The following is a 113,090-nucleotide window of genomic DNA, read 5'->3' as shown; positions in this document are numbered from 1 at the left end:
TGCAGCAGGCCGATGCGCACCAACCCGGCCCAGAAGAACGCCGTCCAGGCGCCGGCCCAGCTCGTCGTCACCAGGCCGCCGATGACGGCCGGGAGGAAGAGGCTGATCGCCGCCCACACCGTGAACAGGCGGTCGGTGGTGACCAGCGCGGAGTCCTTCATCAGGTCCGGTGCGTAGCGCTCCTGGCTGGTCTTGCGCCGCTCGAACAGCCAGCCGAGGTGGGCGTGGAACATGCCCTTGAGCAGCGCGCGGGCGTCGGTGCCGTAGCGCCACGGCGAGTGCGGGTCGCCGTCGCGGTCGGAGAAGGCGTGGTGCCGCCGGTGGTCGGCCACCCACTGCACGACCGGGCCCTGCACGGCCATCGAGCCGGCGACGGCCAGCAGCAGCCGCAAGGGGCGCTTGGCCTTGAAGGAGCCGTGCGTGAAGTACCGGTGGTAGCCCACGGTCACGCCGAGCAGCGTGAAGAAGTAGAAGCCGACGGCGAGCCCGACGTCGAGCCAGGACAGCCCCCAGCCCCACACGGCCGGGACGACCGCCGCGATGGCGAGGAAGGGCACGACCACGAAGGCGTAGAGGGTGACGATCTCGAGGACGCTCTTGCGCCGGCCGATCGCGTTGGCCGGCAGCCCGGCGTGTGGTTCTGCGGCGCGCGGAGGCGCCATGGGTCGGGTGCGAGCAGGAGCGGACAAGGGGCCTCCGGGCGACCGAGGTGGGGATGCGGCCGGCGCGGCTGCGGCCCGGCTCCGTGGCCGTAACCTACGCCTCCGTAGGGAAGCCGGCGACCCGAGCGGGGGACGGCGGACCCCGGGGCAGGTACCCACCACCGCCACCGGGCCCTAGGCTCGTTCCGGGCGGCCGTGCACCGGCGCCCCCGGGCCGCACCGGCACCGGGATGGGGGATGGGGTAATCGGCAGCCCGCCGGCCTTTGGAGCCGGGAAGTCTCGGTTCGAGTCCGAGTCCCCCAGCCAGACGTCCGTCGTCACCGACCGAGGAGATCCGTGACCCACGTGCAGCCCGCCGCCCCCGCACCCGCCCCGCCGGTGGCCGCCGTCGTCGTCCTGGCCGCCGGGCAGGGGACGCGCATGCGCTCGTCGCGGCCCAAGGTGCTGCACGCCCTCGGGGGGCGCAGCATGCTCGGCCACGTGCTGGCAGCCGCCGCGCCGCTGGGCGCCGGCGCGACGGTCGTGGTCGTGGGCTCCGGTCGCGACCAGGTCGAGCAGCACCTGGCGCAGATCGCGCCCACCGCAATGCCCGTCCTGCAGGAGGAGCAGCTCGGCTCGGGGCACGCGGCCGCGGTCGCCCTGGCCGCCGTGCCCGACATCGAGGGCGCCGTCCTGATCGTCAACGGGGACTCCCCGCTGCTGACCACCCGGACGCTCGACGCCCTCGTGGCGGCGCACGACGCGGCCGGCAGCGTCTTCACGGTCCTGACCGCCGAGGTCGACGACCCGACCGGACTGGGCCGGATCGTCCGGGACGAGCGCGGGGCGCCGCAGGCCATCGTCGAGGAGCGGGACGCCACGGCGGAGCAGCGCGCGATCCGCGAGGTCAACGCGGGCGTCTACGTCGCCGCCGCCGGGACGCTGCGGCGCGTGCTGGCGGGGCTGGCGACCGACAACGCCCAGGGCGAGCAGTACCTGACCGATGCGCTGGCCCCGCTGGTCGCCGGTGGTGCGCCCACCGCCGCCGTGGTCGCCGAGGACCCCGACGACGTCCTCGGCTGCAACGACCGCCGCGAGCTCGCCGCCCGCCGGCGGACCCTGAACGACCGGGTCCTCGACGAGCTGATGCGCAGCGGGGTCACCGTCGTCGACCCGGCGACCACGTGGGTCGACGTCACGGTCTCGGTGGGCCCCGACGCCGTCCTGAGGCCGGGCACCCAGCTCGAAGGGGTGACGTCGATCGGGGCGGCCGCGGAGGTGGGGCCGGACACGACGCTGGTCGACACCGAAGTGGGGGAGGGGGCCTCCGTCGTCCGGTCGCACTGCCTCGGGGCCGTCATCGGGCCGGAGTCCACCGTCGGCCCGTTCAGCTACCTGCGCCCGGGCACGCGGCTGGCGGGCGACGCCAAGGTCGGCGCCTTCGTGGAGGCCAAGAACGTCGAGGTGGGGGAGGGGTCGAAGGTGCCGCACCTGTCCTACGTCGGCGACGCCACCATCGGCCGGGGCGCGAACATCGGCGCGGCCACCGTCTTCGTGAACTACGACGGCGTGACCAAGCACCGGACGACCATCGGCGACCACGTGCGGGTCGGCTCCGACACCATGCTCGTGGCGCCGGTCACGGTGGGGGACGGTGCCTACACCGCCGCGGGGTCGGTCATCACCTCCGACGTGCCCCCCGGGGCCATGGCCGTCGCTCGGGCGCCCCAGCGGAATGTGGCAGGCTGGGTTCGTCGCCGACGGTCCGGAACGCCCGCTGCGGAGGCCGCGGCGGCGGCCGAGGGCCGGACCGGGGCGCCCCGGGAGGACCGGTCCGAGTCCTCCCGCGCGGACCACGACAGCTAGGGACATCGAGCCGATGAGTGCCATCCGGCAGACGACGAACAAGAGCATGATGCTCTTCTCCGGTCGGGCCTACCCCGAGCTGGCCGACGAGATCGCCGGTCACCTGGGCGTGACGCCCACCCCGACGGCCGCCTACGAGTTCGCCAACGGGGAGCTGTTCGTGCGCTTCGAGGAGTCGGTGCGCGGCTGCGACGCCTTCGTGGTGCAGAGCCACACCGCCCCGATCAACACCTGGCTCATGGAGCAGCTGATCATGGTCGACGCGCTCAAGCGCGCGTCGGCCAAGCGGATCACCGTCGTCGCGCCGTTCTTCCCGTACGCGCGGCAGGACAAGAAGCACCGCGGGCGCGAGCCCATCTCCGCCCGCCTGGTCGCCGACATGTTCAAGACCGCGGGCGCCGACCGGCTGATGACCGTCGACCTGCACACCGCCCAGATCCAGGGCTTCTTCGATGGTCCCGTCGACCACCTCTTCGCGCTGGACCTGCTGGTCAACCACGTCTGCGAGCGCTGGGGCGACCGGGACATCACCGTCGTCTCGCCCGACTCCGGCCGGGTCCGCGTCTCCGAGCGGTGGAGCGACAAGCTCGGCGGCACGCCGCTGGCGTTCATCCACAAGACCCGTGACCCGCTGGTCGCCAACGAGGTTGTCGCCAACCGCGTGGTCGGCGAGGTCGAGGGCCGGCTCTGCATCCTGGTCGACGACATGATCGACACCGGTGGCACGATCGTGAAGGCCGCGGAGACGCTGTTCGACGCCGGCGCCGCGGACGTCATCGTCACCGCTACGCACGGCGTGCTGTCCGGCCCCGCCGTCGAGCGGCTGTCCAACAGCAAGGTCAGCGAGGTCATCGTGACCAACACGCTGCCCATCGAGCCGGCCCGCCGGTTCGACAAGCTCACCGTCCTCTCGATCGCGCCGCTGCTGGCGCGCGCGATCAAGGAGGTCTTCGAGGACGGGTCGGTCACGAGCCTGTTCGACGGGGCCAGCTGAGCACGCACCCGCTCGCGTCGCTGGGCGCCGGGCCGACGCCCTGGGAGGATGGCCGGCGTGCCCGCTCGTTCCAGACTCAGTGACGCCCAGGTCGCCGCCGTGGCGCGCCACCACTTCGGCCTGAGCGCCCCGGTGCCCGACCTGCCCGCGGGCGACGCGTTCGAGGACGCCCAGGGCGTGCCGGTGGCCGTCCGCGAGGGCGACGGGTTGGCGGTGGCGGAGATCCCGCGTTGGCGCTCGCCCGCGGAGGTCGCGCAGCGGCTGGCGGAGCGCGGCTGGTCGGCACCGGCCGCCTGGGTCGGCCGGCCCCCCGCCGACGCCACGCAGCTGCCCGCGCGCGTCCTGGCGCTGCTGCCCGTCGCCGGGACGCCGGCGGACTCCGCCGCCGTCTCCGCCGGCGCCGCCGCCTGGGCCGACGTCCGCGCGTCCGGGCGCGAGGTGGAGCTCGTGCTGGTGCCGGTGACCGCCGCCCACCCGGAGGTCGCCTGGGCCGACCTGGCCGCCGCGTACGGCGGGACCCTGCTGGGCGAGCGGGTCGATCCCGAGCCGGCGCGGACGGGCGGGCAGGTGCTGTTCTTCACCGGCCTGTCCGGCGCGGGCAAGTCGACGATCGCCGGTCGCGTGGTCGAGCTGCTGCTCGAGGCCGGCTCGGCGGTCACGCTGCTCGACGGCGACGAGGTCCGCCACCACCTGTCGGCGGGGCTCGGGTTCTCCCAGCAGGACCGCGACACCAACGTGCGGCGGATCGGCTGGGTGGCCGCGCAGATCGCCAAGCACGGCGGAATCGCCGTCTGCGCCCCGATCGCCCCCTACGCGGCGGTGCGGGCCGACGTCCGGCGCGAGGTCGAGGCCCAGGCGGGGCGGGGCAGCTTCGTGCTGGTGCACGTCGCCACCCCGCTGGCCGAGTGCGAGGCCCGCGACCGCAAGGGGCTCTACGCGAAGGCCCGCCGCGGGGAGATCCCGGCGTTCACCGGGATCAGCGACCCCTACGAGGCGCCCACCGACGCCGAGGTCACCGTGGACACCACGGGCAAGGACGTCGAGGCGTGCGCCCGGCTGGTGCTCGACGCGGTCATCCGCGCCCGCTGACGGTCCCCTGCGTCGGCCCCGGCGCGCTGAGGTAATCTGGCCCGCGTTGCCCGGCGAGGGAGACGGTCCGTCCGTACTCCGTGATCGACGTGCGTGTGCCCCGTGGGGTGTGCTGCGCCCGGTCGCCGGACCGCAGACCGATCCACCCTTCAGAGGAGTACACCACCGTGGCTGACTTCCGCCTCGACGCCGAGACCCGCACTGAGTTCGGCAAGGGCAGCGCCCGTCGCACCCGCCGTGCCGGCCGCATCCCGGCCGTTCTCTACGGGCACGGCCACGACGTCGTCCACCTGTCGCTGCCGGCTCGCGAGTTCGCCGCGGCGCTGCGCAACGGCGGTTCGAACGTCCTGCTGACCGTCGTCCTGGACGGCCAGGAGCAGCTGGCCCTGACCAAGGCCGTGCAGCGCGACCCGCTGACCCGCGTGCACGAGCACGTTGACCTGCTGCTCGTCCGCCGCGGCGAGAAGACGACGGTCGACGTGCCGATCGTCGTCGTGGGCGAGCCCGCGCCCGACGCCATCCCGAACCACCAGCTGAACACCGTCTCCATCGAGGCCGACGCGACCCGGCTCCCGGAGAGCATCGAGGTCGACGTCACCGGCCGCAGCGCGGGCCAGAACATCACCGCCGGCGACCTGGTCCTGCCGGCCGGCTCGACGCTGATCACCGACTCCGAGGCCCTGGTCATCGGCTTCCTGGGTGCGCCCACCGCCGAGGCTCTCGAGGCCGAGCTCGCCGAGGCCGAGGCCGAGGCCGGCATCGAGCGCGAGGAGTCCGACGAGGCTGCCGAGGGCGTCGGCGAGGGCGACGTCGTGCCCGAGCCGCTCGACCAGGGCAGCGGCGAGTCGATGGACGCCGCCGAGAACAGCACGAACGACTGAGGCATCTGCTGACCGAGAGCACCGACCGCAGGGGCGCCGGCACCGCCGGCGCCCCTGCGGCGTCCCCCGTCCCCGAGGGGCCGTTCCTGGTGGTCGGGCTGGGCAATCCCGGCCCCGCCTACGCCGGGAATCGGCACAACGTCGGTGCGATGGTCCTGGGAGAGCTCGCCCGGCGCGCCGGGATCCGGCTCACCGCGGGCAAGGGCGCCCGTGCCCGGGCGGTGGCCGGGGAGGGGCGGCTGGCCGGGCGACGGGTCGTGCTCGGCCAGCCGCTGACGTACATGAACGAGTCCGGCGGCCCGGTCCGCGGCCTGCTCGACTACCACAAGCTGTCGCCCGAGCAGCTCGTCGTCGTCCACGACGAGCTGGACATCCCCTTCGGCGCGGTCCGGCTCAAGCGCGGTGGCGGGGAGGGCGGCCACAACGGCCTGCGGTCGATCACCCGCTCGACCGGCACGAAGGACTACCTGCGCGTGCGGGTCGGCATCGGCCGTCCGCCCGGCCGCCAGGACCCGGCCGACTTCGTGCTCAAGGACTTCTCCGCCGTCGAGCGCAAGGAGCTCGACCTGCTCATCGCGGAGGCTGCGGACGCGGCGGAGGCACTGCTCGTCAAGGGTCTCCAGGACGCGCAGAACGTCGTCCACCCTCGGACCTGACCCGACGGAGATCCAGCCGCACCGCCGGAGCTGCCAGCCGCGACGGATGGTCGTGGCCGGTCGGCGCCCGGCAGAGGCTTGGACCGCCATCAGTGCTCCACGGCGGGCGAGTACCCGGCTGGCTGACCGGAATCGCCGTGAGTCCGCGGGGGAGGGCCGCCCCCGATCAGCCGACGAGTTCCGGAGCTCGGCGTGCCTGGGCCCAGCGCAGGCCGCCGACCGTGACCAGGGCCGGCTGGGCAGCGGTCGGAAGCGTGCCGACCAGCCAGTCGGCGTCTTCCGCGGGCACCAGGCCTCCCACCAGTCCGACGACCACCACGACGGCGAGGAACGCCCCGGCCCCGGCCACCAGGGCGATCAGAGGGCCAGGACCTGCACAGGCCCCGGCGGCGAGCCACCCAGCCGCGCCGGCAACGATGGCCGGTGCACCCGCCCGGACGAGGTGACGGCCCGACGTCCGCACGCCTGGCGCGTGACGGCGGGTGTAGCCGACGAGGAGCCCGCAGGCCACCACCTGCGCAGCGACGTTCGCGGCGACCGCGCCGGCGATGCCGAAGGGCGGAACCAGTGCGGCCGCCACGACGATGTCGGCGAGGGCGCCGGCTCCAGTGGCCCACAGCACAGGGGGAAGACGGTCGACGCCGGTCCAGTACGCCTCGAGGAGCACACGGGTCGGTACGAACAGCACGCTGATGGCCATCCACGGGAGAATCGCCGCTGCGTCCTGCAGCTCGGCGCCCCAGAAGAGCACGACCACCGACGGGCCAAGCGCCGCCAGCCCCGCGGTCAGGAAGGTGGCCGCCACGGAAGCAAGCCGGGCCGCCCGCCGCAAGTGGACCCCGAGGCTCCCGCTCCCGTCCGCTGCCCCGGCGGCCGCGATGCCGGGGATGGCAGCGCTGGTGAGCGCACCGGGAACGGTGACCGCGACGGTCACCAGGCTGAACGCCACGGCGTAGACCGCTACCTCGTGAGGGCTGCGGAAGAAGTCGAGGAAAAGTAGTTCCATCCGCTTGTCGACGACCTGGGTGAGCGCCGCCAGCAGGATGAAGAGGAGCCACAGTCGCCCGAGCGGTCGCAGGGTCAGTCTCGACGGCGCCACGTCGTCGCTGCGACGGGTGCGCTCATCGCGTCGCCGCAGGATCACCGTGAGCCAGGTCGACGTGAGGACCTGAGCGGCGAACACCCAGGCGATCCCACCTCCCAGGAGGACGGCCACGACCCCGAGAAGGGCAGCGACGATCTGACTCATCAGCCGGAGCGGGCTGACCGCCCGCCAGCCCCGCTGAGCGATGAGACGGGCGCCGTATGACCAGCCGATCGCGTCGATGAAGGTCACGAGTCCGATCAGGGCCCAAGCCAGCGCATGGTCCCGGAGGATTCCGAAGGAGGCCATGCCGAGGCCGGCCACGACACCGGCGACCACGTGGACCCGTCGGGACAACCGGTCCATCGCCGCCGCCTGGCCACTGTCGCCCCGACCGTGAGCTGCGGCCATGACCTGCATCGCGCATCGGGTCGCGGCGAAGACCACCATGCCTGCGACGGAGCTTCCCACGTAGGCGATGACGCTCTGTTCGCCCAGCTCAGCAGACCCCAGACGCCGGGCAATCACTATCGAGAGCAGCAAGGTGGAAATCAGGGGAAAGACGACGGAGGCGACGCTCCACAGGCCGCCGACGAACGTGGCCCGCCGGGACAGATCGGTCATCGGCCGACGTCGCCGGACGCCATCGACTCGGACCCGCGCGAACGGAGGCTCACCAGCGCGTTCCGTACCCGCACGCCGGCGCGGGCCCACAACGGCAACAGCCTCTGGATCAGCCAGTGAAGGACGGGGCGCACCGCCAGGTCCCAATCGCCGACGTTCTCCACGGCGTCTCCGCCGGTGCCCACCTTGAACCGCAGAACGCCGAACTTCCCGTCCTCGGGATCGAGGCTGTCGTCGATCCCCCGCATGTCGTAGACGTCCGTGCCCTCCGCGAGCAGGTCCTGCAGGATCCGCCAGTGGACGGCGTTGCTGGGGTGGACCTCTCTCCGATGGCTGGCTGATCCGCCGTACGCGTACCCGGCCAGGCCGGCAACGGTGACCACGAGCATGCCGGCCAGCACCTCACCGTCGTACCGGCCCAGGTAGAGCCGGACCCGGTCGGGGGCCTCGGCCGACAGCGCGTTCCAGGCGCGCTGGAAGTGCTCCAGGGGGTGCGGGAGGAACCCGTCGCGCCGGGCGGTGTCCAGGTACACCCGGTGGAAGTCGCCCAGATCCGCGGCCCCGCCGAGCTCCACCTGGACCCCGGCCTTCTCCGCTTTGCGGATGCTGCGGCGCCACTGCTGGTTCATGCCGGCGAGGAGCTCGGCAGGGGTCCGGCCGGCCAGTTCGACGCGGAACGAGTACAGCGTCGAACCGTAGAGGCCCAGGCCCTCGGGCGATCGTGTCCAATCGCGGGCGACCAGATCTTTGGCGACCTGTTCGGCGACGGGGTCGGTGACATCCGGGGCGAGGTCGCAGAGCCGGCGGCCGGGGCCGACCGCCGCTTTCACGGTCGTCGCGTGCCACCGGTGCAGGTCGAGGTCTGGCCCCATCCGGAGGGTGACCGCCCCCCGGGCGCGCACGTGTGCGGTGAGCGGATCGACGACGTCGCCCAGGGGGTGCGCCGCCCAGTCGACCACCGGCCCCTCGGCGACGAAGGCCAGGGAACGCCGCAGCACCGGCAGCCGGCGGTACAGGACGAGCGCCACGCCCACCAGCCGTCCCTGCTCGTCCCGCCAGCCGAGGTGCTCGGCACCCCACTCGTTCTTGACCGCAGCCCATCCCGGGCACTGCAAGTAGCTGGCCGGCCGCTCGGCGAGGAAGCCCCGGTGCTCGTCGGGGGAGATCCGCTCCACGGTGAGCGTCATGCTGATGCTTTCCACCGGGCCACGTCCGGCGTGGCGCCGTCCGCCGGGTGACCGAGGGCCCCGGCGGTGGTGGAGGTCCTCGTTCGCCGCCGGACCACCCGCCGTACGGCCTGCACCAGGGTCGCGCTGAGCAGTCGGCAGGACGTCGACAACGCCCAGCGCGTGCCCAGGAGGCCCATGTGCGCGGACACGTCACGCAGGTGGTCCACCAGGAGGGCGCCCAGCGGGTCGGTCCCGGCCAGCGACATGTCAGCGGGCAGCACGCGCAGGCGCACACCCGGCGGCGCCGCCCCGGCCGGCGGAACGGACGACAGCTCCCACGCGAACGCGTAGGCGCCCACCAGATCCAGGCCGGCTGTCTGGAGCGCGGCCCATGCCCCGAAGATGCGGGCGTTGAAGTCGACCAGGAGAGCACGACCGTCCGCGGCCCGGACGTAGTCCAGGCAGAAGGCCCCTGTGTAGCGGAGACTCGCCATCAGACGTGCCGTCTCCGCCAGCGTCTCCGGGTCGTCGAAGGTCAGGATCTCCGAGGGTGGCCCGAACGCTGTGCGCGGCGCCCCGACGTCGCGGTAACAGCCGGCCTGTAGGACCTCGCCCTGCCGCGCGACTCCGGCCACGTGCAGCAATTCGCCGGGAGCCCACTCCTGGCAGAGGAGGAGTCCGGGCTCAGCGCGAGCCTCGTCGGCGATGCGCGTGGCTTGCGCGAGGTCCCGGACCACCACCACCCCGGCACCTCCGGCGCCCAACCGAGGCTTCACGACGAACGGAGGGGACAGCGGATGGTCCTCCTCGGCAGCCCAGCTGGCCGGCGCTGCCAGGCCGTGGTCCCGGGCATACCTGGTCATCGCGAGCTTGTCGGTGAGCAACGGCTCGAGTTCCGGGTCGGCCGTGCGCGGCGGCAAGGCATGGACGGAGGCGAGTGCCGCGGCCATGACGTCGACGGCCTCGACGGCCCGGGCACCGGCGAGCAGCCGCACCGGCAGCTCGTCTGGCGCGACATGACCGTCGGCGTCGCATGCCACCCCTGGATGGATCCGCCGGAAGACCGGACGCTGCAGCAGGTCGTTGATCCGGCGGACGATCGACCGGTCGGCCGCGGTGAGCCGCTCCACCCGGATGCCACGGCGGCGCAACGCGGCCGCGAACTGGAGGAATGCCTCCCACGGTTCGACGTCCGCGAACACCACCGTCGGGCGGCCCGGCGCGGGCGCGACCGGGGAGGCTGCCGGGGTCCCCGTCACGGCGCTCATCGGATGCCCCGGGTCGGGGCGAGAGAGGTTGCCCGGCGGGCGAGCCGCAGCCCGCCAACCACTGGCGCGTCCCAGCTCGCGACACCGCGGGAGCGGAACTCGGCGCCCAGGCTGCGCTTGTAGTTCTCCAGGCTGGGACTCGGGGCACCCAGGATGTCCAGCTCAGCGATACCGCGGTCGCGGGCCAGCGCCAGCTCGGCCACGTGCAGCAGGGTCCCGGCACCGGCTGACCGGCCCTCCTCGCTCATGCCCACCTCCCAGCCGACCATCCGACCGGCGAAGCAGAGGGCGAGACCGACGGCGAGCGGCTCTCCGTCGCGCCGGACCGCGGTGGCCAGACAGACCTCCCGTGGCAAAGCGTCGTACACGGCCAGATGGCTGCCGACCGGCCACCGCGGTGGCAGGCCTTGCCGAAGAAGGGGTGCGTTGGCCCAGGCAGTCAAATGGTCGGCCACCTCTTGGCGGGTCGCCGGCCCACTGACCAGACCGCGTCGGACGGACCGGCGAGCGTGCGCCCGCTGCGTCTTCGCCAGGGTGTTCAGCAGGCCCTCGTCGTCGGTGCCCGGCACGGGGCAGAAGGCCGAGGAGTAGCTGTTGTCGTACGACCAGCCGCTCTGATCCGGGGGGAGGAACGGGGTTACCGACTGGACGTCGTAGGCGGCGATCACACGGGGACGAAGGTATCGGCGAACCGCGCCGAGCGCCTCGTCCAATGAGTGCCCCGGCGCCAGCAGTGGCCCCACATAGGGCACCGGAAGGCCCCTGTTCACCCGGAGGACCGGCCCCCGGTTGCGCACCAGCATGGGTACGACGCCGCGCACCGCACCCGCTGCCTCTGCCACGGCGAGGTGTACCTCGAGGCCCAGCACGGAGCCGATCGTGGTCAGGAAGTCCGCGCGGTGAAACGGGGTCCCGTCGGGGTGCCCGCTGACGAACTCGTCCCAGAGGTCGTGGTCAGCGCTCGGGCGCAGAGAAAGGACCTCTGCATCGTGTACGGCCGTCACAACGCTCATTCCTCCCCCGGTTGCGGCCGTGTGGTGTGGACGGCCCGGGTCGATCATCGACGGCGAACCCCCCGGGCGCTTCCCCCTCCGACCCCAAAGGGGGGCATGGATCAGCGGAGCGTGGCTGCCTGGATCTCTCGGTCGGGCACCGGGTCGCCGTCCACCGACCAGCCACTGGCGTGGACCCGGAGCCGTTCGGTGTTGCTGGCGAGCAGGATCGCCGGGCCCTTCCCGGTGACTGCGATGCCGGTCAAGGTGATGCCCAGCAGCGGTCCGTCGGCGTCGGCGATCAACCCGACCTGCCGGCTCGCCGAGTCGCGCGAGTCGTGAAGCCGGAGGTCGTCGATGGTGACGTTCCGCAGCGACTCCTCGCCCTGGCCGTTGTAGAGCAGGACGGCGCCGTGGTCGACCGACTCGACCTGGTTGGCGCCGCTCACCCGGCCGCCGCTGACGCGCACCCCGGAGGGCACCCGAGTCCGGAACTCCCCGCGCTCGCAGGCGATGTAGATGCCCGCCGCCGCGGTATCCCTGACGTCGACGTCCGTGAGGGTCACGTCGCGGCCGCCGACGACGGAGATGCCTCGGCCCCAGGTCGTGCCGTCGACCCGTGGGGACGCGATCCGGATGTCGTGCGCCTGCACATGGTCGTCCAGGTACGATACGACCGCCACGCCGTCGTCGCCCGTGTCCTCGGTGGCGACGTCCTCGACCAGGCCTCCCCGTGCGCCGGCGGTCATGTGGACGCCGTCGGCCCGGGAACCGCGGACGGTGACCCGGATCAGCCGGAAGTCCTCGGCGCCCTGCACGAACACCCCGGCTGAGGCGGAGTCGCGCACGGTGACGTCCTCGACCACCGTGCCGCGGTGTCCGTCGAGCCAGAGGCCGGTCTGCTGTGGAGCGGACCAGCGGCGCGTGGTGCGCTCGATGCCGACCTCGACATCTCGCACGGTCACGTCGTCCGCGAGCACTCGCACCGCGGATCTTTCCTCGTCCGTTGCCAGCAAGCTGCCGCCGCCGGTCAGCGTCACTCCGGGTGTGCGGACCTTGAGCACGTCGTCGTGCGCGAAGGTGTACCCCGACGGCAGCAGCAGGGTTCCTCCGGGCGCCAACTCGTCGAGTGCCCGCTGCAGCGCCCGGGTGTCGTCGGCCCGCCCGTTCCCCACGGCGCCGCGCTCCACCGCGGAGACCACCGGGCCGGGCGGCGGGGACGGCGGCGCGGGCGTGGGCTGATCGCCCTGCCTGTCGACGGGGTCCCCGCCGATGACGAGGACGAGGACGGCGGCAGCGACCGATGCCGCACCTGCCCACCGGCGGCGCTGCTCGACCGGTCGTGAGTGCGCACGTGCAGGCTCGGTCGGTCCGCGCTCCTGGGTCGGGGAACCATGATCAACTTTGCGGGCCATGGTCACACGGGTGTGACCATGGTTGCGGTGCGGGCCGCCGCCTCAGCGGTCGGCAGGCGCCTGCCTCTCGACGGACACCAGAGCGCTGGGGCCCCCGAACGCGCAGGCGCGGGTGAGGACGACGGCCTGCAATTCCGGTGAGTCGCCCACCACGAACGGCGGCACCCACACCCCACGGCGGATGCCCCGGGCCGCATCGACCGGGTTCGAGAGCAGCACGGCGCTGGCCCAGGCCGCCGTCCAACGCTCCCACAGCCGGGACCACCCGGTGCACCACGTCCCCGGCCGGGGCGCCAGCACGGTAGGCCGGGCGCCGCGCAGCGCCAACCGGCCGGCGAGCCCGACCCGGCGGCCGTGCAGTACGACGACGTCGCAGTCGGGGACGCCCGCAGCACGGAACCGCCGCACCGACTCGACCCGCACGTCCCAGCCGAGCGACCGCTCGTAGCCAGCCAGCGTCTCGGCCGCGGCATCCCCGGGAGCGGCGGTCATGTGCAGCACACGGAGCGGTGCCGCGGCCGGCGCCACCCCGCTGATCAGCGAGCGGTCACCGGGCACGCCACACGACCTCCACCGTCTCGCGGGCGACGTCTGCCCAGGTCCGCGGTCGCTCGGGCACCGGCGGCGCGGTCACCCGCCCGTCCAGGGCGGCCAGGACCGCGCGCTTCCAGGCCGTGGTGTCGTGCGGGGACATCGCGGTGGTGCCCGGCCGGCTCACCTCGCCCATCGCGGCGTCGTCGGACAGAAGCACCGGCACGCCGAGCGCCTCGCCCTCGACGACCGGCAGGCCGAAGCCCTCCAGTTGACTGGGGCACAACAGCGCTGCCGCGTTCCGGTAGAGCCAGGACAGCTCGCCGTCGCTGCGGTGGCCGAGCAGGGTCACCCGGCCGTCGGCGAGGAGCGCCGTCGCCGCGCCCAGCTGCGACGGCCCCCAGGCCGGCGGCCCGACGACGGCCAGGGTCGCATCCGGTCGCTCCTCCGCCACCGCCGCCCACACCCGGAAAGCGAGCGCGAGGTTCTTCCGCGGTGACGCATCCCCGACGACGACCACGAACGGCCGGCCGACCAGTTCGGCCACCGGCTGCGGATCGGCCTCGAGCAGTGCTGGCGAGGCCGCGAGGTGCACCACCTCCGCGCGCATCGCGGCATCCGGCGACCAGGCGAGCAGTCGCGCGCGGGTGGCGGCGCTGACGCACACCATGACATCCGCGTCGGCGACCGATGCCAGGTACGGACGGCGCAGACAGACCCGCTTGAGTCGTCCAAAGTCACCCGGCCGGTCCAGCGGGTTCATGTCGTGCACGGTGAGCAGCCGGGTCGCCGAGCCGGCGCGGCGCGGCACCAGGTGCTTGGCGCCCTGGACGACGTCCCACTCTTGGTCTAACACCGGAAGCAGTCGGGGCCCGACACGCTCGACGAGGGATCGTGCGGCGACGGGCAGCCCTGGGATGAGGTGCACACGCGAGGCGCCGAGCAGCCCGGCGAAGAACTCCTCGGCCTCCGGGGTAGCGACCACGTGCAGCTCGACATCGGGCCGGTCGTTCAGGGCCCGGGCCAGCTCGACGCAGTAGCGGACCATGCCGCCGCCGGAACCGGACGCCGGTACGTGTGTGGCCAGCAGCAGCCACCGGAGCGGGCGCCGGCTCACCGGGCACCTACCCGTAGCCGCCTCGGCAGGATGGACCGTCGTAGCCGGCGGCCGATCCGTGCCGCTGCAGGGGAGGGACCGCCCTGCAGCCGGCGGGCGACCAGGACGAGTACCACGAGCGTCGGGAGGACCCGCCCCTGGCAGAGATAGAGATAGCGCGGCAGCTCGAAGAGCCCGGTGAGGACGACCGGGTACAGCAGCATGCCGAAAGGGCGTCCGGCCACCGCGCCGGCCCAGCATTGGCCGGCCACCAGGCCCAGTATCAGGAGGAACAGCAGACCGCCGACCAGGCCCAGGTCGACGAAGGGCACCCCGAGACCACCGGGGTTGTTGAACTCCGGGTTGCCGTACTGGTCCACCGCCACCGCGTAGCTATCTGTCGCCGAACCGCCGCTGAGCCGCTGGTAGAGACCCAGCTGCGAGACGACCGGCGCCGTCCAGAACCACTCGATCACCCAGTAGGGCAGCCGGCCGGGAAAGGTGCCGTGCAGGTCGACGACCGCGGCGTTGTTGTAGGCGGTCGCGTAGTAGCCGGCGAACCGGACGACGACGAAGTCGACGAACGAGGTACCTCCGTGGAGCTTGTAGTACTGCCAGCTGCGGGTGTACTCGAACGCGCCGAACAGTGCCGGCAGGACAGGCAGCAGGACCACCGGGGCGAGCCGGACGACGCGGCGGGCGACTGCCCGGCGGTGCACCGACAGGCGCAGCGCGACCACCGCCATCAGAGGCACCGCGAGCTCCAGAAGCGCCAGCCGCTCGCTGAGGAGGAATGCGCGCAGTGCCCCCAGCACGAGGACCCAGACCAGCCGCCGGCGGACCAGCCGGTCGGCGACGACGGTGGGGTGTCGCCGCACCAGCAGTCCGGCGATCACCACGTGGGCGATGCCCAGTTGCGTGAACGTGGTGAGCCCGGCGACCGGGGCGAACGATGACTTGAGGTCGTCACTGGTGGCGAAGGTGACCAGGGTGACGAGCAGCGTCAGCGGATTCACCCCGCGGGCCAGGCCGATGACCCCCATCGCTACGTAGCCGGCCATGGTGGCCCGGAACGTCCAGGTTGCGGCCCGGCCGAGAATCGTTCGGTCGGCGGGGGAGAGGGCGGGCCAGCAACCCAGCGCCACCCGGGAGGCCCGCAGCTGGCCCCAGGAGGCCCCGAGAACCAGGGCAGCCAGGCCCATCAGCAGCACGATGGTGAACGCCCCGGTCAGCACCTTGGGCGTCGACCACTCCGCCCGGTAGCGGGCGTCACTGAACAGCCAGGCGCCCAGCAGCGACGCCGGGACGACGAGCAGCACCGCGGCGGCAGGGGACAGCCACCACGCACCCACCGCCGGGGCGCGCGGAGGTACCGGCGCAGGAGCTGCGGCCTGTGCCCCACGTTCCAGAACGGCCACGGATGTCCCTGTCGGAGGACTCATGACGGTTCCTGGGACAAGTACCCGGTCACGCAGCCGCGGGCCCAGGCCAGATCGGCGCGGGCGAGGATCCGCCGCCCGCGAACCGCGCGCACCGGGGCGGCCACGAGCTTGCGGGCAAGCATCGCCCCGAGGATGGACAGCGGCAGCCGGTGGCGGCGCCAGAGCACGCCCTGGCCCACCCCGTAGCCGGCCATCTTCCTGATGAATGCGGGCGCGGCCTGGTCGCGGGGCTCGTCGTTGTGCACCACGAGGGCGGGGTCGTACTCGACGCGCCCCCCGCCATCCTGGACCCGGAAGACCAGGTCGGACTCCTCCCCGGACTGGGCTCGGCCGGCTGAGCCGCTTCCGATCCGCTCGTCGAAGCCGCCGGCTTGTTCCACGAGCCGGCGGCGCAGGAACAGGCCCGGGGAGACAACCTCACGATGGGCGCTGCGCCTGCTCACCGGCGCGGCGCGGCGCGCCCAACGGAGCATGGCCGGGCGCCCGTCCGCCGTAATCAGCCGGACACACAGGCCGCCGAGATCCGGACGGGCGGTGAATCGCTCGAGCAGGGCGGGCAGCGTCGCCTCGGGGTACCAGGTGTTGTCGTTCGGGAAGCCGACGACGTCCCCGGTGGCCAGGCGCAGGCCGGCGTTTCGCCCCACCGAGATGCCGCGTCCGGAGGTCGTCGCACGCCAGTGCACCGCCGGGGCCAGCTCAGTCAGCGCCCGGACGGCCCGCTGGTCGTCGCTCTGGTCGACCAGGACGAGCTCGATACGGTCGGCGATCGACGTCGCAGCCACGGAGCGCGCCAGCCGGAGTACCTCGTGAACTCGACCGACGGTCGTCACCACCAGACTGAGGCGGAGGGACATCAGCCGGCGTCCCCGCGCCGCGACAGATGCCGCACTGCCAAGCCGGACAGATGCCGCACTGGCAGGCCCTGGTCGAACACCAGCGCGGACGGCATCATGCCGGCGCCCCGCAACTGCTCGACGGCGCCGGCCAGCTGCTGCCCGGTGGTCCGTCTGGTGGCCACCACGAGCCCGACCACGGGGTTCAGCGGCGCAAGATCGAAGGTGGCGGTCGAGAGGGTGCTGGGTGGGCAATCGACGACGACCGCCCACCCGGCCTCCAGCAGCAGCGGCAGCGCCGGACCCGCGAGTGCGGACTCGACCGGTTCCCACCGTGCGGCGGTTCGCACGGCGAGTACCGACAGCCCCTCGACAGGCGTCGGCTGCAGTGTCGCGCGGACCGTCGCGAGGTCCTCAGCTGCTGCGGCCTCCAGCAACCCGGGCCCGTCGGTGGCCAGCCGGAACCAGTCGGCCACCTGTCCGTCGGCGACGTCCCCGACCGGCACGAGCACCGTGGGCCGGCGGCGGGCCAGCGCGGCGGCCAGGTTGACGGCGGTGAAGCTCGTGCCGACCCCGGCGGTCGTACCCACCAGGACCAGCGGCCGTCCCTCCGCGTCGGCGCCCAGCAGGCGTGCGGCCAGCAGTCGCGCCGCGCTCTCCACCGGGTCGTCCGAGCGCCGCTGGGCCAGTCGGGTGATCCAGCCAGGCGTGGCCTCCGGCAGCTCAGGACGCGCCACCGGCACACCGGTCTCACAGGCATCGTCGGGGGTCGATATCCGTGGGGAGAGCGCGCGTGCCCCCGCGACGAGGAGAAGGCCCAGGAACACACCGATGGCGATGCCGGCACCAGCGCCGAGGACCGGGGAGGTGGTGGGCTGCGCGCCGGAGTCGGTCGCACTCTCGACCACGGTGCCGCCCGCGCCGTCCGCGGCGGCCGTGGCGCCGGTGCGGTCGATGTCACGCTGCAACGACGTCACGCGGTCCTGCAGCGTGGCGACGTCGATGGTGCCGGCGGCCAGCGAGTCGGTGAGTGCCTCCTCGGCGGCGGCGAGCTGGTCCTCCAGACCGTTGATGTCCTGGTTGAGCACACCGCGCCGGTAGGCGGTGTAGGCGCTCACTGCATCGTCGGTGAGCTGCTCGGCCCGGTCTTCGTTGTCTGTGGTGGCCGCGATCTGCACGACGTCGGTGCTGCCCACCTGCGCGGCGGTGAGGGAGAACTCCGACCCGGCGACGCCGGCATCGGCCGCGACCGATGCCCGGAACGTGGCGCTGTTGAGGTAGAGCAGCTCCGTCTGGACGAACCGGTCGGCCTGGTCGGTGGAGGCGACCGAACCGCCGTTGGTCGCCGAGAGCGCAGAGGAGAGGTCGACCAGGGCCTCGGCGCGGTAGGCCGTCGCGACGGCAGCCACGCCTGCACCTGCGAGCGCACCGACCAGCGCTGTGCCGGCAACGGTGAGGGCGAGCACCCGGGACCGGGGTACCGCGCGGCGGTGAGCCACCGGCAGGTTCTCGTTCACGGCGGGCTCGTGAGCGGCGCGCCCGACCGGACGGACGTCGGTGGCGCTCATCGGGGCACACCGGCCGCCTGGGGCCCTGTGCCGTTGGCAGGTCGGTCAGCGGCCATGGTCGTCGCACTCCGAAGGTCGAGGGAAGTTCTCATGGTCACCCCATCCAGGCGGCGTGAAGCGCGCCGAGGAGTGCGGGCCACCCTTTATGGTCAGAACGACTCGCCGGCGCTGGCCCGACGCCGGGTGCTGCACCGCGTGCAAGGGCGCAGGAGAAGCGGCTCAGCGCTCGCCCGGTACACGCACTCGGTTCCTAAGCTCGAGCACCACCTCCTGTCCGGCACGCGGCCGAGGCGGAAGGCGACCTCGCCGCGCACCAGAGCTCCCGATGTTCGACCTGCTGCTCGCTGAGGCCGCTGACGGTGACCGGGCAGCTCCTCGTCCGCGGCCTGGTCGTTCCGCGCGGAACCGGACGGATCCGGCAGCTGACCGTGGTGTGCGTGCCCTGCGCGGGCGTCTCCTCCGATGGAGTGATGCCGCGTTGACCATCGGTTACGACATCGCCAGCCTCGGTACGACGGCGTCGCCCAACGAGGGCCGACATCAGCGCGCTCGGGCGCCCACGGAAGAGGTCTGGTGTCCCAGATTCACGGCTCAGGGTCTGCCGTCGATGACGGCGACTCCGACGACGTCGCGGGTTCGCATACCGGAATCCCGCCGAGTCCTCGTGCGCCGGACGGGCCGGATGCGGTGCCGGAGCGGCCACGTGCTCTCGCGGGGCGACGGGACGGGGCGGCGTCGCAGGGCGGCACCGGTCGCGAGGCCGGGGGGCCATCGCGGCAGGAGCGGCCGCTGGCCCTCACGCCCGACCTGCCGCTCATGCCCCCGCTTCCCCCCAGACCCGAGTACGACCCGTTCTCGGCACGCCGTCGCCAGGCACCTGAATGGCTGGTGAGCTACACCGTCGCCCTGGTCATGGGCGACCTGCTGTCCGCCGGCCTAGGGATCGCGCTCGTCAGCGTTCTCCCGCAGGCAGGTGCCGCGCCGGACCGGATGCTCGTCGCCGCCCTGGTCGGTGGGTGGGTGGCCGCGCTGGGGCTGCTGGGCGGATACGCCGAGCGCCGGCTCGGTACGGGTGAGGACGAGTACCGCCGCGTGCTCGTCGCCGGGCTGGTCGCGATCGTCCTCCTCAGCTACGCCAGCCTGGTGGTGTCGGGCCCTGCCCTCGATCTGCTGGCCTACGTCGCAGTGCCCGTTACCACCGCCGGCACGCTGCTCGGTCGCCTGCTGAACCGGCGGAGGATGCACGCGGCCCGTCGCCGCGGCCTCATGACCAAGCGCGTGATCCTCGTCGGGCGTGAGGTCGCGGTCGCGGACTTCGCCCGCCGGCTCCGTCGGGACACGGCAGCGGGGCTCCGGGTGGTGGGGGCGTGCATTCCGCGTGCCGAGGACTGCGTCGCCCTCGTCAAGGACGGGCTCCCTGTTCTGGGTGATCTGGGAAGTGTGCTTCCTGCGATCGACAAGGTAGGGGCCGACGCCGTCCTGGTCGCCTCCGCCAGCGAGACCGCCGCCCAGTACCTGCGCGACCTGGCCTGGCGGCTGGAGGGCACCAACGTCGAGCTCCTGGTCGGTCCCGGACTCATCGAGGTGCATCCCAACCGGCTGCACATACGCCCGACCACGAGCCTCCCGCTGATCCAGATCCAGGAGCCCCAGTTCCGGGGTGGACGTCGGCTGCTCAAGTCCGTGCTCGACTGGACGGTGGCCGCCGTGCTGCTGCTGGCGTCCCTGCCGGTGTTGGTCGCCATCGGGCTCGCCGTCCGGCTGACCAGCCCCGGCCCCGCGTTCTTCCGCCACCGACGGATCGGGAAGCGTGGTCGGGAGTTCGACCTGCTCAAGTTTCGCAGCATGGTCTCCCACGCCGATACCAAGATCAGTTCTTTGATGGCGCTCAACCAGGGCAACGCGGTGCAGTTCAAGATGCACAACGACCCCCGCGTCACGCGGGTCGGCGCCTTTCTGCGCACGTACTCGCTCGATGAGCTCCCGCAGTTGATCAACGTGCTGACCGGTCACATGTCCCTGGTCGGCCCCCGACCGCACGTCACCAGGGAGGTCGAGCAGTACGGGCCCGACATGCATCGTCGACTGCTGGTGAAGCCGGGGATCACCGGCCTGTGGCAGGTGAGCGGCCGCTCCGACCTCAGTTGGGAGGAGTCGGTGGAGCTGGACATCCGCTACGTGGAGAACTGGTCGTTCGGGTTCGACCTGGCGATCCTGTGGCGGACCGTCCGCGCCGTCCTCGGCCGTACCGGCGCCTACTGAGCGGGCGGCGTCGATGCGAATCCTGCACGTGGCCCAGCCCGTCGATGCCGGCGTCCCGCAGGTCGTTGTCGACCTCGTGACCGAGCAGGTGCGCCGGGGTTGGGATGTCGTCGTGGCATGTCCTGACGACGGCTGGCTGCCTCGATCCGCTCGGCTGGCGGGGGGGCAGGTGGTCCCGTGGGCGGCGAGCCGTTCCCCCGGACTCTCAGTCGTCCGCGAGACGTGGGCGATCGCTGCTCTCGTCCGGCAGGTGACGCCGTCCGTGGTCCACCTGCACAGTGCCAAGGCGGGGCTTGCGGGGCGACTGGCCGTCCGGGGAAGGGTCCCGACCGTCTTCCAACCGCACGCCTGGTCGTTCGAAGCCGTCGACGGGGTGATGGGTCGCGTCACCCGGTGGTGGGAACGGGTAGCCGCCCGGTGGACGCACCTCATCGTGACGGTCAGCGAGGCCGAGGCCGCTCGTGGTCGCACGGCCGGCGTCATGGCGCCGACCACCGTGGTGCCCAACGGTGTCGACGTCACCCGCTGGGCGCCGCAGGACCGGGCGGCGGCGCGTGCGTCGCTCGGCCTGCCGGACGTCCCCACGGCCGTCTGCGTCGGACGGCTCACCCGCCAGAAGGGGCAGGACCTGTTGCTGGGCGCCTGGTCCGCCGTCCGGGACCAGGTGCCCGACGCCCAGTTGATCCTCGTGGGGGACGGGCCGGACCGGCTCCGCCTCGAGCTCGCAGCGGTGGCGGGGGTGCGCTTCGCCGGGCACCAGGACGACCCGGCGCCGTGGTACGCCGCCGCCGACGTCGTGGTGATGCCCTCGCGCTGGGAGGGGATGGCTCTGGTGCCGCTGGAGGCCATGGCGGCGAGCCGATCCGTGGTCGCCACCGACGTCGCCGGCGGGCGCGAGGCGATGGGGCAGCTGACCGGCGCGGTTGTGCCGATCGACGACCGAGCCGCACTTGCGGAGGCCGTGAGCGCCCGGCTCGCCGACCCAGAGCTCGCCGTCCGTGAGGGAGCGCGGGGGCGGACGCGGGTGACCGAGCAGTTCGATGTCCTGCGGTCGACCGCGGCGGTGAGCGATGCCACCCGCGCGCTCGTGCTGGAGGAACCGCGTGGAGGCATCGACGGACGGATGGCCGGGCAAGGCACCGGCCTGCGCGGCTAACCTGGACGCAGGCCCCCCGCGCAACCGGCGCGGCGTGTGTGACCTGCCGATTCCCAGGAGTGAAGCGTGACGTTGCGCGGCGTGCTCGACGTCGTCCTGACCGACCCCGGGATGGCCCGCGTGGTCGCCGCGGCGGGGAGCGCCGACCTCGCCGTCACCGCGCCGCCGCCGGCGCAGCCGCTCGTCGCCGCCGCCCTCGCCGCACCGGGGGGCGCGCAGGTGCCGGTCCTCGTGGTGACCGCCGGCGAACGGGACGCCGACGCGACCGCCGATCTGCTCCGCTGCTTCGTCCCGGACCGGCGGGTCGAGGTGTTCCCGGCCTGGGAGACGCTCCCGCACGAGCGGCTGAGCCCGCGCGCGGACACCGTCGGCCGCCGGCTCGCGGTGCTGCGCGACCTCACCCACCCCGGCGCCAACGGCACGATCGACGTCCTGGTCGCCCCGGTGCGCAGCCTCCTGCAGCCGCTGGCCCCGGGCCTCGGCGACCTCACGCCGGTCGAGCTGAAGCCCGGGGACAGCGCCGAGCTGGACGACATCGCGCAGGCGCTGTCCGACGCCGCCTACACCCGCGTCGAGCTGGTCGAGAAGCGCGGCGAGTTCGCCGTCCGCGGTGGGCTGCTCGACGTCTTCCCGCCGACCGAGCCGCACCCGGTGCGCGTCGAGTTCTGGGGCGACGAGGTCGACGAGCTCCGGTACTTCTCCGCCGCCGACCAGCGCTCGCTCGACGAGCGCCCCGACCGCCTCTGGGCGCCGCCGTGCCGGGAGCTGCTGCTGACCGAGGAGGTGCGTGCCCGGGCCGCGGCACTGGCGGTCGGGCACCCCGGTCTCCTGGAGATCCTGGGCAAGCTCGCCGAGGGCATCGCCGTCGAGGGCATGGAGTCGCTGACCCCCGCCCTCATCGGCGACGCCGCCATGCAGCTGCTCACCGACCTGGTGCCCGCCGGCACGCACGTCCTGGTCTGCGACCCCGAGCGGGTCCGCAGCCGGGCGGCGGACCTGGTGCGCACCGCCGAGGAGTTCCTCGCCGCCTCGTGGGCGACCGCCGCGGAGGCCGGGGAGGCGCCCCTGGACCTGGGAGCGTCCTCCTTCCGCGACCTCGCCGAGGTCGAGGCCGCGGCCCGGATTCGCGGCCTGCCCTGGTGGACCACCGGGGCCTTCACACTGCAGGCCGAGGACGACGAGCGACAGGTCACCCTGGAGGCGGCGCCCGTCGAGCGCTTCCACGGCGACCAGGGCGCCGCCGTCGAGCGGATGCGCGGGTGGCACCGGGACGGCTGGCGGGTGGTCGTCACCTTCGCCGGCCCCGGCCCCGCCCAGCGCGCCGCCGACCAGTTCACCGAGGCCGACCTCGGCGTCCGGCTGGTGCCCGACGTCGCGAGTGCCCCCGACGCCGGGCTCACGCACGTCACCCAGGGCAATCTCGAGAGCGGGTTCGCCTTCCCGGGCGTGGGGCTGGCGCTGCTCACCGAGCACGACCTCACCGGTCAGCGCGGCACCTCGATGCGCGATGCGGTCAAGATGCCCGCGCGGCGGCGCAACGCCGTCGACCTGGTGCAGCTGCAGCCCGGCGACCTGGTCGTGCACGAGCAGCACGGCGTCGGCCGCTACATCGAGATGATCAGCCGCACGGTCAACGGCGGTCAGCGCGACTACCTGATCGTCGAGTACGCCCCGTCGCGCCGGAACCAGCCGCCGGACCGGCTGTTCGTGCCGACCGACGCGCTGGACCAGCTCACCCGCTACGTCGGCGGTGAGGCGCCCGCGCTGTCCAAGCTCGGCGGTGCCGACTGGCAGAAGACCAAGAGCTCGGCGCGCAAGGCGGTCAAGCAGATCGCCGGCGAGCTCATCCGGCTCTACTCCGCGCGGATGGCCACGCAGGGGCACGCCTTCGGCCCCGACACCGTCTGGCAGCGCGAGCTGGAGGACGCCTTCCCGTTCCAGGAGACGCCCGACCAGCTGGCCGCCATCGACGAGGTCAAGGCCGACATGCAGCAGACGGTGCCGATGGACCGGATCATCTGCGGCGACGTCGGCTACGGGAAGACCGAGATCGCGATCCGGGCCGCGTTCAAGGCGGTGCAGGACGGCAAGCAGGTCGCCGTCCTGGTGCCGACGACGCTGCTGGCCAACCAGCACTTCAAGACGTTCTCCGAGCGGGTCGCCCAGTTCCCGGTGACGGTGAAGGTGCTGTCCCGGTTCCAGTCGGACAGGGAGACCACCGAGATCCTCCGGCAGCTCGCGGCCGGTGAGGTCGACATCCTGGTCGGCACCCACCGGCTGCTGCAGCCGACCACCCGGTGGAAGGACCTCGGGCTGGTCATCGTCGACGAGGAGCAGCGCTTCGGCGTCGAGCACAAGGAGTACCTGAAGACCATGCGGACGGCGGTCGACGTCCTCTCGATGTCGGCAACCCCGATCCCGCGCACCCTGGAGATGAGCCTCACCGGCATCCGCGAGATGTCGACGATCCTCACCCCGCCCGAGGAGCGGCACCCGGTGCTCACCTACGTGGGCGCCTGGAACGACAAGCAGATGGCCGCCGCGATCCGCCGCGAGCTGCTGCGCGACGGGCAGGTCTTCGTCATCCACAACCGGGTGCAGTCAATCGACAAGGCGGCCGCGAAGATCCGCTCCCTGGTGCCCGAGGCCCGCATCGCCGTCGGGCACGGCCAGATGAAGGAGCACGAGCTCGAGCGGATCATGGTCGGCTTCTGGGAGAAGGAGTACGACGTCCTCGTCGCGACGACGATCGTCGAGTCCGGCTTGGACATCCCCAACGCCAACACTCTGATCGTCGATCGCGCCGACACCTTCGGGCTCTCCCAGTTGCACCAGATCCGCGGTCGGGTCGGCCGCGGGCGGGAGCGGGCCTACGCCTACTTCACCTACGACCCGACCCGCACCCTCACCGAGACCTCGGTCGACCGGCTGACCACGATCGCCAACAACACCGATCTCGGCGCGGGTATGGCGGTGGCGATGAAGGACCTGGAGATCCGCGGCTCGGGCAACCTCCTCGGCGGCGAGCAGTCCGGGCACATCGCCGGCGTCGGCTTCGACCTCTATGTCCGGCTGGTCGGCGAGGCCGTGGCCGACTACCGGGCGCAGGTCACCGGCGAGGAGGCGCCCGCCGAGCCGGTGGAGGTCCGCGTCGACCTGCCGGTGGACGCGCACCTCCCGCACGACTACGTGCCCGGCGAGCGGCTGCGCATGGAGGCCTACCGCAAGGTCGCCTCGATCTCCGACGACGAGCAGGCACAGGCCGTGCTCGACGAGCTCACCGACCGCTACGGCGCTCCTCCGGCGCCGGTGCTCAACCTGCTCGCCGTGGCCCGCTTCCGGGTGGCGATGCGGGCGCTGGGCGTCACCGAGGTGTCGCTGCAGGGCCGCAACATCCGGGTCGGCCCGGTCGACCTGCCGGAGTCCAAGCAGATGCGGCTGGCCCGCCTGGCCGACGGAGCCTCCTACAAGGCCGCCGTGCGGACGATCTCGCTCAAGGTGCCGGTGGGCCCCGACCGCCGGACGCCGCTGCGCGACGTCGCCCTGCTGGAGAACCTGCACGCGACGCTGAAGGCCGTGCTGGACCAGCCCGTCGCCGCGTGACAGCTGCGGGAGCACCGCAGCGAGGGGCGAGCGAGGAGCGGACCGGAGCGCGGGAGGTGGCTGTGTGGTGGCCGCGGCGTCCTGAAGCCCCCGACCGGGGCGGCGTGGGGCGCAGGTCACAGCCGGTGTGGCAGTCTCCCGGCGTGCTGATCCACCGCGCTGCCCGCGCCAGCGCCGCCGTCGCACTGGCCGCCGTCGCCCTGGCCGGTTGCCGGTCGGCCCCGGACGTCGCCGCGTACGTGGGCGACGAGCAGATCACCGTCGACGAGCTGGACGCGGCGGTCGCCGACCGGCTCGCCGACGACGCCGTGGCCGCGGCCGCCGAGGGCCGGGAGACCGAGCTCACCCGCCGGGTGCTGGGGCTCCTCATCGAGGGCGAGGTGCACGACGCCGCCGCCGAGCGCTACGGCGTGCAGGTCGCCGAGGCGGAGGTGACCCGGCGGATCGAGGAGCTGCTCGGCGGGGACGACCCCGACGAGGTCTACGGCCGCCTCGCCCAGCAGGGCGTCGGCCGGGCCGACGTGCGCGAGAGCGTGCGCCAGCAGCTGGTGCGCCTGGAGCTGGCCGCCGCCGAGGGGGAGGTGGCCGCTCTGGCGGAGCCGGCGCTCCGGGCGCGGTACGAGGAGGTCCGGGAGGAACTCGGTCAGGTCGAGTTCGGCTACGTCACGGTGCCCGACCAGGCGACCGCCGACGCGGTCGTGGCGGAGCTGGCGGCCGACCCGGCCGGCTACGCCGAGGTGGCCGCCCGGTTCCCCGGCCCGTACACGCTGCCCGCGCTCGACCGCCGGGCCCTCGACGAGCTGCCGCCCGCCCTCGCCGGACCGCTCGGGACGGCGGGGCCGGGGACGGCGGTCGCGGTGCCGGTGCCCGAGACCGGGGGGATCGTCGTCGCCTTCCGCGCCGGCACCACCTACCCGTCGTTCGAGGAGCTGCGGCCGCAGCTCGAGAACGAGGCAGGTGAGGAGGTGGAGGCGGCCGTGCAGCCCCTGCTCGACGACGTCCGGGCCGACCTCGACCTGACGGTCAACCCGCGCTACGGCGTCGTCGACGAGGGGCGGCTGCTGCCCGCCGAGGGCGGCGTCGTCGACATCCTCGACCAGGCGGCCGCCCCGGGGGCGGACGGGGCCGTGGAGCCTTCGGCAGACTGACCGGGTGCCCGTCGCCCTCGCCGTCACCGTCAGCCCCCACCTGCCCGGCCTGCTGAGCCCCGCGGGGTGGCGGGCGGTCTCCTCGGGGCGTCCGCTGGCCGCGCTGCCCGGGGCCGCCGGCACCGCGGAGGTGCTGCGCGCCGACGGGCTGGCCGTCCTCGACGTCCCGGCCGTCGACGCCGCCGGTGCGCTGGACGGGGACGTCGTGCTGCTGGTCCCCCTCGGGGAGCCGGTGCCCGGTGCGGAGGTCGTCGCCGCGGCGCCCGAGCCGGCGGGGGTGCGGCTGCTCGACGTCGTCGCGGTCATGGACCGGCTGCGCTCGCCCGGGGGCTGCCCGTGGGACGCCGAGCAGACCCACGCGTCGCTGCGCGGCTACCTGCTGGAGGAGGCGCACGAGGCCTACGACGCGATCGTCGACGACGACCCGGCCGCGATGCGCGAGGAGCTCGGCGACGTCCTCCTGCAGGTCGTCTTCCACGCCCGCGTCGCCGCCGAGGCGGGGGAGGAGCGGCGCTTCGACGTCGACGACGTGGCCGGCGACCTGGTCGACAAGCTGGTCCGCCGGCATCCGCACGTGTTCGGCGACGCGGGCCCGCGCGACGTGGCCCAGGTGGAGGCGGGCTGGGACGAGATCAAGAAGGCGGAGAAGCAGCGCCGCTCACCGACCGAGGGGGTCTCCCGGTCGCAGCCGGCGGCGTCGTGGGGCGCCGCCCTGGTCCGCCGGGCCGGGCGGGCGGGCCTCGCGACGCCGGCGCCGGCGGAGCTGACCGTCGACAGCCCCGAGGCGCTCGGCGAGCGGCTGCTCGCCGTGGTCGCGGCCGCCGAGGCCCGCGGCTGGGACGCCGAGGACGCCCTCCGCGAGGCGGTCCGCCGCTACGCCGGCGAGCTGGACGCCGAGGCCGAGGAGCGCGCCGACCCCGCAAGGAGCGCCCCGTGATCCCCGAGGCCCCCGCGTCCGCGCCGCTCGCCACCGCCGTCGAGGAGGTCGAGGAGCTGGTGCCCGACGACGCCTGGCAGGTGCTCGCGCTGGTCGCCGCCGCGGCGCTCGCGGCCTGGCTGGTCGGCGTCCTGATCGGCGTCCTGGTGCGCCGGCTGGCCCGCCGCTCGGTGGTGGCCGGCGACCTGTCCCGGCGCGGCCGGACGCCGCTGCGCACCCTGCTGGTGCTGATCGCCGTCACCATCGTGCTCGACGCCGGGCCCCAGCTGGGCGGCTGGCGGGACCCGGTCGTCCGGGGACTCGGCCTGGCGCTGGTCGCGACCGTCGGCTGGCTGGTGGCGGTGGCGGTGCAGGTGACGGCCGATCTGGCGCTGGCCCGCTACGACGTCGACGTCGTCGACAACCGGCACGCCCGGCGGGTCCGGACGCAGATCGGCCTGCTGCGCCGGCTGGCGATCGTGCTGGTCGCCGTCGTGACCGTGGCCGCGATGCTGCTGACCTTCCCCACCGCGCGCACCGCGGGCGCCAGCATCCTGGCCAGCGCGGGCGTCATCTCGATCGTCGCCGGCCTCGCCGCGCAGACCTCGCTGGCCAACGTCTTCGCGGGGCTGCAGCTGGCCTTCACCGACGCCATCCGGGTCGACGACGTCGTGGTGGTGGAGGAGGAGTGGGGCCGGATCGAGGAGATCACCCTCACCTACGTCGTCGTCCACGTCTGGGACGACCGCCGGCTGGTGCTGCCCTCCACGTACTTCACGACCACGCCGTTCGAGAACTGGACGCGCAAGGAGTCCGCCGTGCTCGGCTCGGTCGAGCTCGACGTCGACTGGACCGTGCCGTTCGACGACATGCGCGCCGAGCTGCACCGGCTGCTCGAGGGGGAGGAGCTGTGGGACCGGCGGGTGTCGGTCCTGCAGGTGACCGACGCGGTCGGCTCGGTGGTGCGGGTCCGGGTGCTGGTCAGCGGCAAGGACGGACCGACGCTGTTCGACCTGCGCTGCCACGTCCGCGAGGGGCTGGTCGGCTGGCTGCAGCGGGAGCACGGCCGCGGTCTGCCACGGGTGCGGGTCGAGGAGCTGCCGGGGGCGACCGGGCGGCACGGGCCCGTCGCCGCGCCCCTGCCGGCGGGGCCGGCCGAGGGCGCGTCGCTGTTCACCGGCAGCAGCGAGGCGCGCGAGCGTTCGCGGGCGTTCACCGGCCCCAGCGGGGCCGAGACGGCCGACCGGGACACCGTGCCGGGGCCCCGGAGCTGACCGTCGCCGACCTGGTCGGGTGAGGCGGGCGGTGCGACGGCGCGCGGCTGGTTAGGCTGCGTCCCGTGCCGAGCATCGATGCCGTAGGCGCGCGGGAGGTCCTCGACTCGCGCGGAAACCCCACCGTCGAGGTCGAGGTCGCCCTCGACGACGGGACCATCGCCCGGGCCGCCGTGCCCAGCGGTGCGTCCACGGGCGCCTTCGAGGCGGTGGAGCTGCGGGACGGGGGTGAGCGGTACGGCGGCAAGGGCGTCACCAAGGCCGTCGACGGCGTCCTCGACGTCATCGGCCCGGAGCTGGTCGGCTACGAGGCCAGCGAACAGCGCCTGGTCGACCAGCGGCTGCTCGACCTCGACGGCACCCCGGACAAGTCCCGCCTGGGCGCCAACGCCATCCTCGGCGTCAGCCTGGCCGTCGCCCGCGCCGCCGCCGACTCCGCCGGCCTCCCGCTGTTCCGCTACGTCGGCGGCCCGTCGGCGCACCTGCTGCCCGTGCCGATGATGAACATCCTCAACGGTGGCGCCCACGCCGACAGCAACGTCGACGTGCAGGAGTTCATGATCGCCCCCATCGGCGCCGCGACCTTCGCCGAGGCGCTGGCCATGGGCACCGAGACCTACCACGCGCTCAAGGCCGTGCTGAAGGGCCGCGGGCTCGCCACGGGCCTCGGCGACGAGGGTGGCTTCGCTCCCGACCTGCCGAGCAACCGCGACGCGCTGGACCTGATCGCCGAGGCGGTCGAGAAGGCCGGCTACTCCCTCGGCTCGGACATCGCGTTCGCCCTCGACGTGGCCGCAACCGAGTTCCACGCCGACGGCGGCTACGACTTCGAGGGGCAGTCCCGCTCGGCGGAGTACCTCGTCGACTACTACCGCGGCCTGGTCGACGCCTACCCGATCGTCTCCATCGAGGACCCGCTGGACGAGGAGGACTGGGACGGCTGGATCGCGATGACCGCCGCCCTCGGCGACCGGGTGCAAATCGTCGGCGACGACCTCTTCGTCACCAACCCGGCGCGGCTGGCCGACGGCATCGCCCGCGGCGCGGCCAACGCGCTGCTGGTGAAGGTCAACCAGATCGGCACCCTGACCGAGACCCTCGACGCGGTGAACCTGGCCCACCGCAGCAGCTACCGCTGCATGATGAGCCACCGCTCCGGTGAGACCGAGGACACCACGATCGCCGACCTCGCCGTCGCCACCGATTGCGGGCAGATCAAGACCGGTGCCCCGGCGCGCAGCGAGCGCGTGGCCAAGTACAACCAGCTGCTGCGCATCGAGGAGGAGCTCGACGACGCCGCCCGCTACGCCGGTGCCGCGGCGTTCCCCCGGCTGGACGGCTGAGCCAGGACCGATGAGCAGCGTGCGGGGCCGGCGGGCCGGTGGCGACGGTCCGCGGGCGACCGGCAGGGTGCCCCGGGTGCACTCCACCCGGCCGGTCCGCACGGGCCTGCGGACCAGCGCGTCCAGCCGGCCCGGGCAGCGGCGTCCCAACCGCCGGCCGGAGCGGCGCCCGACCGGCCCGGCTGCGGCCCGTCGCCGTCCGCTGTTCACCGGACGCGCGGTCGTGCTCGTCGGGCTGGTGCTGCTGCTGGCGCTGACCCTGGCCGGCCCCATCCGGCAGTACCTCGCCGGGCAGGCAGAGCTGACCCGGCTCGCCGCCGAGGGAGACGCGCTCGACCAGCGGGCCGCCGACCTGGAGGCAGAGCTGGAGCGGCAGTCCGATCCTGCCTACGCGCAGCGGCAGGCACGGGAGCGGCTGTCCTACGTGCTTCCCGGTGACCGCCTGCTGATCGTCGTCGACGGGGAGGCCGTCGAGGGCGACGCCGGCACGCTGGCCGCCGCGGCCGAGCAGCCCGAGCCGCTGTCCTGGTACGAGGGGCTGATGCGGTCGGTGGCCGACGCCGACGGCGGTGACGGGATCGACGAGACGGGCACGGGAGGTGCGGGCGGGTGAGCGAGCCGGTCACCCCGGAGGACCGGGAGGTCGTCGCCCGGCAGCTCGGCCGGCCGCCGCGAGCGCTGGTGGGCGTGGCGCACCGCTGCCCCTGCGGCCAGCCCGACGTGGTCGAGACCTCGCCGCGGCTCGAGGACGGGACGCCGTTCCCGACCCTCTACTACCTGACCTGCCCGCGGGCCTCGGCCGCCGCGAGCCGGCTGGAGTCCACCGGGCGGATGCGGGAGTGGCAGGACGAGCTGGCCACCGATCCGGAGCTGGCCGCGGGCTACCGCGCCGCGCACGAGAGCTACCTCGCCGCCCGTGACGCCAAGGACGTGCTGCCCACCCGCGCCACCGCGGGGGGCATGCCCGACCGGGTGAAGTGCCTGCACGCGCTCGCGGGTCACGCGCTGGCGGCTGGCCCCGGCGTGAATCCGATCGGCGACCGCGCCGTCGAGGGCATGGGCGAGTGGTGGGCCAAGGGGCCCTGCGCCCGCCCGGAGGGCCCCGGCCCCGAGGACGAGGCGTGACCCGGGTCGCGGCGATCGACTGCGGCACCAACTCCATCCGCCTGCTGGTCGCCGACGTGCCCGCAGAGGGCGGGCACACCGACCTGCTCCGCCGGATGGAGGTGGTGCGCCTCGGCCAGGGCGTGGACGCGACCGGCCGGCTGGCGCCGGAGGCGATCGAGCGCACCCGCCTGGTGCTCGCCGAGTACGCGGCCCAGGCCCGCGAGCTGGGCGCCACCGCGGTCCGGATGGTGGCCACCAGCGCCACCCGGGACGCCGCCAACCGCGCCGACTTCGAGCGGATGGTCCTGGCCACGCTGGGCCGGGCCCCCGACGTGGTGACCGGCCGTGAGGAGGCCGAGCTGTCGTTCCTCGGCGCGACCGGGTCCGTCGCGGCGGCGGCGGCGACGCACGGCCTGCAGCCGCCCCGGCCGCCGTACCTGGTGGTCGACATCGGCGGCGGCTCGACCGAGTTCGTCCTGGGCGACGCCGGCGGCGTGATCGCCGCGCGGTCGGTGGACATCGGCTGCGTCCGGCTCACCGAGCGGCACCTGCACGACGACCCCCCGACCGCCGAGCAGGTCTCCCTCACCGAGCGGGACATCAGGACCGCGCTGGCCGAGGTGACCGCCGAGGTGCCCGTGCGGCGGGCGGCCACCCTGGTGGGACTGGCCGGGTCGGTGACCACCGTGGCCGCGCTCGCCCTGGACCTGCCCACCTACGACTCCGAGGCCATCCACGGCTCGCGGATCCCGGTGGACGACGTGCGGCGGGTGTCGGCGGACCTGCTCGCGGCTCCCCGGGAGCGGCGGGCGGCGTCGCCGGTCATGCACCCCGGCCGGGTCGACGTCATCGGTGCCGGCGCGCTGGTCCTGCGGGTGCTCATGGACGAGTTCGCCCTGCCGGAGGTCGCCGTCAGCGAGCACGACATCCTCGACGGCATCGTCCTGCGCCTGGCCCGCGGCTGACCCGCTCCGCATGGCACTCGACGCCGACGGCTTCCCGGTCACCCGCACGCCGGCCGGGGTCGTCCGCGGCGCCCGGGCGGCCCGGGACCTCGCCGTCCTCGACGCCCGCATCTCCGGCTGCTACGCCTGCCCCCGGCTGGTCGCGTGGCGGGAGGAGGTGGCCAGGACCAAGCGGGCCTCCTTCCGCGACCAGGACTACTGGGGCCGGCCGGTGCCCGGGCTCGGGCCGGCCGACGCCCGGATCGCCGTCGTCGGGCTGGCGCCGGCCGCCCACGGCGGGAACCGCACCGGCCGGGTCTTCACCGGCGACCGCAGCGGCGACTGGATCTTCGCCGCGCTCTGGCGGGCCGGGCTGGCGAACCAGCCGACCTCCACCCACATCGGCGACGGACTGGAGCTCACCGACGTCCGGGTGGCTGCCGCCGTGCGCTGCGCACCGCCGGCGAACGCGCCCACGCCGGAGGAGCGGGACACCTGCTCGCCGTGGCTGGCCCGGGAGCTGGAGCTGCTGCCGAGGCTGCGGGTGGTCGTCGTCCTCGGCGGTTTCGGCTGGACGGCGCTGTGGCCGGTCCTGGCCGCCGCCGGGTACGCGCTGCCCCGGCCGCGGCCGGCGTTCGGCCACGGCGTCGAGGTGGCGCTGTCCGGTCCCCGCGGCCCGCTGACGTTGCTGGGCAGCTACCACGTGAGCCAGCAGAACACCTTCACCGGCAGGCTCACCGAGCCGATGCTCGACGCCGTGCTGTCCCGGGCCACGGAGCTCGCGGGGGATCCCCGCTAGCGTGCAGGGCACGCCCCCGTAGCCCAATCGGCAGAGGCAGGCCCCTTAAAAGGGTCCCAGCGTCGGTTCGAACCCGACCGGGGGCACCGGAGGGGCATCCGTTTCCCCTCGTGCGGGTGTCGTGGAACGCTTCGGGCGTGTCCGGCGTTGACCTGACCGAGTGGGGTGCGCCAAGTTGGCTCCACGATCCAGAAGTCACCTCGAGGAGATGACGATGCCCAGTAGGAACCCGGCGTTCAGCCGTGGGTTCGGTAATGCGGGCCCCGGCCAGCAGTCCGCCGGTTGGGGCAACGCCCCCCAGCACGGCGGGCCCCGGTACGGCGCGCCGCAGTACGGGGCCCCGACCCAGTACGGCGCCCCCGCGCCGCAGCACGACGCGTACACCGCACCGTCCCCGTACGGGACGACCGAGGCGACGCGGTACATGACCATGGACGACGTCGTCCAGAAGACGGGTCTGTCCTTCCTCGTCACCGTCGTCTCGGCGGCGGTCACCTGGGCGCTCCTGCCCCAGGAGCTGGCGTGGGGCCTGGCCCTGCCGTCGGTCCTGGTCGCCTTCGTGCTCGGCCTGGTGATCGCCTTCAAGCAGATCGCCAACCCGGCCGCGACGCTGGCCTACGGTGCGCTCTACGGCGTCGCCCTGGGTGCGATCAGCGAGGCGTTCAACGACGTCTACCCGGGCATCGTCATGCAGGCGCTGATCGGCACCTTCGGTGTTTTCGCCGGCATGCTGGTGGTCTACAAGACGGGCGCCATCCGCGTCACGCCCAAGCTGACCCGCTGGGTCATGGCCGCCGGTATCGGTGTCCTGGTCCTGATGGTGGCCAACTTCGTGGCCGCGTGGATCGGCGGCGGCGACGGCCTGGGCCTGCGCGACGGTGGCCCGCTGGCGATCGGCTTCAGCCTGCTGGTGATCGGTGTGGCGGCGTTCTTCCTGCTGCTCGACTTCGACATGGCCGACGAGGCCATCCGTCGTGGGGCGCCGGCCAAGTTCGCCTGGTACATCGCCTTCGGTCTGCTCGTGACCGTCATCTGGCTGTACATCGAGATCCTGCGCCTGCTGAGCTACCTCCAGGACGACTGACCTCGTCCGCACACGACAGTGGCCCGGTCCCCGCGAGGGGGCCGGGCCACTGTCGTGTCAGGGGGCCTCCCGCGCCGCCGGCGCGGGGTCCTCCGGGGATTCCCCGTGCGGAGAGCCCCGGAGGAGCGAATCAGGAGAGGCGCTCGAGCACCATCGCCATGCCCATGCCGCCACCGACGCACATGGTCTCCAGGCCGAAGGTCACGTCCCGAGTCTGCAGGCCGTTGATCAGCGTGCCGGTGATCCGGGCCCCGGTGCTGCCGAAGGGGTGCCCGACGGCGATGGCGCCACCGTGCACGTTCAGCTTCTCGATCGGGACGTCGAGGTCCCGGTAGCTCGGGATGACCTGCGCGGCGAAGGCCTCGTTGATCTCGACGAGGTCGATGTCGTCGATGGTCATGCCGGCCCGCTGCAGGGCCAGACGGGAGGCGTCGACCGGGCCGTAGCCCATGATCTCCGGCGAGAGGCCGGTGACCGCGGTGGAGACCACGCGGGCCAGCGGGGTGAGACCCAGCTCGGCGGCCTTGGTGTCGCTCATGACGACCACGGCGGAGGCGCCGTCGTTGAGCGGGCAGGCGTTCCCCGCGGTGACCCGGCCGTCGGGGCGGAAGACCGGCTTCAGGCCGGAGATGCCCTCGAGCGTGGTGCCCGGGCGCGGGCCGTCGTCCTTGGTGACCACGGTGCCGTCGGGCAGGGTGATCGGGACGATCTCGCGCTCCCAGAAGCCGTTGTTGATCGACTCCTCGGCGAGGTTCTGGCTGCGGACGGCGAACTCGTCCATCTCCTGGCGGGTGACGCCCTTGAGCAGCGCCAGGTTCTCCGCGGTCTGCCCCATGGCGATGTAGACGTCGGGGATCTCGCCGTTCTGGCGCGGGTCGGTCCAGGAGTCGGCGCCGCTCTCGGCCACCTTCGCCACCCGGGCCTCGGCGTCGGCGAAGACCGGGTTCTTGGTGTCGGGGATCGCGTCGCTGTTGCCCTTCACGAACCGCGAGACGGTCTCCACGCCGGCGGAGATGAAGACGTCGCCCTCGCCGGCCTTGATGGCGTGCATGGCCATGCGGGTGGTCTGCAGGGACGAGGAGCAGTAGCGGGTGATCGTCGTGCCGGGCAGGTGGTCCATGCCCAGCAGCACGCTGACGACGCGCCCCATGTTGAAGCCCTGCTCGCCGCCGGGCAGGCCGCAGCCGAGCATCAGGTCGTCGATGTCGGTGGGGTCGAGGGCGGGCACCTTGTCCAGGGCGGCACGGACGACGGCGGCGGCCAGGTCGTCGGGCCGCATGTCCTTCAGCGAGCCCTTGAACGCACGACCGATGGGTGAGCGCGCGGTCGCGACGATGACGGCTTCGGGCATGAGAGCCTCCACGATGAGGGGGGTCCGGGCGCGGATCGCCGGACGTCGGTCACCTCGAAACTACCCGGCCCCGTCCCGGGTACCGCCCCGAGCACGCGAGGGGTGGGCAGGACGGGGTCCTTTCTCAGCCGGCGACCGGCGTGCCCGCCTCCGCCTCGGCGTGTTCCGCCTGCTCGGGCGTCGGCACCTCGGTGGGGCGGCGCCGCCGCAGCAGCGCCCACGGGCCGCGGGGGCCGGTGTCCGAGCCGGCCACCTCGGCGGCCTGCACCTCGGTGCCGGGACGGTTGGCGGCTCGTGCCGCGGCGCGGGCGACGGGCCGGACGGTGCCGCGGCGGAGCGAGCGCAGGCCCCGGTCCGCGCGCGCCGGCCACACGCCGAGCGCGTCGGCGACCGACGGCAGCAGCACCGCTGCTGCCGCGGCGTAGCCGGCGCCGCTGGGATGGAACTCGTCCACGCTGAACATGGTGCGGTCGGAGGCGAACGCGGGCCCGAGCAGCGAACCGAGGGAGACCGTCCGGCCCCCGGCCTCGACGACGGCGACGGTCTGCGCGGCTGCCATCTGCCGGCTCCACCGGCGGGCCAGCGTGCGCAGCGGCTGGGCGATCGGCCGGATGGTGCCCAGGTCGGGGCAGGTGCCGACGACGACCTCGCAGCCGGCCGCGGTCAGCCGGCGGACCGCATCGGTGAGGTGGCCGACGGAGACCGCCGTCGAGGTGCGGGCGGTGACGTCGTTGGCCCCGATCATGATCACCGCGACCGTCGGCTGCTCGGCCAGGGCGCGGTCGACCTGCACCTCCAGGTCGGCGGCGCGGGCGCCGGACTTCGCCAGGCGCACCAGGCGGACCGGCCGCTCGGCGAGCTCGGCCAGGCCCGCGGCGACGAGCACGCCGGGGGTCTCGGCGGCGCGGTGCACGCCGAGCCCGACGGCGCTGGAGTCACCCAGTACGGCCAGCACGATCGGCGTGCCGCGGCCCCGGCCGTAGACCCCGTCGCCCGACGGCGGGTCGCCCTTGGTGGTGCGGGCCTCGACCCTGCGGCGGGCGGCCCGTGCCTCCTCGCGGAGCAGGGCGACCAGGGCGGCCCCGGCGATGCCCATCCCGCCGCCGCCGTACGCGGCTCCGGTGGCCAGCCGTCGGGCCGTGTCCGTGCGGATCATGGTCCCTCCGTCCCTGGTCGGTGCATGCGTCGGGGCGCCACCGACGTTATCGGCCCCCTACGGTGCAACCTGTGCCCCCATCCCTCCCTGGTGTGAGCCAGTCCCCCGACCCCGACGACCGGACGCGGCAGATCGTCGACGTCCTCGTCGAGGCCTTCGGCGAGCTCATGGACGCCGACGCCGATGCCTTCCGTACGAAGTTCCGCAAGATGGCGGCCGATCCGTTCGCCTTCTACCGGGGGAGCGCCCCTCTGTTCTACGCCGACATGGCGACGACGGAGGATCGGTGGTGCGACGAGCGCACGTCGCGCGTGTGGATCCAGGGTGACCTGCACGCGGAGAACTTCGGCACCTACATGGACAGCGCCGGCCGGATCGTCTTCGACGTCAACGACTTCGACGAGGCCTACCTCGGGCACGTCAGCTGGGACCTGCGCCGCTTCTGCGCCAGCTTCGCGTTGCTGTCGTGGCGCAAGGCGCTCGGTGACGATGTCATCAGCGAGCTGCTGGGCGTCTACCTCCGTGCCTATCTGGAGCAGGTGGAGGCGTTCACCCGCTCCGACGAGGACCGGTCGTTCGCGCTGCTCGCCGGGAACACCGAGGGCGCGGTGCGCGAGCTGATCCTGGAGACGACGGCGCGCACCCGCATGGGCCTGCTCGACCGCATGACCGTGGTGGAGGACTTCCAGCGGCGCTTCGCCGACCGGGCCCGCAACCGCCGGCTCGGCGACGAGGAGCGGGACCGCGTGCTCGCCGCCCTCGAGCGCTACCGGCAGACCGTGCCGAAGGGGCAGCGGCGCCGGGAGGTCACCTACGACGTGAAGGACGTCATCGGCACCGGCGGGTTCGGCATCGGCAGCGCCGGGCTGCCGGCCTACAACGTCCTGCTCGAGGGGTACGACCAGGCGCTGGAGAACGACGTCGTCCTGTCGCTGAAGCAGGGCAACGTGGCGGCGCCCAGCCGGGTCGTCACCGACCCGGAGATCCGCGGCTACTTCGAGAACGAGGGCCACCGCACGGCGCTGAGCCAGCGGTCGCTGCAGGCGAACACCTCGCAGTTCCTCGGTTACACCGAGATCGACGGGCGGGGCTTCGTCGTCGCCGAGCTCTCGCCCTACGAGCTCGACCTGGACTGGGACGACCTCACCGAGCCCGAGGAGATCGCCCCGGTGCTGACCCAGCTCGGCCGCGCCACCGCGAAGCTGCACTGCGTCGGCGACGCCGACAGCGACCACACCCTGGTGCCGTTCCAGACCGAGGAGGCGATCACCGCCATGGTGGGCGACCGGCGGGAGGAGTTCGTCGCCGACCTGGTCGAGTTCGCGCACTCCTACGCGCACCGCACTCAGACCGATCACCGGCTGTTCGTGAACGCCTTCCGCGCGGGGGCCATCCCGGGGATCAGCTCCAGCGGCTCGCTCCCCCTGCCGGGGGGCCGATCGACCGCAACTGCGCACTCGACCGCTCAGCGCGCGCGTCGTCCCCGGCGGGTGCGGAGGTAGTCGGCGACGACGTACTCGCCGAGCCGCTCGGTGTCGGGCTGGAACACGCGTCCACCGGCCCGCTGGGTCAGGTCGTGGACGAAGTGCACCAGGCCGGGGTCGGGGTCGAGGGCGAAGACGTTAACCGTCGCCCCCGACCGGGCCACCCGCTCCACCTCGGCCACGGTCCGGGCGATCGTCTCCGGCATCGGCGGCCAGCAGAAGAACGGCGTCCCGTCGTCCTCCAGGTGGGCGGTCGGCTCCCCGTCGGTGACCACCAGGACGACCGGCTCGGCGTCCCGGTGCCGGGCCAGGAACCGCCGGGCCAGCATCAGCCCGTGCTGGAGGTTGGTGCCCTGCAGTGTGTCCACGGAGAGCTCGGCGAGGGTCTCCGGGCGCAGCACCTGGGCGGTGGACGAGAAGCCGATGATCTCGATGGCGTCCTGCGGGAAGCGGGTGGTCACCAGCGAGTGCAGCGCCATCGCCGTCGACTTCGCCGCCCCCCAGGTGCCGCGCAGCGCCATGGAGTAGGACAGGTCGACCAGCAACGCGACGGCGGCGCCGGTGCGCCGCTCGGTCTCCACCACCTGGAAGTCCTCGACGGCGATGCGGACCCGCCGCTGCCCCTCCCGGCGTGGCTCGCCCGCCGTCCGCAGCACGGCGTTGCGGACGGTGCGGACGACGTCCAGCGGCTGCTCGTCGCCGAACCGCCACTCCCGCGAGCCGCCGGTGAGTTCCCCGGCCGCGCCGGCGTCGGCGACGTCGTGCTCGCCGCGGCCGGTGGCGTCGAGCTGGGCGAAGACCCGGCGCAGCGCGGTCGCGCCCAGCCGGCGGACGGCCTTGGGAGAGAGCTCCAGGGTGCCCCCGGACCGGTTCAGGTAGCCCTGTCGCTCCAGCTCCCGCTCGAGCTGCCGGAGCGCGGCCAGGTCGTCGGCGGCGGAGCGGCCGAGCGCACGCTGCAGCAGCTCCTCGTCGACGTCGGCCAGCGAGGCGCCGGCGTAGCCCTGCGAGAGCTGGTTCGACAGCGCCTCCAGGTCGGCGAGCTCGGCCACGGCGCTGGTGGCGTCGCCCAGGCCCAGGGGCTGCTCGCCGTCGGGGACCTGCCCGCGCTGCCCCCACGGCAGATCGGGGCGGGCCTGGCGCAGCGCGTCGGAGAGGTGGGCCATCTCGCTGGCCAGCCCCATGTCCTCCATCGTCTGCGCCATCAGCTCGGCCAGCTCGGCGCGCTGCTCGGGGGAGAGGCCGGCCATCATCCGCTCCTGCGCGGCCGCCCGGCGGGCCAGCGAGTCGATGAGCTCCTCGACCGACTGCGGCTCGTCGGGGAAGAACTGCCCGTGGTCCTGCATGAAGTCGGCGAACTGCTGGTCGGTGTCCTCACCCCGGTTGTGCGCGTCGACCAGCCGGGACAGGTCGGCGACCATGTCCTTGACCGCCTGCAGGTCCTGCTCGCCGGCGTCCTGCAGCGCCTGCTTCATCGAGGCGAACGAGCTGTCGAGCACCTCCCGGCGCAGCAGGTCCTGGATCTGCTCGTAGGCCTGCCGCCCCTCCGCCGAGCGCCACGACCAGTCTCTGAGCGCGCGGACCGCCCCGGAGGTGTCCTCCGGCAGCGCGTCGAGCTCGGCCTCGGCCAGGCGCGCGGCGTCGTCGGGGTCGGGGAACAGCTCGCGGCGCTCGGCCTCGACGGCCCGGTCGAGCAGCTCCCGGACCTCCTGCAGGGTGCCGTCCATCCGCCCGGCGGTGCGCGCCTTGCGCAGCCGGTCGCGCACCGCCCGGCGCAGCTCGTCGAGCCCGCGCCGGCCCTCGGTGCCCCGGCGCAGCAGCTCGCGCAGCGCCTCGCGCACCCCGCTGCCGCCCAGCACCGAGTCGCCGATCTCGTCGACGGCGTTGCCCAGGTCGTAGGGCGGGGCCAGCGGGTCGGGGCCGCCCCGCCAGGCCCCGTACCGGTAGCCGCGTGGACGTCGCGTGCTCACGTCAGGCCCCGTAGACGGTGCGGCCGCCGTCGGTGTCCTTGGCCAGCCGGCGGGTGAGGTGCAGCCCCTCCAGCGCGAACTCCACGGCCGCCGCCGCCTGCTCGGCGGACTGGTCGCCCTCGGGCACGCCGAGCCGACCGAGCAGCTCGGCCAGCTTCGGGATCGTGCCCAGCTGGCCCAGCAGCGCCGGGGCGGGCACCAGGTCGCCGGACTCGACGGTCTCCCCGCCGGTGAAGTGCTCCTGCAGGCCGGTGAGGTCGAGCCCGGCGCAGCGGGCGCGGAAGGTCTGCGCGGTCGCCTGGCGCAGCAGGTGCTCGAGGATCTCCAGCTCGCGGTCGTCGTCGGGGTCGGAGCCCGCGTCCGCGAACTCCACCTTGCCGCGGCTGGCCGGGACGATGCTCGGCAGGTCCACGACCCGGGCCACCGGCCGCGCCTCCCCGGCCACGGCGGCGCGGCGGACGGCGGAGGCGGCGACGGTCTCCAGGCCCGCGATGGCGAACCGGGCGCTGACGCCGGAGCGCTGGTCGACGTGGCTGGACTCGCGGACCAGCCGGGTGAACCGCGCGACGATCTCCACCAGGTGGGCCGGGACGACGGGCGCGTCGAGGGCGTCCTGCCCGCCCGGTGCCCCGAGCCCGCTGGTCTGCGCCTCCTGCTCCAGCAGCCGGATCTCGTCGGCGAGCTCGATCGGGTAGTGGGTCCGCACCTCGGCGCCGAACCGGTCCTTGAGCGGGGTGATGATCCGCCCGCGGTTGGTGTAGTCCTCGGGGTTGGCGCTGGCCACCAGCAGCAGGTCCAGGGGGAGCCGCACCCGGTAGCCGCGGATCTGGATGTCCCGCTCCTCCAGGACGTTGAGCAGCGCCACCTGGATGCGCTCGGCGAGGTCGGGCAGCTCGTTGACGCTGAAGATGCCGCGGTTGGTGCGGGGGACGAGGCCGTAGTGGACGGTCTCCGGGTCGCCGAGCGTGCGGCCCTCGGCGACCTTGATCGGGTCGACGTCGCCGATGAGGTCGCCGACGCTGGTGTCCGGCGTCGCCAGCTTCTCGCCGAACCGCTCGCTGCGGTGCAGCCAGCCCACGGGAGCGGCGTTCCCGTGCTCGGCGATCTGCCGGTGTGCCCAGACGCTGATGGGGCTGAGCGGGTGCTCGTTGAGCTCGCTGCCGACCAGGACCGGTGTCCACTCGTCGAGCAGTCCGACCAGGGTGCGGATCAGCCGGGTCTTGCCCTGGCCGCGCTCACCGAGGAGCACGAGGTCGTGGCCGGCGATGAGTGCCCGCTCGACCTCGGGGAGCACGGTGTCCTCGAAGCCGACCATGCCGGGCAGGGTCGCCTCGCCGGCGGCGAGGCGGGCGAGCAGGTTGGCGCGGATCTCCGCCTTGACCGGGCGGAAGGGAACTCCGGTGGCGCGGAGCTCGCCAAGGGTGGTGGGTGCGGGGGCGGGGGTTGCCGGTGCGGGGCTGTCCGTCACCTCCGCCACGGTACGACGAGGAGCGCGGGTCCGGGCGCCCGTCGTCGCCGCCGCCTGCGAGGATCCCCGGGTGACCGGATCCGGTGGGCCGCCGCTCGTCACCGGCAAGGACGTCGAGGCGGCGGCGGAGCTGCTCGCCGGCGTCGTCCGGCGCACCCCGCTGGAGCACTCGCGCGGGCTGGCCGATCGCGCGGGCGGCCCGGTGTGGCTCAAGTGCGAGAACCTGCAGCGCGCCGGGTCGTTCAAGATCCGCGGTGCCTACACGCGGATCGCCCGGCTGAGCGACGGCGAGCGGGCCCGCGGAGTGGTCGCCGCCAGCGCTGGGAACCACGCCCAGGGGGTTGCCCTCGCCGCGCGACTGCTGGGCGCCGAGGCGACGGTCTACATGCCGGAGACCGCGCCGCTGCCCAAGGTGGCCGCCACGCGCCACTACGGCGCCACCATCGAGATGCTCGGGCAGTCGCTGGCCGAGCCGCTGGTGGCCGCCGCCGAGCACGCCCGGCGGACCGGGGCGGTCTTCATCCACCCGTTCGACCACCCGGACGTCATCGCCGGGCAGGGGACCGTCGGGCTGGAGGTTCTCGAGCAGTGCCCCGAGGTGGCGACGGTCCTGGTCTGCGCCGGCGGCGGGGGACTGGTCTCGGGCATCGCGGCCGCGGTCAAGGAGCGCCGTCCCGACGTGCGGGTCGTCGCGGTGCAGGCGGAGTCGGCGGCGGCATTTCCCGGCTCGCTGGCGGCGGGGCGTCCGATCGCGCTGGACAGCATGGCGACGATGGCCGACGGCATCGCGGTCCCGATGCCCGGGGACCTGACCTTCGCCCACGTGCGGCGCCTGGTCGACGAGGTGCGCACGGTCAGCGAGGAGGACCTGTCCCGGGCACTGCTGTTCTGCCTGGAGCGGGCCAAGCTCGTCGTCGAGCCGGCCGGTGTCGCGGCGGTGGCCGCCGTCCTGGCCGACCCGGCGGCGTTCGCACCGCCCGTGGTGGCGGTCGTCTCCGGCGGCAACATCGACCCGGTGCTGTTGCTCAAGGTCGTCCAGCACGGCATGGCCGCGGCGGGGCGGTACCTCTCGCTGCGCCTGCGGGTGCCCGACCGCCCGGGCTCGCTGGCAGCCGTCCTCGCCGAGCTCGCCGCCGTGGGCGCCAACGTGCTGGAGGTCGAGCACGAGCGCACCGGCACCCGGCTGCGGATCGGCGAGGTGGAGGTCTTCGTCGTCCTGGAGACCCGCGGGCCCGCGCACGCCGACGAGGTGGTGTCCGCGCTGCGCCGAGCCGGCTACGCCGCCACCCCCGAGCAGTCGCGCACCGATGAGTCCGCCGGGCCCCTCCGGTCCTAGCTCCCGACCTCGCACCGTGCGGGGCGCGGAGCGAGGAGCACGGATGTGCACGCCATCGAGGAAAGCGTTCGAGAACTGTCACCGCCGCCCCCTAGCGTGCGTCTCATGACCGACGCGATCGTGGTCGAGGGGCTGGTCAAGCGCTTCGGCGCCACCACCGCGCTCGACGGGGTGTCCCTGACCGTGGCCGAGGGCTCGGTGCTCGGGCTGCTCGGCCCGAACGGCGCGGGGAAGACGACGGTGGTGCGCATCCTCACCACCCTGCTCGCCGCCGACGAGGGGCGGGCGGAGGTCGTGGGGCTCGACGTGGCCCGGGACGCCGACCGGGTGCGCGCGGCGATCGGGCTCACCGGCCAGTACGCCGCCGTCGACGAGTACCTCACCGGCTTCGAGAACCTGGAGATGGTCGGGCGGCTCTACCGGCTCGGCAAGGCCGAGGCGCGCAGGCGGGCCGGCGAGCTGCTCGAGCGCTTCGACCTCTCCGGGGCGGCGAACCGGCCGGCGAAGACCTACTCCGGCGGCATGCGGCGCCGCCTGGACATCGCGGCCTCGCTGATCAACCGCCCGCCGGTGCTGTTCCTCGACGAGCCGACCACCGGTCTCGACCCGCGCAGCCGGCTGGCCATGTGGGAGTTCATCTCCGAGCTCGCCGACGGCGGGACGACGATCCTGCTCACCACGCAGTACCTGGAGGAGGCCGACCGGCTGGCCGACCGCATGGTGGTGATCGACCGCGGCCGGGTCATCGCCCGCGGCACCGCCGACGAGCTCAAGGCGCAGGTAGGGGGCCGGCGGCTGGAGTTCACCGTCACCGACGCCAGGGTGCTCCCCGACATGGTGCAGCGGCTGGCGCCGCTGGCGGTGGAGCAGCCACAGGTCGACGGGCCGGGCCGACGACTCAGCCTGCCGGTCAGCGGTGGAGCGGAGGTGCTCGCCGACGCGCTGCGCCGGCTCGACGGCTGCGCCGCGGAGATCGTCGACGTCGGTCTCCGACGCCCCGACCTCGACGACGTCTTCCTGGCGCTGACCGGGCGGGTCGCCGAGGACGGCGACGAGGCCGCCGCGCCCGCCGCCGCGACCGTGGGGAGTGACCGATGAGCTCGCTGTCCGTCGCCGTCGAGGACGGCCTGACGATCACCCGCCGCAACCTGGTCAAGGTCAAGCGGGTACCGGAGCTGATCGTCTTCGCGACGCTGTCGCCGATCATGTTCGTGCTGCTGTTCCGCTACGTGTTCGGCAGCGCCATCCCCATCCAGGGCATCAGCTACGCGGAGTTCCTGCTGCCCGGGATCTTCGCGCAGACCATCGTCTTCGGGAGCACGATCACCGGGGCCAGCCTGGCCGAGGACCTGCAGAAGGGGCTTATCGACCGGTTCCGCTCCCTGCCCATGGCGCCGTCGGCCGTGCTGGTCGGCCGCACCGTCGCCGATGTCGCGCTCAACGCGCTGTCCATCGTCGTCATGGGCGTCACGGGGCTGGTCGTCGGGTGGCGGATCCGGTCGTCGATCGGCGAGGCGCTGGCCGGGTTCGCGCTGCTGCTGCTGTTCGCCTACGCCATGAGCTGGCTGATGGCGACCGTCGGGTTGCTGGTCCGGGCCCCGGAGGTGGTGCAGCAGGCCAGCTTCATCGTGATTTTCCCGCTCACCTTCATCGCCAACACCTTCGTCCCGACGGGCAACTTCCCGACGGTGCTGAAGTGGATCGCCGACTGGAACCCGGTGTCGGCGGTCGTGCAGGCGGCCCGGGAGCTGTTCGGCAACACCGCTCCGGTCCTCGAGGTCACCGACGCGTGGTCCCTGCAGAACCCCGTGCTCTACACGCTGCTGTGGTCGGCCGTCCTGCTCGCCGTCTTCATCCCTCTCTCGGTGAGGATCTACCAGCGCACGGCCAGCCGCTGAGCGAGCGCGCCTGCGCCGGCACCGGATCGCGGCACCGCTCGCGGTGGCCCCTGCGGCAGGTCACGGCGGGGGTGGAGACTGGCGACCGATGAGCGCCGAGTCCACCCCCGCCCTGTCCGTCGACAACCCGCTCGCCGCGCCGTCGGAGCTGCCGTTCGGGCTGCCCCCGTTCGGCGGGATCACCCTCGAGCACTGCCGCGAGGCGCTGCTGGCGGGCATGGCCGAGCACCGGCGGGAGGTGGCGACCATGGTCGCGGACCCCGAGCCGCCGACCTTCGAGAACACCATCGTGGCGCTGGAGCGGTCCGGGGCGCTGCTGGATCGGGCGTGGTCGGTGTTCGGCAACCTCTCCTCCTCGGTGGCCACCCCCCGGCTGCGGGAGATCGAACGGGAGATCGCCCCGCTGGCCGCCGCGCACGAGGACGCCCTGCGGCTGGACCCGGCCGTCTTCGCCCGGGTGGATGCGGTCCACGGCGCCCGGCACGACGCCGGGCTGGACGCCGAGGCGCTGCGCCTGGTCGAGCGTTACCACCTCGACTTCGTGCTCGCCGGTGCTCGGCTCGACGACACCGACAGGGCCCGTCTCGGCGAGCTGAACCAGGAGCTGTCGGAGCTCTCGACGACATTCGGGCAGAACCTCCAGCTGGCGACTGAGGCCGCGGCGGTCCACGTCACCGACGCGGCCCAGCTGGACGGGCTCACCGGCGAGGAGCTGGCCACCGCCGCGCGGGCAGCTGCCGACCGCGGCCTCGACGGGTACCTGCTCACCCTGGTGCTCCCCACCGGCCAGCCGGTGCTCACCAAGCTGCGTGACCGGGAACTGCGCCGCCGGGTGTTCGAGGCGTCCACGAGCCGGGCCTCGGCGGGCGAGCACGACAACCGGCCGGTCGCCGAGCGGATCGCCCGGGCGCGGGCCGAGCGTGCCCGGCTGCTCGGCTTCGACACCCACGCCGACCTCGTGCTCGCCGACTCCACTGCCCGCACCACGGCCGCGGTCGACGAGATGCTCGCCTCGATGGTGCCGGCGTCGGTGGCCAACGCGGAGGCGGAGGCCGACGTGCTGCGGGAGGTCGCCGCCCGCGACGGCGTCGAGCTCGCCGCCTGGGACTGGGCCTTCTACTCCGAGCAGGTGCGGACCGAGCGCTACGCCGTCGACACCGCCGCGCTGCGCCCCTGGTTCGAGCTGGACCGGGTCCTGGTCGACGGCGTCTTCTCCGCAGCGGTTCGGCTCTACGGCTTCCGGTTCACCCCGCGCCCCGACCTCGCCGGCTACCACCCCGACGTCCGGGTGTGGGAGGTCCGCGACGCCGACGGCGCCGAGGTCGGGCTCTACCTGGGTGACTTCTTCGCCCGCGAGGGAAAGCGCGGCGGAGCGTGGATGAGCTCGTTCGTGCGCCAGTCGCGGTTGCTCGGCACCCGCCCGGTCGTCGTCAACAACCTCAACGTGTCGCGGGCGCCCGACGGGCAGCCCACACTGCTCACGCTCGATGAGGTGAACACCCTCTTCCACGAGTTCGGGCACGCGCTGCACGGGCTGAGCTCCGCGGTGACCTACCCGCGCTTCTCGGGCACCGCGGTGCCGCGCGACTTCGTCGAGTTCCCGAGCCAGGTCAACGAGATGTGGGCGCTCTGGCCCGAGGTCCTGGCCGACTACGCGCGGCACGTGGAGACCGGCGAGCCGCTGCCGAGGTCGGTCGTCGAGGCGATCGACGCCGCGCGGCTGTGGGGCGAGGGCTTCGCGACGCTGGAGTACCTCGGCGCCACCCTGCTGGACCAGGCGTGGCACCGCATCACCCCGGAGACCGGGATCGGCGACCCGGTGGCCTTCGAGCGCGCCGCCCTGGAGGCGGCGGGTGTGGCCTCCGGGCTCGTGCCGCCGCGGTACCGGACCACGTACTTCCAGCACGTCTTCGCCGGCGGGTACTCGGCCGGTTACTACTCCTACATCTGGTCGGAGGTGCTCGACGCCGACACCGTGGAGTGGTTCAAGGAGAACGGCGGCCTGCGCCGGGAGAACGGCGACGCCTTCCGGCAGCGGCTGCTCGCGGTGGGTGGCTCGGTCGACCCGCTGGATGCCTTCCGCGCCGTGCGTGGGCGCGACGCCGACCCCCAGCCGCTGCTCCGCCGCCGGGGCCTGGCGCCGGCCTGATCGCCGGGACCGCCGCTCTGGGGGGCGGTTCTCGCGCTGCGGGTCCCGCAGAACTCCCGAGCCGGGAGTTCGCCCCCCAGAGCGCCACTCAGAGCCAGGGAAGGCTGAGCACCAGGTCCAGGTCGTCAGGAGCGTCGCCGTCGCGGACCAGCCGGTTGGGCTGGCGGTGGCCGCACGCCGTGCAGCGGTGGACCACCTGCCAACCCTTGCCCGACTTCTCCACCAGCCCGATCGGCTCCATGGGCTGCCGGCACTCGCTGGCGCGGTCGCCCGGCAGGTCGTCGACGTGCAGCGACCACAGGCAGTACGGGCAGTGGTTGCGGTAGTGCCCGTCGGTGTTCGCCGGCACCCGTGCGGCGCAGTGCACGCACGGGAAGCCGGTGTTCTCCGCCCGCCGGGAACGGGCGCGCGGCGCGGTCACCGAACGGTCAGGGGACGAACGGCTCGATGCCGACGACCTCGACGGTGATGCTCCGGCCGTTGGGCGCCTGGTAGGTGACCTTCTGGCCCGGCTTCGCGCCCATGATCGCCGCGCCGAGGGCCGATTCGGGGGAGTAGACGGTCAGGTCCGTCGTGCCTGCGATCTCGCGCGAACCGAGCAGGAACTTCTCGGTGTCGTCGTCGCCCTCGAACCGGATGGTGATGACGGTGCCGGTGGCGGCGTGCGTGACCTTCGTCGGCGGCTCGCCCACGTGCGCCTTGCGCAGCAGGTCGGTGAGCTGGCGGATGCGCCCCTCCTGCTTGCCCTGCTCGTCCTTGGCGGCGTGGTAGCCGCCGTTCTCCTTGAGGTCACCCTCCTCTCGGCGGGCGTTGATCTCGGCGGCCATGGCCGGGCGGTTTGCCACCAGCTGGTCGAGCTCGGCCTTCAGCCGGTCATGGGCCTCCTGGGTGAGCCAGATGCCCTGGTCCTGCTCGTCAGTGGGGGTGGACACGTGGGAGAACTCCTGGAACTCGGGGTGCCGCCCGGTGCGGACGGCGGTGGTCGATCCGGCCAAGCTAACACCGCGGGAGCGGCCGACGCTGCGATGCGCGGCCCCGCCCGGGATGCGGAACCGCAGTGTATCGGGGCGTGATCGACGACACGTTCCAGCCGTTCGGGCCGCTCACCCGCGAGGCGTCTGCCACACACGGCTGACCATCCGCCGTCGGCGTCGTCCGGCGAGGGACACTGTCCGGGTGACCCAACCCGACCAGCTGCGCCTGCTCGCCGTGCACGCTCACCCGGACGACGAGTCGAGCAAGGGCGCCGCCACGATGGCGAAGTACGTCGCCGAGGGCGTCCGCGTGATGGTGGCCACCGCCACCGGCGGCGAGCGCGGCTCGGTGCTCAACCCGGCGATGGACCGCCCCGAGGTCTGGGAGCGGCTGCCGCAGATCCGCGTCGAGGAGATGGCCAGGGCCCGCGAGATCCTCGGCATCGAGCAGGAGTTCCTCGGCTTCGTCGACTCCGGGCTGCCCGAGGGCGACCCGCTGCCCCCGCTGCCGGAGGGCTGCTTCGCCCTCGTGCCGATCGAGGAGGCCGCTGCTCCGCTGGTCGCGCTGATCCGCCGCTTCAAGCCGCAGGTGATCACCACCTACGACGAGCGCGGCGGGTACCCGCACCCCGACCACGTCAAGACCCACGAGATCTCGGTGCACGCCTTCGAGGCCGCCGGCGATCCCGACCGGTACCCGGAGCTCGGCGACCCCTGGCAGCCGAGCAAGCTCTACTACCACATGAGCTTCACGCTGCCCCGCACGAAGGCGCTGCACGAGGCCATCCTCGCGACCGGTGCGGAGTCGCCGTACGCCGAGTGGCTGGAGAAGTGGGACCCCGCGCACGACATCTCCCACCGGGTCACCACCCGCGTCCCGTGCGGTGAATACTTCCCGGTGCGCGACGCCGCGCTGATCGCGCACGCCACCCAGATCGACCCGCTGGGCCGCTGGTTCGCCTGCCCGGTGGACACTCAGCAGCAGATCTGGCCCACGGAGGACTACGAGCTGGCCCGCTCGCTGGTCGACACCACCACCCCGGAGGACGACCTGTTCGCCGGCATCCGCAGTGAGGTGACCGTCCGATGACCGCACCCGTGGACGCGGTGAGCATTCTCGCCGCGGCTCAGCAGCAGCTCCCGCAGGACGTCGGGAAGGCCGGCCCGCTCGGCCTGCTCCTGATCGTGGTGCTCTTCATCGCGGCCGCGCTGCTGGTCAGGTCCATGAGCGGCCATCTGAAGAAGCTGCCCCGCAGCTTCGACCCCGCGGACCAGGAGGAGCGGGTCGAGGTCCCCGACGACCTCTCCGGTCTGGACGAGGCCCGGCGCGAGGCCGGTCAGGAGCTGCTCGACACCCTGCGGCGGGCGCCACTGGCGATCGAGCCGCCGCGCCGGGACGGCGACGCCCGGAGCTGACCTCCGCCGGGACCGCCGGGAGAACCGCGGCGGAACGCGCGCTCGTTGGTTCACCCGGCGAAGCGGCAGGATCTGGGCTCCGCTCTGGGCGCAAGGGACGGCCGTTCCCGCGGACGCCCGTCCGCGACTGGCTGACCGAGCCGCGGGGGGCCATGGCCTCGGTCGAGGAGGTCCGGGCCCGGGGCCGCAGGTCGGCTGACCCCGGTGACCGGCGGCCAGGGACACTGGGTGCCGTGCCCGTCGACGCCCTTCCCGCAGCCAGCGACGTCCTCGTGGTGGGTGCGGGCCCGGCGGGGTCCGCCGCCGCCGCGTGGGCGGCCCGTGCCGGGCGCGACGTGGTGCTCGCCGACGCCGCGGTCTTTCCGCGTGACAAGACCTGCGGTGACGGGCTGACCCCGCGGGCGATCGCCGAGCTGGACCACCTGGGCCTGGGGGAGTGGGCGCGGTCGAAGGCCCGCAACCGGGGCCTGCGCGCCGCCGGGTTCGGCCGGGAGTGGCAGCTGCCCTGGCCGGGTGGCGCCTTCCCCGACCACGGCAGCGCCGTGCCGCGCACCGAGCTGGACGCCCGCATCCGGCAGGCGGCGCTCGACGCCGGTGCGGTCGCCGCCGACGGCACCCGGGCCGTCGACGTCGAGCGGGACGGCGACCGGGTCACCGGTGTGGTGTTCGAGCACGCAGACGACAGCCGGAGCACGGTCTCCTGCCGGCGGCTCGTCGTCGCCGACGGGGTGCGCTCCCCGCTGGGCCGGGTGCTCGGGCGCGAGTGGCACCGCGACACCGCCTACGGGGTCGCCGCGCGTGGCTACGCGACCTCCGGCCGCGCTGACGACGAGTGGATCTCCTCCCACCTGGAGTTGCGCGGCGCCGACGGCGAGCTGCTGTCCGGCTACGGCTGGGTGTTCCCGCTGGGCGCCGAGGCCGGCGAGGTCAACATCGGCGTCGGCACCCTGGCCACCTCCCGCCGTCCGGCCGGGGTGCAGCTGAAGGCGCTGCTGGAGACCTACACCGAGTCCAGGCGCGGGGAGTGGCGGCTGGACGGCGACGTCCGGCTGCCGGCGTCGGCGCTGCTGCCCATGGGGGGTGCGGTGTCCGGCGTGGCCGGGCGGAACTGGGCGCTGATCGGGGACGCGGCCGGGTGCGTGAACCCGCTCAACGGCGAGGGCATCGACTACGGCCTGGAGACCGGGCGCACCCTCGCCGGGCTGCTCGGCGAGGACGACTGGACCGCGGCGTGGCCGGCGACGCTGCGCCGGCACTACGGCGAGGCGTTCTCCATCGCGCGGCGGCTGGCCGGGCTGCTCACGGTGCCGCGCTTCCTCCCGGCGGCCGGGCCGGTCGGCATGCGCTCGCGGGCGCTGATGACCGTGGCGCTGCGGGTGATGGGCAACCTCGTCACCGACGAGGACCGCGACGCCGTCGCCCGCCTCTGGCGCACGGCGGGACGGCTGTCCGTGCGCTTGGACGACCGCAAGCCCTTCAGCTGACCACCAGCGGCGACAGCCGGTCCGGGCGAGCGGGGGCCCGAAGGGTCCCCCGAGGACGGACGGGAAGGACTCAGCGCAAGCGGCGAGCGGTAATCGGCCGCGGTGTCTGACCGGAGGTCAGACGAATGGAGAGTTGTACACCGCGAAGTACACGGCGATGTAGTGGCAGATCGCCGCGACGACGGTCATCGCGTGGAAGACCTCGTGGTAGCCGAAGGTGCCCGGCCAGGGATTCGGCTTCTTGATGCCGTAGGTGATCCCGCCGACGGTGTAGAGCACCCCGCCGGCGGCGAGCAGCACGAGCGAGGCGACGCCGGCGATGTGCAGGATGTCGGTGAGGATGAAGACGGCGACCCAGCCGAGGCCGATGTAGAGCGGGACGCCGACCCACCGCGGCGCCGTCGGCCAGGTCATCTTGAGGCAGACGCCGGCCAGGGCACCGGCCCAGACGCCGGCTAGGATCGAGTAGCCGGTCGGCTGGTCGACGGCGAGCAGCGCGAACGGCGTGTACGTGCCCGCGATGAACAGGAAGATCATCGAGTGGTCGAGCCGCTTCATGATCTTCCAGCCGCGCGGTGACCAGCGCCGGCGGTGGTAGAGCGCGCTGATGCCGAACAGCCCGCAGATGGTGAGGCAGTAGACCGCCACCGACCACCCCGCCCGGGCGCCCTGCACCGAGGCCAGCGGAACGAGCACCGCTCCGGCGACGATCGCGCCGAAGAAGGAGAACAGGTGGATCCACCCCCGCGCGCGGGGTCGCGTGTCGGGGTGCTCCCAGTCGTCGTCGTCGAAGTCCGCGGCCGTCCAGGTCTGCTCGACCTGCTCGCCCTCCGCGGCGACGGTGCCGATCGCCTCCCGGTCCTCGGACTGGAGCTCCGCCCCGTCGGCCTCCACCCGGACTGCGGCGCGATCGGAGGATGGAACGGTCATGGGCCCGAGGCTACGGAGCCGTAGGTTCTGCGTCATCCGGAACGGGCTGTGAGGTTCCTGCCAGGCCGGATGCCGGTGGAGGCGCGACCGGCCCGGCGGGCTCCCGGCCGACCGGCGGCGAGGGGCCTAGGGTGACCGCCGTGGGGGTGCGCCGGCGGGTCCGTGACGCGCTCATCCAGCTCTACGAGCGGCGGCTGGCGCGTGCGCTGGTGGACGCCGACGTGCCCAGGCACGTCGGCGTGATCATGGACGGCAACCGGCGGTGGGCGCGCTCGATCGGCCTGGAGGACGTCGTCCACGGGCACCGCCGCGGCGCGGACAAGATCGTCGACCTGCTCGGCTGGTGCGACGACGCCGGGGTGCAGGTGGTCACCCTGTTCATGCTCTCCACCGACAACCTGCGCCGGCCCGACTCCGAGCTGCAGCCGCTCCTGCGGATCATCGAGGACGTCGCGGTCGACCTCTCCCGCCCGGGCCGGCGGTGGAAGGTGCGGCAGATGGGGGCGGCGGAGGTGCTGCCGCCGGAGACGGTCGCCGTCCTCAAGCAGGCCGAGGAGGACACCCGCGACCGGGCGGGGGCGACGGTGAACCTCGCGGTCGGCTACGGCGGACGGCGGGAGATCGCCGACGCGGTCCGCTCCCTGCTGGCCGAGCACGCGGCCCGCGGCACCTCGCTGGAGGAGCTGGTGGAGGTGCTCGACGTGGAGCACATCGCCGACCACCTCTACACCCGTGGCCAGCCCGACCCCGACCTGGTCATCCGCACGAGCGGGGAGCAGCGGATGTCGGGCTTCCTGCTGTGGCAGACGGCCAACGCGGAGTTCCACTTCACCGACGTCTACTGGCCGGACTTCCGGCGGATCGACTTCCTGCGCGCGCTGCGTGACTACTCCGCGCGCCACCGGCGGTTCGGCGAGTAGGGCCGGCCGACGCCCGGCACCGGCGGTCCGGGCCGCGGCCGCGGCTGCGAGACTGCCTCCATGACCGCGGGAACTCTGGACGTCGCCCTGGAGTACGTGCGGCTGGGGCTGCGCTTCGACCGTCTGGAGTCCGGCTTCGTCGACGCCTACACCGGCGACCCGCGGATCCGGGCGCAGGTGCAGGACGAGCCCGCCCCCACGCCGCAGCAGCTGCGCGACCGCGCGCGGGAGCTGCTGCGCCACCTCGACATCGCGGGCCTGCCCGACGACCGAGCGGACTTCCTCCGCGGTCAGCTCACCGGCCTGGAGTGCAGCGCCCGGAAGATGAGCGGGGAGCCGGTCGGCTTCGTCGAGGAGGTCCGCAGCTACTTCCAGGTCGACGTCGAGCTCGGCGACGACGCCGCGTACGCCGGCGCGCACGCGGAGCTGGACGCCCTGCTGCCCGGCGACGGCTCGCTGGCGGAGCGGTACGCGGCGCACCGGCGTCGGGAGGAGTGCCCGCCGGACCGGCTGGAAACCGCGGTGCAGGCGCTGTCGAGCGCGCTGCGCGACCGGGTGCGGGGCCAGTACGGGCTCCCGGAGATCGAGACGGTGCGGTACGAGGTGGTCACCGACAAGCCGTGGTCGGGGTTCAACTACTACGAGGGCGGCTACCGGTCCCGCGTCGCCATCAACGCCGACCTGCCGCACCGGCTCTCGCAGCTGCCGCACCTGGTGGCGCACGAGTCCTATCCCGGGCACCACACCGAGCACTGCCGCAAGGAGACCGGTCTGGTCGAGCGGTCGGGGCGGCTGGAGCACACGGTCTTCCTGGTCAACACCCCCGAGTGCCTGATGGCCGAGGGACTGGCCGACCTCGGCGTGCCTGCGGCCATCGGCGAGGACTGGGGGGCCTGGTCGGCGGAGATCCTGGGTGACCTCGGGCTCCGGTTCGACGGCGTCCTCGCCGAGCGGATCGCGGCCGCGGCGGCCCCGCTCAACCGGGTGCGGCAGGACGCCGCGGTGCTCCTGCACGACCGGGGGGCCGACGCCGACGAGGTCAGCGCCTACCTGCAGCGGTGGGCCCTGGTCAGCCCCGAGCGGGCCCGGCAGCAGATCCGCTTCCTCACCGATCCGCTGTGGCGGGCCTACATCTCCACCTACGTGGAGGGGTTCGACCTGCTCTCGCGGTGGCTGGCCGCCCGCCCCGCGGCGCAGCCGGTCGCCGACCGCTTCGTCCGCCTGCTCGACGAGCCGCTGACCCCGCAGCGGATCGCCGCCGAGATCCCGGCCGCCTGACCCGTGCGCGCCCGTTCCCCGGTACAGGCCCGGTTCCTGGGGCTGTGGACCGCGGGCTGGCTGGCCGCGCTGCTCGTCGCGGGCATGGTCCGGTTCGGTGACCCCGCGGTGCAGTGGCCGGTGCTGCTGGTGCCCGCCGTCTGGGCGCTGGTCGCGCTCCGCCCCCGGCGCCCGGCGCGGGGTCCCGTGCACTCCCGGCGTCACGAGGACCGGTGGGCCGACGAGGAGGAGTGGGCCGACGAGCGGTACGAGGACGGGCCGTACGACGAGGCGTGGGACGAGGAGGCGTGGGACGGCGACGACCGCCGGTGGCCGCCACCGGGCGAGCGCACCGACACGGTCGAGCGATCGGCGCTGCGCCCCCGGTCCGACGGCACCGGCGAGCGGTGGTGACCGGCCCCCGCCGACGCCCCGGGCAACCGGCGGCTACGGCACCGCGACCGCGTGGTGGGGCGTCGTCGACGACGGTGCTGCCGGCGGTGCTCGGGTGGTTCCCGGGGGTGCGCCGGTTCCGCCGCGGATCGGACTTCCCGACCGTGTGGGACCGCTGGTGCGCTTGAGCCGTACGGGTGACATGCACTCCTTCTCGTCGGGTGCACGTCACGCGGATGTCACTCCCCGGGCCTAGCGTCCGCGGTGAACGGCGAGCTGCCCTCGCCGTTCACGGGAGGCCCGGTTGGTGCGACTGCGTTCGTCGTCCAGAGGGGCCGGTACCCGGCCCCTGTGCCGGGGCCCGGTCACCTTCGAGCCGGGGCGCGCTCTGTCATCGGAGTGGCGCCCCACGGGAGCCGACTCGTGAACACTCGCCGCACGTTCGTCCTCGACACCTCGGTCCTGCTCTCCGACCCCGGCGCGCTGCTGCGCTTCGGGGACGCCGACGTGGTGCTGCCGCTCGTCGTCATCGGAGAGCTGGAGGACAAGCGCAACCACCCGGAGCTGGGGTGGTTCGCCCGCCAGACGCTGCGCATCCTGGACGACCTGCGGGTCACCCACGGCCGGCTCGACGCCCCCGTCCCGGTGGGGGAGGAGGGCGGCACGCTGCACGTCGAGCTGAACCACAGCGACCCGTCGGTGCTGCCGGCCGGCTTCCGGAACGACAGCAACGACAGCCGGATCATGATGGTGGCGCTCAACCTGCGGGCCGAGGGCAGGAACGTCTGCCTGGTGACCAAGGACGTGCCGCTGCGGGTCAAGGCGGCGGCGGTCGGCCTGGAGGCCGACGAGTACCGGGTGCTCGACGCCGTCGACGCCGGCTGGACCGGGATGACCGAGCTGAGCCTCGACGACGCGGAGCTCGACGAGCTCTACGAGACGGGCGAGGCATTCCTGCCGGCTGCGGCCGAGCTGCCCACGCACACCGGGCTGGTGCTGCTCTCCTCGCGCGGCTCCGCGCTGGGCCGGGTGCTGCCCGACAAGCAGGTGCGCCTGGTCCGCGGTGACCGTGAGGCGTTCGGGCTGCACGGGCGCTCGGCCGAGCAGCGGGTGGCCCTGGACCTGCTGCTGGACCCGGAGATCGGCATCGTGTCGCTCGGTGGCCGGGCGGGCACCGGCAAGTCGGCGCTGGCGCTGTGCGCCGGGCTCGAGTCGGTGATGGAGCGGCGGGCGCACAAGAAGGTGGTCATTTTCCGGCCGCTGTACGCCGTCGGCGGGCAGGAGCTCGGCTACCTGCCGGGCAGCGAGGGCGAGAAGATGTCGCCCTGGGCGCAGGCGGTCTACGACACCCTCGGCGCCCTGGTCTCCCGGGAGGTCCTCGAGGAGATCGCCGCCCGCGACCTCATCGAGGTCCTCCCGCTCACCCACATCCGCGGGCGGTCGCTGCACGACTCCTTCGTGATCGTCGACGAGGCGCAGTCGCTCGAGCGGGGTGTGCTGCTGACCGTGCTGTCCCGGCTGGGCAGCAACTCGCGGGTGGTGCTCACCCACGACGTCGCCCAGCGGGACAACCTCCGGGTCGGCCGGCACGACGGGATCACCGCGGTCATCGAGAAGCTCAAGGGGCACGTGCTGTTCGCGCACATGACGCTCACCCGGTCCGAGCGCTCGCCGATCGCCGCCCTGGTCACCGAGATGCTGGAGGACCTGCCGCTCTGACCTGACCCGCGGCCGCTCTGGGGGTGTTCCTCGTGCTGTGCGGGTCCTGCAGGGCTCCCGCAGTGCGAGGACCGCCCCCAGAGGAGTCATCGACGGCGGTCGGCAGCCCGCTCGTGCGCTCGGCGCACCCGGGCGGCGAGCCGGTGCGGTGCGGCGAGGTCCGCCCACACCCAGCGCACCACGTCCCAGTCCTCGTCGCGGACGGCGTCCTCGCGGAGCTTCTCGGCGAACACCGCGTCGCCGGGTGCCTCCCCCGGCCGCAGGAGCCGGCCGTACTTCACCCGGCCGTCGAACTCACCCACCAGGCGGGCGTCCTCCCAGGCGAAGTCCGTACGCGCGACCAGCTCGCCGCCCCCGGACCGGACCTCGAACTGCAGCGCCGACGGTGCGAGCTTCCACCTGTGGAGGATCACCCGGCTGCGGCTCTCGCCGACGCTCTCGCTCCGTCCGTCTGCCGCGGCCACCGCCCGGGCTGCGCTCCGGGCGCCCGGCGCCCCGACCACGTCGAACAGCCGGGCGCGCAGCGCGTCGTGCGTCAGCAGCCCCCGGTGCAGGGCGCCGTCGATGCTCACGACCGCCGTCTCGTGCGGCTGGGACCGTGCCAGGTCCAGCACCGTGCGGACGGGGTCGGTGACCGGTACCCCGCCGACGTCGACCACCTCGTCGTCGCGGAGACGGGCGACGTGACAGCAGAGCACGCCGCTGCGGTCGCTCCAGGCGCCGGTGGGGCGCGTCACGTGGACGCGGTCGAGGGGCACGTTCCACAGCGGCAGCCCGAGGAGGACCGCGGCCGACTGGTGGCTCACCACCGCCGGCCGGCGCAGGGCCGCCAGGGTCGCGCGCACCAGCAGCCCGTGGCGTGCGATCGACGCGGGCGCGAGGACACCGTCGACGTAGGCACCCCGGCGCAGCCGGGTCAGGCTGCCCGAGCACACCGCCCGGGCCAGCTCGTCGTCGGACCAGCCGGCGGCGACGGCCTCGCGGCGCAGGAGCAGGGAAGGGGTGTCGGGTGGTTCGGTCATCCGCCGACCGTCCGGCGCGGGGAGCGTCCTCACCAGTGCCCGGGCGTTCCGGTGGACGGACGTGCCGGCTGTGGACGACGGGCTCTGGGGGTGCACCTCGCACTCGTGGAGTCCTGCGGGACCCGGCAAGCGGGAGAAGCACCCCCGGAGCGACCGGTCGAGTCAGACGTCGGCCGGCTCGTCGGCCGGTGCCCGCCGCGGCGCGGAGCGGCGCCGCGGCTTGGGAGCGGGCGTGACCGGGGCGACGACCGTCCGCACCAGCGCGACCGCCGCCCAGCCGGCGGCCAGGCACCACGGCAGCCGGTTCACCACCTCCTCGGTCGTGAAGTCACCGCGCAGGCCGAGCGCCAGGACCGGGACCGCCAGCACGAACCCGACGAGGAGCACGTCCCAGCGCAGCGGGTTCATGCCTGCGGGCTGTCCAGGCGCTCGCAGAGCAGCGACGCCCAGCGGTGCGGCGTGGCGCGCACGCCGTCCAGGAGGGCCACGGGCACGGTCAGGCGCTGCAGCACGGCTGCGGGGTCGGCGCTGAGGTCGGTGTCCTGCACGACCAGCGCGTCCACCCGGGCCAGCCCGTCGAGCCACAGCTCCAGGTCCTCGGGCTTGCGGGTGGCCTCCACGACGGCCCACACCGCCACCGGCGACCAGATGTCCAGCATCTGCCCCATCCAGTGGACGTCGCTGCGCAGCGGGGCGTCGACGGCCACGATGGTCACCGTGCCGGCATCGGCCGCCTCCTGACGGCGGTCGATCGCTGCGTCGGTGGTGGTCATGCGGCTGCCCTTGGCGGCGAGGCCGGCGAGGTCGCCGCGCGTCGCCCACTGCACCCGGTAGGGGTCCAGGCGGAGCGAGGCGGCGAGCGCCCGGGCGGCGCGCAGGGTCTCCACCCCGGGGCCGACCACGAACAGCACGTCGCCGGCGCCGCTGGGCAGCTCGGGCACCTCGGGCAGCCGGACGGCCAGCGCGTGGGTGAGCGCGGCGTAGGTGCCGTCGGCCTCGACCCGGTCGGCGAAGTCCTCACCGAGCAGCTCAGGCGGAAGGCCCAGCCCGGCGAGCCGGATGACGACCTCGTCGGGCGCAGCCGGGGCGGGCGCGGCCCGCGGTGCGGCTGCCGCCGGGGCCTCGACGGGCGCGAGCGCCTCGTCGGCGTCGTCGAGGTCCGGCATCACCGGCAGGTCGTCGTTCGCCATGAGCGGTGCCACGGGCAGCCGGGTGACGGTCGCCAGCGCACGGGGGGCCGGGGCGGTGACCTCCGGCGCAGGAGCCACCTCGGGGGCACTCGGCGTCCCCGGACGCGCGGACGGGACGGCGGGACGGGAGGACGACGGCGGCACGGGGGGCAGGCCCCGGCCCCGGGCACCCGGCAGCGGCGGGAGGAGGGAGACCCGCGGCAGGACGGTGGTCGCGTCGAGGGACATCGACAGGGGAGCGGGGTCGCTGGCGGTGCGGGCCAGCATCGGGGCGACCTCCGCGGACTCGACGATCCCGGCTGCGGCGACCTCCGCGGCCACCGCCTCCGCGGCCACCTCGTCGGGCTCCTCGGCAGCGACTGCGGACTCCTCCGCCACCGGCTCGTCGTCGACCGCCAGGGCGACGGGTCCCTCCGCGGTGACCGGCGGCAGCCGGTCCTCGACGTCGACGGTCGGCTCTCCCCACAGCAGCGTGGTCGCGGCAGACGCACCCCAGCCGAGGTCGGACACCGTCCCCCTGGGAGCCGGGGCACCGAACAGGGGGGACGACGACGCGGACGCCGGGAGCTCGGTGGCCACCACGGCCTCGGCGACCGGTGCCGCGACGGACTCCGGGAACAGCGGGGCAGCCGGTTCGACCGCGACAGGCTCGACGGTCTCCACGGGGGACACCGGCTCGGAGAGGGAGGGCGCGATGACGGCCGGCTCGGCGATGGCCTCCTGCGGCGAATCGCCCGCGAGGATCTTGCGCAGGATGCCGGCGATGGCCTCGTCGGAGTGCCCCTGCGCCAGAGCTGCGCGCAGCGCCTCGGCGATCTCCTCCTGCCGCGTGGACGGTGACGGATCGATGGGCTGCTCCGACGCCATCCAGGCGGGCACCGCGGTCGCGGACGTGGAGGCCGGCGCGGTGGCCTCGTCCCTCACCGTGGGGTCCTCCTGGTGCACGGCCTCGCACCGCGTCGACGGGTCTGCTGATCGGATGGCCGCGGCCAGGCTCGGGCGGGGTGCCGGAGTGCCGGTCGCCTCGTTCGCAACGATCGCGGGAGCCGGCTCCGAGGCGGGCTGCTCCAGCGCCTCGGCGACGGCCTGGCGCACCTCGCGGTCGCCGGACACCATGCGGGCCAGCGCGGCGGTGAACGGTGAGGGAGCCAGGGCGTCGTCCTGGGACGCGGTCGCCGGCTCCTCCGCCGGCGCCGGGGTGGTCCGCACGCGCGGAGCGGCGGTGGCCGGCTCACGGGCGGCGGTCGGGAACGTGGCGCGAGCGGCCGCGGAGGCGCCGCCCAGCAGGCCGGTCAGCTCGTCGAGCCGGTCGTCGAGCCGGGCATGGCGCTGCACGTCGTCGCCGACCGGACGCACCGACAGCTCCGGCGCCGGGGCGCGGTGGGCCGTGCCGGGAGGCGTCTCCGGCGAGCCGGCGCGCGCGGCCTCCGCAGCCCACGCGGCGGCCCCGTTGCGGGCGGGCGCCGTCGTGCGGGCGCGCGCCGGGGCGGCCGACGCCAGCGGGGAGTCGTACGCCTCGACGCCGGCGATGGGCACGGGGCCGGCCGACGGTGGGACGCCGGGCCGGACGAGCTGGTCGGGCGCCACCTCGGCGACGTAGCGCTCGGTGGCGAAGAAGCCGAGCACGCCACCGGACCGGATCCGCCGCACGCCCACGACCCGGGCGTGCGGCCCGAACTGCTCACGCGCAGCTGCGATCGCGTCGTCGCGCGTAGCGGCCTCAACGGATCGCAACGGCACCGCTCACCACTCCCAGCGACTCGATCTGGGCCGTCCGGGACACCTCCGCGTAGGAGATGACCGGCAGCCGGGGCAGGATCTGGCGCATCAGCCGCGCGAGGGCCGCGCGGACCTGGGGCGAGCAGACGAGGACCGGGGACAGACCCTGCCGCTCGGCGTCCTCGAGCATGCCGCTGCAGCCGTGGACCAGGGCGTCCACCGCGCCGGCGTCGAGGGCCAGGACGGCGCCCATCTCGGTCTGCCGGACCGACTCGAGCAGCCGCTGCTCGAAGCCCGGCTCCAGCGTGAGGACGTGCAGCCGCTCGTCGGGCGTGACGTAGGGCTGGCTGATCGCCGACCCGAGCGCCGACCGCGCCGCCTCGACGAGGCCGTCGGATTCGGTCGAGTGCTTGGCACGCACAGAGAGTGCCTCGAAGATGCGCACCAGGTCCCGGATCGACACACCCTCGGCGAGCAACGCGTGCAACACGCGTTGCACCTCTCCCAGGGTGAGCAGCGTGGGGGTCAGCTCCTCGACGACGACAGGGTGCGAGCGGCGCACCATCTCCACGAGCAGGCGGACGTCCTCCCGGCCGAGGAGCTCGGCGGCGTGCTGGCGGACGACCTCTGCCAGGTGCGTGGTGATGACCGAGGAGCGGTCGACGACGGTCGCCCCGGCCATCTCGGCGGCGCGCTGGAGCTCGGCGGGGACCCACTTGGCGGCCAGGCCGAAGACGGGCTCGCGGGTGGGCTTGCCGGGCAGACCGTCCAGGGCGTCACCGATGGCGAGGACGGTGCCCGCGGGGGAGCTGCCCTTGGCCACGGGGACGCCGTTGAGCCAGATGACGTACTGCGACGAGGGCAGGTCCAGGTTGTCGCGGGTGCGCACCAGCGGGATGACCAGACCGGTCTCCATGGCGACCTTCCGGCGCAGCGCCTTGACCCGGTCGAGCAGGTCGCCGCCGCGGGCGGTGTCGACCAGGTCGACGAGGTCGAACGCGACCTCGAGCTCCAACGGGTCGACGCGCATCTTCTCCGCGATCGCCTCGGGGGAGTCGGGTGCCGGCTCCAGCTCGGCCGCCGCGGCTGCGGCCTCGGCCTCCTCGTCGACCTCCGGCTCGTCGGTCATCCGGGTGGAGAGGAACAGGAAGAACCCGCCGACGAGCAGGAAGGGCAGCTTGGGCAGGCCGGGGATCAGGCAGAGCGCCAGGGCGGCGCCGCCGGCGATGCGCACCGGCTGCTTGAACCGGCCGAGCTGGGCGATCAGGTCGCTGCCCATGTCACCCTCGGTCGCCGACCGGGTCACGATGATGCCGGTCGCGGTGGACATCAGCAGCGCCGGGATCATCGACACCAGGCCGTCGCCGACGGTCAGCAGCGAGTACGTGCTCACGGCCTCGGCCGGGGCCAGGCCGCGCTGCATCATCCCGATGGCGAACCCGCCGATGAGGTTCACCAGCGTCACGACGATGCCGGCGATGGCGTCGCCCTTGACGAACTTCGATGCGCCGTCCATCGAGCCGTAGAAGTCGGCCTCGGCGGTGACCTCGTGCCGGCGCTTGCGGGCCTGGGCCTCGTTGATCAGGCCGGCGTTGAGGTCGGCGTCGATGGCCATCTGCTTGCCGGGCATGGCGTCGAGGGTGAAGCGGGCGCCGACCTCGGCGACGCGGCCGGCGCCGTTGGTGATGACCACGAACTGCACGATGGTCAGGATCAGGAAGATTACGAGCCCGACGATGAGCGAGCCGCCGATGACGATGTGCCCGAAGGCCTCGATCACCTTGCCGGCGTAGCCGTCGGTGAGCACGAGGCGGGTCGAGGAGACGTTCAGCGACAGCCGGAACAGCGTCGCCACCAGCAGCAGCGACGGGAAGACGGCGAAGTCGAGCGGCTTCCGGATCTGCATGGCGACCAGCAGGACCAGCAGCGAGACGGCGAGGTTGACGCCGATCAGCAGGTCCATCATCTCGGCCGGCAGCGGCACCACCAGCATGAGGACGATGGCGACGACGCCGATCGGGACGGCGGCCTTGCCCAGGCCCTTCACTCGCCCGCTCCGGGGGCGGCGAACAGACGCTGGCTCACCCCTCCCTCATCGGCAGCCCGCTGCGGAACCGGTACCGGGGTCCTCTTTCAAGCGGCGGCGGTGGGGCGGCGCCGGCCGGCCTTCGGCAGGTCGGTCGTGTCGGGTGCCTCGAAGCCGGGGCGGTGCAACCCGCCGCGGACCCCGCGCGCACCGAGATGCATGACGAAGGCCAGCACGCGGGCGACCGCGGTGAACAGCTGCGGGGGCACCTCCTGGCCGAGGTCGCAGGAGGCGTGCAGCGCCCGGGCCAGGGGGATGTCCTGGACCATCGGGACGCGGGCCTCGGCCGCCTTCTCGCGCAGCTTCGCCGCGATCGCCCCGGCGCCCTTGGCGACCACGCGCGGCGCACCCTTGGCGGCGTCGTACTTCAGGGCGACGGCGACGTGCGTCGGGTTGACCAGCAGGACGTCGGCATCGGCGACCTCGCTCATCATCCGGTTGCGCGACATCGCCATCTGCACCCCGCGGCGGTGCGCCTTCATGTGCGGGTCGCCCTCGGCCTGCTTGTGCTCCTGCTGGATCTCGTACTTGCTCATCCTGAGCTGCTTCCTCGTCTTCGTCCGCACGACGACGTAGTCGGCGACGGCGATGACCAGGCCGGTGACCGCGACGACGCGGAACATCAGCACGGCCGAGTCGGTGAAGGTGGCCGCGACGGCCGAGAGCGGCAGCGCGCCGGCGGAGGACACCAGCGCCTGCGCCCGGTCGCTGGTGATGACCACGACCGTGCCCAGCGCGGCGGTCTTGATCAGCGCCTTCGCCGCCTCCCAGAGGCCCTGGGTGCCGAACATGCGCTTGAGGCCCGGGAACGGGTTGAACTTCTTCAGCTTGGGCTGCATGGGTTTGGTCGTCACGTGCACGCCGCCCTGGGCCGCCGACGAGGCCACCCCCACGAGCATCAGCGCGATGGCCGTGGGGAGCAGCGTCGTCAGGAAGGCGACGAGGGCCTTCCCCAGCAGGGCGGTGACGGCGGCGGGCTGGGGGTCGTCGACCACCGTGCCCACGTGCACGAACAGCTGCTGGGCGGCGTCGAAGGCGTTGCCCACGAGCATCGGCAGCAGGAAGCTGGCGGCCGCCACGCCCAGCCAGGTGCCCAGCTCCTGGGTGCGCGGGATCTGCCCGTCCTTGCGCGCCTTCTTCAGGCGCTGGGGAGTGGGCTTCTCGGTCTTCTCACCACCCGGTCCGTCCTTGGCCATCAGCCGCCGCGCAGGGAGATCATGGCGCGGGTGCCGTGCTCGAGCAGGGCGTCCAGGGCCGGGGGGAGCAGGGGGAAGGTGAGCCCCAGCATCGCCAGGGTCAGCATGATCTTCACCGGGAAGCCGAGGGCGAAGACGTTGAGCGCCGGCGCGGCCCGGCTGAGCAGGGCCAGCGCGACGTCGGCGAGCAGCAGGACCGCGACCATGGGCCCGGCGATCTGCAGGGCGGCCAGGAACATCATGGAGAAGGCCGTGATGAGGACCGCCGCGATCTGGTCGGTGGGCACCTCACCGCCCACCGGCAGCCCCTCGTAGGAGGTGGCGAACCCCTTGACCATGAGCAGGTGCCCGCCGCTGGTGAACAGCAGGGTGCTGGCCAGCAGGTAGTGCAGCTTGCCCAGGGAGCTGTTCTGCGTCATGGCCATCGGGTCGTAGCCCGGCTGCAGCGAGAAGCCGCCGGTGACGTCGAGGATGTCGCCGGCCATCTGGACGGCGGTGAACAGCACCTGGACGACGAAGCCCAGCGCCGCGCCGATGACCACCTCGGTGAGGGCGGTGACCACGAGGAAGCCGGCCGTCGGCGTCGGCAGGGTCGGGGCGATCTCGGCCGACAGCAGCACCGACAGCGCGAGAGCCAGGGCGCCCTTCACCGCCCCGGGGATGACCCGGGAGTTGAACGGCGGGGCGAGCAGCACGAAGCCGGCGGCGCGCGCCGTGCCGAGGAGCAGGGCCGCGAGGGTGACCGCCGGGACCGAGAGGTCCACGGCGCTACGTCCGGTCGAGCAGCGCCGGCAGCTGGTCGAACAGGGCGTGGGTGAAGCTGACCAGCTCGGCGAGCACCCAGTTCCCGGTCACCAGCAGGGCGATGGAGACGGCGATCATCTTCGGGACGAAGGAGAGCGTGGCCTCCTGGATCTGCGTCGCCGCCTGGAACAGCGAGATCAGGAAGCCGACCAGCAGCGCGGTCAGCAGGATGGGGGCGGCGACCTTCGCGGCGACCATCATGGTCTGCGCGGCGATCTCCGTGACATCGGCGTCACTCACGGCTACCCCGCCCCCCCGTAGGAACCCACCAGCGCGGTGGTGATCAGCGCCCAGCCGTCGACGACGACGAAGAGCAGCAGCTTGAAGGGCAGCGACACGATGGTCGGCGGGACCATCATCATGCCGAGCGCCATGAGCGCGGCGCTGACGAGCATGTCGAGGACCAGGAACGGGATGAAGATGACCAGCCCGATGATGAACGCGCTCTTCAGCTCCGAGAGCACGAACGCCGGGATCAGCGTCGTCATGCTGACCTGCGTCGCATCGGCCGGGGCCTCCTCGCCCGACAGCCCGATCATCAGCTTCAGCTCGTCCTCGCGGGTGTTGTCCAGCAGGAACTCGCGCAGGGGCACGACGCCCGCGTCGTAGGCCTGCGACACCGACATGGCGCCGTCCATGTACGGCTGGACGGCGAGTGCGTTGATGTCGGAGAACACCGGGCCCATCACGAACAGCGTGAGGAACAGGGCGATGCCGGTGAGCACCTGGTTCGGCGGCGAGGTCGCCATGCCGAGCGCGTTCCGGGTGAGGCCCAGGACCACGATGATCTTGGTGAACGACGTGGCCAGCAGCAGCACCGAGGGCGCGACCGACAGCACGGTGATCGCCAGGATCAGGGTGATGGAGCTGCTTGGCGAGCCGTCACCGATGGAGATGTCCACGGTCCCGTCGACCACCGGGGCGACGGGCGCGGTGGGGTCGGTGGGCGCCGTCGGTGCGGCCGACGCCGGGCCGGCGAGCAGGACCGCCGCCACGGCGACGACCAGCAGCGCCAGCAGCACGACGGCGGCACGATGCCCGGTCGCGCGGCCGGTGGCCGGTCGCGGCAGCGGGCGCACGAGGGCCGTCATGACCGGCGGACCGTCCGCTCCCGCAGCTCGGCGACCAGCGTGCCCCAGCCCTGGCGGTCCAGCACCGACCCGGCCAGCACGCCCTCGGCGGAGGAGCGGGCGGCGGGCACCGGGGTCGCCGGTGCGTCGTCGGCGTCGGCCGGCCCGTCGGCGGCGCGCAGCCGGGCGGGTGCGCGCCGCTCGCCGAGCGCAGCCTCCACGGCGTCGCCGTCGACCTCGGCGAGCAGCGTGACCTGCTCCTCGGTGGCGCCGATGACCAGGACGACGTCGGCGATGCGCACCACGTTCACCGAGCTGGTGCGGCCCATGCGCTGCCGGGCGACGACCTCGATGAGGCCGTTGCCCTGGCCGAGCCCCTTCTTCTTGGCCAGCCGGGCGGCGAACCACAGCACGCCGCCGATCAGGGCCAGCGACAGGAACAGCCGGATGATCATCCAGGTCACGAGGCCTGGGCTCCCAGCTCTGCGGCGTCGGTGACGATCTCGCTGATCCGCAGCCCGAAGTCCTCGTCGACGACGACCACCTCGCCGCGGGCGATCAGCGTGCCGTTGACCAGCAGGTCGGCGGGGGCGCTGGCGGCGCGGTCGAGCTCCACGACCTCGCCGGGGTGCAGCGAGAGCAGCTCCTGCACGGTCATCCGGGTCCGCCCGATCTCGACGGTGACCTCCATGGCCACGTGCCGGAGCAGCTCGAGGCTGCCGCGCTGGTCCCGGACGGCCGGAAGGGTGACCTGGAGGGCCAGGGTCGCCTGGTGCTCGCCGTCGGCCAGGAGCGGGACGGCGACGAACATGCCCTTGTCGCGCAGCCCGTCGAGCGCGGCCACCGGCTCCTCGGTCCGCTCGGAGGCCACCCGCACCCGGCCGAGGGTCGCCGCGGCCGCCTCCAGGGCGGGGCGCAGCGCGGAGGCGACGTCCATCTGCCCGACGGGGGAGTGCTGCAGGGCGTCGACGACGTCACCGGAGATCACCAGGACGACGTCGCCGGACACCTCGCCGGACAGGCCCGCGGTCACCGCGACCGCCGCGGCCGGGGGGAGGGGCACGGTGTCCGGGTCGCTGACCGGGGCGCCGGCGGTGAGCACGGAGGTCGAGGGGACCAGGGCTGCGGCCGCGCGGGCGGCCGCGGCGACGACCGACGTGACGGTCTGGGAGTCCTGCGAGTCGGTACGGGGCGCGGTCATGCGGAGTCCTTCGCGGCGTGCGGAGCGTGCGGGGTGGGGACGATCGAGGCGGCGAGTCGGCGCCGGTGGTTGCTGGCGATCGCGTAGGCGAACGTCACGTCGTTGGTCGTGACCTCCAGCGGGCTGTCCCGCGGATGGCGGAGCAGCAGCACGTCGTCGACGGCGAGGGAGAGCAGGTCGGAGGAGGAGACGGTGAGCGGAGCGAAGCGCACGCTCACGTCGACCGGCACGAGGTTCAGCCGTGCGGCCAGCGCTTCACGGGCGCGCTGCCGCTTGCGCAGAGCCGACTCCGACAGCTGCGGGGACGCCGCGTTGTTCAGCGCCTGGGCGAAGGAGGAGAACGGCAGCACGAGCGTCGCCTCGCCCTCCCGGCTGCCGACGGCCATGGCGAAGGTGGCGACCATGACGGTGTCCGAGCCGGCGGCCGCCTGGGCGAGCTGGGGGTTGTACTCGCGCCCGAGGAGCACCGGCTGGATGCCGGTGATCGACGACAGCGAGGTGGCGAACTCGTCGAGCAGCCGCTCGAGCAGATGGTTGGTGATGGTGGTCTCCATCGCCGTCATCGGCCGGTTGGGCTGGGCGGCGTTGCCGGAGCCACCGAGCATGTGGTCCAGCATCGCCATCGCGATGTCGAGGGGGAAGGCCAGCAGCCCCTTGCCGGCCAGCGGCTCCATGCTGAACGTCGTGATGAAGCTGGGGTCGGGCAGCGTCCCGATGTAGTCGTCGTAGGAGAACTGCTCGATGCCGCCCAGCTCCAGGCGGGCGCCGGTGCGGAGCAACGTCGTGAGGATCGTCGTCGCCTGGCGGGCGAAGGCCTCCTGGGCGATCTGCATGACCCGCACGTGCTCGCGGGAGAGCTTCGTCGGGCGGCGGAAGTCGTAGGTGCGCGGCTCCCCGCGGCGGCTGCGGCCGCCCGGGCCGGCGGCAGCCGGGGCCGGTCCGGTCTCGGGGGTGGTCACGCAACCCCTCATCGGCGGGGACCACGGGCACCCTGACCGGTCGGCCGGGGGACGCCGTGCCGCCCGGGAGGTGCGGTACGGGTGGGGCGTGTGATGCCGCATTCCGGTGCCCTCCGTGACCGAAAGGCACCGCTGAGTGGTCGGACGGGCGCTACTGCGTCACGTACTCCGTGTAGTAGATCCCCATGACGGCCTTGACGTCGTGGTCGGTGTAGGCCTCGATGATCTTCGCCTGCAGCGACTCCTTGAGCGCCTCGCGGGCACCGGTCACGTCCCGCGGGTCTGCCTGCGAGAACGTCGAGATGATCAGGTCCATGGCCTTGGAGCCGTCCGGCCCGCCACCGCCGTGACCGCCACCCGCGGCGCCGTCCTCGGTCAGCTCCAGGGCCACGCCGATCTTCAGGTAGCCGCCACCGGCGAGGTTGACCGCCACCGGGTCCAGCGCGAGGAACGTGCCGCTGGACACCGGCTCTTCCTCCGCCTCGGCCTTGCCCGAGCCGGCGAACAGGAAGAAGTAGGCGGCGCCCGCCCCGGCGAGCAGGGCGACGGCCAGCACGAGGAGGAGCTTCTTCTTCCCGCTCGTGGCCTCGGTCTCCTCGCCCTCGGCGGGGGCGTTCTTGTCCTGCTTGCTCATTCGCGATCTCCCTGGTTGGCGGCGTCGATGCCCGGCAGGAGGGCGTTGGCCTCCGCCGAGGCGGTGGACAGGACGACGACGTCGACCCGCCGGTTGACGGTGACGGCGTTCGGGTCCGCCTCGGGCACCAGCGGCCGGGTCGAGGAGTAGCCGGTGGCCGACAGCCGCGGCTGCGGGACGCCCTCGCCGGCCAGGTACCGCAGCACGGTGGTGGCGCGGTAGGTCGACAGCTCCCAGTTCGAGGGCCACCGGCCGCCCGGGGTGACCGGGAGGTGGTTGGTGTGCCCCTCGATGCCGAGCTGGTTGGGCAGCGCGGCGACGGCGGGTGCGACGGCGGCGAGGATGGCGCGGCCCTCGGGCCGCAGCACCGCCTCCTCCGCGTCGAAGAGCACCTGGTCGGCCACGATGTGCACGACCAGACCGCGCTCGTCGATCTCGTACCGCGCGGCGCCGGCGTGGCCCGCCTGGGCGAGCGCCGCCTCGATCGCGTCGCGGGCCGCGGCGAGCTCGTCGTACGCGGCCGCCGCCTCGGCGGCGATGCGCTCGGCGCGCTCGGCGGCGGCCCGGGCCGCGGCCTGGTCGACCTGCGCCTGCTGCACCGTCGGGTCCGGAGGGATGGCGGAGGCGATGTCGATGACGCCCGGCAGCCCGTCGAGCACGGAGTCCTGGGGCGACGCCGCCGGCGTCACCGTGATCGGACCGCCCAGGCTCTGGTTCAACCCCTTGGCGAGGGCGGCGAACTTGGCCGTGTCCACCTGGCTCATGGCGTAGAGCACCACGAAGAGCACCAGCAGCAGGGTCATCATGTCCGCGTAGGACACCAGCCACCGCTCGTGGTTCTCGTGCTCCTCCTCCTCGTGCTTCTTGCCGCGGCGCCGGACGTGCCCGGCGCTCACGACCCGGTCCGGGCGGTTCCGGGCGTGCTCACGCGGCTTCCTTGGCGACCGAGCCGGGCGGCACGAGAGAGGTCAGCTTCAGCCGGACGGCGCGCGGGCTGGTACCGGCCTGGATCTCGGTGATGCCCTCGACGAGCAGCTCCATCTGGGCGGCCTGCAGCTCGCTGACCCGCATGATCTTGGCGCCCATCGGCAGGAACCAGAAGTTGGCGGCCATGACGCCCCACAGGGTGGCGACGAACGCCGCGGCGATCATCGGGCCCAGCGCCTCGGGGTTGCTGAGGCTCCCCATCACGTTCATCAGGCCGACGATGCAGCCGACGATGCCGATGGTCGGCGCGTAGCCGCCCATCGTGGTCATGAACTTGGCGGCGACCTTGTCCTCGGACTTCTTGGCGGCGATCTCGCTCTCGAGGACCGCGCGCAGCTCCTCGGGGTCGGTGCCGTCGATGGCCATCTGCAGGCCGCGTCGCAGGAACGGCTCCTCGATCGCCTTGACCTGGGCCTCCAGCGCCAGCAGGCCTTCCTTGCGGGCCTTCTCCGCGAGCGTCACCAGGATCCGGATCTGGTCGGTCGGCGGCGCCACCTTGGCCGGCATCACCGCCATCGTGAACCAGGCGGGCAGCTTCTTGATGTCGTCCATCGTCTGGCCGGACATCGCCGCACCGAACGTGGCGACGATCACCAGGATGATCGCCGGGAGGAAGATCAGCGACGTCGGGTCGGCGCCCTCCATGACCATGAAGGCGAGGAGGGCGACGAGCGAGACGACGAAGCCGATGAGGGTGGCCGGATCCACGGATCAGCGCTCCTCTCGGACGGGGAACGGCACGACCGACGAACCGCTGACCTGCTGCTCGGGGATGTGCCGGCGGTAGGTTCCCCGGTCCATCGCGTAGGAGATGGCGAGGATGCCGGCGCGGTGCTCGCGGATCTCCTGGAGGACCTCGTCCACGCTCTCCCGAACCACGTACTTCGTGCCGTCCACCAGGAAGGCCACCGTGTCCGGGTGGCCCTCGACCCTTTCGATCAGGTCGGGGTTGAGCGCGAACTGGTCGCCGTTCAGGCGCGTCACTCGGATCACGGGGTCGGTCCTCTTGCTCGGTGGGGCCCGTACAACGGGCAGCACTGTTCTCATCGGTCCCGGAACGGGCTTCCTTGAGCCGAAAGGCCCTGGCCGGGGGCGTGGCACGGACGGCCCGGTCACCCGTCCGGGTGACCGGGCCGTCGGCCTTCCGCCTCCTTCCCGCCCGGTTCCCGGCGTGCGGTCGACGGGGAGGGAGGGAGGTCCCGCATCAGCGCTTGAGGTTGACCAGGTCCTGCAGCAGCTCGTCGGACGCGGTGATCACCCGGCTGTTCGCCTGGAAGCCGCGCTGGGCGATGATCAACCCGGTGAACTCCTCGCTGAGGTCCACGTTGGACATCTCCAGCGCGCCCGACATCAGTTCGCCGCGGCCCCCGACGCCCGCCTGGCCGATGTTCGCCAGCCCGGAGTTCACACCCACGCGGAAGGCCGAGTTGCCGGCCTTCTCCAGCCCGCTCGGGTTGTTGAAGGAGGCAAGGGCCAGCCGGCCGAGCGGCTGGCGCAGGCCGTTGGAGTAGACCCCCATGATCGTTCCGTCGTTGCCGAGCGAGAAGGACTGCAGGGAGCCCAGCGCGTAGCCGTCCGGCTTCGGCGCGGCGACGGTGTTCGTGCCACCGAACTGGGTCAGCCCGGCGAGCCTGATCGTCACGTCGTTGTCCCAGCTGGGGTACGAGCCAGCGGGGAGAGCGTCGTTCGGGTTGAACGCGCCGAGCACGTGGTCGGGGCCGGCCGGGGTGGTGAGGTTGCCCGCCGCGTCGAAGACGATGCCGGTCGGGCCCATCAGCTGGGTGCCGTCGGCGTGCGTGACGCTGACGTTCCAGGCGTTGTCCCCGGTCTTCACGAAGTCGTACGCGACCTTGTGCAGCACACCCTGGCTGTCGTACATGTCCGCACCGAGCTGGAAAGCGGAGGTGTCGGCGACGTCGGAGGGCAGGTTGCCCATGATGCTGCCTGCCGTCGTCGACTTCGGGTTCACGATCTGCCCGTAGGGGACGACCAGGTCCTCGACCGGGCCGTTGGGGTTCACGTCGCCGTTCGCGTCGGCCACCCAACCCTGCAGGATCGAGCCGTCGGGGGTGACCAGCTTGCCGGTGGCGTCGAAGTCGAAGGAGCCGGCCCGGGTGAACAGCTGCTGCCCGCCCGCCCCCGCGACGACGAAGAAGCCGTCGCCCTCGATCATGAAGTCGGTGGACCGCCCGGTGGACTGGGCCGCACCGTTGGTCCAGTTGGTGGTGATCCCGGCCAGTTTGACGCCGAGGCCGATCTGCGCGGGGTTGGTGCCGCCGCGGTCCTCGGCAGGCTGACCGCCGGCGCGCACCGCCTGGGAGAGCGTGTCCTGGAAGACCGTGGCGCTGCTCTTGAAGCCGACGGTGTTGACGTTGGCGATGTTGTTGCCGGTGACGTCCATCTTCGTCTGGTGGGCACGCAGACCGGAGATGGCGGAGAACATGGAGCGGAGCATCGGGGATCTCCTCCGGGTGGGGTCTCGGGGTGGGGGAGCGCGGGTCGGCGCGGGGTCGGGGGAGGCGTCAGCGGGTGCCGACGTCGGTGATCCGGCCGACGGGTACGGCGACGCCGCCGATCCTGGCCTCCGCCTCGGCCTTGTCGGTGGCCAGGCGGACGGAGCTGACGACGCCGGTCTTCGAGACGCCCGTCGAGTCGGTGTAGGTGACGGTCTGGCCGACCATCGCGCCCGCGCTGCTGGAGCGCTGGAGCGCCAGCATCGAGGCGTTCTGCTTGGCGATCTCCTCGAGCTTCTCCACCTGGCTGAACGTCGCCGTCTGGGCCATCAGCTGGTTGGTGTCAGCCGGGTTGCCCGGGTCCTGGTACTTCATCTGGGCGACCAGCAGCTTGAGGAAGGTGTCCTTGCCCATCTGGTCCCCCCGGTCCACGGTGCCCGTGGCCGAGTAGGTCGCGGCGGCGCTGGTGGCCCCGCTCACTGCGTCCGGCATCGGTGGGTGGCTCCTTCTCTCAGGCGAGCACGTCCACGCCGGACGACGTGGATCGGGCGCGGGGCTGGTTCGGTCGCCCCTCTCCGCTATCGGCAGTCCGCCCCCCGGACCGGAACCGCTCGCCGCTTCCGTCCTGCGCGGAACCACGGTCGCCGGACCCCTGCTGCGCCTGCTGCCCGGCGTGCCGGGCCAGCCAGGAGCCGCCGGCGTCCGGGTCGACCTCGACCCGCGACGGGCTCAGACCGGCGGACTCCAGGTCGCGGCGGAGCTCGGGGAGGGCGTCCAGGAGCGTGGCGCGGCCCAGCTCGTGGGCACCGCGCAGAGTGAGGTCGAGGCTGCCCTGGCTGACGGTCACCTTGACCTCGACCGGGCCGAGGTTCTCGGGGGTGAGCACCAGCGTCATCGTGTGCGAGCCGTCGCCGGCTCCGCTGAGCACCGCCACCTGCCGGGCGACCTGGCCGGACACCGGGAGCGAGGCGCCCGCCCCGGTGGCCGGGGCGGCGTCCGCCGCAGCCGCAGCGGCGACGGCCGCCGTGACGGGCGCCGGTACGGTGCCGGCCGGGGACGTGACCGGTGCCGCCGGCCCAGGGGCCGTCTCCGCGGTGGTCTGCGTCCCCGGCACGGACGTGGGTGGGGCATCCTGGCGCGGCTCGCCGTCACCGGGTCCGCCGGACCCCGGTGGCGTGGACCCCGCAGGGGGGGCCGGCACGGGCGCGCCGGCGGGCGTGCCCGCACCGGCCGGCTGCGGACCGGCGGTCTCCTCGGTGCCGGCCGGGGTCGCGGTCGCGGCGGCGACGGTGACCACGGGCAGGTGCACCGCGGCCGTCGTCCCGGTGGCCGGCGCGCCGGCGGGAGTCGGTACGTCGCCCGCTGCCGCGCCGAGCGCGCCGGTCGCCGGGGTGGGCACGGCCTCGACGGCCGCTGCTGCCTCGGCCGCGAGCACCGGGGGCGGCCCGGCCGGCACAGCCCCCGCCGGGAGGACACCGGGCAGCGCGGCGGTCGCCGGTTCCGCGGCGACCGGTCCACCGGCCGCCGGGGTGGCGGTCGTGGCCAGGGCCAGCGCCCACAGCGCGGCGGCCACGCCGGCCGCCGCGGTGTCGACGACGGGGATCGTCCCCTCCTCCGGGAGCTCGCCGTCCTCACCCGCCGCCGGTCCGCCGGAGGACTGCCGGCCGCCGCCGGCCGTGGCGTCGCAGAGCCCGCCCCGGCCACCGGCCAGGGCGCCGTCCAGGGCCGACGCGAAGGGCGCCGCGCTGTCGGTGGACCCGCCGGACGACGTCGTCGACGGGGCGCGCGGGGCCGGGGCGGTGGTGGTCACGGGAGCTGTCATCGGTAGGCCTCCGCCTTGCTCATGACCGACCGGACGTAGTTCTGGGTCTCCGGGTAGGGCGGGACGCCCCCGTAGCGGCTCACCGTGCCGGGGCCGGAGTTGTACGCCGCCAGGGCCAGCTCCGTGGAGCCGAACTGCCTGGTCAGGCTGCTGAGGTACGTCGCTGCGCCGTCGATCGCCGAGGCAGGGTCGAACGCGTCGACGCCCAGACCCCGGGCGGTCGCCGGCATGAACTGCATGAGTCCCTGGGCCCCGGCCGGGGAGACGGCCGAGGAGTCGAATCCGGACTCCTGCTCGGCGACGGCCGCGAGCAGGGAGGCGTCGATCCCGTGCTTGCTCGCCGCCCGCGTGAAGAGGTCGGCGTAGGGCGCCCCGGCCAGCGTGCCGCCGGTCGTCGGTACGGTCGTCGCCCCGGTGGACGCGGGGAGAACCCGGCGGATCACCGTCGGATTGCCGACCGCCTGCACCTTGACCGTCTCACCGGCCTGCGGTGCGGCGACCATCTGGCCGTTGCCCAGGTAGATGCCCACGTGGTCGATCCCCGCGCGGGACGAGGAGTGGTCGAAGAAGACCAGGTCGCCCGGGCGGGCGGCGTCGAGCGAGGCGACGGCCTTGCCCGCGGTCGCCTGCTGCGAGGAGGTGCGCGGCAGCTCGACGCCGAGGTTGCCGTAGACCAGCTTGGTGAAGCCGGAGCAGTCCAGCCCCTTGGCGGGGTCGGTCCCGCCCCAGAGGTACGGCACACCGAGGTACTTCTGCGCCTCGGTGACCACGGCGCTCTCGGACGCGGTGCCCCCGCCCGACGGCAGGGTGCTGACCGACGAGGTGCTGCTCAGGCCCGCCGCGCCGGCGGCGGACGCCCAGGCGGCGGCCGACGCGGTGGCGGCGGCCGGCTGGAACCGGGCCTGGATCTCGAAGATCCGGGCCTGGACGGCGCTCAGCCCCTCCATGTCGTCTCCCTCGTGGTGCCGGGGGTGGCCCGGCCGGTGACCAGGTCGTCGGCGGCGCGCTCCTCGGCGACATCGGCGGCGTGCTGGTGGGCGGCCCGGTGGCGTTCGGCCAGGCGCTCGAGGGCCTTGGTGCGCTGGGCGGCGGCGGTCCACTGCGCGCGGACCGCCTCGGCCTGCTCGGCCTGGGCGGTGGCCAGGGCACGGGCGTCGGCGGCGTCGGTGGCGGCCGTCCGCAGCAGCACCATCGCCGCCACGAAAGAACCGGCCGGGAGGGACGGCGGCAGCACCGTCCCGGACAGGGCGGTCTCGTGCTCGGTGGCCCGCCGCGCGGCGTCTGCGGCGGTGCTGGCCGCGGCGGCGGCCGCTGCTGCGGCGGCGCGCTCCTCGGTCCGGCGCAGCTCGAGGACCGGCTGCAGCCGGAAGGCCGCGCGTTTCACCCGCCCCTCACGATCCGCCGCAGCCACGCCCACGCCTCGGCCGGCGAGGTCGACTCGCCCAGCGGTTGCTGAAGGAACGCGTCGATGCCCGGCGCGAGCTGCCGGGCACGGTCGACCAGCGGGTCGCTGCCGGCCTGGTAGGCGCCGATCTCGATGAGCTCACGGACGTCGCGCAGCGCCGCCATGAGGCGGCGGATCTCCCGGGCGTCGGCCATCTGCGCCGGCGGCACGACCGCGCCGGCGACGCGGGAGATGGACTCCAGCACGTCGATGGCGGGGAAGTGCCCGGCGGTGGCGAGCGTGCGGGTGAGCACGATGTGCCCGTCGAGGATCGAGCGGGCGGTGTCGGCGATGGGCTCGTTGTGGTCGTCGCCCTCGACCAGGACGGTGTAGAGACCGGTGATCGAGCCCGTGGCGCCGGTGCCGGCCTTCTCCAGCAGCTGCGGCATCATGGCGAAGACGCTCGGCGGGTAGCCCCGGGTCGCGGGTGGCTCCCCGGCGGAGAGCCCGACCTCGCGCTGGGCCATCGCCGTGCGGGTGATGGAGTCCATCAGCAGCAGGACGTCGCGGCCCTCGTCGCGGAAGGCCTCGGCGATGCGGGTGGCGACGAAGGCGGCCTTGAGCCGCACCAGCGGCGGCTCGTCGGAGGTGGCGACGACGACGACCGTGCGGGCCAGACCCTCCGCGCCGAGGTTCTCCTCGATGAACTCGCGCACCTCGCGGCCACGCTCGCCGATCAGCCCGATGACCCGGACGTCGGCGTCGGTGCCCCGGGTGATCTGCGCGAGCAGGCTGGACTTGCCGACGCCGGAGCCGGCGAAGATGCCGAGGCGCTGGCCCTTGCCGCAGGGGACGAGGGTGTCCAGGGCGCGGACGCCGAAGGTGAGCGGCTCCTCCACGCGGGTGCGGGAGAGCGCGTGCGGCGTCCGGGTCTCCAGGTCCACCCAGTCGACCGAACCGCCCAGTAGCGGGCCCCCGTCCACCGGCCGGCCCAGGCCGTCGAGGACGCGGCCGAGCAGCGCCTCGCCCACCGGCACCTGCAGGGGGCGGCCGGTGGTCCGCACCGGCGCGCCGGCGTGCACGCCGGAGAGGCCGCCCAGCGGCATGCAGGTGAGCCGGTCCCGGCCGACGGCGACGACCTCGGCCAGCAGCGGGCGGTCGGTGGGGTCGATCTCGACCAGGTCGCCGACGGCGGCGCTGACGCCGTCGACGCTGAGCGTCAGCCCCATGGCGCCGGTGACCGTGCCGGTCACCTGCGGGCGGGCGGCGGCCCGGGCGCGCTCGAGCATCGTGGGGGAGACGGTCACGAGCTGAGCACCGCCTGCACCCGCGCCAGCGCCGTGCCCAGCTGGGCGTCGATCCGGCGGGGACCGGACTCGGCGATCGCCCCGGCTCGCTCCACCGAGGGGTCGGCGACGACGCGCACGCTGTCGGGTAGCTCCGCGAGCGCCTCGGCGGGGACCTCGGCGAGGTCGTCGGGGTGCAGCCGCACGACCGCCGGTGCGTCCGCGGGGCAGAACGTGAGCGCGCGGCGCACCGCGTCCGCGACCGGGTCGGTGGCCAGGGCGAGCTCCCGGCCGAGGATGTCCTCGACGAGGGTGAGCACCGTGCCGACGATGGAGTCGCGGATGTCGTCGGCCACCGGGCGGGTGCTCTCCTCCAGCTGCCGTGCCGCCGCGCCCAGGGCGGCGGTGGCGGAGACCAGCCGGCGCTCCCAGCGGGCCTGGACCTCGGCGAGCCGTTGCTCGGCGGCGCGCTCGGCCTCGGCGACGACGACGTCCGCGGCCAGCAGGCCCTCGGCGTGACCTGCCGCGAAGCCCTCGGCGTGGGCCTGGGTCCGCAGCCGGGCGAGCTCCTCGGCGTAGACGTCGCCGAGCCGGAACGACGGCTTGCTGCCGGCGACCGGCTGGTCCTCGGCCCGGCGCACGGTCGTCCGCCGCTCGACCGGGAAGGGCTGCACCGGGACGGCGGGGGAGGGGGCCGCGACCACCGCGGTCACCGGTGCCGCCGTCCGAGCCGTGGGCACGGCCGCGGCGGTACCGCGCTCGGCCACGACCTCCCGGTAGGGGCGGGCGAGCGCGGCGGAGCCACCGCGCAGGATCGCGCCCTCCCGGGGAGGCCGGTGGCCGCCGGGGGCGTCGTCACGCGACGAAGTCATCGTCCCCGCCCCGGCTGATGGTCAGCACACCCTGCTCCTCGAGGGTGCGGATGACCGCGACGACCTTGGCCTGCGCCTCCTCGACGGTGCGCGTGCGCACCGGGCCGAGCAGCTCGATCTCCTCGACGAGGTTCTCGGCGGCGCGCTCGGAGAGGTTGCGCTTGATCTTCTCCTGGACGTCGGGCCGCACGCCCTTGAGCGCGGTGGCCAGGTCGTTGGCCTCCACGTCGCGCAGCACCAGCTGCAGGGAGCGGTCGTCGATGGTGACGATGTCCTCGAAGACGAACATCTGCGCCCGGACGGCCTCGGCCAGCTCGGGGTCGCTCCTGTCCAGCCACTCCAGGATGGAGCGCTCGGTCGGCCGTGGGGAGCGGTTGATGATCTCGACGAGGGTCTCGACGCCACCGACGGTGGTCATGTCCTGGTGCGCCAGGATCGAGCCCATCCGGCGGCCGAGCTCCTCCTCCACCAGCCGAACCATCTCCGGTGAGGTGCGGTCCATGGTGGCGATGCGGTGCGCGACCTCGGCCTGCTGCTCCGGGGCGAAGCCCGAGAGCACCTCGGCGGACTGGGCGGCCGTCAGGTGGGCGAGCACCAGCGCGATGACCTGCGGGTGCTCGTCCTTGAGGAAGGTGACGAGCTGGCGGACGTCGGCCTGTCGCAGCGAGGCGAAGGGCACCTCGGTGTACACGACGTTCAGCCGGGAGAGGATGCCCTCGGCCTGGTCCTGGCCGAGGCCGGCGGCCAGGATCTCGCGGGCGAACTCGACCCCGCCGCGGCCGACGAACTGCTGTGCGGTCATCAGGTGGTGGAACTCGCGCATGACGCCGTCGACGTCCTCGAGCTCCACCGAGCCGAGCTTCATCAGCTCCCGGGTCAGCGCCTCGACCTCCCGCGGGCGCAGCTGGGCCAGGAGGACGCCGGCCTCCTCCTTGCTCATCTGGGCGAGGAAGACGGCGGCCTTGCGCAGGCCCGGCATCTCGGGCCGCGGCGGGGTGGCGACGGCGGTGCTCGGCAGGCCGGGGATGCTGGCGAGGGTCATGACTTGCTCTCGCTGAGCCAGCCGCGCAGCATGGCCGCGACCTCGTCCGGACGCTCGCTGACCATCGACGAGATCTCCCCACGCACCTTGGCCCGTTCGACCGCCTCGAGCTCCAGGGCCGCGTTGTCGACCTCGAGCTCCTCCCGCGTGCTGGCCACCCGCAGGCGGTCCAGCTCGGCGAGCAGGTCGTCGTCGAGCTCGAGCGGCTCGTAGTCCTCGTCCTCGTCGTCCCGGCGGCGCGAGCGCAGCCAGACGATCAGGACGACCAGCGCGATGCCTGCGGCGATGCCACCGGTGCGGATCATCGACCACATCTGCTCGGCGGCCTCGGCCTCGCGGGCGGCCTCCATGGCCGCGGCGGCGTTCTCGGCCGCGGTGGCGTCGAAGGGCAGAGCGGCGACGGTGATGGCGTCGCCGCGGGCCTCGTCGAGGCCGACGGCGGTGACCATCAGGTCGGTCATCTGCTGCTGGTTGAGGTTGCCGGCCACGGCGTCGTCCATGACGACGGAGACGGTGAGCCGGTTCAGCCCACCCGGGGCGCCCTGCTCGACCGTGGTCGTCTTCCCGACGGCGTTGTTGGCGGTCGTCGACTCCTTGTTGTAGGTCGACTCCCCGCCCACGTCCTCCGCGGCGTCGGGCATGTTCTCCGGGCCCAGGATGCCGCCGACGGGAGCACCCCCGCCGACGTACTCCTCGGTCGTCGTCTGCTCCGAGAGGGGCGGGGTGCCCTCCTCGAACTGGTAGGTCTCCGACGTGGTGTCGCGCTGGGCCAGGTCCACGTCGGCGCGGACGGACACGACCGCGTTCCCCGGGCCGACGACCGAGTCGAGGATCTTCTGGGCGTTCGCGGCCAGCCGGTTCTCGTACTCCATCTCCACCTGCGAGCGCGCGTCGCCGGCGGCCGCGGTCACGCCCGTCCCGGCGGCGGAGAGCACCTGGCCGGTCGAGTCGGCGACGGTGACCTGGTCGGGGTCCATGTCCCGGACGCTGGAGGAGACCAGGTTGGTGACCGCCTGGATCTGCTCGCCGGAGAGCGCGGTGCCGGGCGTGAGGTCGAGCAGGACCGACGCGGTCGGCTCGGACTTCTCGCTGACGAAGACCTCGTCCTCGGGGAGGGCGACGTGCACGACGGCGGAGTTGACCCCGGCCAGCGCCTTGAGCGTGTTGGCCAACTCGCCCTCGAGGGCACGCTGGTAGGTGACCTGCTGTTGGAACTCGCTGGTGGTGATGCCCTGCTCGTCGAGCAGCGCGTAGCCGGTGTCCTGGCCCGCCGGCAGGCCCTGTCCGCTCATGGCCAGCCGCAGGTCGTACACGGCGTCCTTGGCGACCATGATCGTGCCGCCGCCGTCGGCCAGCTCGTAGGCGACGCCCTGGGCGTTGAGCTCGTCGACGATCGCCGACGCGTCGGCGGATGCGAGGTTCGAGAACAGCGGGGCCTGGGTGGGCGTGGTGATCCAGCTGTAGAAGAAGACCCCGCCGAGGCTCAGCCCGGCGAGCAGCAGGCCGATGACGACCCTCTGCCCGAGGCTGATCGTGTCGAACGTGGAGCGGGCACGCTCCAGCGTCCCGGCGAGCGCCGAATTCATCAGATCTGCATCCTCATGATCTCGGTGAACGCCGCGACGGCCTGGTTCTTGATGGTCACCACCAACTCCGTGGCCACGCCCGACTCAGCGCTGGCGATCATGTAGTCGTGGACGTCCTTCAGGTCGCCCGTGGCGGCCTGCACAGCCAGGTCCGAGGTCACCGACTGGGTGGCCTGGAGCCTGTCGAAGGTGGCGGCCAGGACGGCGGCGAAGCCGTCGGCGCCCTCGGTGGGGGGAGTGCCCCGGGTGCTGCCGGCGACGCCGGTGACCACACCCGTGCCGACGAGCGGGATGCCGCCGAGCGGGATCGTCATCAGCGCTTCCCGAGCTGCAGGGCCGCCTGGTAGGCGGTGGTGGCCCGCTCGACCACGGCGAGGTTCGCCTGGTAGCCGCGCTGCGCCATCATCATGTGGGTCATCTGGTCGCCCAGGTCGATGTCGGGGTACCTGACGTAGCCCTCGGCGTCGGCGAGCGCGTGGTCGGGCTCGTAGACCATGCGGCCCTCGGGGTCGCCGAACTCCGCGCGGGCCACGCGCACGCCGCCCTCGCCGGTGCCGTACTCCACGGCCTGGGCGACGACGAGCCGCTCCTGGAAGGCGTCCTCGTCGGTGCGCCGGACAGTGTTGATGTTCGCGATGTTGTCGGAGACGGCATCGAGCCACTTGCGGTGCGTCATCAGCCCGGACTGGGAGATGCTCAGAGCCTGGAACATGCTCATGTCAGGACGTCCTCAGTGCCGTGCGCAGCGAGTTGTACTTCCCGTCGAGCGCGTTGAGCGCCAGCTGGTAGCGCAGGCCGGTCTCGGTGGCGATGACCGTCTCCGCGTCGAGGTTGACGTTGTTGCCGTTGGTGTTCGTCGGCTCCAGCGAGCGCGCGGTGGTGCCGCCCGAGATCGCCGGGGTGGACCCGCTGCTGACGGCCCCGCGCAGCGACGACTCGAAGTCCGTGCGCCCGGCCAGGAAGCCGGGGGTGTTGACGTTCGCGATGTTGTCGGCGGTGACACGCTGCCGCTTCGCGAGCCCGGCGAGGGCTGCGTGCAGGACCGTCGAGGTGGCGTCGCCGATCATCAGGCGGCTCGCCGACGGGGAGAGCAGGACACGATCGACCTCCGGGTACGCGGAAGACACTCGCGAACGAGTGCTGGGCCGCCGATCCGTGGCGAAAGGTGTTGCTCTCCGTGCACAAGCCTCATCGGCACGGCTGGGTGGTGACATGACCGCGCTCTCGCGACTGGAGGGGTGGCAGTGACCACACGGGGCTGTGGTGACGACTGTGACGACTGCGCGATCCCGGGCAAGCACCCCGAGTGACCGACGGCCTCGAACGCACCGCGGCCGGTCACCGCTGGAGCGGTGACCGGCCGGAGGGCGCGGAAGTCGGCAGGTGTCAGAGGGCCCGGTCGACGAACGAGGCGACGGGCCGGCTGGGGGCGTAGGACATGCGGGCGGCCAGATCGCGCTGGCGCTGGGACTGCATGATCCGCTCGACCAGCTCCTCGGCGACCGCGAGCTGGTGCTGCAGGAGCCGGGCGGCGCGCTCGCGGAGGTCGTCGGGGAGGGGGCCCAGGCTCGAGGGCGGCACCCAGTCGTCGACGCGGCGGCCCCAGGAGGCGATCTCCTCGGCGCGTCCGGAGGCCATGGTCTGCTCCGCCGCGACCACCTCGCCCTCGAGGTGGGTGAGCACCGTGGTCCACTCGACCGGCTGCGGTGCGCCGTCCTCGCGCGCGGCTGGAGCGCCGGTCACGAGGCCGTCGCCGCGCCGGCCAGCGAGGCGGCGGCCTGGCGCCAGGCGTCGCGCAGCGGCTCGACCACCTGGCGGCAGGACGCGATGCGGTTGCCGTCGAGCTTGACGTTGGCCTGCACCAGCTCGCTGATCAGCCAGTTGTAGAGCGCAGCCAGCCGGGGCCCGCCTTCCCAGGCGTCCACCTGAAGGCTCGACAGCAGCTCCATCACGATGGCCTGCGCGTGCTGCAGCTCCTCGTTCGCGCGCGGCCGATCACCGCCAACGGCTGCCTCGTGGGCACGCTCGAGGTCGAGCGCCAGCCGGTCGTAGAGCATGACCAGGAGGTGCTGGGGCGAAGCGGTGGTCACGGTGTCGCCGAGGTAGCGAGCGCGGAGGGAAGCGGCACTCATCGAGACGTCTCCTGAAATTCGCAGGTGCAGCGGGGATGGACCGAGGGACTAGCCGTAGCTCGGGAGGGAGGAGATCTGTCCGGCGAGCCACGAGGACTGCTGCTTCATGGTCGACAGCGCCGTCTCCATGGCGGTGAACTGTCGGGTCAGGGCCTCCCGGCGCTTCTCCAGCCGGAGGTCCCAGGCGTCGATCCGATCCTGGATGTCCTTGACCAGGTCGTCGCGGCTCTTGGCCAGCGTGGTCAGAGTGCCGGTCGTCGTGTTGGTCGCCGACTTCGTGAAGGTCTGCAGACCCCGCGCGAGACCCGGCATGCCGTCGTCGGCGGTGTTGATCGTGTTGTCCGGCCCCGGGCCGGCGGGCGTGCCGACGATCGTCCCCTCGACCATGGCCGGGTCGCGCGCGTAGGCGGCCAGGAACGTGGCCTTGTCGAATGTGACCGACCCGTTCCGGGTGAGCTGGATACCGACCGGTGCGGCCGAGCCGGTCCCTCCGGCGCCGCTCGAAGCGATTCGAAGCACCTGACCGGCCATGCTCGTCAGTGTGCTGTCGCCCTTGAGGACCGCGATGGAGCCACCGGTGCTGGAGCCGTAGAGGGAGATCGACCCGAGGGCCGAGTTGGCGGCGTCCACGAGGGCCTGGACCTTCGCGGCGATCGCTTCGGGATTCGATCCGACCGCCACGGTCACCCCGGATTCGGGCTTGCTGACCGTGATGGTGGCGCCGGGCACCAGGCCGGTGAAGTCGTTGGTCGCCGACCGCACGTCATAGGCCGCAGCGGTGCTGCCCACCGTGATGTGGGCGTCGGCACCCTGCGTCGTGGTCGAGAACTCGGTGGCTCCTCCCAGCCCGAAGGTCGTCGAGACCCCGGACGTCTTGGCGGTGACCTGCAGGCGGTAGTCATTGTCGCCGACGCGTACCGCGGTGGCCGAGAGGCCGAAGGAGGCGGCGTTGATGGCCTTGACGGCGTCCTCCAGCGTGGCGTCCGCCGGGAGAGCGATCTCGCCCTTGGGCTGGTCCAGAGCGTCACGGACGACGATGGGTGACGCTAGTCCGTACGGCTGCGTGGAGGCCGTCCAGCTGGCTGTGCTCACGACCGAGTGAGTGACGGCGACGGCCTTGACGTCGAAGGTCAGGGACCCGGTCTGCGGCGCGCTGCCGAGCGCCACCGAGACGCTCGGCGCCGACGACGAGGCCTTGGCCGAGGACCAGGTCTCGGGTTTGAGAACCGCTTCTGCGGCGGTGCGGAGGGCGTCGAAGCGGGTGTTGATCGAACGGTAGGCCGACGCGGCCGATTCGGTGCTGGTCAGCCGGTTCCTCAGCGCCGTCTGCGGGGCCGCTTCGGCCTGGATGAGCTGGTTGATCAGGCTGGTCGTGTCCAGTCCGGAGACCAGGCCGTCGACGGTCATGCCTGCCACGTCGGTCCTCCAGGTGTCGCGGGGGCGGTGCCGGTTGTGCGTGAGGGGGGAGGCCGGGGGCCTCCCCCCTCAGCAGGGTGGAGCTGTGGTGCTTGTCGATCAGGCCCTGGAGGGGACGGATCAGCCCAGGAGGCGCAGAACGCCCTGGGGCGCCTGGTTGGCCTGGGCGAGCATCGCGGTGCCGGCCTGGGACAGGATCTGCGAGCGGGTGAAGCTCATCATCTCCTGCGCCATGTCCGTGTCACGGATCCGCGACTCGGACGCCGACAGGTTCTCAACGGCGACGTTCAGGTTGTTGATCTTGTGCTCGAGTCGGTTCTGCGTCGCACCGAGCTTGGAGCGCTCGGTGGACACGGTTCCGATGGCGGTGTCGATGCTGGCGAGGGCCGTCTGGGCGTTGGCCGTGGTCTTCAGATCGCCGACGGCCGTGAGGAGCGTCGCCGCCTTCATGTCGCCGATGGTCACCTTGAGCTGCTCGCCGGCGTTCGCGCCGACCTGGAAGTTCTTGTCGTAGTCCCCGTTGAGCAGCGCCTGACCACCGAAGGTGGTCTTGGTGGCGATGTCATCGAGCTCCTTGGCGAGCTCCTGGTACTCGGTGTCCGCCGCGGCCTGGGCCTTGGTGTCCTGGGAGCCCTCGTTGGACGCCTGGACGGCCAGGTCACGCATCCGCTGCAGGATCGAGTGGGTCTCCGTCAAGGCACCTTCCGCCGTCTGCACGACGGAGACGCCGTCCTGAGCGTTGCGGGAAGCGACCTTCAGGCCACCGACCTGAGCCCGCAGACCCTCGGAGATCGAGAGGCCGGCGGCGTCGTCCGCAGCGCGGTTGATGCGGAAGCCGCTGGAGAGCTTCTCCAGGGACTTGCTCATCTGCCCGTCGGTGATCGACAGGTTGCGGTACGAGTTCATCGCCGCGATGTTCTGGTTGATGCGCAGACCCATGATGTTCCTCCTTGGAAGGGGTCCTACTGATGACTCCCGCTGCATCCGTGCTGCGGGCCGGGCTGGTGTCGCAGGAACAACTTCGGTCTGACCCCGCTGGGACTTGAGGCGAAGTCGACGCTTTTTTCGCCGTCCGTTCAGGCGGGGCGCGCGGCCGCCGTCCGGTCGGGGGTGATCCATGCGCCCGCCCGTGGACGCGGCGGTGACGGCATCGGGGGAGTGGCCGGCACGGCGGTGCCGGCGCGGATGGAGAGTCGCTCGAGGTATGCGCGCTGCTGGTTGCGCGCGCGGACCCCGCCGGTGGCCGGGACGGCCATGCCCTCCCACGTCTCGCCCATGGCGGCGTGCAGGAGGGTCAGTGCCCGCGCGCGCATCTGGGAGACCCGCGACAGGGTCACCCCAAGGTCTTGCGCGATGTCGGTCAGCGATTCATCACCGAAGAAATTGCGCTCGATGACCTCGTCGAGCCGGTCGGGCAGGGCCCGGATCGCCTCGTGCAGGTGACGGGCGCGCTCTCCCCGCAGGACCGCGCGCTCGGGTGACTCGCTGACATCGGGCAGGTCCAGGGTCGTCCCGTCGGGGCCGGCCTCGGCGTCGATGCTCACCATGACGGCCCGGTGGACGTCGACCTGCAGGTGGTCCAGTTCGCTTGGCGCGACGCCCAGGCTCTGCGCGAGCTCCTCGCGGGTGGGTGGCCGGCCGAGGCTGATCGTCAGCGCGTCGACGGCGGCGTCCGTTCGCCGGGCCGCGGCGCGCACCGAGCGGCTGGCCCAGTCGCCCGACCGCAGCTCGTCGAGGACCGCGCCCTGCAGGCGGGCCAGGGCGTAGGTGGCGAACGAGGCGCCGGCGGCCGGGTCGAACCGGCGCGCCACCTCGACCAGCGCCACGTGGGCGCAGGAGAGCAGGTCCTCCCGGCTGACGTGGCCGGGGAGCGAGATCCGCGACGCGACGGCGTTGACGGCGAAGGCCGCGAGCGGGAGGTGATCGGTCACCAGCGCGTCGACCTCCTCCGGCGACCGCCCCTTGACCGGGTGCGGCACCCGGCCGTTCGGCAAGCGTTCGCGCGACGGCCGGTCATGCGCGGACCGCTCACGCAGTGGTCGCTCGGTCGCGAGGGCACGGACTGGGGTCACGTCCGTATTCCTCGGCGGTCGGCGCCGGGGTCGGCACCACGTCCCGGCAGGAATTCTCGTCAACTCGAGCGCCAGTTCCGCGCTTCGGCTCAACCCTCCCCGAGCGGTGCCGATGCCTGCTCCGACGGCGGTTGCCCCGGCACTGCGGCTGCGAGCGAGCACGAATGAGACGACGGAGGGCGGTGGACGCGTGGACTACCAGCACCTGTCGACGTTGCTGTGGCGGGAGCAGGAGCTGCTGGACCTGCTGCTGTTCAAGGCCGAGGAGAAGCAGTACCTCCTCCTCACCGGCAAGACCCGCTGGCTCCAGCGGATCGCCCACGAGATCGAGGTGGTCCTCGACCAGCTGCGCACCCTCGAGGTCGAGCGCGCTGCCGCGACCGAGGCCCTGGCCCAGAAGCTGGGAATCGACTCGAACCCCTCGCTCCGCCAGGTGGCCGAGGTCGCGCCCGCGCCGTGGAACGACCTGTACGCCAAGCACCACGAGGCGCTCCTCGTTCTGGTCACCGAGCTGCGGAGCCTCTCCGACGCCAACCGGGAGCTGATCGAGGGCGGTCTGGCCGCCATCGGTGACGCCCTGCTGCAGGTCCGCACCGCCTCGGCCGGCACCTATGGCTCGACCGGGCGCCACTCCGGCGGCAGCTCCCGTGCGGTGACCCTGGACGGCGCCCTGTGAGCACGTTCTCCGGGTTGAACACGGCGACCACCGCCCTGTGGGCGCAGCGCCGCGGCCTCGACGTGACCGGCCAGAACATCGCCAACGTCAACACCGACGGCTACTCGCGTCAGCGGGTGGACCTGTCCGCCATCAGCGGCAGCACCGTGCCGGCCTTCTTCTCGACCAGCACGGGTATCGGCCAGGGCGTCCGCGCGGACGACGTCATCCGGATCCGGGACGCCTTCCTGGAGGGCCGCGGGCACACCGAGCGCGCCCACCAGGCCCAGCTGGTCGCCGAGACCGACGCCTACCAGCTCGTCGAGCAGGCGTTCCGCGAGCCCGGTGACACGGGCGTCCAGAAGATGCTGTCGGAGATGTGGGCAGGATGGCAGGACGTCGCTAACTCACCCGACGACCCCGCCGCCCGGGGGCAGGTGCTCAAGCGCCTGGAGACCCTCGTCGGCGGACTGCACTTCAGCCACCAGCAGCTCGGCGGGCAGTGGGACCAGACCCGGGAGAACCTCGCCGTGCTGGTGGCCGACGTCAACGCGGCCGCGGCGAACATCGCCGAGCTCAACGTGGCCATCCAGCGGGCGACGCAGAGCAACCTCCCGAGCAACGACCTCGCCGACCAGCGCGACGAGCTCGTCATGAAGCTGGCCGACCAGGTGGGCGCGACCGTCCGGCACGGCAAGGACGGCGTGCTCGATGTCGTCGTCGGCGGGATGTCCCTGGTCTCGTCGGGCTCGGCGACGACGTTCACCCTCGCCGGCTCGACGGACCCCGACGCCGCCGTCGGTGACCCGCTGCGCATCGTGACCGCGGTCGGCAACTTCGGTGTGCGCGTCGGCGGGACCGCCGCCGGGCAGCTCGACACCCTCAACACGATCATCCCCGGCTACCGCGCCCAGCTCGACGGCGTCGCCACGGGCCTGGCGACGGCGCTCAACGACGCGCACGCCGCCGGCTTCGACCTCTACGGCGATGCGGGGACGGCGCTCCTCGGTTCATCCGGCGGCCCGATCACGGCGTCCACGATCTCGGTCGTGATCACCGACCCCAAGCGCATCGCCGCGTCGTCGGTGGGGCCGGGCACGCCCAACCTCGACCGCGGGAACGCCGACGCGATCGCCCAGCTGGCGAACTCGGTCACCGGCGTCGACGCCGGCTACCGGAAGATGATCGTCGAGCTGGGCGTCCAGTCGGCGGTGTCCCAGCGCAACCTCGGCATCCAGAGCAGCATCACCACCACGGTCGACGCCGCACGCGACTCGGTCGCCGGTGTCAACCTCGACGAGGAGCTCACCAACATGCTCTCGTACCAGCACGCCTACGCGGCCGCGGGGCGCATGATCACCGCGATCGACGAAGCGCTCGACGTCCTGATCAACCGCACCGGCCTGGTCGGGCGCTGATCCTGGGATGCGCATCACCCAGCGCGCCGTCGCGCTCACCAGCCTGCAGGGGCTCAACCGGAACCTCGACGCGCTGGGCAAGCTCCAGCAGCAGCTCACCTCGGGCAGGATGCTCAGCGCCCCGTCGGACTCGCCGACCGGTACCAACCGCGCCATGCAGACGCGGTCGGACCAGGAGGCGGTCGCCCAGTACGCGCGAAACATCTCTGACGGGCAGAGCTGGCTGAACCAGACCGACTCCACGCTGCAGCAGATCACCGATGTCACCCGCAAGGTCCGGGACCTCACCGTGCAAGGGCTGAACACCGGCGGCATGTCCGACACCGCCCGTCAGGCGCTCGCCACCGAGGTCAGTTCCCTGCGCGAGAGCCTCCTGGGGTTGGCGAACACGACCAACGCCGGCCGTCCGCTCTTCGGTGGCATCACCACCGGGCAGCAGGCGTACGACTCCACCACCGGCGCCTACCTCGGCATGGCTGCCGCCGAGGTGTCCCGGCGGGTCTCGAGCACCGAGTCGGTCCGCATCGACGTGAACGGCCCTGAGGCGTTCGGGCCGGCCGGTGCCGACCTGTTCGCGGTCGTCGGCCGCATCGCCACCAACCTGACCGGCGATCCGACGGCGCTGGAGACGGATCTCGCGGATCTCGACGGGCTGATGCAGGGCATGCGGTCCGCGCTCGCCGACGTCGGCGCCCGATCCGCGCGGATGGACCGGCAGGGTCAGCTCAACGCCGACCGGGGCATCGGACTGGAGACCCGGCTGGCCGAGGTCGAGAGCATCGACCTGCCGAACACGATCATGAGGTTGCAGATGCAGCAGACGGCGTACGAGTCGGCGCTGGCCGCCACCGCCAAGGCGATCTCGCCCACGCTGCTGGACTACCTGCGCTGATGACCACCCTCACCGACGGCCCCGCAGCGGGTCCGACGACGGCACCGGCTCCGCCCCCGGTCCAGGTGCTCTCGTTCGCCGAGCCGCTGCCCGGGTTCCCCCGCCATGCCGACTACGTCCTGGTCGCCGGGGACAAAGCCGGGCTGCTGTTCTGGCTGCAGGCGGTGGCTCCGGACGGGCCACGGTTCCTCGCCGTCCCGGCCCGGGAGTTCTTCCCGGACTACTCGCCCGTGGTGCCGGCCCCCGTCCGGCGGGAGCTGGGTCTGGCCGACGCCGCGGACGCCCGGGTCTACTGCCTGGTCAGCGTTCCGGACGGCGATCCCGCCGAGGCCACCGCCAACCTCCGCGCCCCGGTGGTCGTCGCCCCCTCGACGCACCGGGCCCGGCAGGTGGTGCAGGCGGACACGTCTCTTCCCCTTCGGCGGCGCCTGCGCCGATAACCTCTCAGGGCCCACACGCAGCGGCCCACGCCCGCACCGCCGGGCACCGCCACGGACGGCCGTCACACACCCATGGAGGGGTACACGTGCTCACACTCACCCGCAGCGTCGGCGAGACCATCCGCATCGGCGACGACATCGAGATCCACGTCGTCGAGGTGCGAGGCGGAACCGTGCGGCTGGGCTTCAAGGCCCCCCGCGAGGTCGCCATCCATCGCGAGGAGGTCTACCGGCAGATCGCCGAGGCGAACCTCCTGGCCGCCCAGGTCACCGCGGACACGCTCGGCGCCCTCGCGGCGTTCGCACCGGCGCCCCGGGCGGACGCGGACGCCGGCACCCCTGCCGCCGACGGCCCGGTCGAGGCGGCGCGCTCCCAGGACTGACACATCTGCACGGCTGCCGGGGGTTCACCTCGGCAGGCAGTGCCAATCTGACGGCGGCGCCGTCGTCGTGGGGCGCGACACGGGCAACTATTGCCGAAGCTCGACCCCGACAACTGCGTCGACACGGCGAGTTGTGTGCCGAGTTCGGTGCGTGCATGCGGCAGATTCCTCCCCAAGCAAGTGACAGGGGGCGATCAAGATGGCACGCAACGCATTCACCGCTTCGGCGGCCGGCGACCAGGCCGGTGAGCAGGAGTCCGTCGTGGTCCACGTGCAGCTGCGGCCGCGCCGCGGCGCGACCCGCAAGTGCCTCGCGGCGCTCGCGACGCTGGCCGCCGAGCACGACGACGTGGTCTTCGCCGTCACCGGCCTGAGCAAGGACGACCGCGTCGTCCGGGTGACCGTCGGGGTCGACCTCGGCCCCCGTACCGCGGTCGCGCGGTTCTCGCCGCAGGCGCAGGCGGCGTACGCCTTCGTCTCGGCGCTGTTCACCTCGCTGTACGACCACATGCCGGTCTACACGGCCGAGCCCAGCGGCGCCGAGCGCACTGCCGCCACCGCACTCCTCGAGCACGCCGCCGCGGGCGCCGCCCGTGCCGACGCGCTCCCCGTCGACGCCATCGACGCCCTCCCGGGCCAGTCGTCGCCGATCTCGCCCGTGCCCTCGCCGCGCCTCCCCGGCCCGGGGGAGCGCATCCCGGCCTGACGGCCTCCCGAGCGGTACGCCGGCGCCGGCCTACCCGGCACCTCTTCTTCCCCGTAGCGCCAGGAGTTCCCATGCCCGACCGCATCCCGAGCCAGCCGACCGCGGACGACCGGGCCCGCAACCGCCCGCCCCTGGTGTTCGGCGGCATCCCCGAGGCCGAGGGGTGGGCGCTGGCGCCCATCACCCCCCGCGACCGGGTTCACTTCCGCGTCGACCACGAGCTGCCGCTGGACGAGTTCTGCCGGGAGCTGCCCGACGGCGTCACGGTCAGCTACGACCAGGGCGACGGCCTCTACCGGGTCGACGGCGCCTGCGGCTCGGCCGCCGTGCTGGCCGACTGGATCAGAGCCTGGTGCTCCGGCCGCGGGGTGACCACGATCGGGCTGCGCGCCGAGACGGGGGTCCGCCGGCGCACCCCGCGCGACCTCCCGCCGGACTTCCTGGCCGACCTGTGCCGCCACTACGGGCCGGTGAGCCTCAAGCGGCTGCAGCGGAACATGAGCACGATCCGCCTGCACCTGCCCGACCCCGACGACCTGGGGCAGCAGGTGTTCGAGTGGGTGCTCAAGGCCGTGGCCCAGTACGACGAGACCAAGTCCGTTCCGTTCGGTGCGTTCCTCGCCACCCAGTTGTCCAAGTGGGTGCACGACCTGGGCCGCAACGCCCACGGGCGCACCGCCGCCGACACCGAGCACAAGCAGCAGAAGGCGATCGCCGCCTTCATGGCCGAGCACCAGCGGCGGCCGAGCGAGAAGGAGCTCGCCGCCTACATGGGGCAGAGCATCGCCACACTGCGCCGCAACTCCCAGACCGTCGCCACCCTCAACGGCCTGCGCAACCTGCAGTCCCTCGACGGCGCTCCCGAGGCGACCGAGATCCTGCTGCCCGACTCCGCCGAGGCGCCGGACGAGATCATGGGGGAGGCCGAGCAGACGCTGCTCTCCCACGCCCTCACCGCCGCCTGTGCCCCGGACCCCGACGCGCGCCGCGACCAGCGCGCTGGTCAGCCGAACGTCCTGGGCTGGGCGACGTGGTACCTGACCACCTGGGGCGGGCAGACCAAGACGCAGCTGTCGGCCGATCTCAACACCTCGGTGCGGAACATGAACGTCTACGCCGACCGGGTGGAGAAGGCCCTCAAGCACCGGCTGGCCGAGCTCGCCGACCAGTAGCGCCCCCGCCCCGTCGTGGACGGGACACCGAGATCCCGTGGGCCCGCACCTCCGTGCGGGCCCACGGGATCTTGCGCATCCGGGGTGCCCGGCCCGTCCGCCGGTGCCAGGGGTACGCGCGGGGCGGGACGTGCTGCCGCGTCCCGGGCGACCCCGCTCGCGGGTCGATCCCGGAAAAAGCGCCGGTGAGGGGTCCGTTGGTGCCTGCACCTGCCGATATCCACTGTGTGACGCCCCGTCCGAGCAACCGCCACCGCGCTGTCCCGGCGTCGCCGGCGACCGGACTGCGGAACCGGGACGACCTCCGGTGAGCGCGCTGCCGTCCGGGGACACCGGTGCGCCGGTCCTGCTCCCGCACTGGCTCGACGCCGCTGCGCGGACGCTGCTCGCCGACACCGTGCGGACCGCGCTGGGGGACCGGTCGGTGCACCCCGTCGCCGCGGTCCACCTGCAGGACGTCCTCACCGAGCTGCACGTGGCCGCTGCCCGCGAGGCCGTCTGGCCCGCGTCGACCGCCCGGGTCCGGCTGGCCACCGGCTGGGACGAGGACGTCCTGCCCGTCCGGCTCAGCCCGGCGGAGCTCGCCGGCGTCCTGGCGCTGCCGGACCTGCCCGACCGGCTCCGCGGTCTTCTCGACGCCCGGAGCCGCGCGTGACCTCGAGCCTGTTCGGCACCGCGCCGTCCGCACGCCTGCTGCACCGCTTCCGGGCGGCCCCGGTCGAGGTCGTCGACCTGCACGACGTCGCGGCCGAGCTGCTGCCGCGCCTGGCTTCTCCTCGGCTGCAGCTCGACCTCGTCCGGCGCCCGGGTGCCGGGACCGTGCTCCACCTGGAGGAGGACGAGCGGGTCCAGCGGGTGTCGCTGACCGATCTCGCCGACGACATGAGCCGCGCCGGGGTCCCGGGCACGGCCGCGGGCATCGCCGCCGCGCTGCGGACCTGGGTGGCCCGCCGCCCGGTCACCGATGCCGCCGCGGCCACCGCCGGGGTCGCCGTGCTCGACTGGGCCGACGGCTCGGAGACCTCGATCGGCTGGACCGTCGTCGTGGTGCGGGGGGAGCTGGCGCTGCCGTGGGCGCCCTCGCCGGCGGCGCGCACGGCGGAACTGCACCGGGTCCGGTCCGCGGCCACCGGCCGGGCGCACGACGTCCGGCTCGAGCTGCGGGTGGAGGGTCCACTGGCGCTCTGGTCGCACCGCACCGTGCCGGTGCTGGCCTCGGCCGCGCTGGTGGCTCCCGAACTGCTCCTGCACCGGATCGCCGGGGCGGGCCTGGCGCTGCCCGACATGCACGTCGTCGTGACGCCGCACCGGCCGGTCGCCTGCGCGGGGCCCGGCGTCGCCCGGCGGCTGGCCGGTCAGGCCAGTGACGCGAGCGTCACGCTGCCCTGGCGCCGCGTCGTCGACCTGCCCTGGATCTGAGCGCGGGTCCCGCGTTCCGCACAGGGCTCAGGAGATGTGGCCGTACTCCCAGTGCCACGGCTCGGGCTTCTCGCCACCGGGGCTCGCCCAGTCGGGCTGCACGAACCCGAAGCGGCCGGCGTTGGCGGTCATCCAGGTCCACTGCGGCGTGCCGGCGACGTTGACCCCGCCGCCGAGGTCGACCGCCAGTGCCCAGCCGTGGTTGGACGCCCCCGGGACGGCGGCGAGCCCCGGCTTGGCGTAGAACGCCGCGACCTGCGCCCCGAGGGACCGGTACGAGTCGGTGATCCGCAGGGGGACGCCGAACTCCTCCGTGAACGCCGCGTCCAGCCGGGCGTAGGAGGCGGCCGCGTCGCAGCGCAGCGCGTGGCCGGCGATGCCGAGCCGGCACAGCGCCTCGGCGGGGATGCGGCCGTTCTCCCAGCCGCCCCACCGGGGGCTCACCGGGCCGGGTTGCGGCAGCGGGGCGCCGCACGCGCCGGTCCCGCCGCCGGCGGGGAGCGCGGGGTTGGCTGCGCCGGGTGCGGGCGCGGTGACCCGCACGGCCGACGAGCTGGCGGCCATCGCCCGCACGGCCACCTGGTAGGACGCCGCGGAGGCGCCGACGACGTCGCCGTCGCCGACGTAGATGCCGACGTCCTGGCCGCCGGGGGGGAAGACCAGGTCGCCCACCTGCACGTCCCGGGTGGGTACCACCGCGCCGGAGGCCCACTGCGCCTCGGGACTGCCCGGCAGCGCGTATCCGGCGAGCAGCCAGGAGGCCGCGGTGAACCCACCGCAGTCGTAGGTCTCCGGCCCGGCGGTGCCCGGCAGGAAGGGCTTGCCCAGCTGGGAGAGGGCGTTGCTCACGGCAGCCACCGTCTCGGCGGGGAGGACGGTTACCGGCTCGTTCCCGATGACCGCCCAGGCCACGCCCGGCACGGGTCGGCCGTCGGCGTCGAGCGCCGGGGACATGCCGGCCGGAAGGCTCGTGAGGTCGGTCAGCGCGGCCGCGGGGGGCGGCGCGATGCCGGCGGCGGCGAGCCGGCCCAGGTACTCCTGCCAGCGGCGCGTCGCCGCGGCGTTGCGTTCCTGCTGCGCGCCCGCGGCTCGGGCGGTGCCCAGGGCGGCGAGCCGGCCGGACACCTCGGGGCTGAGGTCGCCGACCTCGGCGCGCACGGCGGACAGGACGTCGGCGGCGCGCCGGTCGGCGGCCACCGCGGCGGCACGCGCATCGGCCACGCGGGCCACGGCCGCCTCGAGCCGGGCGGCGCTGCGGGCGGCCTGGACGACGTCGGCCGAGCGGTCCGCCCCGGCGCGGTCGGCGAGGGCCTGCTGGTACAGCACGCCGGGGGTCGCCTCGGCGTCGTGCAGGTCGAGTCCCAGCACGGGGTAGCGGCCGATTGCGTCGGCCCGGTACAGGTCGGCCGCTCCGGCGCCGACGGCCTGTTGCCGGGTGGCGAGCTCCTCGCGCGCGGCCTGCTCGGCGGTGAGCGCATCGGTGAGTCGGGTGCGCCGCAGGGCGACCTCGCCGGCCAGCCGCTGGTAGCGGTCGGCCTGCTCCAGCAGCGAGCTGCGGGCGCTCAGCGCCAGCGTGGTCGGGTCGAGCGCGGAGCCGGCGCCGCCGGGAGCCTGCGCCCCGGGCAGCAGCAGGGCCAGCGCAGCGGGGACGAGCAGCGCGCTGGTCGCGACCACACCGAGGCGCGTCGACCAGGTGGAGCCGGTGCGCTTCCGGCGGGCGGCGCGGATGCGGCCACGGGCCCGCCCGCGGCGCACCGCGGCGCGACCGGCGGCCGGGCGCCCGCGGCCGGTCGCACTCCGGGACGGATCCGGGCCTGGGGCGCCGGAGCGAGCGGCGACGGCTGCGCGGGCCGCGGCCAGCTGCTCGGGGGTGACGCCGCGACGGGCGGCGGCGGCCTGGCGCAGGGCCAGTGCCTGCCGCAGCGCCGTGGCCTCCGCCGGGGTCAGGGGCGGTCGGGCCGGGGCGCGCTTCGCACCCGTCGCCGACCCGGCCGGGCGAGCGGCGGCCGTGCGGCGGGGAGCGGTGCGAGGGGCGGCAGCACGGGCGGCGGCGTCGCGTGCGGCGGTGCCGCGGGTCGAGGTTGTCCGGGTCGGGGACGCCGGTCCCGACGTGGTCGCACGCGTGGACGTACGCGAAGCGGCCACTGCGTCCCCCGGGCGATCTGGTCCTGACGGATGGGGCTCCTGGTGCCGTTGTGGTCAGGAGCTCTCGCACATCCATCGACACGCCGTAGGAGACGCTTGAAGAGCCGGTCTCCGGAGGGCACCCGTTCGGGGTGGGGTGGACCTCGGAGGAAGACAGGGGGCGCCAGGCGCGCGCCTCAGGGCGCCCACCAGGCGCCGTGCCGGTGCTCGAGCGGGATCCGCAGCTCGCCGCCGTCCTCGGTCGAGACGACGAACTCCAGCTTGGTGATCCGAACGGGGGCGCCCTCACCGTCGGGCTCCAGGAACCGGCCGGTCGCCAAGGGCATGGGCGGCAGGACGAGGAGATCCTCGTCAGGGGGCTCGGCCATGCGCGGTCCTTCCGAGAGCGGGGGTCCACCCACCGTAGGGATCTCGCCCCGGAACGCAACGGGCCGGGTGACCCCGGAGGGTCACCCGGCCCGGTTCGGCCCCGTCCCGGGGCTCGCCCCGAGCCTGCCGGAGGCGAGGAGGACGGGGTGCTTCCTCAGCGGGCGTCGACGGGTACGTAGTCCCGTTCGGTCGCGCCGGTGTAGAGCTGCCGGGGGCGCCCGATCTTCGTCGTCGGGTCGGCGATCATCTCCCGCCACTGCGCGATCCAGCCGGGCAGTCGGCCGATCGCGAACAGCACGGTGAACATCCGCGTCGGGAAGCCCATCGCCTGGTAGATCAGCCCGGTGTAGAAGTCGACGTTCGGGTAGAGCTTGCGCTGGATGAAGAACTCGTCGTTCAGCGCGATCTCCTCGAGCTGGCGCGCGAGGTCGAGCAGCTCGTTGTTGCCGCCCAGCTTGTCCAGCACGGTGTCGGCCGTCGACTTCACGATGGCCGCGCGGGGGTCGTAGTTCTTGTACACCCGGTGCCCGAAGCCCATGAGCTTGACGCCGGGCTCCCTGTTCTTCACCCGCTCGACGAAGCGCGGGATGTCCCCGCCGTCGGCCCGGATGGCCTCGAGCATCTCCAGCACCGACTGGTTGGCGCCGCCGTGCAGCGGGCCGAAGAGCGCGTTGATGCCCGCGGACACGGAGGCGAAGAGGTTGGCGTGCGAGGAGCCGACCAGCCGGACCGTCGAGGTGGAGCAGTTCTGCTCGTGGTCGGCGTGCAGGACGAACAGCATGTCCAGCGCCTTGGCGAGGTCGGGGTCGACGTCGTAGGGCTCGGCCGGGAACCCGAAGGTCATGCGGAGGAAGTTCTCCACCAGGCCCAGGGAGTTGTCCGGGTACAGGAACGGCTGCCCGACCGACTTCTTGTACGCGTAGGCCGCGATCGTCGGCAGCTTCGCGAGCAGGCGGAGGGTGCTGATCTCGACGTGGTCCTCGTCGAAGGGGTCCAGCGAGTCCTGGTAGAAGGTGGACAGCGCGCTGACGGCCGAGGAGAGGACCGGCATCGGGTGGGCGTCCCGCGGGAAGCCGTTGAAGAACTGCTTCAGGTCCTCGTGGAGCAGCGTGTGCCGGCGGAGCTTGCCGTCGAACTCCGCCAGCTGGTCGGCGGTGGGTAGCTCGCCGTAGATCAGCAGGTAGCTGACCTCCAGGAAGCTGGACTTCTCCGCCAGCTGGTCGATCGGGTACCCGCGGTAGCGGAGGATGCCGGCGTCGCCGTCGATGTAGGTGATCGCCGACGTGCAGGCGGCGGTGTTCACGAAGCCGATGTCCAGCGCGACCTTGCCGGTCGTCGCCAGCAGCTTGCTCGTGTCGATGCCGTCGGCGCCCTCCGTCCCGGTTTTCACGGGGAGGGGGAGCTCGCCGCCCGGCCAGCGCAGGGCTACGTCTGGGGTGCTCGCTGTCTCGGTCATCGGGGACGACGCTAGCGCCCCTGCGCCCCGATCGCGGCCCGGGTCGGCGCGCGGGAACGGGAGGGAGACCGATTCGTGTCCCTCCCGCTCCCGCGCGACCGTCAGGGGTGGGTCATCGAGAGGACGTCGAGCGCCTCGTCGAGCTGCTGCTCGGTGAGCTTGCCCTGCTCGACGTAGCCGCGCTCGACGACGACCTGGCGGATCGTCTTCTGCTCGGCCAGCGACTGCTTGGCGACCTTGGCGGCCTCCTCGTAGCCGATGTACTTGTTCAGCGGCGTGACGATCGAGGGGGAGGACTCGGCGTAGGTGCGGCACTGCTCGACGTTGGCGGTGACGCCGTCGACGCAGCGGTCGGCCAGCAGCCGGCTGACGTTGGCCAGCAGCCGGATCGACTCGAGCACGTTGCGGGCCATCAGCGGCAGCGTCACGTTGAGCTCGAAGACGCCGGTCGTGCCGGCGTAGGTGACCGCGGCGTCGTTGCCGATGACCTGGGCGCCGACCTGGATGACCGCCTCGGGGATCACCGGGTTGACCTTGCCCGGCATGATCGAGCTGCCCGGCTGCAGGTCGGGGAGCTGGATCTCGCCCAGGCCGGTGCGGGGGCCCGAGCCCATCCACCGCAGGTCGTTGGCGATCTTGATCAGCCCGACGGCGATCGTCTTGAGCTGCCCGGACGCCTCGACCAGCGAGTCCCGCGAGCTCTGCGCCTCGAAGTGGTCGCGGGCCTCGGTGAGCGGCAGCTCCATCTGACCGGCGAGCTTCTCGATGATGGCGGCGGCGAACCCGGGCGGGGTGTTGATGCCGGTGCCGACGGCGGTGCCGCCGAGGGGCAGCTCGCCGATGCGGGGCAGTGAGGCCTCCAGCCGCTCGACCCCGTAGCGCACCGCCGCGGCGTAGCCGCCGAACTCCTGCCCGAGCGTGACCGGGGTGGCGTCCATCAGGTGGGTGCGGCCGCTCTTCACGACCTCGGCGAACTCCTCGGCCTTGCGCTGCAGCGAGGCCTCGAGGTGCCGCAGCGCCGGGATCAGCGTGACGACGACGGCCCGGGTGGCGGCGATGTGGATCGCCGACGGGAAGACGTCGTTGGACGACTGGGAGGCGTTGACGTGGTCGTTCGGGTGCACCGGCGCGCCGAGGGACTCGGTGGCCAGCGAGGCGATGACCTCGTTGGTGTTCATGTTGCTCGACGTGCCCGAGCCGGTCTGGAACACGTCGATGGGGAAGTGCGCGTCCCAGTCGCCGCGGGCCACGGCCCCGGCGGCCTCGGTGATGGCGTCGGCGATCGACCGGTCGAGGACGCCGAGGTCGGCGTTGACGGCGGCCGCCGCGCCCTTGATCGCCGCCAGCGCGCCGATCAGCTCCCGCTCGATCGGGGTCCCGGAGATGGGGAAGTTCTCGACGGCGCGCTGCGTCTGCGCCCGCCACTTGGCCCAGGAGGGAACGCGGACCTCTCCCATGGAGTCGTGCTCGATGCGGAAGTCTCCGCCGTCCTGCGCTGCGCCGTTCTGCTGGGCCACGCTGTGCTCCCGGTGGTGTGGATGGTGACAGTGCTCCGCACGGGACCCTAGATCCCCGTGGGGGACCGGGTCGGTTCCGCCCTCCCTGCGGCCCGCCGAGGAAGGCCCTGAGCGCCGGCGCACCTGCGCCGTCGACGGTGCCGCTCCGGCACGAGTCCTGAGGAGGGCCTCATGTCCCAGCCGCCTCTCAGCCCGGACCCCGGCGGCGCGCCGTCCCCCCAGGAGCCGGCGGCTGCCGGCTGGCCGCCTCCGGGAGGCTGGGCCACCCCCGCGGCGCAGCCGGTGCCGGACCGGGCGTCGACGACGTCCTGGCGGCCGCCGGTGCCGGCCGCCGCGCCGGTACCTGCCGCACCGTCCGGGCGCGGCCGCTGGGCGGTCGCCGGTGCGGCCCTGGGCGGGCTGGCCGTCGGTGCCGTGGCCGCCACCTTCCTGGTGAGCGCGGTCTTCATCGGCAGCGCCGAGGACATCGGCCGCGCGATGGCCGAGGAACTGACCCCCGGCCTCACCGAGGGCATCCGCCAGGGGATGGCCGACGGCGCCCAGGACCAGATGGACGCCGCCATGGGCATGCTGGACCAGAGCATGGGGTGGTACGCCGGCACGCCCACCGGTCCGGTCGACCAGTTCCCGCCGGTGGAGCCCGGGGACCTCGGCCCCGACGGTGCCCTGGACACCTATGCGCAGACCTGCTTCGACGGCGAGCTCCAGTCGTGCGACGACCTCATGTACGAGTCGCCGCCGCTGTCGGACTACGAGGAGTACGCCAGCACCTGCGGTGGCCGGGTGAAGCCCTACGCGGTGATGGCCTGCACCGAGCTGGAGTGAGCGCGGGCGCCCTCGCGGCGGTCGGAAGCCGTGCCCCGGCCCTCCTGCAAGGGCCCGCGGCGAGCCTGCGAGCGCTGGGTGCAGGAGAGTCCTTCCTCAGTTCCGGTCGAAGGGCACAGCGGAGTAGGCGCGCAGCTTCTCCAGCGAGTGCAGGCTGTCGATCGAGCGGATCGTGCCCGAGCGGGAGCGCATGACCAGCGACTGGGTCGTGCAGCCGCCGGCGCTGTACCGGACCCCACGCAGCAGCTCGCCGTCGGTGATGCCGGTGCCCACGAAGAAGACGTCGCCGCGCACCAGGTCGTCGATGTGCAGCACGCGGTCGAGATCGTGGCCCGCGTCGAGGGCCTTCTGCCGCTCGTCGTCGTCCTTGGGCCACAGCCGGCCCTGGAGCGCGCCGCCCATGCACTTGAGCGCGCAGGCGGTGATGATCCCCTCCGGGGTGCCGCCGATGCCCAGCAGCAGGTCCACGCCCGTGCCCTCGCGGGCGGCGGCGATCGCACCGGCGACGTCGCCGTCGGTGATGAACTTGATGCGGGCGCCGGCATCCCGGACCTCCTGCACCAGCTGCTCGTGGCGCGGCCGGTCGAGGATGCAGACGGTGACGTCGCCGACCGAGCTTTTCTTGGCCTTGGCGATGCGGCGGATGTTCTCCGCGACCGGCGCGGTGATGTCGACGACGTCGGCCGCGGCCGGGCCGGTGGCCAGCTTCTCCATGTAGAAGACCGCCGACGGGTCGTACATGGCACCCCGCTCGGCGACGGCCATGACCGCGATCGCGTTCGGCATGCCCTTGGCCATCAGCGTGGTGCCGTCGATCGGGTCGACGGCGACGTCGCACTCCGGCCCCTGGCCGTCGCCGACCTGCTCGCCGTTGTAGAGCATGGGCGCTTCGTCCTTCTCGCCCTCGCCGATGACGACGACGCCCTTCATGCGCACCGTGCCGATGAGCGCGCGCATCGCGTCGACCGCCGCGGCGTCACCGCCGTTCTTGTCGCCGCGGCCGACCCAGCGCCCGGCGGCCATCGCGGCCGCCTCGGTCACGCGCACCAGCTCCAGCGCCAGGTTCCGGTCGGGCGCGGGGCGGTCGTTGGCGAAGCCGTGCCCGGCCGTCGTCGAGGGGAGGGGGCCATCGGGAAGGGGCAGCGACACGGGACCTCCTGGTTGGGCCACCGGGTGGTGGCGGTGCCCCGGCCCGGCCGTGCCCGACGTGTACGCGCCGGGCGGATGCTGCGTGGGCGCTGGGCGGCGGTGGGAAAGCGCTCGCCTGCGATCCTAGGGGCATGACCGGAATCGGCCCGACGAGCCAGCGCCCCCAGGTCCCCCACCACGCGGCGGCCCCCGGGGCGGAGGCGCCCCCGCCGCCGTCGGCGGTGCAGCGCGCCAACCGGCTGAGCGCGGCCAACATGCTGCGCTCGCTGCTGCCCCTGGTGCTGATCTGCCTGCTGATCGTGGGCTGGGTCTCGATCAACAACGACCCGGGGGACCCGGTGCGCGAGATCGACCCGAGCAGCACGATCCAGCTGGCCCAGTCCCGGGCGGAGTACCCGGTGCTCGTCCCCGACGGGCTGGGGAAGGGGTACCGGCCGACGAGCGCGCGCACCGATGCCGGCGACGCCTCCCCGGGCGACGCGGTCACTCTGCAGATCGGGTACCTGACCCCCTCCGGCGACTACGCGGGCTACGTCGTCACCGACGCCGCTGACGCCGAGGCGGTGGGCGCGGTGCTCGACGGGGCGACCGAAGCCGGCGCGGTCGAGGTGGACGGCGAGCAGTGGACCCGCTCGACGACCGAGCGCGGCGAGACGGCGCTGTCACGGGTGGCCGACGGCGTCACGGTGGTGGTCACCGGATCGGCCGCTGACGACGAGCTGACCGCGGTCGCGGCCGCGGTGCGGCCCTGGTCCGGCTGACCGCGCGGTCGGGGGTCGCAAGGTCACGACATGGTGACTCCCCGGTGCGTCCCCGCGCCGCGGCGTCCCCGCGGCGGGAGGGTGGCGGGATCGACCAGTGACCCGACCGCCCGAGGAGTGCCCGATGCCGCCACGCGAGGAATGCCCACGCAGTGATCACCGGGCCCCGGCCGACGGGGGGTCGTGCGCCTGCGGCATGGTCACCCGGATCCCGGTGGCCCGGGCCGCAGGTCCGACCGACGTGCGCGACGTGCTGGCCCGCTGCCTGGACGAGGAGACCGCCGGCGCGCTCGCCGGGGTCATCCCCTCCGGTGGTCGAACGCCGGAGCTGCAGCAGCGCATCGAGCGGGTGCTGGCGGCCCTCGCCGACGCCGGGCTCGTGGTCGCCCCGGACACCCGGCTCCGTCCGCCGGCCTGAGCCGGCGGTTCCGGGTGCCGGGCGGCTCAGGCGTCGTCGGCGGGCGCGGCTGCAGCCAGGCGCTCGCGGGCGCGGTCGAGCCAGTGCTGGCAGAGGCGGGCCAGCTCCTCGCCGCGCTCCCACAGGGCCAGCGACTCCTCCAGCGTGAGGCCGCCGGCCTCCAGTCGCCGGACGACGTCGGCGAGCTCCTCGCGGGCCTGCTCGTAGGTGGTCGTCGGCTCGGGGGCGCTCTCGTCGGTGACGCTCATGCGGGGTCCTCCTGAGGGGTGGGAACGGCATCGGCGTCGGGGGCTGCGGCCCGATCGACGCGCACGGGGAGCCGGCCGCCGGCGACCCGGACCCGCAGCAGCTCGCCGTCGGCCACCTGGGCGGGGTCGCGCACCAGCGCACCGTCGGCCTGCTGCACCAGGGCGTAGCCGCGCTCCAACGTGGCGGCGGGGCTGAGGGCGGACACCCGGGCCCGGGCGTGCTCGAGGTCGCGCTCGGCGGCCTCGACGCGATGGGTCAGCGTCCGGCGCGCCCGGGTGCGCAACGCGAGGACGTCGTCCTCCCGGCCGTGCAGCAGCCGGTCGGGGGAGGCGAGCACGGGACGGGTGCGCACGGAGTCCAGCCACCGCTCCTGCTGCTCCAGCCGCGCGACCACGAGGTGCCGCGCGCGGGCGCGCAGCCCGTCGACCAGGCGCCGCTGCTCGCCGATCTCGGGCACGATCCGGTGCGCGGCGTCGGTCGGGGTGGCGGCCCGGACGTCGGCGGCGTGGTCGACCAGCGTCGTGTCGGTCTCGTGCCCGACCGCGGTGACCACCGGCGTGCGGCAGCTCGCGATCGCCCGCACCAGCCCCTCGTCGGAGAAGGGCAGCAGGTCCTCGACCGAGCCACCGCCACGGGCGACGACGATGACCTCGACCGCCGGGTCGGCGTCGAGCTTCCGCAGGCCCTCGATCACGTTGCCCGCCGCCTGCGGGCCCTGGACGGTGCAGTTGTGCATGGCGAAGCGCACCGCCGGCCAGCGTCGGCGGGCGGTGACCAGCACGTCCCGCTCGGCGGCGCTGTCCCGGCCGGTGATCAGACCGACCACCCGGGGGGCGAAGGGCAGTGGCCGCTTGCGGGCGGGGTCGAACAGGCCCTCGGCGGCGAGCAGGCGGCGGATCCGCTCGATGCGGGCCAGCAGCTCACCGAGGCCGACCGCCCGGATCTCCGTGGCCCGCAGCGAGAACGAGCCGCGGGCGACGTAGTAGTCCGGCCGGGCCCGCACGACCACCCGGGCGCCCTCGGTGAGCTCCAGCCCGGGCCGTTCGGCGATGTCGCGGTGGCAGGTGACCGGCACCGACAGGTCGGCGGCCGGATCGCGGAGGGTGAGGAAGACCGTGGCCGCGCCGCTGCGCCGGGACAGCTGGGCCACCTGGCCCTCGACCCACACCTCGCCGAGCCGGCCGATCCAGTCGGCCACCTTCCGGGCCACCGTGCGCACCGGCCAGGGGGACTCCGGGGTGGACGGGGCGGTCATGTCCCGAGCGTGTCAGACGGGACCGACAGCAACCGGACGCCCCCTGCCCCGCCCCGGCCCGTGCCAGGGCCCGCTGTGAGCAGTGGGGGCAGAGGGTTTTTCCTCAGGCGCCGCCGCGGGGGGCCAGCGGGCTGGACTCGACCGCCTGCTCCTCGAGCTTCTCCAGCCGGTTGCGCAGCATCCGCAGGTACGGCTCCCGGGCGCGGGTCGCCTGCTCGTAGGCGAGGAGGTCGGACACGGTGTTCAGCTGGTAGCCGCGGAGGCGGCCGCGCAGCTGGGCGATGGAGAAGCTGTCGTAACCGTCGACGGGCGCGGCCCCGGCTGCCTGAGCGCCGGAGACCTCGCTGCCGCCCTGCGGGTCGTCGGTCGGGGAGTCCGAGGTTTCGCCGACGGCGTCGACGGTCGCGCCCTCGGCGATCGCGGCGTCGGTCTCGTCGGTGTCGGCCGGGCCCTCGTCGGTGCGCACCCCGGTGGCCGCGGCGACGGGGGTGCCGCCCTCGTCGACGGCGACGTCGGGCCCGGCGTTCGTGCCGGTGGCCGCGGTGTCGGTGTCGGAGATGTCGGTGTCGGAGGTGTCCCTGTCGGAGGTGCCGGCGACGCTGCCGTCGGTCGTGGCCACGGTCTCGTCCGCGCCGGTCTCCTCCGCCGGGGCCTCGACGGCCGCGACGCCCTCGTCGGTGATCGCCGCGTCGACCGTCGCGATGTCACCCTCGGGGGTGAGCACGTCGACGGAGGTGGACGTGGCGACGTCGGCCGTCGCCTCCGTGTCGGCGACCGCGGGCGCGGGGTCGGACTCCAGCAGGGCCGCCTCGAGGGCGTCGGCGTCCTCGGTGACCACCGCGTCGCCTGCGGCCGGCGTCAGCGGGTCGGTGTCCGGGGTCGCCGGCACCGCCTCGTCGATGGCGAGCTCGTCGAGCACCTCGTCGGTGGTCAGTGCGTCGGCCGCCGGCAGGTCGGTGAGGGACTGCTGGGCCTCGTCCGCGCCGTCGGTGAGCTCCTCGGCGCCGTCGGCGAGGTCCTCCACCAGCTCCTGGCTGAGGTCGTCGATCGCGGCGACGACGGCGTCGGCGGCCGGGTCGTCGGGCAGGTCGGCCACCTCCTCGTCGGTGATGGTGCCGGCGTCGCCGACCCGGTCGAAGGCCGAGCCACGGAAGCCCGCGGCGGGCGCCTCGTCGTCGTCGAACGTCGCCATGCCCGGTTCGGCGTCGCCACGCAGCCCGACGAGCAGCTCGTCGCCGCGGGCGACCAGCCCGGCATAGGTCTGCTGCACCTTCATCGCGTGCTGCATCGCCATGCCGATGACGCGCACCGGCAGGCCGGGCAGGGTCTCGGGCAGCTTCCGGGCCTCGTCCAGCACGGTGGCCGCCAGACCGGCGGCAGCGCGGACAACCTCGGGGATCTCACGGGCCATGGGGCACAGCGTGCCCCAGAACGTTCCGACCGACACCCGGTGTGTGCGAATACACCCCGTGGTGCGGCCCCGCACAGGGCCCCGTCGCGAGCTCGCGAGTGACGGGGGCCACAGGCTCCTTCAACTACCATGGGGGCCATGGCTGATCAGCGCGGACGTGTCCTGCTGGCCGATCCCCGGGGGTACTGCGCCGGCGTGGACCGGGCGGTGGTCGCCGTCGAGCGCGCCCTGGAGATCCACGGCGCGCCCGTGTACGTCCGGAAGCAGATCGTCCACAACAAGCACGTGGTGGCGACGCTCGAGCGCCGTGGTGCGATCTTCGTGGACGAGACCGACGAGGTGCCCGAGGGCTCGGTCGTCGTCTTCAGCGCGCACGGGGTCTCCCCGGCGGTGCACCAGGAGGCGGCCGCCCGGCAGCTGCACACCATCGACGCCACCTGCCCGCTGGTCACCAAGGTGCACCAGGAGGCCAAGCGCTTCGCCCGCGACGACTACGACATCCTGCTGATCGGTCACCGCGGCCACGAGGAGGTCGAGGGCACCTCCGGGGAGGCCCCGGCCCACATCCAGCTCGTCGACGGCCCCGAGGACGTGGCGAACGTTCAGGTGCGCGACCCGGAGAAGGTCGTGTGGCTGTCCCAGACCACGCTGTCGGTCGACGAGACGCTGGCGACGGTGGACCAGCTGAAGAACCGGTTCCCGGGGCTGCAGTCGCCGCCGAGCGACGACATCTGCTACGCCACCCAGAACCGGCAGCAGGCCGTCAAGAAGATGGCCGGTGAGTGCGATCTGGTGCTCGTGGTCGGCTCCACCAACTCCTCGAACTCGGTCCGCCTGGTCGAGGTGGCCCTGGAGGCCGGGGCGCGCGACAGCCACCTCGTCGACTACGCCGCCGAGATCGACCCGGCCTGGCTCGAGGGCGTCGGGACCGTGGGGGTCACCAGCGGCGCCTCGGTGCCCGAGATCCTGGTCAGCGAGGTGCTGGACTTCCTGGCCGCACGGGGGTACCCCGACGTCGAGACGGTGAAGGCGGCCGAGGAGCGGCTGGTGTTCGCGCTGCCGCACGAGCTGCGCAAGCGCCGCGGCGAGCCCGTGGCGGACTGATCCGACGACGACGAAGCCCCGGTCGCGCTCAGCGCGGCCGGGGCTTCGTCGTGCCAGGAGAGGTCAGCGGCGGGTGACCAGCCGCACGAGGGACAGCACCACGGCGACGGCGGTGGCGACGGCCATGGTCGGGAAGCCACGCACGAGCAGCGTGGCCATGGTCGGCAGGTTCAGCGTCGCCGAGGGGGCGAGGCTGATGTTGGCCACGGCGACCAGCGTGAACACCAGCGGCGGCGCGACGACGACGGAGAGCAGGTCCCGCTTCCGGACGAGCAGCGTGGCGATCGAGATGCCGGCCGACAGGGTGACCAGCGTGATCATGCCGAGGCCCATGCCGACGAAGGAGTCGACGGCGCAGCCGGCGAGGGTCAGCAGGAAGACCCCGAGGACGGCGACCGAGCCGCGGAGGCGGCTCTCCCGGGCGCCGTCGGGGGAGGCGGTGCGACCCCGGCTGCTCTCCTGGGCCGCCCGCGCGGCGGCGGGTCGGCCGTCCACCGGTTCCCGCCGGCGGGTGCCGGCGGGCGGCCGCGCGTAGCGGTCGTGGGCGTACCCGTGCTCAGCGGCGCGGAGGCGCTCAGCGGCCCGGCCGGGCGCCGGCACGGGTGGGCGCGACGGGCGGCCGGTGCGCTCGTCGCCGGAGGAGGCGCGCGGTGCCCGTGCGGGGTGCGGCCGTTCGGGGCGCCTGCCGCCCTGCCATGCGCCTGCCGTGCTCGCCGTGGCCATGGCGCACCTCCGTCCCGCTCCGCAGGGCGACCCGACTGGCCGACCTCCAGGGCAACGGTAGCGACCCGAGCTGGGAGTTCGTGGGAAGACGGCACCGCGTTCCCAGGAGCCGGTGGGAGGCCAGTCACGCCCCGTGGTGGGTGTGACACGGGGGGCGGACGAGCCCCGCCTCTCGGCGCCGGCAGGGCGCGCCCGGGAGCCGGCGTGCCGCTCAGCCGGACACGCGCTCCGGCTCAGCCGGACGTTCCGTCGCGCTCCTGCCCGGCGACGTCCGGCCGACCGAGGTCGTCGGCGGGCCGGAGGGTGCGGATCGTCGCCTCCACCTCGACCGGCTCGGGTACGGGCGACTCGGCGATGCCGAGGTCGTCGAACCGCCGGGCGGCGGTCAGCACCGAGCGCTCGTAGGAGCCCACCGTCTCGTTGTAGCGGCTCAGCGTCGTCGACAGGGCCGAGCCCAGACGGGTGAGGTGCCCGGACAGCGTGCTGAGGCGGGCGTGCAGGCGGCGGCCCACCTCGAGCACCTGGTCGGCGTCGCGTGCCAGCCGCTCCTGCCGCCAGGAGTAGGCCACGGTGCGCAGCAGCGCCAGCAGCGTGCTGGGCGTCGCCAGGACGACGTCGCGGGCGAACCCGTACTCGAGCAGCCCCGGCTCCGCCTCCAGGGCGGTGGTGAGGAAGCCGTCGGACGGCACGAACAGGACGGTGAAGGGCGCCGCCGGGCGGAAGGCGGTCGGGTAGCGCCGGGCGGCCAGCGCGTCGACGTGGGCGCGCAGCTGGCGGGCGTGCATCGCGACGCGCTCGGCCCGCACCGCCCGGTCCTCGGCCTGCACGGCCTCGATGTAGCCGGTGAACGGGACCTTGGCGTCGACGATCACCTGCCGCCCGTCGGCCAGGGTGACGACGAGGTCGGGGCGGACGCCGGCGCCCTCGTCGTTCGTGCCGGCCGGCTGCTCCACGAAGTCGCAGTGCTCGAGCAGCCCGGCGACCTCCACCACCCGCCGCAGCTGCACCTCGCCCCAGCGGCCCCGGACGTGCGGCGTGCGCAGTGCGGTGACCAGCGCCGCCGTCTCGTGCTTCAGCTGCGCGGACGCCTGGCCCACGCTGCCCATCTGCTCCCGCAGCTCCCCGTGGGCGGTCGCGCGGGCCCGCTCCATGCCGGCCAGCAGCCGGTGCAGGTGGTCCAGCGACTCGTGCACCGGTTCGAGCCCGGCGTCCGCCGGCCGCCGGCGGGCTTGCAGCGTGACGACGCCGAGGGTGATCGCGGCACCCAGCAGCGCGCCGAGGAGGAGCCCGAGGAGCAGGGAAGCGGCGTCCATGCCGTGGAGGGTGCCGGAGGCGACCGACAGTTCCGGGCAAGGGTCCGGTTCGTCAGCGCGTCCCGTCCCCTTCGAGGGCGCCGCCGCGGGCGGGCGGGCGGTGGCAGGGAGGTCCTTTCTCAGGCCGGGACCGGTGCGTGCTCCGCCTCGTGGTCGAGCAGCCAGCGCTTGACCGGCGTTCCCCACCGGAACCCGCCCAGCCCGCCGTCGGAGCCGAGCACCCGGTGGCAGGGGACGAACAGCGCCGTGGCGTTGCGGGCGCAGGCGTTGGCCGCGGCGCGCACCGCGGCCGGGCGGCCGCAGCGCGCGGCGAAGGCGGCGTAGGTGTCGGGCCGGCCGGCGGGGACGGTCCGCAGGACCTCCCACGCCTCCTGGAGGAACGGCCCGGACCGCTGCTGGACGACGACGTCGTCGATCGCGGCGACGTCCCCGGCGACGAAGGCCTCCACCGTGTCGAGGACGGGAACCCGGCCGACCGGGGCGGACGCGTCCGGCCGCAGGGCCGGGTGGACCACGGCGAGCAGGTCGGCGACATCGGCGGTCCAGCCGCTGGCGAGGACGAACTCCCGGCCGTCGTCGTCGATCGTCACGACCGCGGTGAACGGGCCGGCCGGGGTGGCGGTGGTCGCGTGGCGGGCGGGACCGGTCATCAGGCACTCCTTGGGAGGGCAGGGGGAGGGAAAGCGGCGGGAGCCGGGCGGGTGAACAGGGACGGCACGGCGAGCGCCCACAGGTGGAGGACGGCGTAGGAACTCCAGGGCCGCCACCGGGTCGCGGCGTCGGTGTCGCTGCTGCCCAGCGCGGCGAGGGACCTGCGGAGGGCCAGGTCGCCCGGGAGCCAGACGTCCGGGTCGGCGAGCCCGCGCAGGCCCACGAGGGCCGCCGTCCACGGGCCGATGCCGGGGACGGCGAGCAGCGCGTGCCCGGCCTCGGCGCGCTCCGCGCCGGGTCCGAGGGTGATCGTCCCGTCGGCCAGGGCGGCGGCCAGCGCGTGCACGGTGCGCCGCCGCGCGCGGGTGAGGCCGACCGCGCCGAGGTCGGCGGCGGTCAGCGCCTCCGGGCGCGGAAAGGCGTGGGTCAGGGTGCCGACCGGCTCGGCCAGCGGGGTGCCGGCCGCCGCGACCAGGCGGGCGGTCAGGGTGCGTGCACCGGCGACCGACACCTGCTGGCCGAGCACGGCGCGCACGGCCAGTTCGTCGGCGTCGGGCGAGGCCGGCACCCGCCGTCCCGGGGCAGCGGCGACGAGGGGGGCGAGCGCCGGGTCGGTGGCCAGGACGTCGTCGACCGCGGCGGGGTCGGCGTCCAGGTCGAGCATCCGGCGGCAGCGGCTGACCGCGGCGCCGAGGTCGCGCAGGTCGGTGACCCGCAGCCGGGCACTGACCGCGGCCGCGCCGTCGGGTGCGGGGGAGAGCCGGACCACCGCGGGACCGTGCGGCAGGTCGAGCACCCGGGAGAAGGTCGTTCCGTCCCACTCCTCCAGGCCCGGGACGGCGTGCGCGCTCAGGAAGAGCAGCACCTCGTCGGCGGCGTACGGGGCGCGTGCGGCGAGCCGGAGGGAGAGCCAGCCGGGTGGCCCCCCGTGCGTGCCACGCCGGCTGCGGCGCAGCTCGCCGGGGGTCGCGGCGAACACCTCGCGCACGGTGGCGTTGAACTGCCGGATGCTGGAGAAGCCGGCGGCGAAGGCGACGTCGGCCATGGGCAGGTCCGTCGTCTCGACGAGCACCCGCGCGGTCTGCGCGCGCTGGGCGCGGGCCAGCGCCAGGGGGCCCACGCCCAGCTCGCCGACGACCAGCCGGTGCAGCTGGCGCTCGGAGTAGCCGAGCCGGGCCGCCAGCCCCGGCACGCCGGAGCGCTCGACCTGCCCGTCGGCGATCAGCCGCACGGCGCGGGCGACGGCGTCGGCGCGCACGTCCCACTGCGGGGAGCCCGGCGCGGCGTCGGGCCGGCAGCGGCGGCAGGCGCGGTAGCCGGCGCCCTGGGCCGCGGCCGCGGTGGAGAAGAAGGAGACGTTCCGGGCCAGCGGCGTGCGCGCGGGGCACGACGGCCGGCAGTAGATCCCCGTGGTGCGCACCGCGGTGAAGAACCAGCCGTCGAAGCGCGCGTCCCGGCCGGCGACGGCGCGGTAGCAGCGCTCCTGGTCCAGGGGTTCGCTCACGACGTCGAGCATGCCAGTGCCGGACGACGGTCTCCGGCGGTTTTCGGACGCCGCCGTGGGTCGACCTCCGCGGTGGTGATCCACCGATCGGTGGACGGCGGATCAGCGCTTCGGTCGTCCTCCCCGGCCCGTCTCCCGGCCAGGGTGGGTGCATGACGACGACCGATGAGGCGCCGGCCCTGCCGGGTGCGGCGTCCGGCGATCGACCGGCCGTGCGCGTGCGCGGCCTGGTCAAGCGGTACGGAGGGCGGGCCGTCGTGGACGGCGTGGACCTCGACGTGCGGCGGGGCGAGGTGTTCGCGCTGCTGGGCCCGAACGGGGCGGGCAAGACCACCACGGTCGAGATCCTCGCCGGGCTCCGTCGGCGGGACGGCGGATCGCTCGAGGTGCTGGGGAAGGACCCGGCCGGGGCCGATCGGCGCTGGCGGGACCGTGTCGGCGTGGTCGGGCAGAGCACCGGCGCCGGCGACGCGCTCACCGTCGGGGAGACCGTCGGCCACTACGCGCACTACCACGCGACCCCGCACGACAGCGCCGAGCTGCTCGACGCGGTGGGGCTGTCGGGGACGGCGGGCACCCGCGTCGACCGGCTCTCCGGCGGGCAGCGGCGGCGGCTGGAGGTCGCGCTGGGGGTGCAGGGGCGGCCGGAGCTGCTGTTCCTCGACGAGCCCACGACCGGGCTCGACCCGGCCGCCCGCCGGCAGTTCTGGACGCTGATCGAAGGGCTGCGCGACCGCGGCACGACCGTCCTGCTGACCACGCACTACCTCGACGAGGCGGCGCACCTGGCCGACCGGGTCGGGGTCATCGCGGCGGGCCGGCTGGTCGAGGTGGCCACGCCCAGCGCCCTCGGTGCCGGGCTGCGGCAGGAGGCGACCGTGCGCTGGACCGAGGACGGCGCCGCGCGCGAGGTGGTCACCACCGCGCCGGCCGGCGTCCTGCGCGATCTGCTGGCCGCGACCCCCACCGGGGAGATCCCCGACCTCACCGTCACCCGCCCCGGCCTGGAGGACGTGTACCTCCGGCTCGTCTCCGAGGGAGCGCCCCGATGACCGCCCTGCTGCCCACCCCGGCGCCGCCCACCCAGCGTCCGGCGCCGCCGAGCGCCGTCGCCATCGGGTGGGCCCGGGTGGCCCTCGAGCTCCGGTTGTTCGTCCGCGACCCGGGCCAGCTGGTGTTCTCCTTCGCCTACCCCGTCGTGATGCTGGTGATCTTCGGGTCGGTCTTCGGCGGCCAGGAGGTGGCGCCGGGGGTGGACTTCCGGCAGTACTTCCTGGCCGGGATCGCCGCGACGGGGGTCATGCTGACCAGCTTCCAGGCCGTCGGCATCGCGATCACCGAGGAGCGCGACCGAGGCGACCTCGTGCGGCTGCAGACGCTGGGCACCCCGCCGCTGGCGTACGGGATCGGCAAGGCCGGTCAGGTCCTGCTCACCACCGTCGTCCAGCTGACCGTGCTGCTCGCGGTGGCGGCGACGGTCTACGACGTGCCGATGCCCGACGACGCCGGCCGCTGGCTGACCTTCGCCTGGGTGGCCGTGCTGGGCATCCTCGCCGGCACGGTGATCGGCATGGCGGTGTCGTCGTTCGTCGGCAGTGCACGGGCCGCGGGGGCCGGCATCCCGGCGGTCGCCGTCGTCCTGCAGTTCTTCTCCGGCGTCTTCTTCGTGTACTCGGAGCTGCCCGGCTGGATGCAGCAGCTCGCCGCGGTGTTCCCGCTCAAGTGGATGACGCAGGGGATGCGCTCGGTCTTCCTGCCCGACGCCGCCGCGGTCGCGGAGCCGGCGGGCAGTTGGGAGCACGGGACCACTGCCGCGGTGCTGGCCGCATGGGTGATCATCGGCGTCGTGGTCTGCGTCCGAACCTTCCGGTGGCGACGGAACGCCGGATGAGCCTGCGCCACCGGCTCGGCGTCGCCTTCCTCCCTCCGGCTGAGGAGGAGGGGGGCGCTGAACCGCTGTCCGAGAGCGGGTGGCGGGCGACCGTCGTCGGGATGCACGTCATCTCAGCGGCGTTGTGGACGCTGGCCGTGGCGACGGCGGTCGCCGACCACGACGGTGGGCGGCTGGCCGCCGTCCTCGGGGTGCTGGCGGCGTTCGCGGTGGCCTACGTGCTGGCCGGCGCGCCGGCGCTGAGCGGCAGCGCGCCGGTCCGTGCGGTCGGGTACCTGTCGGTGCTCGTCGCCGGGTTCTGCGCGCTCGGCTTCCTGTCACCGCAGCTGTTCTTCCTGCTGTTCCTCGCCTATCCGCAGGTCTGGTTCGTGGTGCACGGCCGGATGACCGGCGTGGCGTGGACGGTAATGCTGGCGGGCGCCACCGCCGTCGGCCCGCTGGTGCGCGCGGTCTCGGGCGAGCTCGCCCGGGAGGTGTTGCTGCAGACCGGCATCAGCCTGCTGTTCAGCCTGGCGCTGGGGCTGTGGATCAGCCGGGTGCTGCACCAGAGCGCCCACCGCGCCGAGCTCATCGAGCAACTGGAGCGCACCCGTGCGCAGCTGGCCCGGGCCGAACGCGAGCGCGGCGTGCTGGCCGAGCGCGAGCGGCTGGCCCAGGAGGTGCACGACACCCTCGCGCAGGGCTACACGAGCATCGTCGTCCTGGCGCAGACCGCGGTCGCGCAGCTCGCCACCGACCCGCCGGCCGCCCGTGACCGGCTCACGCTGATCGAGGAGGTCGCGCGGGAGAACCTCGCCGAGGCGCGCGCCATGGTGGCCGCGTTCCGGCCGGTGGCGCTGGACGGCTCGACGTTGATCGAGGCACTGGCCCGGCTGGCGGAGCGGTTCGGCCGGGAGACCGGGCTGTCGGTGCGCGTGGACACCGCCGCGCTGGCCGGTGGGCTGGCGCTGCGCCGCGACGAGGAGGTGGTCCTGTTGCGCGGGGCGCAGGAGGCCCTGACCAACGTGCGCCGGCACGCGGCGGCGCAGGCGGTGGTCATCCGGGTGTCGGTGGTGGGCGGCGAGGGGGCGCGGCAGGTGTCGGTGCACGTGGAGGACGACGGGGTCGGTTTCCACCCGTCCCGCGCGCGGGGATCGGGGCTCGAGGGGCTGCGCGACCGCGCCTCCTCCGTCGGCGGGGAGGTCGACGTGGTGTCGTCGCCCGGCGAGGGCACGCGGGTGACCGTGCGGGTGCCGGCCTCATGAGCGGAGGCACCGGAATCCGGGTGGTCGTGGTCGACGACCACCCCGTGGTCCGGGGCGGCCTGGTCGGGTGGCTCGACGCACAGCCCGACCTCCATGTGGTCGGGGAGGCGGGCGACGGGGCGGAGGCGCTGGCGCAGGTGGCCGAGCAGGAACCGGACGTCGTCCTCATGGACCTGCGCATGCCGCGCATGGACGGCGTCACCGCCATCGTCCGGCTCGCGGCGGCGCACCCGGCGGTCCGGGTGCTGGTGCTCACCACCTACGACACCGACGCCGACATCGTGCGGGCGGTCGAGGCAGGTGCCACCGGCTACCTGCTCAAGGACACGCCCCTGCCGCAGCTGGCCGAGGCGGTCCGCGCCGCTGCCCGCGGCGAGACGGTGCTGGCGCCCCCCGTGGCCGCCCGGCTGGTGTCCCGGATGCGGGCGCCGGCGGTGGACGCGCCGACCGCGCGGGAGCTGGAGGTACTGGGCGGGGTGGCCCGTGGGCTGACCAACGCGGAGATCGGCCGGCAGTTGTTCATCGGGGAGGCGACGGTGAAGACGCACCTGCTGCGGGTGTTCGCGAAGCTCGGGGTCGACGATCGGACGCGGGCGGTGCTGGTCGCGGTGGAGCGGGGGTTGCTGCCCTCGCCGGGGCGGTGACCGCTGGGCTCGTCGAGGACCTCCTCCGATCCGTGGACGAGCCGCTCACCTGGGGATTCGTCCTGCGTCGGCGGCGGGCGGGCGGTATTCTTCGTACATGCGTTCGACGGGTGGGTCCGAGGTGCTGAGCCGGTTGGCGGCCGCGCTGGACGACCTGGCCGCCGAGGAGCTGGCGGGCCGGTTCGGCCCGGAGTTGCTCGACCGGCTCGGTGGCCTGTTGACCGCGTCGAACCGGCTGGCCGCGCAGGTGGCGCGCACGGTGCGGAAGTGCGAGCTGTCCCAGGCCGCCGAGCACGACGGGCTGAAGACGATGGCCTCCTGGCTGCGCGGCCACGCCGGGTTCTCGGCGGCTGCGGCGTCGCGGTTGGTGGGTTCGGGGCGGGCACTGGCGGAGCTGCCGGCGGTCGCTGCCGCGGCGGTGGCCGGTGCGGTGTCGGCCGAGGCGGTGGCCGCGGTCGCGCCGGTCGCGGCGCCGGAGCACCTGGCCGCCGCGCAGGCGCAGGGCGTCGATGTGGCGGGGGTGGATGCGGCGCTGGCGGAGGTGGCGGCGACCCAGCCCTACGCCGAGCTGCGGCAGGTGGTGCACCACTACCTGGCCCGGCTCGACCCCGACGGACCCGAACCCGATCCGACCGAGCAGCGGTCGCTGGTGATCGTGCAGCACGCCGACGGATCGGTGTCCGTGCGCGGTGAGCTCGACGCCGTCGGCGGGGAGAGGCTGCAGGCCGCGGTCGAGTCGATCACGCAGGCCACCC

109 protein-coding genes and 2 tRNA genes (1 of these 111 running past the window's edge) are annotated in these 113,090 nt (G+C 73.8%); 49 read left to right on the top strand and 62 right to left on the bottom strand.

Annotated elements, in window-relative coordinates:
- Positions 1 to 662: the 5' portion of an acyl-CoA desaturase gene (locus ACI791_RS04320; protein ID WP_456584914.1), read on the bottom strand. Its footprint begins 304 nt before the window's first position; only the first 662 of its 966 coding nucleotides appear in the window; the start codon lies at positions 660 to 662; its stop codon lies off the left edge, out of view.
- A gap of 231 nt (positions 663 to 893) precedes the next feature.
- On the opposite strand from ACI791_RS04320, the gene ACI791_RS04315 reads away from it, so the two are divergent.
- From ACI791_RS04315 to pth, 6 genes are all read left to right on the top strand, one after another.
- A tRNA-Gln gene (locus ACI791_RS04315) sits at positions 894 to 969 on the top strand.
- A 30-nt stretch (positions 970 to 999) separates the two neighbouring features.
- Positions 1,000 to 2,508: a bifunctional UDP-N-acetylglucosamine diphosphorylase/glucosamine-1-phosphate N-acetyltransferase GlmU gene (gene glmU, locus ACI791_RS04310; protein WP_456584913.1), complete on the top strand. Its 1,509-nt coding sequence runs from the start codon at positions 1,000 to 1,002 to the stop codon at positions 2,506 to 2,508.
- A 13-nt stretch (positions 2,509 to 2,521) separates the two neighbouring features.
- A complete protein-coding gene (locus tag ACI791_RS04305) occupies positions 2,522 to 3,502 on the top strand; it encodes a ribose-phosphate diphosphokinase (RefSeq protein ID WP_347059389.1) in 981 nt (326 codons plus the stop codon).
- Between the two features lie 57 nt (positions 3,503 to 3,559).
- Entirely contained in the window at positions 3,560 to 4,591 is a 1,032-nt protein-coding gene (gene cysC / locus ACI791_RS04300) for an adenylyl-sulfate kinase (protein ID WP_456584912.1), read from the top strand.
- A 167-nt stretch (positions 4,592 to 4,758) separates the two neighbouring features.
- A complete protein-coding gene (locus ACI791_RS04295; RefSeq protein WP_456584911.1) occupies positions 4,759 to 5,472 on the top strand; it encodes a 50S ribosomal protein L25/general stress protein Ctc in 714 nt (237 codons plus the stop codon).
- Positions 5,473 to 5,561: 89 nt separating this feature from the next.
- Entirely contained in the window at positions 5,562 to 6,128 is a 567-nt protein-coding gene (pth, locus tag ACI791_RS04290; protein ID WP_456584910.1) for an aminoacyl-tRNA hydrolase, read from the top strand.
- Between the two features lie 166 nt (positions 6,129 to 6,294).
- Here pth and ACI791_RS04285 read toward each other — a convergent pair whose 3' ends face one another.
- From ACI791_RS04285 to ACI791_RS04240, 10 genes are all read right to left on the bottom strand, one after another.
- Complete coding sequence (locus ACI791_RS04285) at positions 6,295 to 7,836, bottom strand: lipopolysaccharide biosynthesis protein (RefSeq protein ID WP_456584909.1); 1,542 nt, start codon at positions 7,834 to 7,836, stop codon at positions 6,295 to 6,297.
- Positions 7,833 to 9,038, bottom strand: a complete 1,206-nt coding sequence (locus ACI791_RS04280; protein ID WP_456584908.1) for a lipid II:glycine glycyltransferase FemX — start codon at positions 9,036 to 9,038, stop codon at positions 7,833 to 7,835. The genes ACI791_RS04285 and ACI791_RS04280 overlap by 4 nt, the downstream gene beginning before the upstream one ends.
- Complete coding sequence (locus ACI791_RS04275; protein ID WP_456584907.1) at positions 9,020 to 10,273, bottom strand: ATP-grasp domain-containing protein; 1,254 nt, start codon at positions 10,271 to 10,273, stop codon at positions 9,020 to 9,022. The genes ACI791_RS04280 and ACI791_RS04275 overlap by 19 nt, the downstream gene beginning before the upstream one ends.
- Entirely contained in the window at positions 10,270 to 11,334 is a 1,065-nt protein-coding gene (locus ACI791_RS04270; protein WP_456584906.1) for a GNAT family N-acetyltransferase, read from the bottom strand. Before ACI791_RS04270 ends, ACI791_RS04275 begins: the two co-directional genes overlap by 4 nt.
- Before the next feature lie 53 nt (positions 11,335 to 11,387).
- The gene (locus ACI791_RS04265) at positions 11,388 to 12,455 is read right to left on the bottom strand and encodes a right-handed parallel beta-helix repeat-containing protein (RefSeq protein WP_456584905.1); all 1,068 of its coding nucleotides are present in this window, start codon (positions 12,453 to 12,455) and stop codon (positions 11,388 to 11,390) included.
- A gap of 267 nt (positions 12,456 to 12,722) precedes the next feature.
- On the bottom strand, positions 12,723 to 13,238 hold the full coding sequence (locus ACI791_RS04260) for a hypothetical protein (RefSeq protein WP_456584904.1): 516 nt from the start codon (positions 13,236 to 13,238) through the stop codon (positions 12,723 to 12,725).
- Positions 13,228 to 14,328: a glycosyltransferase family 4 protein gene (locus ACI791_RS04255; RefSeq protein WP_456584903.1), complete on the bottom strand. Its 1,101-nt coding sequence runs from the start codon at positions 14,326 to 14,328 to the stop codon at positions 13,228 to 13,230. Before ACI791_RS04255 ends, ACI791_RS04260 begins: the two co-directional genes overlap by 11 nt.
- Positions 14,325 to 15,626 (bottom strand): hypothetical protein, encoded by a 1,302-nt coding sequence (locus ACI791_RS04250; protein ID WP_456584902.1) that lies wholly within the window; start codon positions 15,624 to 15,626, stop codon positions 14,325 to 14,327. The genes ACI791_RS04255 and ACI791_RS04250 overlap by 4 nt, the downstream gene beginning before the upstream one ends.
- A gap of 119 nt (positions 15,627 to 15,745) precedes the next feature.
- Positions 15,746 to 16,603, bottom strand: a complete 858-nt coding sequence (locus ACI791_RS04245) for a glycosyltransferase family 2 protein (protein WP_456584901.1) — start codon at positions 16,601 to 16,603, stop codon at positions 15,746 to 15,748.
- On the bottom strand, positions 16,603 to 17,991 hold the full coding sequence (locus ACI791_RS04240; RefSeq protein WP_456584900.1) for a hypothetical protein: 1,389 nt from the start codon (positions 17,989 to 17,991) through the stop codon (positions 16,603 to 16,605). The genes ACI791_RS04245 and ACI791_RS04240 overlap by 1 nt, the downstream gene beginning before the upstream one ends.
- Positions 17,992 to 19,038: 1,047 nt before the next feature.
- On the opposite strand from ACI791_RS04240, the gene ACI791_RS04235 reads away from it, so the two are divergent.
- The 13 genes from ACI791_RS04235 to ACI791_RS04175 all read left to right on the top strand — a co-directional run bounded on the left by ACI791_RS04235 (position 19,039) and on the right by ACI791_RS04175 (position 33,786).
- Positions 19,039 to 20,412, top strand: coding sequence for a sugar transferase (locus ACI791_RS04235; protein WP_456584899.1), 1,374 nt, complete (start codon positions 19,039 to 19,041; stop codon positions 20,410 to 20,412).
- Between the two features lie 13 nt (positions 20,413 to 20,425).
- Positions 20,426 to 21,568: a glycosyltransferase gene (locus ACI791_RS04230; protein WP_456584898.1), complete on the top strand. Its 1,143-nt coding sequence runs from the start codon at positions 20,426 to 20,428 to the stop codon at positions 21,566 to 21,568.
- A 66-nt stretch (positions 21,569 to 21,634) separates the two neighbouring features.
- Positions 21,635 to 25,171 carry a transcription-repair coupling factor gene (gene mfd / locus ACI791_RS04225; protein WP_456584897.1) on the top strand — a complete coding sequence of 1,179 codons (3,537 nt, stop codon included), beginning with the start codon at positions 21,635 to 21,637 and terminating at the stop codon, positions 25,169 to 25,171.
- 143 nt (positions 25,172 to 25,314) lie between these two features.
- Positions 25,315 to 26,319 (top strand): SurA N-terminal domain-containing protein, encoded by a 1,005-nt coding sequence (locus ACI791_RS04220; RefSeq protein WP_456584896.1) that lies wholly within the window; start codon positions 25,315 to 25,317, stop codon positions 26,317 to 26,319.
- A 4-nt stretch (positions 26,320 to 26,323) separates the two neighbouring features.
- The gene (locus ACI791_RS04215) at positions 26,324 to 27,256 is read left to right on the top strand and encodes a MazG family protein (RefSeq protein WP_456584895.1); all 933 of its coding nucleotides are present in this window, start codon (positions 26,324 to 26,326) and stop codon (positions 27,254 to 27,256) included.
- On the top strand, positions 27,253 to 28,509 hold the full coding sequence (locus tag ACI791_RS04210; protein WP_456584894.1) for a mechanosensitive ion channel family protein: 1,257 nt from the start codon (positions 27,253 to 27,255) through the stop codon (positions 28,507 to 28,509). The genes ACI791_RS04215 and ACI791_RS04210 overlap by 4 nt, the downstream gene beginning before the upstream one ends.
- 65 nt (positions 28,510 to 28,574) lie before the next feature.
- Entirely contained in the window at positions 28,575 to 29,852 is a 1,278-nt protein-coding gene (gene eno / locus ACI791_RS04205) for a phosphopyruvate hydratase (RefSeq protein WP_456584893.1), read from the top strand.
- Between the two features lie 10 nt (positions 29,853 to 29,862).
- Positions 29,863 to 30,465, top strand: coding sequence for a septum formation initiator family protein (locus tag ACI791_RS04200; RefSeq protein WP_456584892.1), 603 nt, complete (start codon positions 29,863 to 29,865; stop codon positions 30,463 to 30,465).
- Positions 30,462 to 30,977, top strand: a complete 516-nt coding sequence (locus ACI791_RS04195) for a DUF501 domain-containing protein (RefSeq protein WP_456584891.1) — start codon at positions 30,462 to 30,464, stop codon at positions 30,975 to 30,977. Before ACI791_RS04200 ends, ACI791_RS04195 begins: the two co-directional genes overlap by 4 nt.
- Complete coding sequence (locus ACI791_RS04190; RefSeq protein WP_456584890.1) at positions 30,974 to 31,924, top strand: Ppx/GppA phosphatase family protein; 951 nt, start codon at positions 30,974 to 30,976, stop codon at positions 31,922 to 31,924. Before ACI791_RS04195 ends, ACI791_RS04190 begins: the two co-directional genes overlap by 4 nt.
- Positions 31,925 to 31,934: 10 nt before the next feature.
- On the top strand, positions 31,935 to 32,702 hold the full coding sequence (locus ACI791_RS04185; protein WP_456584889.1) for a uracil-DNA glycosylase: 768 nt from the start codon (positions 31,935 to 31,937) through the stop codon (positions 32,700 to 32,702).
- Positions 32,703 to 32,714: 12 nt separating this feature from the next.
- A tRNA-Leu gene (locus ACI791_RS04180) sits at positions 32,715 to 32,788 on the top strand.
- A 128-nt stretch (positions 32,789 to 32,916) separates the two neighbouring features.
- Positions 32,917 to 33,786 (top strand): Bax inhibitor-1/YccA family membrane protein, encoded by an 870-nt coding sequence (locus ACI791_RS04175; RefSeq protein ID WP_456584888.1) that lies wholly within the window; start codon positions 32,917 to 32,919, stop codon positions 33,784 to 33,786.
- A gap of 130 nt (positions 33,787 to 33,916) precedes the next feature.
- On the opposite strand, the gene ACI791_RS04170 is transcribed toward ACI791_RS04175, so the two are convergent.
- The gene (locus ACI791_RS04170; RefSeq protein WP_347059427.1) at positions 33,917 to 35,137 is read right to left on the bottom strand and encodes an acetyl-CoA C-acetyltransferase; all 1,221 of its coding nucleotides are present in this window, start codon (positions 35,135 to 35,137) and stop codon (positions 33,917 to 33,919) included.
- A 124-nt stretch (positions 35,138 to 35,261) separates the two neighbouring features.
- Positions 35,262 to 36,293: an SGNH/GDSL hydrolase family protein gene (locus tag ACI791_RS04165; RefSeq protein WP_456584887.1), complete on the bottom strand. Its 1,032-nt coding sequence runs from the start codon at positions 36,291 to 36,293 to the stop codon at positions 35,262 to 35,264.
- Positions 36,294 to 36,385: 92 nt separating this feature from the next.
- Here ACI791_RS04165 and ACI791_RS04160 point away from each other — a divergent pair, with 92 nt between their 5' ends.
- Entirely contained in the window at positions 36,386 to 37,795 is a 1,410-nt protein-coding gene (locus ACI791_RS04160) for a DUF2252 domain-containing protein (protein WP_456584886.1), read from the top strand.
- On the opposite strand, the gene ACI791_RS04155 is transcribed toward ACI791_RS04160, so the two are convergent.
- Positions 37,759 to 39,744: a VWA domain-containing protein gene (locus tag ACI791_RS04155; protein WP_456584885.1), complete on the bottom strand. Its 1,986-nt coding sequence runs from the start codon at positions 39,742 to 39,744 to the stop codon at positions 37,759 to 37,761. The two genes, ACI791_RS04160 and ACI791_RS04155, sit on opposite strands and share 37 nt — an antisense overlap.
- A gap of 1 nt (position 39,745) precedes the next feature.
- Entirely contained in the window at positions 39,746 to 41,212 is a 1,467-nt protein-coding gene (locus ACI791_RS04150; protein WP_456584884.1) for a sigma 54-interacting transcriptional regulator, read from the bottom strand.
- Between the two features lie 70 nt (positions 41,213 to 41,282).
- On the opposite strand from ACI791_RS04150, the gene ilvA reads away from it, so the two are divergent.
- The 4 genes from ilvA (at position 41,283) to ACI791_RS04130 (ending at position 46,595) form a co-directional block, all read left to right on the top strand.
- Complete coding sequence (gene ilvA, locus ACI791_RS04145; RefSeq protein WP_456584883.1) at positions 41,283 to 42,548, top strand: threonine ammonia-lyase; 1,266 nt, start codon at positions 41,283 to 41,285, stop codon at positions 42,546 to 42,548.
- A 105-nt stretch (positions 42,549 to 42,653) separates the two neighbouring features.
- A complete protein-coding gene (locus tag ACI791_RS04140) occupies positions 42,654 to 43,646 on the top strand; it encodes an ATP-binding cassette domain-containing protein (RefSeq protein ID WP_456584882.1) in 993 nt (330 codons plus the stop codon).
- On the top strand, positions 43,643 to 44,446 hold the full coding sequence (locus tag ACI791_RS04135; RefSeq protein ID WP_456584881.1) for an ABC transporter permease: 804 nt from the start codon (positions 43,643 to 43,645) through the stop codon (positions 44,444 to 44,446). The genes ACI791_RS04140 and ACI791_RS04135 overlap by 4 nt, the downstream gene beginning before the upstream one ends.
- Before the next feature lie 88 nt (positions 44,447 to 44,534).
- Entirely contained in the window at positions 44,535 to 46,595 is a 2,061-nt protein-coding gene (locus tag ACI791_RS04130; RefSeq protein ID WP_456584880.1) for a M3 family metallopeptidase, read from the top strand.
- Positions 46,596 to 46,683: 88 nt separating this feature from the next.
- Here the strand turns inward: ACI791_RS04130 and ACI791_RS04125 are convergent, their stop codons facing one another.
- Both ACI791_RS04125 and greA read right to left on the bottom strand, forming a co-directional pair.
- The gene (locus ACI791_RS04125) at positions 46,684 to 47,016 is read right to left on the bottom strand and encodes an RNHCP domain-containing protein (RefSeq protein ID WP_456584879.1); all 333 of its coding nucleotides are present in this window, start codon (positions 47,014 to 47,016) and stop codon (positions 46,684 to 46,686) included.
- A gap of 7 nt (positions 47,017 to 47,023) precedes the next feature.
- Positions 47,024 to 47,590 (bottom strand): transcription elongation factor GreA, encoded by a 567-nt coding sequence (greA, locus tag ACI791_RS04120; protein ID WP_347059440.1) that lies wholly within the window; start codon positions 47,588 to 47,590, stop codon positions 47,024 to 47,026.
- A 181-nt stretch (positions 47,591 to 47,771) separates the two neighbouring features.
- Between greA and mca the strand changes: the two genes are divergently transcribed.
- The 3 genes from mca to ACI791_RS04105 all read left to right on the top strand — a co-directional run bounded on the left by mca (position 47,772) and on the right by ACI791_RS04105 (position 50,469).
- Positions 47,772 to 48,659: a mycothiol conjugate amidase Mca gene (gene mca / locus ACI791_RS04115; RefSeq protein ID WP_347059441.1), complete on the top strand. Its 888-nt coding sequence runs from the start codon at positions 47,772 to 47,774 to the stop codon at positions 48,657 to 48,659.
- Entirely contained in the window at positions 48,656 to 48,985 is a 330-nt protein-coding gene (locus ACI791_RS04110; RefSeq protein WP_456584878.1) for a hypothetical protein, read from the top strand. The genes mca and ACI791_RS04110 overlap by 4 nt, the downstream gene beginning before the upstream one ends.
- Positions 48,986 to 49,218: 233 nt before the next feature.
- Positions 49,219 to 50,469: a geranylgeranyl reductase family protein gene (locus ACI791_RS04105; protein ID WP_456584877.1), complete on the top strand. Its 1,251-nt coding sequence runs from the start codon at positions 49,219 to 49,221 to the stop codon at positions 50,467 to 50,469.
- A 117-nt stretch (positions 50,470 to 50,586) separates the two neighbouring features.
- On the opposite strand, the gene trhA is transcribed toward ACI791_RS04105, so the two are convergent.
- A complete protein-coding gene (gene trhA, locus ACI791_RS04100) occupies positions 50,587 to 51,399 on the bottom strand; it encodes a PAQR family membrane homeostasis protein TrhA (RefSeq protein WP_456584876.1) in 813 nt (270 codons plus the stop codon).
- A 131-nt stretch (positions 51,400 to 51,530) separates the two neighbouring features.
- Between trhA and ACI791_RS04095 the strand changes: the two genes are divergently transcribed.
- The 4 genes from ACI791_RS04095 (at position 51,531) to ACI791_RS04080 (ending at position 55,688) form a co-directional block, all read left to right on the top strand.
- The gene (locus tag ACI791_RS04095; protein ID WP_456584875.1) at positions 51,531 to 52,319 is read left to right on the top strand and encodes an isoprenyl transferase; all 789 of its coding nucleotides are present in this window, start codon (positions 51,531 to 51,533) and stop codon (positions 52,317 to 52,319) included.
- Between the two features lie 60 nt (positions 52,320 to 52,379).
- Positions 52,380 to 53,597 carry a DUF885 domain-containing protein gene (locus ACI791_RS04090; RefSeq protein WP_456584874.1) on the top strand — a complete coding sequence of 406 codons (1,218 nt, stop codon included), beginning with the start codon at positions 52,380 to 52,382 and terminating at the stop codon, positions 53,595 to 53,597.
- Between the two features lie 3 nt (positions 53,598 to 53,600).
- The gene (locus tag ACI791_RS04085) at positions 53,601 to 53,990 is read left to right on the top strand and encodes a hypothetical protein (protein WP_456584873.1); all 390 of its coding nucleotides are present in this window, start codon (positions 53,601 to 53,603) and stop codon (positions 53,988 to 53,990) included.
- A gap of 402 nt (positions 53,991 to 54,392) precedes the next feature.
- Entirely contained in the window at positions 54,393 to 55,688 is a 1,296-nt protein-coding gene (locus tag ACI791_RS04080; protein WP_456584872.1) for a PhoH family protein, read from the top strand.
- Positions 55,689 to 55,774: 86 nt separating this feature from the next.
- Here the strand turns inward: ACI791_RS04080 and ACI791_RS04075 are convergent, their stop codons facing one another.
- The 32 genes from ACI791_RS04075 to ACI791_RS03920 form a co-directional block, all read right to left on the bottom strand.
- A complete protein-coding gene (locus tag ACI791_RS04075; protein ID WP_456584871.1) occupies positions 55,775 to 56,710 on the bottom strand; it encodes a type IV toxin-antitoxin system AbiEi family antitoxin domain-containing protein in 936 nt (311 codons plus the stop codon).
- Positions 56,711 to 56,872: 162 nt separating this feature from the next.
- Positions 56,873 to 57,118, bottom strand: a complete 246-nt coding sequence (locus tag ACI791_RS04070) for a hypothetical protein (RefSeq protein ID WP_456584870.1) — start codon at positions 57,116 to 57,118, stop codon at positions 56,873 to 56,875.
- A complete protein-coding gene (locus ACI791_RS04065) occupies positions 57,115 to 59,640 on the bottom strand; it encodes a hypothetical protein (RefSeq protein WP_456584869.1) in 2,526 nt (841 codons plus the stop codon). The genes ACI791_RS04070 and ACI791_RS04065 overlap by 4 nt, the downstream gene beginning before the upstream one ends.
- Entirely contained in the window at positions 59,621 to 61,666 is a 2,046-nt protein-coding gene (flhA, locus tag ACI791_RS04060) for a flagellar biosynthesis protein FlhA (protein ID WP_456584868.1), read from the bottom strand. Before flhA ends, ACI791_RS04065 begins: the two co-directional genes overlap by 20 nt.
- A gap of 86 nt (positions 61,667 to 61,752) precedes the next feature.
- Positions 61,753 to 62,901 (bottom strand): EscU/YscU/HrcU family type III secretion system export apparatus switch protein, encoded by a 1,149-nt coding sequence (locus ACI791_RS04055; RefSeq protein ID WP_456584867.1) that lies wholly within the window; start codon positions 62,899 to 62,901, stop codon positions 61,753 to 61,755.
- Positions 62,901 to 63,665, bottom strand: coding sequence for a flagellar biosynthetic protein FliR (fliR, locus tag ACI791_RS04050; protein ID WP_456584866.1), 765 nt, complete (start codon positions 63,663 to 63,665; stop codon positions 62,901 to 62,903). Before fliR ends, ACI791_RS04055 begins: the two co-directional genes overlap by 1 nt.
- A gap of 4 nt (positions 63,666 to 63,669) precedes the next feature.
- A complete protein-coding gene (fliQ, locus tag ACI791_RS04045) occupies positions 63,670 to 63,945 on the bottom strand; it encodes a flagellar biosynthesis protein FliQ (RefSeq protein ID WP_347059457.1) in 276 nt (91 codons plus the stop codon).
- Positions 63,946 to 63,947: 2 nt separating this feature from the next.
- Positions 63,948 to 64,796 carry a flagellar type III secretion system pore protein FliP gene (fliP, locus tag ACI791_RS04040; RefSeq protein WP_456584865.1) on the bottom strand — a complete coding sequence of 283 codons (849 nt, stop codon included), beginning with the start codon at positions 64,794 to 64,796 and terminating at the stop codon, positions 63,948 to 63,950.
- A complete protein-coding gene (locus tag ACI791_RS04035) occupies positions 64,793 to 65,230 on the bottom strand; it encodes a FliO/MopB family protein (protein ID WP_347060676.1) in 438 nt (145 codons plus the stop codon). The genes fliP and ACI791_RS04035 overlap by 4 nt, the downstream gene beginning before the upstream one ends.
- Before the next feature lie 5 nt (positions 65,231 to 65,235).
- The gene (gene fliN, locus ACI791_RS04030) at positions 65,236 to 65,976 is read right to left on the bottom strand and encodes a flagellar motor switch protein FliN (RefSeq protein WP_456584864.1); all 741 of its coding nucleotides are present in this window, start codon (positions 65,974 to 65,976) and stop codon (positions 65,236 to 65,238) included.
- Entirely contained in the window at positions 65,973 to 66,935 is a 963-nt protein-coding gene (locus ACI791_RS04025; protein ID WP_456584863.1) for a flagellar motor switch protein FliM, read from the bottom strand. Before ACI791_RS04025 ends, fliN begins: the two co-directional genes overlap by 4 nt.
- A 151-nt stretch (positions 66,936 to 67,086) precedes the next feature.
- Positions 67,087 to 67,569 (bottom strand): flagellar basal body-associated FliL family protein, encoded by a 483-nt coding sequence (locus tag ACI791_RS04020; RefSeq protein WP_456584862.1) that lies wholly within the window; start codon positions 67,567 to 67,569, stop codon positions 67,087 to 67,089.
- Positions 67,566 to 68,465, bottom strand: coding sequence for a flagellar motor protein MotB (locus ACI791_RS04015; RefSeq protein WP_456584861.1), 900 nt, complete (start codon positions 68,463 to 68,465; stop codon positions 67,566 to 67,568). The genes ACI791_RS04020 and ACI791_RS04015 overlap by 4 nt, the downstream gene beginning before the upstream one ends.
- Positions 68,466 to 68,493: 28 nt before the next feature.
- Positions 68,494 to 69,264, bottom strand: coding sequence for a motility protein A (locus ACI791_RS04010; protein WP_456584860.1), 771 nt, complete (start codon positions 69,262 to 69,264; stop codon positions 68,494 to 68,496).
- A gap of 3 nt (positions 69,265 to 69,267) precedes the next feature.
- Complete coding sequence (locus ACI791_RS04005) at positions 69,268 to 69,549, bottom strand: flagellar FlbD family protein (RefSeq protein ID WP_456584859.1); 282 nt, start codon at positions 69,547 to 69,549, stop codon at positions 69,268 to 69,270.
- Positions 69,550 to 69,760: 211 nt separating this feature from the next.
- Positions 69,761 to 71,011: a flagellar hook protein FlgE gene (locus ACI791_RS04000; RefSeq protein WP_456584858.1), complete on the bottom strand. Its 1,251-nt coding sequence runs from the start codon at positions 71,009 to 71,011 to the stop codon at positions 69,761 to 69,763.
- Positions 71,012 to 71,078: 67 nt separating this feature from the next.
- Entirely contained in the window at positions 71,079 to 71,501 is a 423-nt protein-coding gene (locus tag ACI791_RS03995; protein WP_456584857.1) for a flagellar hook assembly protein FlgD, read from the bottom strand.
- Positions 71,502 to 71,520: 19 nt separating this feature from the next.
- Positions 71,521 to 72,831, bottom strand: coding sequence for a flagellar hook-length control protein FliK (locus ACI791_RS03990; RefSeq protein WP_456584856.1), 1,311 nt, complete (start codon positions 72,829 to 72,831; stop codon positions 71,521 to 71,523).
- On the bottom strand, positions 72,828 to 73,778 hold the full coding sequence (locus tag ACI791_RS03985) for a transglycosylase SLT domain-containing protein (protein WP_456584855.1): 951 nt from the start codon (positions 73,776 to 73,778) through the stop codon (positions 72,828 to 72,830). Before ACI791_RS03985 ends, ACI791_RS03990 begins: the two co-directional genes overlap by 4 nt.
- Entirely contained in the window at positions 73,766 to 74,215 is a 450-nt protein-coding gene (locus ACI791_RS03980) for a flagellar export protein FliJ (protein WP_456584854.1), read from the bottom strand. Before ACI791_RS03980 ends, ACI791_RS03985 begins: the two co-directional genes overlap by 13 nt.
- Positions 74,212 to 75,522, bottom strand: coding sequence for a FliI/YscN family ATPase (locus tag ACI791_RS03975; protein WP_456584853.1), 1,311 nt, complete (start codon positions 75,520 to 75,522; stop codon positions 74,212 to 74,214). Before ACI791_RS03975 ends, ACI791_RS03980 begins: the two co-directional genes overlap by 4 nt.
- Entirely contained in the window at positions 75,519 to 76,373 is an 855-nt protein-coding gene (locus ACI791_RS03970) for a FliH/SctL family protein (protein WP_456584852.1), read from the bottom strand. Before ACI791_RS03970 ends, ACI791_RS03975 begins: the two co-directional genes overlap by 4 nt.
- Positions 76,357 to 77,415 (bottom strand): flagellar motor switch protein FliG, encoded by a 1,059-nt coding sequence (fliG, locus tag ACI791_RS03965; RefSeq protein ID WP_456584851.1) that lies wholly within the window; start codon positions 77,413 to 77,415, stop codon positions 76,357 to 76,359. Before fliG ends, ACI791_RS03970 begins: the two co-directional genes overlap by 17 nt.
- A complete protein-coding gene (fliF, locus tag ACI791_RS03960; protein WP_456584850.1) occupies positions 77,412 to 79,001 on the bottom strand; it encodes a flagellar basal-body MS-ring/collar protein FliF in 1,590 nt (529 codons plus the stop codon). The genes fliG and fliF overlap by 4 nt, the downstream gene beginning before the upstream one ends.
- A complete protein-coding gene (gene fliE / locus ACI791_RS03955) occupies positions 79,001 to 79,315 on the bottom strand; it encodes a flagellar hook-basal body complex protein FliE (protein ID WP_456584849.1) in 315 nt (104 codons plus the stop codon). Before fliE ends, fliF begins: the two co-directional genes overlap by 1 nt.
- Positions 79,315 to 79,719: a flagellar basal body rod protein FlgC gene (flgC, locus tag ACI791_RS03950; RefSeq protein ID WP_456584848.1), complete on the bottom strand. Its 405-nt coding sequence runs from the start codon at positions 79,717 to 79,719 to the stop codon at positions 79,315 to 79,317. The genes fliE and flgC overlap by 1 nt, the downstream gene beginning before the upstream one ends.
- A gap of 1 nt (position 79,720) precedes the next feature.
- Entirely contained in the window at positions 79,721 to 80,128 is a 408-nt protein-coding gene (gene flgB / locus ACI791_RS03945; RefSeq protein WP_456584847.1) for a flagellar basal body rod protein FlgB, read from the bottom strand.
- 259 nt (positions 80,129 to 80,387) lie between these two features.
- Positions 80,388 to 80,744 carry a hypothetical protein gene (locus tag ACI791_RS03940; RefSeq protein ID WP_456584846.1) on the bottom strand — a complete coding sequence of 119 codons (357 nt, stop codon included), beginning with the start codon at positions 80,742 to 80,744 and terminating at the stop codon, positions 80,388 to 80,390.
- The gene (fliS, locus tag ACI791_RS03935) at positions 80,741 to 81,133 is read right to left on the bottom strand and encodes a flagellar export chaperone FliS (protein WP_456584845.1); all 393 of its coding nucleotides are present in this window, start codon (positions 81,131 to 81,133) and stop codon (positions 80,741 to 80,743) included. The genes ACI791_RS03940 and fliS overlap by 4 nt, the downstream gene beginning before the upstream one ends.
- Before the next feature lie 48 nt (positions 81,134 to 81,181).
- Complete coding sequence (gene fliD / locus ACI791_RS03930) at positions 81,182 to 82,540, bottom strand: flagellar filament capping protein FliD (protein ID WP_456584844.1); 1,359 nt, start codon at positions 82,538 to 82,540, stop codon at positions 81,182 to 81,184.
- Positions 82,541 to 82,669: 129 nt separating this feature from the next.
- Positions 82,670 to 83,488, bottom strand: a complete 819-nt coding sequence (locus tag ACI791_RS03925) for a flagellin N-terminal helical domain-containing protein (RefSeq protein WP_456584843.1) — start codon at positions 83,486 to 83,488, stop codon at positions 82,670 to 82,672.
- Between the two features lie 137 nt (positions 83,489 to 83,625).
- Positions 83,626 to 84,480 carry a sigma-70 family RNA polymerase sigma factor gene (locus tag ACI791_RS03920; protein ID WP_456584842.1) on the bottom strand — a complete coding sequence of 285 codons (855 nt, stop codon included), beginning with the start codon at positions 84,478 to 84,480 and terminating at the stop codon, positions 83,626 to 83,628.
- Positions 84,481 to 84,811: 331 nt separating this feature from the next.
- On the opposite strand from ACI791_RS03920, the gene ACI791_RS03915 reads away from it, so the two are divergent.
- From ACI791_RS03915 to ACI791_RS03875, 9 genes are all read left to right on the top strand, one after another.
- Positions 84,812 to 85,297 carry a flagellar protein FlgN gene (locus ACI791_RS03915; protein WP_456584841.1) on the top strand — a complete coding sequence of 162 codons (486 nt, stop codon included), beginning with the start codon at positions 84,812 to 84,814 and terminating at the stop codon, positions 85,295 to 85,297.
- On the top strand, positions 85,294 to 86,694 hold the full coding sequence (gene flgK, locus ACI791_RS03910; RefSeq protein ID WP_456584840.1) for a flagellar hook-associated protein FlgK: 1,401 nt from the start codon (positions 85,294 to 85,296) through the stop codon (positions 86,692 to 86,694). The genes ACI791_RS03915 and flgK overlap by 4 nt, the downstream gene beginning before the upstream one ends.
- A 7-nt stretch (positions 86,695 to 86,701) precedes the next feature.
- Positions 86,702 to 87,586, top strand: a complete 885-nt coding sequence (gene flgL / locus ACI791_RS03905) for a flagellar hook-associated protein FlgL (RefSeq protein WP_456584839.1) — start codon at positions 86,702 to 86,704, stop codon at positions 87,584 to 87,586.
- On the top strand, positions 87,586 to 88,026 hold the full coding sequence (gene fliW, locus ACI791_RS03900) for a flagellar assembly protein FliW (protein ID WP_456584838.1): 441 nt from the start codon (positions 87,586 to 87,588) through the stop codon (positions 88,024 to 88,026). The genes flgL and fliW overlap by 1 nt, the downstream gene beginning before the upstream one ends.
- A gap of 86 nt (positions 88,027 to 88,112) precedes the next feature.
- Positions 88,113 to 88,409 (top strand): carbon storage regulator CsrA, encoded by a 297-nt coding sequence (gene csrA, locus ACI791_RS03895; protein ID WP_456584837.1) that lies wholly within the window; start codon positions 88,113 to 88,115, stop codon positions 88,407 to 88,409.
- A gap of 199 nt (positions 88,410 to 88,608) precedes the next feature.
- Positions 88,609 to 89,115 (top strand): hypothetical protein, encoded by a 507-nt coding sequence (locus ACI791_RS03890; RefSeq protein WP_456584836.1) that lies wholly within the window; start codon positions 88,609 to 88,611, stop codon positions 89,113 to 89,115.
- A gap of 71 nt (positions 89,116 to 89,186) precedes the next feature.
- Positions 89,187 to 90,287 (top strand): flagellar biosynthesis protein FliA, encoded by a 1,101-nt coding sequence (locus ACI791_RS03885; protein WP_456584835.1) that lies wholly within the window; start codon positions 89,187 to 89,189, stop codon positions 90,285 to 90,287.
- A 307-nt stretch (positions 90,288 to 90,594) separates the two neighbouring features.
- Complete coding sequence (locus ACI791_RS03880; RefSeq protein ID WP_456584834.1) at positions 90,595 to 90,942, top strand: hypothetical protein; 348 nt, start codon at positions 90,595 to 90,597, stop codon at positions 90,940 to 90,942.
- Positions 90,939 to 91,706, top strand: a complete 768-nt coding sequence (locus ACI791_RS03875) for a hypothetical protein (protein WP_347059491.1) — start codon at positions 90,939 to 90,941, stop codon at positions 91,704 to 91,706. The genes ACI791_RS03880 and ACI791_RS03875 overlap by 4 nt, the downstream gene beginning before the upstream one ends.
- Positions 91,707 to 91,733: 27 nt before the next feature.
- Here ACI791_RS03875 and ACI791_RS03870 read toward each other — a convergent pair whose 3' ends face one another.
- The 4 genes from ACI791_RS03870 to ACI791_RS03855 all read right to left on the bottom strand — a co-directional run bounded on the left by ACI791_RS03870 (position 91,734) and on the right by ACI791_RS03855 (position 97,193).
- Positions 91,734 to 93,461: an NlpC/P60 family protein gene (locus ACI791_RS03870; protein WP_456584833.1), complete on the bottom strand. Its 1,728-nt coding sequence runs from the start codon at positions 93,459 to 93,461 to the stop codon at positions 91,734 to 91,736.
- A 566-nt stretch (positions 93,462 to 94,027) separates the two neighbouring features.
- Positions 94,028 to 94,219 (bottom strand): hypothetical protein, encoded by a 192-nt coding sequence (locus tag ACI791_RS03865; protein ID WP_347059494.1) that lies wholly within the window; start codon positions 94,217 to 94,219, stop codon positions 94,028 to 94,030.
- A gap of 155 nt (positions 94,220 to 94,374) precedes the next feature.
- Positions 94,375 to 95,676, bottom strand: coding sequence for a citrate synthase (locus ACI791_RS03860; protein ID WP_456584832.1), 1,302 nt, complete (start codon positions 95,674 to 95,676; stop codon positions 94,375 to 94,377).
- A 101-nt stretch (positions 95,677 to 95,777) separates the two neighbouring features.
- Positions 95,778 to 97,193, bottom strand: coding sequence for a class II fumarate hydratase (locus tag ACI791_RS03855; RefSeq protein WP_456584831.1), 1,416 nt, complete (start codon positions 97,191 to 97,193; stop codon positions 95,778 to 95,780).
- A gap of 171 nt (positions 97,194 to 97,364) precedes the next feature.
- Here ACI791_RS03855 and ACI791_RS03850 point away from each other — a divergent pair, with 171 nt between their 5' ends.
- Positions 97,365 to 98,018, top strand: a complete 654-nt coding sequence (locus tag ACI791_RS03850; protein ID WP_456584830.1) for a hypothetical protein — start codon at positions 97,365 to 97,367, stop codon at positions 98,016 to 98,018.
- Positions 98,019 to 98,114: 96 nt separating this feature from the next.
- On the opposite strand, the gene glpX is transcribed toward ACI791_RS03850, so the two are convergent.
- A complete protein-coding gene (gene glpX / locus ACI791_RS03845; protein WP_456584829.1) occupies positions 98,115 to 99,167 on the bottom strand; it encodes a class II fructose-bisphosphatase in 1,053 nt (350 codons plus the stop codon).
- A gap of 131 nt (positions 99,168 to 99,298) precedes the next feature.
- On the opposite strand from glpX, the gene ACI791_RS03840 reads away from it, so the two are divergent.
- A complete protein-coding gene (locus tag ACI791_RS03840) occupies positions 99,299 to 99,928 on the top strand; it encodes a DUF4245 domain-containing protein (RefSeq protein WP_456584828.1) in 630 nt (209 codons plus the stop codon).
- Positions 99,929 to 100,124: 196 nt separating this feature from the next.
- A complete protein-coding gene (locus tag ACI791_RS03835; RefSeq protein WP_456584827.1) occupies positions 100,125 to 100,346 on the top strand; it encodes a hypothetical protein in 222 nt (73 codons plus the stop codon).
- Positions 100,347 to 100,372: 26 nt separating this feature from the next.
- Here ACI791_RS03835 and ACI791_RS03830 read toward each other — a convergent pair whose 3' ends face one another.
- From ACI791_RS03830 to ACI791_RS03820, 3 genes are all read right to left on the bottom strand, one after another.
- The gene (locus tag ACI791_RS03830) at positions 100,373 to 100,594 is read right to left on the bottom strand and encodes an exodeoxyribonuclease VII small subunit (protein WP_456584826.1); all 222 of its coding nucleotides are present in this window, start codon (positions 100,592 to 100,594) and stop codon (positions 100,373 to 100,375) included.
- Entirely contained in the window at positions 100,591 to 101,850 is a 1,260-nt protein-coding gene (gene xseA, locus ACI791_RS03825) for an exodeoxyribonuclease VII large subunit (protein WP_456584825.1), read from the bottom strand. Before xseA ends, ACI791_RS03830 begins: the two co-directional genes overlap by 4 nt.
- 103 nt (positions 101,851 to 101,953) lie before the next feature.
- On the bottom strand, positions 101,954 to 103,261 hold the full coding sequence (locus ACI791_RS03820; RefSeq protein WP_456584824.1) for a hypothetical protein: 1,308 nt from the start codon (positions 103,259 to 103,261) through the stop codon (positions 101,954 to 101,956).
- A 138-nt stretch (positions 103,262 to 103,399) separates the two neighbouring features.
- On the opposite strand from ACI791_RS03820, the gene ACI791_RS03815 reads away from it, so the two are divergent.
- Positions 103,400 to 104,365 carry a 4-hydroxy-3-methylbut-2-enyl diphosphate reductase gene (locus ACI791_RS03815; RefSeq protein WP_456584823.1) on the top strand — a complete coding sequence of 322 codons (966 nt, stop codon included), beginning with the start codon at positions 103,400 to 103,402 and terminating at the stop codon, positions 104,363 to 104,365.
- A gap of 63 nt (positions 104,366 to 104,428) precedes the next feature.
- Here ACI791_RS03815 and ACI791_RS03810 read toward each other — a convergent pair whose 3' ends face one another.
- From ACI791_RS03810 to ACI791_RS03795, 4 genes are all read right to left on the bottom strand, one after another.
- Positions 104,429 to 105,088 (bottom strand): DUF6542 domain-containing protein, encoded by a 660-nt coding sequence (locus tag ACI791_RS03810; RefSeq protein ID WP_456584822.1) that lies wholly within the window; start codon positions 105,086 to 105,088, stop codon positions 104,429 to 104,431.
- A gap of 233 nt (positions 105,089 to 105,321) precedes the next feature.
- Complete coding sequence (locus ACI791_RS03805) at positions 105,322 to 106,401, bottom strand: DNA recombination protein RmuC (protein ID WP_456584821.1); 1,080 nt, start codon at positions 106,399 to 106,401, stop codon at positions 105,322 to 105,324.
- A gap of 119 nt (positions 106,402 to 106,520) precedes the next feature.
- Positions 106,521 to 107,051, bottom strand: a complete 531-nt coding sequence (locus tag ACI791_RS03800; protein ID WP_456584820.1) for a methylated-DNA--[protein]-cysteine S-methyltransferase — start codon at positions 107,049 to 107,051, stop codon at positions 106,521 to 106,523.
- A complete protein-coding gene (locus ACI791_RS03795; protein WP_456584819.1) occupies positions 107,051 to 108,556 on the bottom strand; it encodes an AlkA N-terminal domain-containing protein in 1,506 nt (501 codons plus the stop codon). Before ACI791_RS03795 ends, ACI791_RS03800 begins: the two co-directional genes overlap by 1 nt.
- Before the next feature lie 152 nt (positions 108,557 to 108,708).
- Here ACI791_RS03795 and ACI791_RS03790 point away from each other — a divergent pair, with 152 nt between their 5' ends.
- The 5 genes from ACI791_RS03790 to ACI791_RS03770 all read left to right on the top strand — a co-directional run.
- Complete coding sequence (locus ACI791_RS03790; protein ID WP_456584818.1) at positions 108,709 to 109,608, top strand: ABC transporter ATP-binding protein; 900 nt, start codon at positions 108,709 to 108,711, stop codon at positions 109,606 to 109,608.
- Positions 109,605 to 110,447: an ABC transporter permease gene (locus tag ACI791_RS03785; RefSeq protein ID WP_456584817.1), complete on the top strand. Its 843-nt coding sequence runs from the start codon at positions 109,605 to 109,607 to the stop codon at positions 110,445 to 110,447. The genes ACI791_RS03790 and ACI791_RS03785 overlap by 4 nt, the downstream gene beginning before the upstream one ends.
- A complete protein-coding gene (locus ACI791_RS03780; RefSeq protein WP_456584816.1) occupies positions 110,444 to 111,691 on the top strand; it encodes a sensor histidine kinase in 1,248 nt (415 codons plus the stop codon). Before ACI791_RS03785 ends, ACI791_RS03780 begins: the two co-directional genes overlap by 4 nt.
- Positions 111,688 to 112,335 carry a response regulator gene (locus ACI791_RS03775; RefSeq protein WP_456584815.1) on the top strand — a complete coding sequence of 216 codons (648 nt, stop codon included), beginning with the start codon at positions 111,688 to 111,690 and terminating at the stop codon, positions 112,333 to 112,335. Before ACI791_RS03780 ends, ACI791_RS03775 begins: the two co-directional genes overlap by 4 nt.
- A gap of 97 nt (positions 112,336 to 112,432) precedes the next feature.
- Positions 112,433 to 113,090 (top strand): DUF222 domain-containing protein (locus ACI791_RS03770; protein WP_456584814.1); only part of this gene is annotated, 658 nt, incomplete at its 3' end.

The organism is Blastococcus sp. SYSU DS0973 (assembly GCF_054051055.1).
The sequence above is the reverse complement of the archived record's forward strand: the minus strand, read 5'-3'. Positions and strand labels throughout refer to the sequence as shown.

What these genes read in the sequence shown, in the direction of transcription:
- ACI791_RS04305 (WP_347059389.1), top strand. Translation starts at nt 2,522, where the DNA reads ATGAGTGCCATCCGGCAGACGACGAACAAGAGCATGATGCTCTTCTCC.
- ACI791_RS04285 (WP_456584909.1), bottom strand. Translation starts at nt 7,836, where the DNA reads ATGACCGATCTGTCCCGGCGGGCCACGTTCGTCGGCGGCCTGTGGAGC.
- ACI791_RS04275 (WP_456584907.1), bottom strand. Translation starts at nt 10,273, where the DNA reads ATGAGCGCCGTGACGGGGACCCCGGCAGCCTCCCCGGTCGCGCCCGCG.
- ACI791_RS04270 (WP_456584906.1), bottom strand. Translation starts at nt 11,334, where the DNA reads ATGATCGACCCGGGCCGTCCACACCACACGGCCGCAACCGGGGGAGGA.
- ACI791_RS04245 (WP_456584901.1), bottom strand. Translation starts at nt 16,603, where the DNA reads ATGTCCCTCCGCCTCAGTCTGGTGGTGACGACCGTCGGTCGAGTTCAC.
- ACI791_RS04230 (WP_456584898.1), top strand. Translation starts at nt 20,426, where the DNA reads ATGCGAATCCTGCACGTGGCCCAGCCCGTCGATGCCGGCGTCCCGCAG.
- ACI791_RS04200 (WP_456584892.1), top strand. Translation starts at nt 29,863, where the DNA reads ATGAGCAGCGTGCGGGGCCGGCGGGCCGGTGGCGACGGTCCGCGGGCG.
- ACI791_RS04185 (WP_456584889.1), top strand. Translation starts at nt 31,935, where the DNA reads ATGGCACTCGACGCCGACGGCTTCCCGGTCACCCGCACGCCGGCCGGG.
- ACI791_RS04175 (WP_456584888.1), top strand. Translation starts at nt 32,917, where the DNA reads ATGCCCAGTAGGAACCCGGCGTTCAGCCGTGGGTTCGGTAATGCGGGC.
- ACI791_RS04170 (WP_347059427.1), bottom strand. Translation starts at nt 35,137, where the DNA reads ATGCCCGAAGCCGTCATCGTCGCGACCGCGCGCTCACCCATCGGTCGT.
- ACI791_RS04165 (WP_456584887.1), bottom strand. Translation starts at nt 36,293, where the DNA reads ATGATCCGCACGGACACGGCCCGACGGCTGGCCACCGGAGCCGCGTAC.
- ACI791_RS04140 (WP_456584882.1), top strand. Translation starts at nt 42,654, where the DNA reads ATGACCGACGCGATCGTGGTCGAGGGGCTGGTCAAGCGCTTCGGCGCC.
- ACI791_RS04135 (WP_456584881.1), top strand. Translation starts at nt 43,643, where the DNA reads ATGAGCTCGCTGTCCGTCGCCGTCGAGGACGGCCTGACGATCACCCGC.
- ACI791_RS04130 (WP_456584880.1), top strand. Translation starts at nt 44,535, where the DNA reads ATGAGCGCCGAGTCCACCCCCGCCCTGTCCGTCGACAACCCGCTCGCC.
- ACI791_RS04110 (WP_456584878.1), top strand. Translation starts at nt 48,656, where the DNA reads ATGACCGCACCCGTGGACGCGGTGAGCATTCTCGCCGCGGCTCAGCAG.
- trhA (WP_456584876.1), bottom strand. Translation starts at nt 51,399, where the DNA reads ATGACCGTTCCATCCTCCGATCGCGCCGCAGTCCGGGTGGAGGCCGAC.
- ACI791_RS04090 (WP_456584874.1), top strand. Translation starts at nt 52,380, where the DNA reads ATGACCGCGGGAACTCTGGACGTCGCCCTGGAGTACGTGCGGCTGGGG.
- ACI791_RS04075 (WP_456584871.1), bottom strand. Translation starts at nt 56,710, where the DNA reads ATGACCGAACCACCCGACACCCCTTCCCTGCTCCTGCGCCGCGAGGCC.
- ACI791_RS04070 (WP_456584870.1), bottom strand. Translation starts at nt 57,118, where the DNA reads ATGAACCCGCTGCGCTGGGACGTGCTCCTCGTCGGGTTCGTGCTGGCG.
- ACI791_RS04055 (WP_456584867.1), bottom strand. Translation starts at nt 62,901, where the DNA reads ATGGCCAAGGACGGACCGGGTGGTGAGAAGACCGAGAAGCCCACTCCC.
- fliP (WP_456584865.1), bottom strand. Translation starts at nt 64,796, where the DNA reads ATGACGGCCCTCGTGCGCCCGCTGCCGCGACCGGCCACCGGCCGCGCG.
- ACI791_RS04035 (WP_347060676.1), bottom strand. Translation starts at nt 65,230, where the DNA reads ATGATCATCCGGCTGTTCCTGTCGCTGGCCCTGATCGGCGGCGTGCTG.
- fliN (WP_456584864.1), bottom strand. Translation starts at nt 65,976, where the DNA reads ATGACCGCGCCCCGTACCGACTCGCAGGACTCCCAGACCGTCACGTCG.
- ACI791_RS04020 (WP_456584862.1), bottom strand. Translation starts at nt 67,569, where the DNA reads ATGAGCAAGCAGGACAAGAACGCCCCCGCCGAGGGCGAGGAGACCGAG.
- ACI791_RS04000 (WP_456584858.1), bottom strand. Translation starts at nt 71,011, where the DNA reads ATGCTCCGCTCCATGTTCTCCGCCATCTCCGGTCTGCGTGCCCACCAG.
- ACI791_RS03995 (WP_456584857.1), bottom strand. Translation starts at nt 71,501, where the DNA reads ATGCCGGACGCAGTGAGCGGGGCCACCAGCGCCGCCGCGACCTACTCG.
- ACI791_RS03990 (WP_456584856.1), bottom strand. Translation starts at nt 72,831, where the DNA reads ATGACAGCTCCCGTGACCACCACCGCCCCGGCCCCGCGCGCCCCGTCG.
- ACI791_RS03985 (WP_456584855.1), bottom strand. Translation starts at nt 73,778, where the DNA reads ATGGAGGGGCTGAGCGCCGTCCAGGCCCGGATCTTCGAGATCCAGGCC.
- ACI791_RS03970 (WP_456584852.1), bottom strand. Translation starts at nt 76,373, where the DNA reads ATGACTTCGTCGCGTGACGACGCCCCCGGCGGCCACCGGCCTCCCCGG.
- fliG (WP_456584851.1), bottom strand. Translation starts at nt 77,415, where the DNA reads ATGACCCTCGCCAGCATCCCCGGCCTGCCGAGCACCGCCGTCGCCACC.
- fliF (WP_456584850.1), bottom strand. Translation starts at nt 79,001, where the DNA reads ATGAATTCGGCGCTCGCCGGGACGCTGGAGCGTGCCCGCTCCACGTTC.
- fliE (WP_456584849.1), bottom strand. Translation starts at nt 79,315, where the DNA reads ATGACGATCCCGCTCGGCGGCATCCCGCTCGTCGGCACGGGTGTGGTC.
- flgC (WP_456584848.1), bottom strand. Translation starts at nt 79,719, where the DNA reads ATGAGCATGTTCCAGGCTCTGAGCATCTCCCAGTCCGGGCTGATGACG.
- fliS (WP_456584845.1), bottom strand. Translation starts at nt 81,133, where the DNA reads ATGAGTGCCGCTTCCCTCCGCGCTCGCTACCTCGGCGACACCGTGACC.
- fliD (WP_456584844.1), bottom strand. Translation starts at nt 82,540, where the DNA reads ATGACCGTCGACGGCCTGGTCTCCGGACTGGACACGACCAGCCTGATC.
- ACI791_RS03925 (WP_456584843.1), bottom strand. Translation starts at nt 83,488, where the DNA reads ATGGGTCTGCGCATCAACCAGAACATCGCGGCGATGAACTCGTACCGC.
- flgL (WP_456584839.1), top strand. Translation starts at nt 86,702, where the DNA reads ATGCGCATCACCCAGCGCGCCGTCGCGCTCACCAGCCTGCAGGGGCTC.
- fliW (WP_456584838.1), top strand. Translation starts at nt 87,586, where the DNA reads ATGACCACCCTCACCGACGGCCCCGCAGCGGGTCCGACGACGGCACCG.
- ACI791_RS03890 (WP_456584836.1), top strand. Translation starts at nt 88,609, where the DNA reads ATGGCACGCAACGCATTCACCGCTTCGGCGGCCGGCGACCAGGCCGGT.
- ACI791_RS03885 (WP_456584835.1), top strand. Translation starts at nt 89,187, where the DNA reads ATGCCCGACCGCATCCCGAGCCAGCCGACCGCGGACGACCGGGCCCGC.
- ACI791_RS03865 (WP_347059494.1), bottom strand. Translation starts at nt 94,219, where the DNA reads ATGGCCGAGCCCCCTGACGAGGATCTCCTCGTCCTGCCGCCCATGCCC.
- ACI791_RS03860 (WP_456584832.1), bottom strand. Translation starts at nt 95,676, where the DNA reads ATGACCGAGACAGCGAGCACCCCAGACGTAGCCCTGCGCTGGCCGGGC.
- ACI791_RS03850 (WP_456584830.1), top strand. Translation starts at nt 97,365, where the DNA reads ATGTCCCAGCCGCCTCTCAGCCCGGACCCCGGCGGCGCGCCGTCCCCC.
- ACI791_RS03840 (WP_456584828.1), top strand. Translation starts at nt 99,299, where the DNA reads ATGACCGGAATCGGCCCGACGAGCCAGCGCCCCCAGGTCCCCCACCAC.
- ACI791_RS03835 (WP_456584827.1), top strand. Translation starts at nt 100,125, where the DNA reads ATGGTCACCCGGATCCCGGTGGCCCGGGCCGCAGGTCCGACCGACGTG.
- ACI791_RS03830 (WP_456584826.1), bottom strand. Translation starts at nt 100,594, where the DNA reads ATGAGCGTCACCGACGAGAGCGCCCCCGAGCCGACGACCACCTACGAG.
- xseA (WP_456584825.1), bottom strand. Translation starts at nt 101,850, where the DNA reads ATGACCGCCCCGTCCACCCCGGAGTCCCCCTGGCCGGTGCGCACGGTG.
- ACI791_RS03820 (WP_456584824.1), bottom strand. Translation starts at nt 103,261, where the DNA reads ATGGCCCGTGAGATCCCCGAGGTTGTCCGCGCTGCCGCCGGTCTGGCG.
- ACI791_RS03815 (WP_456584823.1), top strand. Translation starts at nt 103,400, where the DNA reads ATGGCTGATCAGCGCGGACGTGTCCTGCTGGCCGATCCCCGGGGGTAC.
- ACI791_RS03810 (WP_456584822.1), bottom strand. Translation starts at nt 105,088, where the DNA reads ATGGCCACGGCGAGCACGGCAGGCGCATGGCAGGGCGGCAGGCGCCCC.
- ACI791_RS03805 (WP_456584821.1), bottom strand. Translation starts at nt 106,401, where the DNA reads ATGGACGCCGCTTCCCTGCTCCTCGGGCTCCTCCTCGGCGCGCTGCTG.
- ACI791_RS03800 (WP_456584820.1), bottom strand. Translation starts at nt 107,051, where the DNA reads ATGACCGGTCCCGCCCGCCACGCGACCACCGCCACCCCGGCCGGCCCG.
- ACI791_RS03790 (WP_456584818.1), top strand. Translation starts at nt 108,709, where the DNA reads ATGACGACGACCGATGAGGCGCCGGCCCTGCCGGGTGCGGCGTCCGGC.
- ACI791_RS03785 (WP_456584817.1), top strand. Translation starts at nt 109,605, where the DNA reads ATGACCGCCCTGCTGCCCACCCCGGCGCCGCCCACCCAGCGTCCGGCG.
- ACI791_RS03780 (WP_456584816.1), top strand. Translation starts at nt 110,444, where the DNA reads ATGAGCCTGCGCCACCGGCTCGGCGTCGCCTTCCTCCCTCCGGCTGAG.
- ACI791_RS03775 (WP_456584815.1), top strand. Translation starts at nt 111,688, where the DNA reads ATGAGCGGAGGCACCGGAATCCGGGTGGTCGTGGTCGACGACCACCCC.